The 84,627-nt window shown below is 38.9% G+C and carries 80 protein-coding genes; 32 read left to right on the top strand and 48 right to left on the bottom strand.

The annotated features are described in order from the left end of the window. Positions 1-514: 514 nt before the first annotated feature. The 7 genes from BMW38_RS09410 (at position 515) to BMW38_RS09380 (ending at position 5,461) form a co-directional block, all read left to right on the top strand. The gene (locus BMW38_RS09410; protein WP_244524340.1) at positions 515-1,393 is read left to right on the top strand and encodes an MlaA family lipoprotein; all 879 of its coding nucleotides are present in this window, start codon (positions 515-517) and stop codon (positions 1,391-1,393) included. A gap of 111 nt (positions 1,394-1,504) precedes the next feature. Next, complete coding sequence (gene gigA, locus BMW38_RS09405; protein ID WP_042895048.1) at positions 1,505-2,473, top strand: RsbU family protein phosphatase GigA; 969 nt, start codon at positions 1,505-1,507, stop codon at positions 2,471-2,473. 102 nt (positions 2,474-2,575) lie between these two features. Beyond that, positions 2,576-3,097, top strand: coding sequence for an anti-anti-sigma factor GigB (gene gigB, locus BMW38_RS09400; protein WP_002117273.1), 522 nt, complete (start codon positions 2,576-2,578; stop codon positions 3,095-3,097). Between the two features lie 26 nt (positions 3,098-3,123). Then, entirely contained in the window at positions 3,124-3,948 is an 825-nt protein-coding gene (locus BMW38_RS09395) for a carbon-nitrogen hydrolase family protein (protein ID WP_092707448.1), read from the top strand. 14 nt (positions 3,949-3,962) lie between these two features. After that, positions 3,963-4,337 carry a DUF4951 domain-containing protein gene (locus BMW38_RS09390; RefSeq protein ID WP_017391223.1) on the top strand — a complete coding sequence of 125 codons (375 nt, stop codon included), beginning with the start codon at positions 3,963-3,965 and terminating at the stop codon, positions 4,335-4,337. Positions 4,338-4,503: 166 nt separating this feature from the next. Further along, on the top strand, positions 4,504-4,941 hold the full coding sequence (locus BMW38_RS09385) for a MarR family winged helix-turn-helix transcriptional regulator (protein ID WP_003655075.1): 438 nt from the start codon (positions 4,504-4,506) through the stop codon (positions 4,939-4,941). 88 nt (positions 4,942-5,029) lie between these two features. After that, positions 5,030-5,461, top strand: a complete 432-nt coding sequence (locus BMW38_RS09380) for an organic hydroperoxide resistance protein (protein ID WP_003655074.1) — start codon at positions 5,030-5,032, stop codon at positions 5,459-5,461. 58 nt (positions 5,462-5,519) lie between these two features. Here the strand turns inward: BMW38_RS09380 and gspE are convergent, their stop codons facing one another. After that, positions 5,520-7,010, bottom strand: coding sequence for a type II secretion system ATPase GspE (gspE, locus tag BMW38_RS09375; RefSeq protein ID WP_092707446.1), 1,491 nt, complete (start codon positions 7,008-7,010; stop codon positions 5,520-5,522). 96 nt (positions 7,011-7,106) lie between these two features. Between gspE and BMW38_RS09370 the strand changes: the two genes are divergently transcribed. Together BMW38_RS09370 and BMW38_RS09365 are read left to right on the top strand one after the other, a co-directional pair. After that, on the top strand, positions 7,107-7,928 hold the full coding sequence (locus tag BMW38_RS09370; RefSeq protein ID WP_092707444.1) for a hypothetical protein: 822 nt from the start codon (positions 7,107-7,109) through the stop codon (positions 7,926-7,928). 9 nt (positions 7,929-7,937) lie between these two features. After that, positions 7,938-8,855, top strand: coding sequence for a mechanosensitive ion channel family protein (locus tag BMW38_RS09365; protein ID WP_092707442.1), 918 nt, complete (start codon positions 7,938-7,940; stop codon positions 8,853-8,855). Here BMW38_RS09365 and BMW38_RS09360 read toward each other — a convergent pair. Further along, positions 8,845-11,649 carry a DUF2339 domain-containing protein gene (locus tag BMW38_RS09360; protein ID WP_092707441.1) on the bottom strand — a complete coding sequence of 935 codons (2,805 nt, stop codon included), beginning with the start codon at positions 11,647-11,649 and terminating at the stop codon, positions 8,845-8,847. The two genes, BMW38_RS09365 and BMW38_RS09360, sit on opposite strands and share 11 nt — an antisense overlap. A 154-nt stretch (positions 11,650-11,803) precedes the next feature. Between BMW38_RS09360 and polA the strand changes: the two genes are divergently transcribed. Beyond that, complete coding sequence (gene polA, locus BMW38_RS09355) at positions 11,804-14,575, top strand: DNA polymerase I (protein WP_092707440.1); 2,772 nt, start codon at positions 11,804-11,806, stop codon at positions 14,573-14,575. 53 nt (positions 14,576-14,628) lie between these two features. On the opposite strand, the gene BMW38_RS09350 is transcribed toward polA, so the two are convergent. Genes BMW38_RS09350 through ppx form a run of 5 tightly spaced genes read right to left on the bottom strand, consistent with a single transcriptional unit; the run spans position 14,629 to position 19,728 of the window. After that, positions 14,629-15,198 (bottom strand): YggT family protein, encoded by a 570-nt coding sequence (locus BMW38_RS09350; RefSeq protein ID WP_003655065.1) that lies wholly within the window; start codon positions 15,196-15,198, stop codon positions 14,629-14,631. Between the two features lie 21 nt (positions 15,199-15,219). After that, a complete protein-coding gene (gene proC / locus BMW38_RS09345) occupies positions 15,220-16,056 on the bottom strand; it encodes a pyrroline-5-carboxylate reductase (RefSeq protein WP_092707439.1) in 837 nt (278 codons plus the stop codon). Continuing rightward, positions 16,028-17,431, bottom strand: a complete 1,404-nt coding sequence (gene tilS / locus BMW38_RS09340; protein WP_092707438.1) for a tRNA lysidine(34) synthetase TilS — start codon at positions 17,429-17,431, stop codon at positions 16,028-16,030. The genes proC and tilS overlap by 29 nt, the downstream gene beginning before the upstream one ends. After that, positions 17,368-18,189 (bottom strand): acetyl-CoA carboxylase carboxyltransferase subunit alpha, encoded by an 822-nt coding sequence (locus BMW38_RS09335; RefSeq protein ID WP_003655062.1) that lies wholly within the window; start codon positions 18,187-18,189, stop codon positions 17,368-17,370. The genes tilS and BMW38_RS09335 overlap by 64 nt, the downstream gene beginning before the upstream one ends. Positions 18,190-18,207: 18 nt before the next feature. After that, complete coding sequence (gene ppx, locus BMW38_RS09330) at positions 18,208-19,728, bottom strand: exopolyphosphatase (RefSeq protein ID WP_003655061.1); 1,521 nt, start codon at positions 19,726-19,728, stop codon at positions 18,208-18,210. Between the two features lie 279 nt (positions 19,729-20,007). On the opposite strand from ppx, the gene trxA reads away from it, so the two are divergent. Together trxA and rho are read left to right on the top strand one after the other, a co-directional pair. After that, complete coding sequence (gene trxA / locus BMW38_RS09325) at positions 20,008-20,334, top strand: thioredoxin (RefSeq protein ID WP_092707436.1); 327 nt, start codon at positions 20,008-20,010, stop codon at positions 20,332-20,334. A 322-nt stretch (positions 20,335-20,656) separates the two neighbouring features. Next, entirely contained in the window at positions 20,657-21,925 is a 1,269-nt protein-coding gene (gene rho, locus BMW38_RS09320; protein ID WP_003655059.1) for a transcription termination factor Rho, read from the top strand. A gap of 165 nt (positions 21,926-22,090) precedes the next feature. On the opposite strand, the gene BMW38_RS09315 is transcribed toward rho, so the two are convergent. Beyond that, positions 22,091-22,243, bottom strand: a complete 153-nt coding sequence (locus BMW38_RS09315; RefSeq protein ID WP_080026324.1) for a hypothetical protein — start codon at positions 22,241-22,243, stop codon at positions 22,091-22,093. Positions 22,244-22,337: 94 nt separating this feature from the next. Between BMW38_RS09315 and BMW38_RS09310 the strand changes: the two genes are divergently transcribed. Next, entirely contained in the window at positions 22,338-22,580 is a 243-nt protein-coding gene (locus tag BMW38_RS09310) for a hypothetical protein (protein ID WP_092707434.1), read from the top strand. A gap of 158 nt (positions 22,581-22,738) precedes the next feature. On the opposite strand, the gene BMW38_RS09305 is transcribed toward BMW38_RS09310, so the two are convergent. From BMW38_RS09305 to pheS, 3 genes are read right to left on the bottom strand one after another with little or no spacing between them, the layout of a single operon-like run. Continuing rightward, a complete protein-coding gene (locus BMW38_RS09305; protein WP_000126166.1) occupies positions 22,739-23,035 on the bottom strand; it encodes an integration host factor subunit alpha in 297 nt (98 codons plus the stop codon). After that, positions 23,032-25,413, bottom strand: a complete 2,382-nt coding sequence (gene pheT / locus BMW38_RS09300) for a phenylalanine--tRNA ligase subunit beta (protein WP_092707432.1) — start codon at positions 25,411-25,413, stop codon at positions 23,032-23,034. The genes BMW38_RS09305 and pheT overlap by 4 nt, the downstream gene beginning before the upstream one ends. Before the next feature lie 32 nt (positions 25,414-25,445). After that, a complete protein-coding gene (pheS, locus tag BMW38_RS09295) occupies positions 25,446-26,426 on the bottom strand; it encodes a phenylalanine--tRNA ligase subunit alpha (RefSeq protein ID WP_003655056.1) in 981 nt (326 codons plus the stop codon). A gap of 158 nt (positions 26,427-26,584) precedes the next feature. Here pheS and BMW38_RS09290 point away from each other — a divergent pair, with 158 nt between their 5' ends. Further along, complete coding sequence (locus tag BMW38_RS09290; protein ID WP_092707430.1) at positions 26,585-27,577, top strand: hypothetical protein; 993 nt, start codon at positions 26,585-26,587, stop codon at positions 27,575-27,577. A 6-nt stretch (positions 27,578-27,583) separates the two neighbouring features. Here the strand turns inward: BMW38_RS09290 and BMW38_RS09285 are convergent, their stop codons facing one another. The 4 genes from BMW38_RS09285 to rpmI form a co-directional block, all read right to left on the bottom strand. Further along, complete coding sequence (locus BMW38_RS09285; protein ID WP_092707428.1) at positions 27,584-28,087, bottom strand: GNAT family N-acetyltransferase; 504 nt, start codon at positions 28,085-28,087, stop codon at positions 27,584-27,586. A 57-nt stretch (positions 28,088-28,144) separates the two neighbouring features. Then, complete coding sequence (locus BMW38_RS09280) at positions 28,145-28,702, bottom strand: NADAR family protein (RefSeq protein WP_092707426.1); 558 nt, start codon at positions 28,700-28,702, stop codon at positions 28,145-28,147. A 91-nt stretch (positions 28,703-28,793) separates the two neighbouring features. Beyond that, positions 28,794-29,153 (bottom strand): 50S ribosomal protein L20, encoded by a 360-nt coding sequence (gene rplT, locus BMW38_RS09275; RefSeq protein ID WP_000124858.1) that lies wholly within the window; start codon positions 29,151-29,153, stop codon positions 28,794-28,796. 11 nt (positions 29,154-29,164) lie between these two features. After that, positions 29,165-29,359, bottom strand: a complete 195-nt coding sequence (gene rpmI, locus BMW38_RS09270; protein ID WP_003655048.1) for a 50S ribosomal protein L35 — start codon at positions 29,357-29,359, stop codon at positions 29,165-29,167. 236 nt (positions 29,360-29,595) lie between these two features. Between rpmI and nreB the strand changes: the two genes are divergently transcribed. Next, the gene (nreB, locus tag BMW38_RS09265; RefSeq protein WP_092707424.1) at positions 29,596-30,849 is read left to right on the top strand and encodes a nickel resistance MFS transporter NreB; all 1,254 of its coding nucleotides are present in this window, start codon (positions 29,596-29,598) and stop codon (positions 30,847-30,849) included. A gap of 43 nt (positions 30,850-30,892) precedes the next feature. On the opposite strand, the gene BMW38_RS09260 is transcribed toward nreB, so the two are convergent. The 4 genes from BMW38_RS09260 to thrS form a co-directional block, all read right to left on the bottom strand. After that, the gene (locus tag BMW38_RS09260; RefSeq protein WP_092707422.1) at positions 30,893-31,321 is read right to left on the bottom strand and encodes a YqaA family protein; all 429 of its coding nucleotides are present in this window, start codon (positions 31,319-31,321) and stop codon (positions 30,893-30,895) included. A 57-nt stretch (positions 31,322-31,378) separates the two neighbouring features. Further along, entirely contained in the window at positions 31,379-31,999 is a 621-nt protein-coding gene (locus tag BMW38_RS09255) for a glutathione S-transferase N-terminal domain-containing protein (protein WP_004641244.1), read from the bottom strand. A gap of 228 nt (positions 32,000-32,227) precedes the next feature. Beyond that, the gene (gene infC, locus BMW38_RS09245) at positions 32,228-32,779 is read right to left on the bottom strand and encodes a translation initiation factor IF-3 (protein ID WP_080026316.1); all 552 of its coding nucleotides are present in this window, start codon (positions 32,777-32,779) and stop codon (positions 32,228-32,230) included. A gap of 5 nt (positions 32,780-32,784) precedes the next feature. Further along, the gene (gene thrS, locus BMW38_RS09240; RefSeq protein WP_092707420.1) at positions 32,785-34,707 is read right to left on the bottom strand and encodes a threonine--tRNA ligase; all 1,923 of its coding nucleotides are present in this window, start codon (positions 34,705-34,707) and stop codon (positions 32,785-32,787) included. 393 nt (positions 34,708-35,100) lie between these two features. On the opposite strand from thrS, the gene BMW38_RS09235 reads away from it, so the two are divergent. After that, positions 35,101-36,738, top strand: a complete 1,638-nt coding sequence (locus tag BMW38_RS09235) for an acyl-CoA synthetase (RefSeq protein ID WP_092707418.1) — start codon at positions 35,101-35,103, stop codon at positions 36,736-36,738. Between the two features lie 48 nt (positions 36,739-36,786). Here BMW38_RS09235 and yjgA read toward each other — a convergent pair whose 3' ends face one another. The 9 genes from yjgA to mazG form a co-directional block, all read right to left on the bottom strand. Then, a complete protein-coding gene (yjgA, locus tag BMW38_RS09230; RefSeq protein WP_005036793.1) occupies positions 36,787-37,323 on the bottom strand; it encodes a ribosome biogenesis factor YjgA in 537 nt (178 codons plus the stop codon). Between the two features lie 2 nt (positions 37,324-37,325). Next, complete coding sequence (locus BMW38_RS09225; protein ID WP_013198928.1) at positions 37,326-37,595, bottom strand: HPr family phosphocarrier protein; 270 nt, start codon at positions 37,593-37,595, stop codon at positions 37,326-37,328. Further along, a complete protein-coding gene (rapZ, locus tag BMW38_RS09220; protein WP_003655028.1) occupies positions 37,592-38,443 on the bottom strand; it encodes an RNase adapter RapZ in 852 nt (283 codons plus the stop codon). Before rapZ ends, BMW38_RS09225 begins: the two co-directional genes overlap by 4 nt. 23 nt (positions 38,444-38,466) lie before the next feature. Then, a complete protein-coding gene (gene panC / locus BMW38_RS09215) occupies positions 38,467-39,315 on the bottom strand; it encodes a pantoate--beta-alanine ligase (RefSeq protein ID WP_005036795.1) in 849 nt (282 codons plus the stop codon). A gap of 3 nt (positions 39,316-39,318) precedes the next feature. After that, positions 39,319-40,128, bottom strand: coding sequence for a 3-methyl-2-oxobutanoate hydroxymethyltransferase (panB, locus tag BMW38_RS09210; protein WP_003655024.1), 810 nt, complete (start codon positions 40,126-40,128; stop codon positions 39,319-39,321). Between the two features lie 46 nt (positions 40,129-40,174). Then, a complete protein-coding gene (gene folK, locus BMW38_RS09205) occupies positions 40,175-40,657 on the bottom strand; it encodes a 2-amino-4-hydroxy-6-hydroxymethyldihydropteridine diphosphokinase (protein ID WP_092707416.1) in 483 nt (160 codons plus the stop codon). Beyond that, positions 40,654-42,117: a polynucleotide adenylyltransferase PcnB gene (gene pcnB, locus BMW38_RS09200; protein ID WP_092707414.1), complete on the bottom strand. Its 1,464-nt coding sequence runs from the start codon at positions 42,115-42,117 to the stop codon at positions 40,654-40,656. Before pcnB ends, folK begins: the two co-directional genes overlap by 4 nt. Before the next feature lie 125 nt (positions 42,118-42,242). Beyond that, on the bottom strand, positions 42,243-42,647 hold the full coding sequence (locus tag BMW38_RS09195) for a ComEA family DNA-binding protein (RefSeq protein WP_092707412.1): 405 nt from the start codon (positions 42,645-42,647) through the stop codon (positions 42,243-42,245). Further along, on the bottom strand, positions 42,616-43,422 hold the full coding sequence (gene mazG, locus BMW38_RS09190; protein WP_092707410.1) for a nucleoside triphosphate pyrophosphohydrolase: 807 nt from the start codon (positions 43,420-43,422) through the stop codon (positions 42,616-42,618). The genes BMW38_RS09195 and mazG overlap by 32 nt, the downstream gene beginning before the upstream one ends. A gap of 113 nt (positions 43,423-43,535) precedes the next feature. Between mazG and BMW38_RS09185 the strand changes: the two genes are divergently transcribed. Next, the gene (locus BMW38_RS09185) at positions 43,536-44,309 is read left to right on the top strand and encodes an SDR family oxidoreductase (protein WP_092707408.1); all 774 of its coding nucleotides are present in this window, start codon (positions 43,536-43,538) and stop codon (positions 44,307-44,309) included. 52 nt (positions 44,310-44,361) lie between these two features. On the opposite strand, the gene BMW38_RS09180 is transcribed toward BMW38_RS09185, so the two are convergent. From BMW38_RS09180 to cysM, 4 genes are read right to left on the bottom strand one after another with little or no spacing between them, the layout of a single operon-like run. After that, on the bottom strand, positions 44,362-46,668 hold the full coding sequence (locus BMW38_RS09180; RefSeq protein WP_092707406.1) for a RelA/SpoT family protein: 2,307 nt from the start codon (positions 46,666-46,668) through the stop codon (positions 44,362-44,364). A 30-nt stretch (positions 46,669-46,698) separates the two neighbouring features. Next, positions 46,699-48,090, bottom strand: a complete 1,392-nt coding sequence (gene rlmD, locus BMW38_RS09175) for a 23S rRNA (uracil(1939)-C(5))-methyltransferase RlmD (RefSeq protein WP_092707404.1) — start codon at positions 48,088-48,090, stop codon at positions 46,699-46,701. Between the two features lie 9 nt (positions 48,091-48,099). Further along, positions 48,100-48,918 (bottom strand): 3'-5' exonuclease, encoded by an 819-nt coding sequence (locus tag BMW38_RS09170; protein WP_092707402.1) that lies wholly within the window; start codon positions 48,916-48,918, stop codon positions 48,100-48,102. Positions 48,919-48,930: 12 nt separating this feature from the next. After that, entirely contained in the window at positions 48,931-49,863 is a 933-nt protein-coding gene (gene cysM, locus BMW38_RS09165; protein WP_005036815.1) for a cysteine synthase CysM, read from the bottom strand. Positions 49,864-50,035: 172 nt separating this feature from the next. Here cysM and BMW38_RS09160 point away from each other — a divergent pair, with 172 nt between their 5' ends. The 6 genes from BMW38_RS09160 (at position 50,036) to BMW38_RS09135 (ending at position 56,970) form a co-directional block, all read left to right on the top strand. After that, positions 50,036-52,843, top strand: a complete 2,808-nt coding sequence (locus tag BMW38_RS09160; RefSeq protein WP_045435126.1) for a GacS-like sensor histidine kinase — start codon at positions 50,036-50,038, stop codon at positions 52,841-52,843. A 94-nt stretch (positions 52,844-52,937) separates the two neighbouring features. Continuing rightward, complete coding sequence (locus BMW38_RS09155; protein WP_092707398.1) at positions 52,938-53,726, top strand: crotonase/enoyl-CoA hydratase family protein; 789 nt, start codon at positions 52,938-52,940, stop codon at positions 53,724-53,726. Positions 53,727-53,737: 11 nt separating this feature from the next. After that, positions 53,738-54,607, top strand: coding sequence for an NAD(P)-dependent oxidoreductase (locus BMW38_RS09150; protein WP_092707396.1), 870 nt, complete (start codon positions 53,738-53,740; stop codon positions 54,605-54,607). Between the two features lie 13 nt (positions 54,608-54,620). After that, on the top strand, positions 54,621-55,415 hold the full coding sequence (locus BMW38_RS09145) for a hydroxypyruvate isomerase family protein (RefSeq protein WP_092707394.1): 795 nt from the start codon (positions 54,621-54,623) through the stop codon (positions 55,413-55,415). A gap of 81 nt (positions 55,416-55,496) precedes the next feature. Continuing rightward, the gene (rsfS, locus tag BMW38_RS09140) at positions 55,497-55,898 is read left to right on the top strand and encodes a ribosome silencing factor (RefSeq protein ID WP_003654998.1); all 402 of its coding nucleotides are present in this window, start codon (positions 55,497-55,499) and stop codon (positions 55,896-55,898) included. A 250-nt stretch (positions 55,899-56,148) separates the two neighbouring features. Continuing rightward, positions 56,149-56,970 carry an SDR family NAD(P)-dependent oxidoreductase gene (locus tag BMW38_RS09135; protein WP_092707392.1) on the top strand — a complete coding sequence of 274 codons (822 nt, stop codon included), beginning with the start codon at positions 56,149-56,151 and terminating at the stop codon, positions 56,968-56,970. A gap of 62 nt (positions 56,971-57,032) precedes the next feature. On the opposite strand, the gene BMW38_RS09130 is transcribed toward BMW38_RS09135, so the two are convergent. The 3 genes from BMW38_RS09130 to BMW38_RS09120 are packed head-to-tail and all read right to left on the bottom strand — an operon-like array spanning position 57,033 to position 59,953. After that, entirely contained in the window at positions 57,033-58,487 is a 1,455-nt protein-coding gene (locus tag BMW38_RS09130; RefSeq protein WP_017391250.1) for an NAD(P)(+) transhydrogenase (Re/Si-specific) subunit beta, read from the bottom strand. A 12-nt stretch (positions 58,488-58,499) separates the two neighbouring features. Further along, entirely contained in the window at positions 58,500-58,814 is a 315-nt protein-coding gene (locus BMW38_RS09125; RefSeq protein WP_003654992.1) for a proton-translocating transhydrogenase family protein, read from the bottom strand. 11 nt (positions 58,815-58,825) lie between these two features. Continuing rightward, positions 58,826-59,953, bottom strand: a complete 1,128-nt coding sequence (locus tag BMW38_RS09120) for a Re/Si-specific NAD(P)(+) transhydrogenase subunit alpha (protein WP_004641209.1) — start codon at positions 59,951-59,953, stop codon at positions 58,826-58,828. Between the two features lie 238 nt (positions 59,954-60,191). On the opposite strand from BMW38_RS09120, the gene BMW38_RS09115 reads away from it, so the two are divergent. From BMW38_RS09115 to BMW38_RS09090, 6 genes are all read left to right on the top strand, one after another. After that, entirely contained in the window at positions 60,192-61,118 is a 927-nt protein-coding gene (locus BMW38_RS09115; protein WP_092707390.1) for a DMT family transporter, read from the top strand. A 67-nt stretch (positions 61,119-61,185) separates the two neighbouring features. After that, entirely contained in the window at positions 61,186-61,593 is a 408-nt protein-coding gene (locus BMW38_RS09110; protein WP_092707388.1) for a RidA family protein, read from the top strand. A gap of 18 nt (positions 61,594-61,611) precedes the next feature. Next, positions 61,612-62,802, top strand: a complete 1,191-nt coding sequence (locus BMW38_RS09105; RefSeq protein ID WP_092707386.1) for an MFS transporter — start codon at positions 61,612-61,614, stop codon at positions 62,800-62,802. Between the two features lie 141 nt (positions 62,803-62,943). Further along, positions 62,944-63,948 carry a tRNA dihydrouridine(20/20a) synthase DusA gene (gene dusA / locus BMW38_RS09100; protein ID WP_005044783.1) on the top strand — a complete coding sequence of 335 codons (1,005 nt, stop codon included), beginning with the start codon at positions 62,944-62,946 and terminating at the stop codon, positions 63,946-63,948. A gap of 334 nt (positions 63,949-64,282) precedes the next feature. After that, complete coding sequence (locus BMW38_RS09095) at positions 64,283-64,801, top strand: hypothetical protein (protein ID WP_005036844.1); 519 nt, start codon at positions 64,283-64,285, stop codon at positions 64,799-64,801. A gap of 172 nt (positions 64,802-64,973) precedes the next feature. Then, entirely contained in the window at positions 64,974-65,369 is a 396-nt protein-coding gene (locus BMW38_RS09090) for a hypothetical protein (RefSeq protein ID WP_092707465.1), read from the top strand. A 33-nt stretch (positions 65,370-65,402) separates the two neighbouring features. On the opposite strand, the gene BMW38_RS09085 is transcribed toward BMW38_RS09090, so the two are convergent. Beyond that, on the bottom strand, positions 65,403-66,302 hold the full coding sequence (locus BMW38_RS09085; RefSeq protein ID WP_092707384.1) for a LysR family transcriptional regulator: 900 nt from the start codon (positions 66,300-66,302) through the stop codon (positions 65,403-65,405). A gap of 96 nt (positions 66,303-66,398) precedes the next feature. Here BMW38_RS09085 and BMW38_RS09080 point away from each other — a divergent pair, with 96 nt between their 5' ends. Beyond that, positions 66,399-66,521, top strand: a complete 123-nt coding sequence (locus BMW38_RS09080; protein WP_080547764.1) for a hypothetical protein — start codon at positions 66,399-66,401, stop codon at positions 66,519-66,521. 51 nt (positions 66,522-66,572) lie between these two features. Here BMW38_RS09080 and BMW38_RS09075 read toward each other — a convergent pair whose 3' ends face one another. Then, positions 66,573-67,334 (bottom strand): tRNA threonylcarbamoyladenosine dehydratase, encoded by a 762-nt coding sequence (locus BMW38_RS09075; RefSeq protein WP_045126276.1) that lies wholly within the window; start codon positions 67,332-67,334, stop codon positions 66,573-66,575. 113 nt (positions 67,335-67,447) lie between these two features. Between BMW38_RS09075 and BMW38_RS09070 the strand changes: the two genes are divergently transcribed. Then, entirely contained in the window at positions 67,448-68,203 is a 756-nt protein-coding gene (locus tag BMW38_RS09070; protein ID WP_092707382.1) for a hypothetical protein, read from the top strand. Between the two features lie 44 nt (positions 68,204-68,247). Here the strand turns inward: BMW38_RS09070 and acnA are convergent, their stop codons facing one another. From acnA to BMW38_RS09040, 6 genes are all read right to left on the bottom strand, one after another. Next, positions 68,248-71,001, bottom strand: coding sequence for an aconitate hydratase AcnA (gene acnA, locus BMW38_RS09065; RefSeq protein ID WP_092707380.1), 2,754 nt, complete (start codon positions 70,999-71,001; stop codon positions 68,248-68,250). A gap of 124 nt (positions 71,002-71,125) precedes the next feature. After that, the gene (locus BMW38_RS09060) at positions 71,126-71,938 is read right to left on the bottom strand and encodes a TatD family hydrolase (protein WP_092707378.1); all 813 of its coding nucleotides are present in this window, start codon (positions 71,936-71,938) and stop codon (positions 71,126-71,128) included. Further along, a complete protein-coding gene (locus BMW38_RS09055) occupies positions 71,938-72,879 on the bottom strand; it encodes an RsiV family protein (RefSeq protein WP_092707376.1) in 942 nt (313 codons plus the stop codon). Before BMW38_RS09055 ends, BMW38_RS09060 begins: the two co-directional genes overlap by 1 nt. Positions 72,880-72,970: 91 nt before the next feature. Then, a complete protein-coding gene (locus tag BMW38_RS09050) occupies positions 72,971-73,813 on the bottom strand; it encodes a hypothetical protein (RefSeq protein WP_092707374.1) in 843 nt (280 codons plus the stop codon). Between the two features lie 69 nt (positions 73,814-73,882). Next, positions 73,883-75,475, bottom strand: coding sequence for a peptide chain release factor 3 (locus BMW38_RS09045; protein ID WP_005044796.1), 1,593 nt, complete (start codon positions 75,473-75,475; stop codon positions 73,883-73,885). Positions 75,476-75,707: 232 nt separating this feature from the next. Further along, a complete protein-coding gene (locus BMW38_RS09040) occupies positions 75,708-76,571 on the bottom strand; it encodes a hypothetical protein (RefSeq protein WP_092707372.1) in 864 nt (287 codons plus the stop codon). Positions 76,572-76,894: 323 nt separating this feature from the next. Here BMW38_RS09040 and BMW38_RS09035 point away from each other — a divergent pair, with 323 nt between their 5' ends. Beyond that, positions 76,895-77,467, top strand: coding sequence for a TetR/AcrR family transcriptional regulator (locus BMW38_RS09035; RefSeq protein WP_092707370.1), 573 nt, complete (start codon positions 76,895-76,897; stop codon positions 77,465-77,467). A 274-nt stretch (positions 77,468-77,741) separates the two neighbouring features. Here BMW38_RS09035 and BMW38_RS09030 read toward each other — a convergent pair whose 3' ends face one another. The 5 genes from BMW38_RS09030 to BMW38_RS09005 form a co-directional block, all read right to left on the bottom strand. Then, complete coding sequence (locus BMW38_RS09030; RefSeq protein ID WP_092707368.1) at positions 77,742-78,302, bottom strand: TetR/AcrR family transcriptional regulator; 561 nt, start codon at positions 78,300-78,302, stop codon at positions 77,742-77,744. Between the two features lie 672 nt (positions 78,303-78,974). Further along, positions 78,975-81,029, bottom strand: coding sequence for a bifunctional diguanylate cyclase/phosphodiesterase (locus BMW38_RS09020; RefSeq protein WP_092707366.1), 2,055 nt, complete (start codon positions 81,027-81,029; stop codon positions 78,975-78,977). Between the two features lie 331 nt (positions 81,030-81,360). Next, positions 81,361-82,377, bottom strand: coding sequence for a ketol-acid reductoisomerase (gene ilvC, locus BMW38_RS09015; protein WP_004641176.1), 1,017 nt, complete (start codon positions 82,375-82,377; stop codon positions 81,361-81,363). A gap of 31 nt (positions 82,378-82,408) precedes the next feature. Continuing rightward, positions 82,409-82,900, bottom strand: coding sequence for an acetolactate synthase small subunit (gene ilvN, locus BMW38_RS09010; protein WP_001215920.1), 492 nt, complete (start codon positions 82,898-82,900; stop codon positions 82,409-82,411). Then, positions 82,900-84,624 carry an acetolactate synthase 3 large subunit gene (locus tag BMW38_RS09005; RefSeq protein ID WP_092707364.1) on the bottom strand — a complete coding sequence of 575 codons (1,725 nt, stop codon included), beginning with the start codon at positions 84,622-84,624 and terminating at the stop codon, positions 82,900-82,902. Before BMW38_RS09005 ends, ilvN begins: the two co-directional genes overlap by 1 nt. Positions 84,625-84,627: the final 3 nt, after the last annotated feature.

Genomic DNA, 84,627 nt, shown 5'->3' with positions numbered 1-84,627 from the left:
CTTAAATTTCGCTCAAATAAACTTCGAGTAATTTAAACCAATCAATCAATGATAATATTTCGATTAATCAATCAGTAAAAATCCACACAAGTTGTTCTTCATAATCTCTTAATGATCTTCTTACTGGTTCGTCACCAGCAAGCTAGGTCGGCTATATTACTCTTAATCTCTTAAAAGTCAACAGGTAATTTCGATATTTTTAAAACTTATTCTCAAAACCAACTTCTCATCAAATTCACTGCCTAAAGCAACTCACCCAATTCCAAGTAACTGTTTTTCAACAAGTTTCTATCTGCATCACCGCCGATGGATGTGCATTATAGAGGATTAAATTACATTGGCAACCCCTTTTTTAAATTAATATCACCGTCTGTTTGTTTTTTAATCTTTTTAGCATTTTATCTATATTATTTGATCAATTTTACATTGATAATAGGTTATCAATTTTGTATTAAAGCATATCTCCATCCAACTGCATATTAAGTATTAGCCTGGCTGGCGGTTAAGGAATTATATGAATTATTCTAATTTAATTTTACTAAGCGTGTTATCTGTAGGTGTTTGTACCTCTATATATGCTCAAGAAAACACAATAAGTGAATCTGCTAATCCTAGTTCATTAGAAGAAACGGGGCCGAATCACCCCCGTTCACAAATTATTAAAGATTTAAAAAATATTAAAGTTAAAGATTTAAAAATTAATGCAAATGCAGCACAACCGGATTTAGTTAAAGATCCTTTGCAGTCATTGAACCGTCCAATTTATTCTTTTAATGATATGTTGGACCGCAATTTCTTGCGTCCTGTTGCTGTTCAATATAGAGAAAAGACTCCAGAAGATGTACGTGGCTCTTATCGCCAGTTCCGTAAAAATCTTGGTGAACCATGGAATGCTGTTAACCAGCTTATTCAAGGCCGTCCAGCTCGTGCAGCAAAAACTTTAGGCCGATTTACAATTAATACCTTAACTACTCTTGGTTTGGCAGACCCAGCCGGCCGCTTAGGTTTACCAACTGAGGAAGAGAATTTTGGTGTAACTCTTGGTTATTATGGTGTGCCTTCTGGTCCATTCCTTATGTTACCTTTCTTTGGGCCAAGTACTTTGCGTGATGGTTTTGGTTTGGCAGTAGACGCTCAAGCTCGTCCACAAAAATATGTTATGGATGATCAAGAGGGTCTTTATTGGTCAAGCAATCTATTACAAGCTGTTGATACCCGCGCTCAATATCTGGACTTGGATCAAACTTTACAGGGTGATCAATACGCTATGATTCGAGACTTATATCTCCAACGTAAAGCATTCCAGATTGCAGAGAAAAAGGGCGACTCAGCAGATGTGTCTTTCATTGATGATGACTCAGACGATACACCAGATGAGAATCAAAACCCTTAAAAGATGAAATCGAGGTATTGCTTGGATTGAGAGTTCGGCAATACCTTGATTTTGATGATACATACTCTATGATGAATAAAGTGATCATATAAAAGGACTACCATATCTTCTATGTATTTTATTAAACCGACACGCTCTATTCCTTATTTAGAGCAAGCTTTGGATAAACTACCAGGCTTACAAGTCATTAACATAGATGATTTAGACTTATATGATCCAACCATCATTGCAATTGCCGATGTACAAGATTTCCTGACTTATAAGTGGAATTTACCGACTATTGTAATTGCTTTTGAAAATGAAGGTAGCGCTTTAGCTCATGCATGGGAAGCAGGTGCTCTTGCAGGTTGGGTATGGAATCAATTACCTAACGATTTAAACAAAGCCTTATCAAGAATTGATGCTCAATATAAACGTAATCAAGATAGCCGTGACTTACCTTCGGCTGCTGAATTGCAAAAACGATTATTACCAAACCCAATCGATTTATTAAATTATGAAGTTGAAACTTTCTTTCAGCCTTCGGCTTATCTTTCCGGTGATTGGTATGACTATTGGAAATTAAACGATAAAGAAGTTTTATTTTATCTTGCAGATGTTTCAGGTCATGGTGTAACGAGTAGTTTGTTAACATCATGGATGGCAGCTTTCCATGGTCGATCTAAAACCCCAAGACAATTAATTAAAAAATTAAACGGGATGTTGGTTCAAGAAAATATTGAAAAGCACATTACGATTGTTGTGGGTATTTTAAATCTTGAAACGCACACTCTTCGTTGGTCAAGTGCTGGGCATTACCCCCCTCCTATCATTTTTGAGCCCAATCAAGCACCTAAAATTCTAACAACGAGCAGTTTTCCATTAGGTTTAACTGATGAACTCGAAGTTGAAGAGCATATTTGTACACTAAATCGCCATGCGCGCTTTATTGTTTGCTCTGATGGAGCCCTCGAACCCTTTGATGGTGGTTTGAATGATCAGTTCCAACAATTGGTCCATCATTTGCAAAATCAATCATTTCAAGCACCCGATCATGTGGCCGATGATATTGCCATCTTCAGTCTTTGTCGAATGAATTAATTTACGAATCAATTAATTACATAATATACGACCTAAGGACTCTTGAGTCTGAGATGGCACTATGTGATAATTTTTCTATCCTTCTCTGAAAATGGCATTTATATGTCAACAGGTCATGTTGAATATGCAAGTTTAAATGGAACGCATATTTTCAAACTTATTGGTGAAGTGCGAGCCCATTCTTGTATAAGTCTAGACAAACTTTTAAACAGAATTGAACAGCAAGAGAATGTTGTTGGTGCAATCGTTGATTTAACCCAAACAACATTTATTGATAGTACTGTATTAGGTATCTTAGCTAAGCTAGGTTTAAAGCTGAAACAGACTCATCATATTCAAGCTGTGATGCTATCTACCAATCCAGATATCACAACCTTAGCCAACAGTATGGGGCTAGGGCAGGTTTTTGTCATTTTGAATTATTGTGGTGATCCTAATGTTTGTACGTTAACGTTAACAGATGAACAAATCACTCATAATGCAATGCTAAGAACTGTTCTGGATGCACATAAGACATTGATGAAACTCAATGCAAACAATCAGAATATGTTTGAACCACTTGTGAAGCAGTTACAGAAAGAACAAGATACGCTTGAACAGGTATCGGATAAGCAAAATGCCTGATTTTCACGATTAAGCCGGATTAGAATATGCCCCTTGTTTCTGTTGCTCAAATGAACTCTCAAGATGATATTGAAAATAATTTTCAAGTCATTGAGTCTTTGATTCAACAAAGCAAGGCGCAAAATGCTAGCTTGATTGTTTTCCCTGAAAACTTTGTATGTTTTGCTGCTGGAAAACAACGTGAAACTGCTGAGCAATTTGAATCTATTCAACAAAGGCTTGAGCAACTAGCACATCAATATCAAATCTGGATTGTGGCTGGAACCTTACCATGTCCATTCCGTCCAGATGGATCTACGATTCAAGATGGTCGCGTCCGAACCGTTAGCCTCTGTATCAGCCCTGAGCGTACAGAAGCACGTTATGATAAGATCCATTTATTTGATGTACAAGTTGGTGATGCGGTCGGTGGTTATCAAGAGTCTCGTTTCTTTGAACCAGGAACAGACGTAGTAGTCACATCTACCCCTTTTGGCAATATTGGCTTAATGGTATGTTATGACTTACGTTTTCCAGAGCTTGCTCTAACGCTAAGACAACAAGGCGCTCATCTTCTTACTGCTCCTGCTGCATTTACCTACACAACTGGGCAAATGCATTGGCAACTTCTGCTACAGGCTCGGGCAATGGATAGCCAATGTTATGTTTTAGGTGCAGCACAACAGGGCTGGCATGGTGAAAAACGACAAACCTGGGGACACTCGGGGGCAACAGATAGTCGTGGTCAAATTTTAAGTATGATTGGATATGAAGGGAATGGTTTAATCACTGTACCTTTTGATTTAACAGCACAAGATCTCGTCCGTTCTTCAATGCCTCTAATGACACACCGTAAATTGATTCACTATTAAAAGTTTAATTATTCATGTGGAAATACTTATTTAGCTTTTTTTGCTTGGGGGCAAATATTCATTGTTATGCAGAGTTTGGCACAACGAATCATTTCGTTTCACCAACCGCACAACTCAAATCAGATATTCTTCCCTCTACTCCTAAAGATATTCCTTTGCCTGCATTTGGCCAAAGAATAATTGGATGGGGAACTGGCGCAGAAGGCGCAAGACAACGTTTAGAAAATATTCAACCAGCAGATGTTTCTATGATTAAAAAACAAGGAACAACACTTGAAATGATTACTGCTTGGAAAGATTTTTATGAACAAGAGCAACAACGTAGTGTAAATAATCCTACCGCTAAATATCGTGCGCGTTTAATGAAAAAAATTGCAGATTTATGGTAGACAATTTTATCTAAAAGATTTTTATCTTATGGAATAATTGATTTAATTATTCCATTTTTTTATGCCCCTTAATTTACTTTATTCATAACCTATTCTTATGAACATTTAAGAAACTGAATAGAACGCGATATACTACAAAAGCAATATTAGTTTCTTTGAGGAATATATGGACCAAGACTGTAAAAATTTAAAGCTTGAGAATCAACTATGTTTCCTCGTCTATTCAACAAATTTAGCTCTTAATCAGCTCTACCGAAAACTCCTAACACCTTTGGGTATTACTTATCCTCAATATTTGGTGATGTTAGTTTTATGGGAACAGGATGAAGTGACTGTTTCAGAAATTGGTGCCAAGCTTTTTTTAGAATCATCAACTCTCACCCCTATTTTGAAAAAATTAGAAGCCCTACATTTTCTTCATCGCACTCGCTCAACACAAGATGAACGCCAAGTTATTATTACGTTAAGCGATGAAGGAAAAAAATTAAAAGATCAGGCAATGAATATTCCAGCCGAAGTATTAGATGCAAGTTCATGTGATATGACAACGCTACTGGACCTAAAAGATCAACTTACTAAACTCCGTACAAACCTAGTCAAATAAACAGCAATTTTTTCAAAAAATATACTTGTCAAAATAATTAAGTCGTGTACGATATATTTGTATTCAATTTATTTTAGGAATAAAAACGATGTCATTAGAAAAAGTTGTTTATCGCGCAAAAGCTAAAGCAACCGGTGGTCGTGATGGCCGTGCAACCTCATCAGACGGTGTATTAGATGTACAACTTGGTGTACCTAAAGAAATGGGTGGTGCTGGTGGTGCTGTAACAAATCCTGAGCAATTATTTGCAGCTGGCTATTCAGCATGCTTTTTAGGAGCTCTAAAGTTTGTTGCCAACCGCGATAAATTTAATATTAGCAAAGATGCGTATGTAGAAGGCGAAGTAGGTATTGGTCCAATTCCTACAGGTTTTAGTATTGAAGTGACTTTAAATGTTTACTTGGTTGGCATGGATCGTGAAGAAGCTGAAAAGTTAGTTGCAGCAGCTCATATCGTTTGCCCATATTCAAATGCAACTCGCAATAATATTGATGTGAACTTCAATATTGTAACTGAGTAATTTTTCAAGTTTTAAAAATGCCCGAATCATATCGGGCATTTTTATTGCAAGTTACAAATTATGCTTCACTTGCTTCATTGGTTACTCGAAGCACTTCTTCAAGTGTAGTTTTACCTGTAAGTACTTTGCGTAAACCATCATCACGAATAGAGCCAGAGTACTGACGAGCATGATTTTCTAATTCATATTCAGCCGCATTTCCGTGAATCTGACGGCGCATAGAATCATCAACAGGCACGATTTCATAAATAGCCATACGCCCATTAAAACCTAAATGTGAACAATGATCACACCCTTGAGCCTGTGGTAACTTCAACATAGACTCACTATGAATATGCTGAAATACCTGTCTTTCGAAAGTATCTGCTTCACGCCATGTCATACAATGTTGACATAAAGTACGAACTAAACGTTGAGCAATCACTCCGATTAAAGAGCTCGATAATAAGAATGGTTCAATCCCCATATCTTTAAGTCGGGTGACCGCGCCAATAGCGGTATTGGTGTGCAGTGTAGATAAAACCAAATGACCTGTTAATGATGCCTGTACTGCAATTTCAGCAGTTTCCAGATCACGAATCTCACCCACCATGACCACATCTGGATCTTGACGTAACATTGCCTTTAGAGCACGGGCAAAAGTCATATCCACTTTGGTATTAACTTGTGTCTGCCCAATACCTTCAAGTTGATATTCAATCGGATCTTCGGCTGTCAAAATGTTACGCGTATTGTCGTTTAGATCCGATAAGGCTGCATATAAAGTCGTCGTTTTCCCCGAGCCTGTAGGACCTGTTACCAAAATAATCCCGTGCGGACGATGTACTAACTGAGTTAAACGCTCATAGTCATTTGCCATCAGCCCCAAATGGATCATATTAAGACGACCAGCTTGTTTATCAAGCAAACGCATTACAACCCTTTCACCATGCGATGAAGGTAAAGTCGAAACACGTACATCTACTTCACGTCCAGCAAGACGTAAAGAAATACGCCCATCTTGCGGCACCCGTTTTTCCGCAATATCGAGTTTTGCCATGACTTTAATACGTGAAACCAGCAAAGGCGCCAACTCACGGCGTGGTTGTACAATTTCACGTAATTGGCCATCTACACGTAATCGTACAGATAGTTTCTTTTCAAAAGCTTCAATATGAATATCAGAAGCTCCTACTCGAATTGCTTCTGAAAGTAGCGCATTAATAAGACGAACAATTGGGGCATCATCTTCTTGGTCCATCAGATCTTCTGTTTCTGGAACTTGATCGGCCAAGCTTAATAAATCAGGATGATCTTCTAAACCTGCTGCAACTTCTTGTGACTCCCCTGTATCTCGCGCATAACTTGTACTAAGCAGTGCATTAAATTCTTGTTCAGTACATAATTGGTAATGAGCTGGCTTACCTAGAATTCGTCTTGCTTCCTGCAATGCAATTTTTTCAGTGTTCTGACGTCTAATAATAAATACTTGATCACCGTCATAACGAAATAAAACACCATGACGCTTGGCAAAACTATATGGAACTTGTATTTGTTTCAATATTTGCATCACAATTTATAATGATGAGTAAGATGATTTTGAGTGTACTCTAAGCAGATTACAGCGTGAAGTCTGTTTAACAACTCGGTAGAGGAATTTTACGTCTTGTTTGAAAATAATGAATATCAGCCTCGTCCCCAGAATTCTTTAAAATGGTGGGGCGAACAGCACTTTGAAATTAATCAGGCTAAAGCATGGCAATTCGGTTCAATGCTTTTTCGTCTAACGCGTGGCATAAAGGAATGGCGTATCGAATATTATCGCCCATCTCTTCAGGATGATAATGAGCAAGATTGGCACCCAATCGCAGATCCGAATTTTGCCTTTCCGCATACTGTTCAAGTAGAACGCTACATGTTCCGGAAAACTAGTCCAGAATTTCTACTTATGCCACGTCTGGCAGACCGTTCCGTAGTCATTAAACCCGTTGATCCTATCTACATTCCAGCGGGACAACGCGGGACTCTTTATATTAGTACACCGCTATGGATTGCCGGTTTAGTTGAAAGTCAGCATGAGCCTTTATTTGAAATTCCTCTAATTCAGCCCAAAGATACATGGTTTGGTCCAAATGCCCAGCAAGGCGAAATCTGTTATGCCACTTCCGTAGATGGGCGTACCGATTTGAACCTGTTAACACCCCGTGCGTTTCGTGCTGTTACTCCAATTGATTTTCACAATACCAGTAATCATCAATTGCGTTTTGACCGCATGAATGTACCTGTTACCGCTCTGCCTCTTTTTTACAGTGAAAGTACTGGGCGTTTATGGACTTCTCAAATTAAAGTTTTCTATGAAGGCTCTGATCGTCCCGCACGCATTCGTATTGAAAACCGCACTCCACCACTTGCGGGTGAAGTGACCTATGTTCATCCACCACGTTCACCTGGTGGAGCATTATTCAATATGTTTGATTCATTCTTTTAAGAGGTTTATATGGCTGATACAAGTATTCCTAAGGATATCGCTGATAGCCTCACCAGTATATTTACCAATATCAATACTGAACGTATTAGTGAAATTTTAGTCGGTGTTGTACTGTGCTTTATTGGTTTTGTTCTTGCCCGTATTATTTCAAATACATTTATTAGAACCATTGGCTCACGTTTTAATGCTCATCAACGTTTGGTGTGGCGGCGCGGTATTTTTTATTTTATTTTCTTACTCTTCATTATGACGAGTTTAAAAGAAGCTGGTTTTAAACTCAGTGTATTCCTTGGCGCGGCAGGGATTCTAACCGTAGCACTTGGTTTTGCATCCCAAACGTCTGCCAGTAACTTAATCAGTGGTTTATTTTTAATTGGCGAAGGTTCGTTTGAAGTCGGTGATACGATCCAGATTACTCTCATTCGTGGAAATACGATTGAAGGTGAAGTAATCTCAATCGACCTGCTCTCTGTAAAATTACTTACACTCGACAATGTTTATATTCGTCTGCCAAACGAACAGCTTATTCGCGCGCCTGTACACAACTTATCTAAATACCCAATACGACGTATTCCAATTACACTCGCAATTAACTTCCATGAAGACATCATAAAAGTTCGCGAAGTTCTACTTAATGTAGCAGCTCATTATCCGCTTGTGTTAGATGACCCAAAGCCTGCTGTTACGGTTACGGCCTTTCGTGAATCATCAATTGAACTTTTATTTGCAATGTGGTGTAGACAAGAAAATTCTTTAAAAGTCCGAGATGAGATGCAAGAAAGAATTCGAAATGGATTTTTAGATAATCAGATTGAAATTCCTGTTCCTAAAATGGGTTTGATTGATCGACCACCTACTGTTTTTGCTGAAGATGATATCGATCAATACAGTAATCAAAAAGAATTAAATCGAGAGCCTAAAGCTTAGGCTCTTCATTTTTCTGTACAGCGGATGACGGTGGTAATGGTGCCAAATAAGCAATAATGAGCATTACCCCACCTGCTCCAATAAATGAAATGACTCGAGTTAAAGTCGCACTTTGCGATAGATCAAGCAAAATTAGTTTTAATACGACAATTCCCAAAAGCGCAGCACCCACAAACCACAATTGACGAACCATTTTTCGACTTGAGAATGTGGTTAAAATGAACGCTAATACGACCCAAAGTAATGTCAAACTTAACTGTACTACGCCATTTGTCCAAATTGCAGCGCTCCATAGTGGTGTGGCCCAGTAATAGTGCAAACCTCTGACCACCACACTACTGAATACTAATAATCCCACTAGAATTGTTGTAATTTTAAAAGTCCACTCAAGCGATTTATCTTGATCAAAAGCATGTTGATAGATAATAAAGAGTAGACCTGCGAATACTGTAATTGAAAGGAAGTCAGTTAAGTTAAGCAAAGGAACAAAATAAAGGTACTCAGCAGAATGGATGTCGACACTCACTACAAGCAACCAGAGTAGACTTAAACACCACACTGGAATTTGATGTAACAAAGCAGTTTTATGGGACTTATATGCCCAGAGTGAATAAACTACGGGTACAAAAGCCAAAGCAACTATTGGCATTTGTGGAAAGATCGCCAACCCCACCGTTGCTAATGCTAAGAAACTTAAACCAGCCCAGACCTTTAAATATCCAGACTGACCTGACTGCGGTTGAGCCATAATAAATAAGACACTAAGAGCAATTGCAGCAATAAGGAAAGTGCCCTGTTGCAATATACTCGGCCATTTAAACATAGTGAATACTTGGCTGGAAAAGACCTCACCAAAAATTAATAACAGTAACAGGCTAACTAAAATTAACTGCAAACTTTGCCATTGCACACGCAATTTATAGTGAACAACTAAACTAAATATTGCTATTAGAGCTATAGCAATCATCAAGTATGGACTCAAACCATGATGGTGCCATGCCATTATTTCTACACCTGCTACAGCACCCGCATACATCCCTAAACATAAGAAGATACCGCTAAACATGCTGGCACTAAAATAGTATTGCTCTTTGCTGTTGTACTGCAACAAATAGAAGGCTGAAATAAATTGGGCAATTGCATAAATGCTTGTACTCAATGTTGGGAATTGTTCATTTGCCCAAAATTGATAAAACAGCGCAATTGAACTTAATAAAACTAAAACGACACCAATATATCGGCTCAACCGGTAGCGCTCAGTTACTCCCCATACAATGAGGGCCGTACCTTGAGCAACCCAACCAATTGCAGTCCAATGTGCCCCTTTCGCAAGTGGAAAGATTAAGGCAAAAAATGCAACGGCAAGAATAAAAAAGCTTTTTGCTAGTACTGAAAGTTGAGGATGACTCTTTTTGATCCAGAAAGTTAATACTGCATACGTCCCAGCCAAAACAGCAGCACCAATCGTCAACGCTTGTGTAGACTCATGAACTAAATAAGCGTGTAATGTAAAGCCTAATACTGGAACACTAAAAATAAGACCAACATCTAATAAAGGAGGTACACGAATCCCTTCTTGTTTTTCATGCTCTGAAACACGAGCTATATTCTGGCTATAACGCACACTTAACCAAATAAATAATCCTATATGCAACCATAAAATCCAGTCCAATGTGTCAAATTTTGCTGGCTCTGCATAAAATGCTATCGCACTGCCACCAATAAACATCGTGGCAAAGAAAGCGATTTGATTTAAGATTTTCCAAGGCTGAATAAAATTAACGGCGGCAACCGCAACATTAATAACCAAATAGTAGCTGAATAAGAAAACCACATCAGGGCGATATTGCGGAATAACTAAAGGGGCAGCATAAGCCATGCCGAGTGCTAAAATAGCTAAATAAATCGCCTGTTGCTTTAAACTTAAAAATACAGTGATTGCTAATAAAATAGTAAATAAGATGCTAGCTGTAGTTAGATTGGCAATCACACCAAAATGATGCGAGAACACAAGTGTTAGAAACACAACTGCCAGTCCGACACCTTGCAATGCCACAGCAAAAAGTTGATTTTTCTTTTGTAAGGTATATCCAAATGCCGTTAATACACTTCCAGCAATAGCGATAAATCCAAGTTTCACACCTAAACTCAGCTGCCAGTGTTCACTTGCAAAACGCAGTAATAACACTACCCCAACCATGAGCACAGCAACAGCAACTCTTAAAATTGGATTGCCATGCACCATCCAATCTATTGCTGGTTGCCACCATGCAGTTTGTACAGGAGCTAGATTTTCTTTTTGATCTAAAGTGTTCGTTTCAGGTAGAGCTGGTTTGATCATATTGTTTGGATCAATTGGCTCTAGTACGGGTGTTACAGCATCTGTATTTACAACTTCATTTACATGAACAGTTTGTTTTGCTGTCTCGAGGTACAACAGTCGAGTATGAAATGCACTAATCGTTTGGACCAAACATAACAATAAAACCAGTAATGCACCGCCAGCAATCCACATCCAGTGATTCATATAAGCAACTAATGCAACCAAGGCAGCCGCATAAATCACTGTTGTTTGCATACGAATAGAATAAAGAGGAGTTGCTTGATGAGAAAACTGTTGTTCTAAATGTGTCAGACGCCGATGCAGATTCGACAATAACTGAACCAGTATTACGATAAATGCAATAGATAAAACAACAACGGCACTATGAAATTTAAAACCAATTGACATGGCTAAAAACAAAGTCAAAGCGATCAAAACAATGATCATTCCCTGTTTGTCTTTTTTATACATGGGCTTAGCAATATAACACCTTCATTACATGTCATCTTACTTTAAGCAAATACAAGCGTATATTTATACATACAAAATACTGCAAAAATCATAAATCTGCATTCATATCCGTTTTCACGTAAAATACCCGTAATTCAGATTAAGGAATTGTTCAATGCCACCATTTGTCTTGGTTGATGGGTCCTATTTTTTATTTCGTGCATATCATGCATTACCACCATTGACGACCTCTACAGGGTTACATACCAATGCAATACGTGGAGCAATTTCTGCGATTCAAAAATTGATGCGTCGTATGCAACCGACGCATATGGCCGTAATTTTTGATACCCCCGAACCAACCTTCCGTCATAAGCTTTCACCGATCTATAAAGGTGACCGCCCAAGCATGCCCGAAGAGTTGTCTCAACAAATTCCATATTTACATGCATTGATTAAAGCTCAAGGTATTCCTTTATATAGTCTCCCTGGCGCAGAAGCAGATGACATTATCGGTACACTTGCTAAACGTGCCGTACTCGAAGGACACCATGTTCTTATCTCGACTGGAGATAAAGACATGGCTCAATTAGTTAATGATCATGTAAAGTTAGAAGATAGTTTTAAAGATCGCGTAATGGACACCGACGGTGTTTTTGAAAAATTTGGAGTTTGGCCAAATCAGATTATCGACTACTTGACTCTGATGGGTGATGCATCTGACGGTATTATGGGTGTACCAGGTGTAGGCGCAAAGACAGCAGCCAAATTACTGACTGAATATGGCACTTTAGACAATATCATTGCCAATGCAGACCAGCTTAAAGGCAAGATTAGCCAGAATATCAAAGATAATTTAGACAATATTAAGCTTGATCATCAGTTAGCAAGCATTGTGTGCGATCTTCCTTTAGAACTCGATTGGCATGAATTAAAGCTTATCGACCCAAATGTTGATGCTTTACGCAACCTATATACTGAGCTTGAGTTTAGAAATCAGTTACAGTCACTTGATCATCCAAATAATCCGAACAGCTCAAGTTATAAACAACAAGTTTCACAGGTCGTAGTTCAAGATGAAGTTAAACCGGCTGATTCTATAGAAACTGAAGATCAGGCAAGCTTAACCAGTCAAGATGACCAGCTTGGGACTGCGAATTATCATACGGTTTTAACTCAAGAAGCATGGGATCAACTCTGGCAACGCATGCAAAATGCCGATCATTTTGCCATTGATACAGAAACCACGAGTCTTGACTATCGTATTGCGGAGATGGTCGGTTTTTCAATCGCATTTGATGCGCAAGATGCCTATTATGTTCCTTTAGCGCATAACTATGAAAATGCTCCACAGCAACTGAACCGTGAGCAAATTCTGGCTCAGATTAAGCCTGTATTAGAAAATGAAGCGGTAAAAAAAATTGGGCATCACCTCAAATATGATGCACACATTTTTGCAAATCATGGAATTGAGTTAAAAGGCTGGTATTTCGATACCATGTTGGCATCTTACGTATTGAATGCGGCAGCGACTCGTCATGGAATGGATGATGTTGCTCGTGTCTACTTAAGTCACTTAACAACGACTTTTGAGCAAATTGCTGGCAAAGGTGCAAAGCAGAAAACATTTAATCAAATTGAGATTGAAGTCGCTGCCCACTATGCAGCAGAAGATGCTCATGTCACCTATCGTTTATATGAAGTACTTTCAAATAAACTTAAGCCATTTCCTGAGCTAGAAAATATTTTATATAACATCGAAATGCCGGTTGCCCGAATTTTATCGGGTATGGAAGAGAATGGAATTCGTTTAGATCACGCATTCCTAGATAAATTAAGTGTTGAATTTGCAAAAACTATGGAAGGGCTCGAAAACCAAGCCATGGAAATTGCAGATGAAACTTTTAATATTGCTTCACCTAAACAAGTAGGCGAAATACTATTTGATAAATTAGGAATCAAAGGTGGTAAAAAAACCGCAACTGGGCAATACAGTACAAGCGAAAGTGTTTTAGAAAAAATTGAGCATCCTTTAGCAGAAATTATTTTAGAACATCGCGGATTGGCAAAGCTAAAGAGCACTTATACGGACCGTTTAGTTGAGCAGTCTCATAACGATACGCATCGTGTACATACGAGCTACCATCAAGCTTTAACAGCAACAGGCCGCCTCTCCTCTTCTGATCCTAACTTACAAAATATTCCAATTCGTAGACAAATTGGTCGTCAAATTCGTAAAGCATTCATTGCACCAGAAGGCCGAGTTCTATTGGCTGCCGATTACTCGCAAATTGAACTACGTTTAATGGCACATTTTTCTCAAGATGATGCGTTAGTACATGCGTTCCAGCACGGACAAGATGTTCACCGTCGTACTGCTGCCGAAGTATTGGGTATTGCAATTGAAGATGTGACCAATGACCAACGCCGTCAAGCCAAAGCAGTAAACTTTGGTCTACTTTATGGTATGTCTGAGTTTGGCTTAATTCGTCAATTAGGCTTCACACGTCAAGAATCGCAAAACTATATCAAGCAATATTTCCAACGTTATCCTGGTATCTATGAATATATGCAACGCACGCGTCAAGTTGCATCAGAGCAAGGATTTGTTGAAACCATTTTAGGCCGTCGTCTATATACACCAGATATTGATGCACGAAATGTGATGGTACGTAAGGCTGCCGAACGTGCTGCGATCAATGCACCTTTACAAGGTAGTGCAGCTGATATTATTAAACTTGCGATGATTGAAGTAGATAAAATTCTGCCAAAAGATCAGGCAAAATTACTTCTTCAAGTACACGATGAATTAGTTTTTGAAGTAGATCAAAACATTGCCGATGAGCTTTCTAAGCAAATTGCAAATATCATGGAATCAGTTCTAAAAATTTCCGTGCCTTTACTTGTTGAAGTAGGACAAGGTCTAAACTGGGATGATGCTCATTAATTAACAGAAATAAAAAAGGGCTGTGAAATACAGCCCTTTTTTATTGAATCAGCTTAAAGACCAGTTAAAAGAACTTTAGCAACTTCATTCATTAAAATTTCGGCAATATAGAGTGCCAAAAATGCCAAAATTGGAGATAAGTCAATCATTCCCATATTAGGCAATAAACGACGGAATGGTGCGAGTAATGGTTCAGCTAAATCTTGAATCACCTCAATATAAGGTGAACGCGATTGAGTAAACATGACAACCCAACTCAAAATGATTGTTGCGAAAATTAAATAACGGCAGAAACGAATCAAATCCTGAATCATAGTTACAAATGTCAGAATCAGTAAATGAATCGGACTATTTGGCATAGAGCCAGAAAGATACATCACACCGAAAATTTTCAGTAAATACAATGTAATTAAAAGAACCAACGCAGCCAAATTAAATCGGCCTTTTGCGACCGTCGGAAAAATTCGGCCAAAAATATCAACAATTTTAGTCGCTTTTACGGTCGATAAAACCACAGGATTATAAGGACTTACTGCCGCTAATTGCATTAAAAAACGGAAAAAGACCAATAAAATCGCGACATTAATTAAAATTCCAAAAATTAGCGCAGAATTTGCACCCATAGTTGTCTTATCCTATTTAAGCTATTTCGCACTGTCACTCAATTCTTGAGCCAATTCTTGGCTACGCTTCTGTGCAGCAGCCAATGCAGATTGAATATTTTGGGAGATTTGTGCACGGTCAAAAACTTCAAGTGCAGCTTGTGTTGTACCATTTGGCGATGTCACATTCTTACGAAGTTCAGATGGAGTATTTGAACTGGTAATTGCCATTTGAGCTGCACCTAACGCCGTTTGAAGAGTCAAAGCGGTTGCAACTTTTTCATCTAGCCCTAAATTTTTACCCGCACGGATCATACTTTCCATGAGATAGAAAAAATATGCAGGACCTGAGCCAGAAACTGCTGTTACCGCATCAATTTGAGCTTCGGAGTTTACCCAAATTGTTAAGCCTGTGGCTGCTAAAATCTGACTTGTTAATTCACGATCCGAAGTACCCACTACATCATTTGCATAGATACCATGCGCGCCTGTTTGAACCAGAGCTGGTGTATTTGGCATAACTCGCACAATTCGATCGCTATCAATTAAATTTGATATTGTTTGAATTTCAGCACCAGCAATAATTGAAATGACTAATTTATCTGATAACAGACCTTTCAAGGGACGTAAAACAGTCGCCAGAACTTGGGGTTTTACCGCCAGTACGACAACATCAGCATTTTGAATTGCAACCACGTTATCTTGTGTTACGTGGACTTCTTTCTCTTGTAATAATTGACGGATCTGTTCAACAGGATCTGAAACTGTAATACGTGTCGGTGGTAAACCTCTTGAAACCAGCCCGCCAATTAAAGCTTGGGCCATATTACCGCCACCAATAAAACAGATATTACAATTTACTGCACTTGCCATAACCATATTCGCCATTTACCAGATTACAAGAATGAGAAATTAAATCTGGTTGCCATCCTCCTTGCTCACAATACGGAGACTGAGCCAACCAAAATCCTTTCGGTGTAAAAACCCCAAGCATAACATTATCTATGACTAATATTTGAATTGTATGACGAAGCCAAGGCAAAATATGTGCTTCTTGAATTGCTTTTTTTAATGGCCATTGACCAATACGGCCATATAAATGGACTTTCTCCCCACCTTGACGTCGAATTATTCTCAATTTTTCATTTAATAAAGATGAAGCCAAACCGATTTTTTTTTGTTTAATCTGAAAATTTCCTGAAGCGTAATGCACTATTTCTCCCATTTGGAAATGATGCTCCGATTCAGCTTCAACTGGACTTAATGTTTCAGCAAGAAAAGCCTGCTTACTCAATCTATAAAGATGGTGTTGATAACGGACATAGTAAAACTGATTCCAGTGTAATGCAGCTTGTGCATCAGACTTTGAATCAATCACTTCATTTTTTAAGCGCTCGACCATTTCAAATGCAGGTCGATATTGCCCATCACCTTTCATCCAAACCGAAAGCAACTGGCGCTGACGGGCAGCCGATAAATCTAACAATTTAGTTAAGTCTAAACACTCAGCAGTGCCACAATGCTTTAAATCGACTATCAAAACTTCTTCTAAAATTTCAGAAGCATCTTGCATCAAATAACTGGTTCGACTAAGTGCTTGCTGCATTTTAGGAAAGCGGTTTTGTAAAAAAGGCCAAAGTTCCTCACGTGACCACGCCCTATCATAATGAATATCATAATTTGTAGGGTCATTTACATACTCAATTTCAAGTTGAGTAGTCCAATCGGCAATTTGCTCACGAGTTAAATCTAAAAAAGGACGCCAAATTGTCATGTCTGCACGATAATCAATAGATTGCATGGCAGCCAATCCATCAACACCTGCACCCGATAACAACCTCAAAATTAACGTTTCAGCCTGATCTTGCTGATGATGAGCAAGCACTAAAATTTCGTTGGCTTGTAAATGCTGTCGATAAGCTTGATAACGTGCCTGACGTGCTTGAGCTTCCAAATTACCGTCGGCAACTTGAATTTTTTGAATAATATAAGGAATATCTAAGCGAGTAGCTTGTTTAGCAACGAGTTTCCCCCATTCTGCACTTTGTGATTGCAGTTGATGATCGATATAAATCGCTCGAATCTTTTGAGGGAAAATTTGAGACATCAAATGTAGTAGCAGCATTGAATCCATGCCGCCACTACATCCAATAAGAAAAGAAATATTTTCTGAAAACAGTTGAGCCTGCTTTAAGACATTATGCCTAAATTTGCGCTGCCAAACTTCATTAAACGTTGATAACGTGCTTCGCATCGTTCATTTGCATCCAGTGGTAGCAATTCATCCAAAGCTTGCTTCAAAACTACTTTTAGGTTTTGCATGACTTGCTCAGGGTCTAAATGTGCCCCTTCGCCTTCATCTACTACATATTCAACAATACCTAGAGATTGTAATTTGTCTGCTGTCAAACCTAAAGCTTCACTCGCTTGAGCCGCTTTTTCAGCAGTTTTCCATAAAATAGATGCGCAGCCTTCTGGTGAAATCACAGAATAAATACTGTGGGATAACATAATTACTCTGTCAGCCACACCAATACCTAAAGCACCACCAGAACCACCCTCACCCAGTACTGTTGCAACAACAGGAACTTTCAAACGTGAAAGTTGAGCAAGGCTAGTTGCAATTGCTTCGGCTTGTCCACGCTCTTCAGCACCAACACCTGGGTAAGCACCCATAGTATCAATAAATGTGAAAACCGGAAGATTAAAACGTTCAGCCATATCTAATAGACGCTGAGATTTACGGTAACCTTCAGGATTAGCCATACCGAAGTTATGCTTTAATTTTTCACGGGTACTACGACCACGGTGTTGTCCAATGACCATCACAGGTTGACCGTCAAAACGAGCAAGACCACCTACCATCGCACCATCGTCACCAAACAAACGATCACCATGCAAGGCGTCAAACTCTGTAAAGATTTCACCGACATAATCTAGAAACTGCGGACGTTCAGGATGACGTGCAATTTGAACCGTTGTCCAAGCTTTGGACTGAGTAGATTTTTTCATAGGTCGAATATTATCCCTTTAATCGATAAATTTTTCCGACTGAATATTCAATTCAATGTCCCAATGCTTAAACTGCTCTTGCTCATCATGCAAGTCGGCAACTAACAATGGCCATTGTTTGGCATCACCAGAAACACTAAGCTGCCATTGTTGATCATTTATGATGGTCAGTTCAATGGCAGGAAGCATCTGATCACTTCGACTATGGTTGAGTAAAACTGCTAGGCGAAGCAATAAACTTAAGTAAAGTAATTTATGACCACCAGCCTTCAAAATTTCGTTTTTTACATCATTTCGCAATTTACGACGATGATGAGCAACTAAATGTGAAAGATGATTTTGATCAATTTGCGAGAAACCCGGAATATCAGAATGCTGTAATAAATAAGCACCATGGCGATGATAACCACCATGACTAATTGCTAAACCAATTTCATGTAAATAAGCTGACCGACGCAGTAAGTCACTGTCTTCACTCGTTAAATTAAGAGATTTAGCGACACCATCAAATAATTGTTGTGCTGTCTTGACAACACGTTCTGCTTGTTTAGGGTCGGCATTATAACGGCCCATTAGAGCTTGTACACTGCGGTCGCGGATATCTTCATGTTTAAATCGACCTAATAGGTCATACATTACACCTTCGCGTAATGCACCATCAGAATATGCCAAACGATCAATTTCTAGTACTTCAAAAACTGCGTACAAAATTGCCAATCCGGCTGGCAAAACTGCTCGTCGATCCTCTCTTAATCCTTCAAAATCAATTTCAGAAACATTTTTAAACTTAAGTAATTTATCTTTAAGTTTGTATAACCCTTCTCGAGTGACATTTTCTTGTTCATCACTTAAGCCCATATTAACCATAATTTGGCGACAGGCTTTAATCGTTCCACTCGAACCAACGACAGTATCCCACCCTTCCATTTTATAAGTCGTTGCAATAGCAGAAAGCTCTTTACGGGCAGCAACTACGGCCTTATCAAATGATTTCTGAGTAATTTCCCCATCAGAAAAATAGGCTGTTGTATAGGCCACACAACCCATTTGTAATGACTCGGTGTAAATCGGTTCAAACTCTTCACCGATAATAAATTCGGTAGAACCCCCACCAATATCAACAACTAAGCGACGTCCACCATTGGCCATGGTATGCGATACGCCCAAATAGATCAGACGGGCTTCTTCTCGTCCTGCAATAATTTCAATAGGTTTAGGTAAAATTTCTGCAGCTTTTTGAATAAATTCATGACCATTTTTTGCCTGACGCAAGGCATTAGTAGCCACAATTCGTAAACGATTAGGTTGAACAGAACTCAATCTGCCAACAAAACGCGCTAGACATGCCAAACCACGTTGCTGAGCTGCTTCTGTTAAATTTTTATTTTCATCCAAACCAGCTGCAAGCTGTACTTTTTCTGACATCGAAGCAACTTTTTTAACTTCACCATGATCTACCCGTGCAATTGCAAGGTGAAAACTGTTCGACCCCATATCTATGGCGGCAAGTAATTCTTCATCAATCAGAAAGTCAGACATTATTGAACTAAACCCATAACAATTCACGCCTAGAGTAATTCACAAGAATGCAATTGAAAAGCCATTTTCATCAACAATTAACTGTCATTTATATTTTTCTATTTATGAGTTGATTGTACAAGTCGATGATGAATATCGTGAGCATCCATTAGACAAATTTAGTTAAGCCTTGAATAATAGCATCAAACCCTTACATTGAACTAAGTAGCTATGTAATACTGATAGAGATAATTTTCTCCTGTAGTAATAGCACTTTTTTCTAAAAATTGGAGCCGTACCATGTCTGCGACTATTGTAAATACAACTGATGATAACTTCCAAGCAGATGTTCTAGACGCTGAAACACCTGTACTTGTTGACTTCTGGGCAGGTTGGTGTGCACCTTGTAAAGCAATTGCACCTGTTCTTGAAGACTTATCAAGTGAATATGCTGGTAAAGTAAAAATTGTTAAAGTTGATGTAACTACTTGCGAAGATATTGCGGTGAAATACAATATCCGTAATATTCCTGCTTTATTACTTTTCAAAAATGGTGAAGTCGTAGCTCAACAAATTGGTGCTGTACCTCGCTCTAAACTTGTTAGCTTTATTGATGAAAATGTTTAAGTCAAAATGCTAAGAATGAAAATACGCTATACTTTTTTATAGCGTATTTTTTTCGGCTATAAATTGACAAATTAACTAAGCTGGCTTATATTACATGCTCAAGAGGCACTGAAGGGAATCATCTTCGTCCGGCTTCTTACAAGACACAAACATAAAGATCGCCACTCGGCAACAGAAATTGTTTTTTCACATTTTTCTTCGAAACAATCAATCAGACTTCTGAATTGTTATTGTGTAAATACAATTGCGATAATCTTTTTTGTATGCGAGCGATTTTTCTTCTTTTTAAACCACACTCTACTCTTTCCTAATTCTGACCCTTATGAATTTAACTGAACTCAAGAAAAAACCAATTGGTGAATTAATTAAAATTGCTGAATTTATGGGCCTGGAAGGTATGGCTCGTAACCGAAAGCAAGATATTATCTTTGCCATTTTGAAACGCCATGCAATGAATGGCGAAGAAATTTTTGGTGATGGCGTTCTTGAAATTCTCTCTGATGGTTTTGGTTTTTTGCGCTCTGCCGCAGGTTCGTATTTAGCAGGTCCGGATGATATTTATGTGAGTCCCTCACAAATCCGACGCTTTAACTTGCGTACAGGCGATACCATCACAGGTACTATTCGCCCTCCCAAAGAAGGTGAGCGTTATTTTGCGTTGCTCAAAGTTAACCAGATTAACTATGACACGCCAGAAAATTCTCGAAATAAAATTCTATTTGAAAACTTAACCCCCCTTTTCCCAACCGAACAATTGGTTATGGAACTAGGTAATGGTACGACAGAAGACTTAACTTCTCGTGTGGTTGACTTAGTTGCGCCAATTGGTAAAGGTCAACGTTCTATTATTGTTGCACCGCCAAAAGCGGGTAAAACAATGTTACTTCAAAATATTGCTCAATCTATTGTTAGAAACAATCCTGAAGTATTCCTGATTGTTCTATTAATTGACGAGCGTCCAGAAGAAGTAACTGAAATGGAACGTACTGTTCGCGGTGAAGTCATTGCTTCAACCTTTGATGAAGCTCCTGCTCGCCACGTACAAGTTGCAGAAATGGTGATTGAAAAAGCAAAACGTCTTGTTGAACATAAAAAAGACGTTGTGATTTTGCTTGACTCTATTACCCGTTTAGCGCGTGCATATAACACTGTCATTCCTTCATCAGGTAAAGTATTAACTGGTGGTGTAGATGCTCACGCATTAGAGCGACCTAAACGCTTCTTCGGTGCTGCACGTAATATTGAAGAAGGTGGATCTCTTACGATCATCTCAACTGCTTTGATTGAAACAGGCAGTAAAATGGATGACGTAATTTATGAAGAATTCAAAGGCACAGGTAACCAAGAGATTACTCTTGATCGCCGTATCGCTGAAAAACGCGTCTTCCCTGCTATGAATATTAAGAAATCTGGCACCCGTCGTGAAGAGCGTTTAATGGATGATGATAACTTACGTAAAGTATGGATCCTCCGCAAGCTTCTTCATCCTATGGATGAGTTGGCGGCAATGGAATTCTTACTTGATCGTATGAAAGAAACTAAAACAAATGATGATTTCTTCGATCAAATGAAACGTAAAGCTTCAACTTAATCAATTAATCTTCAATAAAAAGCCACTCTTTTGAGTGGCTTTTTATTTGGTTGACAAGCTTTACACAAAAATACATTTTGCAGTTTTTTTATGTAAAATTATTTATAAGATTTTGATAATAAATATTTTTGAATTAAAAAAATTAAGTTTTTTAGTGGCTTACTCCTACCTTTTCCAATGTACTCGGGCTGATTGATTGTTTTTTTCTGTTAAAAAACAGACTGTTTTTCTCTTTTTCATACGTTTTTTTGACAGACGGCAGTAGTATTTCAGCATTTGCAGTGATAGCATAGCGGCAGACCAGTTAGACTGCTCCATGCGTTGTTACCTAGCTACGTTTTAGGAATAATAAAAGCAAAACAGTCCAACTTAGGTTTTTTTAATCTCAAATCTTTTTTGTGAGAGTGATGCCATGTTATTCAAAAAATTTGCTGTTGCTGCTGCTGTAGCTGCTACTTTAGCTTTCGTTGGTTGTTCTAAGAAAGAAGAAGCTCCTGCTGCTTCTGAAGCTGTAGCTGCTGCTTCTGAAGCTACTACTGCTGCTTCTGAAGCTGCTACTGCTGCTTCTTCAGCTGTTGATGCTGCTTCTGAAGCTTCTGCTGCTGCTGCTTCTGCACCTGCTGCTTCTGAAGCTGCTGCTTCTGCTGCACACTAATCTATATACTAGATTAGAAAAAAAAGAGGACATTTTGTCCTCTTTTTTTACGCCTAAATTTTAAATTTCTAAGAGCACTTCGCTTAATGTACCTAGATAAATTGACATAACATCGTAGTTAAATAAAGCTGTCTAAAACATACGTAAAAAAAAGCAGATCAATCGATCTGCTCATTTCCAACGCGTTGTCTAAATTTCTGACCCGCTCTGAAGGTCACTACACGGCGAGCAGAAATTGGAATTTCTTCGCCTGTCTTCGGATTACGTCCTGGACGTTCGCGTTTATCTCTTAATTCAAAATTACCGAAACCAGAGAGCTTAACCTGCTCCCCTGCAATAAGTGCCTGGCTAATTTCGTCGAAGAACAACTCGACCATTTGTTTTGCTTCACGGCGATTTAAGCTGGTTAACTCACTTAAATGATCAGCCATGTCTGCTTTAGTTAATGCTGTCATGAGGCCCTCAATGTCGCTTGATAAGTGTTTTCTAACACTTGGATAATATTGTCCATACCAGATTTAATTTCAGCATCTTCAAGCGTACGTGAAGGATGTTGCCACAATAGTGCAAACGCTAATGAGCGCTTACCATCTTCGACACCCTGCCCCGTATACACATCGAATAACCATGTAGAGTCTAAAAGCTCTCCACCAGTTTGTTCGATTAACTGCTGAATATCTCTAACATTTATATTATCAGAGATTAAAAGCGCAATATCACGTCTAACCGAAGGAAAACGTGATAATTCTGTAAAATTAGATACATAAGATTGCAAAACAGCTGTTTGATCGAGTTCAGCAACCCAAGTTGTGCTTAAATCAAGCTCATTTTCTAGAGATGGATGCAAACGACCCAAATAACCAATTGACTTACCATCTACTAAAATGTCAGCCGATTGCCCTGGGTGCAACCACGCACGTTCTGAACGAACATATTCAACACTTACACGTCCAGCAGCTAATATCTCTTCTACTTCACCTTTGAAATCAAAGAAATCCATCGGTTGTGGCTTAGCATGCCAAGATTCTGGTTCTTGCGAGCCTACTGCCACTAGAGCCAAGGTAGGAGTCTGTTGCAAGTCTTCAATACCCTTAGCATTTTGATAATCAAAACGCAGTCCGAATTCGAAGAAGCGAACACGACTTTGCTGACGGTTGAGATTATATTGTACGCAAGGAATTAAACTAGAAAGTAAAGTACTACGCATTGCGGCCAAATCACTTGAAATTGGATTTGCTAGCATCAACGGTTTAACTTCTGGATTTAATTGCTTTTCAAGTTTAGCATCTGCAAAGCTAAAGCTAATTGCTTCTTGATAACCTAACGTCACGATCGTTTGACGCAGCTCAGCGAGTTTAAAGCGGTCTTGGTATTTCGCAAATTTAACATCCATGCTTGGTAAGCTAATCTGGATATTGTCATAGCCATCAATACGCGCAACTTCTTCAATTAAGTCTTGATAAATTGCCATATCGTAGCGATGTGATGGTGGCACTACACTCCATTCACCTTCAGCTTTAACTGTTACCTTACACCCTAGTCGGGTTAAAGCATCTGCAATGAACTCACCCGCCACTTGATATCCCAATAATTGATCTACCTGAGCTTGTTTCAGTTCAATGGCTTCACGTTTTGGAAGTAAGTCAGTTTTTTCAGCTACAGTAATTGGGCCAAATTCACCGCCCGCTAACTCTTGAATAAGCTGCGAAGCACGGTTCATCGCTATTAACGGCAATTCAAAATCCACACCACGTTCATAACGCTGTGAAGAGTCTGTATGTAAACCAAAACGACGAGCACGACCAGCAATCGCGAGTGGCGCGAAGAACGCACTTTCTAGGAAGATATCGGTAGTGTCATCAGTTACACTTGATGCTAAACCGCCCATAATTCCAGCAATTGCTAAAGCTTTTTGGTCATCAGCAATCACCATAATATCTTCTTGCAACTCAACTTCTTGATCATTCAGAAGTTGTAACTTTTCTTGTTGTGTTGCTTGACGAACATGTACAGTCCCTTCGATTTTAGACAAATCGAATGCATGCATTGGTTGACCCAATTCCATTAAGACGTAGTTGGTCACATCAACCAAAATACTATGAGTACGAATTCCTGAACGCGATAACGCCTGTTGCATCCATTCGGGAGTAGCAGCTTTTACATTAACGTTTTTAACTACACGCCCTAAATAACGCGGAGCGCCTTCAGTACTGATCACTACTTTTTTCTCATCAGCAATGGTGGCAGCAACCGTATTAATTACAGGCTCAATCATTTCTAGTTTATTAATAACTGAGATTTCACGGGCAATACCACGAATACTAAAACAGTCACCACGGTTTGGCGTAATACTGATATCAATGACATTGTCGTCAAGTTTAAGGTATTCGCGGATATTTACCCCTACTGGAGCATCAGCTGGCAGTTCGAGTAAACCATCGATTTTATCTTCAAGATCTATCTCAGAAGCACCACAAAGCATGCCTTGTGACTCAACTCCACGAAGCTTACCTTTTTTGATTTTAAAATCGCCAGGCAATACAGCCCCAATGGTTGCAACTGGAGCTTTCATTCCAACGCGAACGTTAGGTGCGCCACATACAATTTGCAGAGGCTCACCTGAACCAATATTAATAGTTGTTACACGCAGACGGTCTGCATCGGGATGCTGCTCAACAGTTAACACTTCACCGATTACTACACCAGTAAATGGTTTAGCCACAGGTGCTAATTCATCAACTTCAAGACCAAGCATCGTCAACTGATCAGACAATGTATCACTATCAATTGCTGGGTTAACCCATGTACGTAGCCAATTTTCGCTAATCTTCATCTTTATAAACCTTTTTTAATCCTGAAAAACTGTTAGGCAAATTGGCGTAAGAAACGCACATCATTCTGATAGAACATACGCAAGTCATTAATGCCATAACGCAACATTGCAAAACGCTCTACCCCTAAACCAAAAGCAAAGCCTTTGTATTTATCAGGATCAATGCCAGCAGCACGTAATACATTTGGATGTACCATGCCACAGCCTAAAACTTCTAACCAACGGCCACGTTCATCCATAATATCTACTTCCGCACTTGGTTCAGTAAACGGGAAATATGATGGACGGAAACGTACCTTTAAATCTTTTTCAAAGAATTCATTCAGCAGGTTAATTAATAAACCTTTTAATTCAGCAAAGCTGGTGTTCTCGGCAACGTACAAGCCTTCGATTTGATGGAACATCGGCGAATGCGTTTGGTCTGAGTCACAACGATAAACACGCCCAGGACATACAATACGAATTGGTGGCTCACTTGTTTCCATTGTACGAATCTGTACACCAGACGTATGTGTACGCAGTAAATGAGTGGCATCAAAATAGAAAGTATCGTGCATAGCACGCGCTGGATGGTGACCAGGAATATTTAATGCTTCAAAATTATGATAGTCATCTTCAACTTCTGGACCAGTCGCAACTGTAAAACCAGCTTTAGTGAAGAACTGACAAATTCTTTCTTGTACTTGAGTAACAGGATGGACTGTACCAACACGCTGACCGCGGCCCGGCAAAGTAATATCAATCGTTTCACTTGCTAGCTTTTGCTCAAGTGCTGCCTGCTGTAATGCTGCTTGACGTTCTGTTAAAGCAGTATTAATTGTTTCTCGAACAGCATGAATCGCAGCACCTTGTACTTTGCGTTCTTCAGGGTCCATTTTCCCTAATGCTTTCGATTGTTCTGCAAGCTGGCTTTTTTTCCCTGTAAATTGCACACGTACCTGATCAAGTGCAACAAGGTCTTGAGCTGCTGCAATGGCAGCAAGCGCTTCTGTGGTCAGGGCTTCCAGTGACATATTAACTCTCAAAGCAACAAATTAAAAAAATATAATAAAACACTGCATTCTAACAGTTTTTCATCGAATTGATGAAGTTTATCCATCATGAAAAATGTATTAGGCAACAAAAAGATAAAACGTATAAGATAATAGCATCGTCAATGAGATCAACTATTATGGCGCTCAATCAAATTTGGAAACAACAACTTACGCTTGTAACGTATGGTAATGAATACCTCCGCCAGAATTTAAGCTTTAACCAATGGCGACAACATCATATTTTTGATCACCATAGTTTTCAGTTTCGTGACTTAGCTTCTCAGCATTTACTTGCCCAACACTTTCAAGTTTGGTTGGAAGCTTTAAAAAAACAAGGCACAACTCAGCTTAGCTTACATTTATCAAGCCTTCTAAATGAAGAGCAAAATCCAAACAGCAATGTTGAGCTTTTACCTTATACTCATTTTATTGTGAGCCATGAAAATAATAAGAAATTTGCCTGGATTTTCGGCCATGAACTTGCTGAATGGTATAACAATGACAATGAGTTTGAAGCCCCTCCTTCACAAACCTGCGAACTTCGTTTAGAAACTTTCTGGCGTTTTGAACTAACTGAAAAATTATCAAAAAAAATTGAAGCAGATTTAAAAAATCCGCCATGGCAAGAAATAGCGGACTTTATGGATAGTGAATTATTTCGTAGTAAATATGCAGCAGGTTTTGAAGAACCAGAGTTTCAAAAAGCTTATTTTGATGGTACAAACATTACGAGCCAAGAACCAAAACTTGCTTTAATTCCAGAGAATTATCCTGCAGATTATGCTCACCAGCTTTTATCTCGTACTCAAGCATTAACCAACTATTTAGAACAAAAGAAGCGACTTGCAAATGATCCTTTAGGAGAAGAGCTAGACCAAGAACAACTGATTAATTTAAGAAATTTCACGCAAAAAACTGATGATTTGTTTGCCAAGCTTATTGTTAAGACTGCTAATCACTACCAAACAGCTCAAATAATTCCAGTCGTTAAGGCTTCTCCGTTCGAGCAATCAAATGAAAGTCCACAACATTTGAAATCTCACCACCATAAAGGCACTGGTTCAGGCGTTATTAAGCTGATTGTTTTAACGATTATTATTTGTGCCTTGGCCTATTATTTTGGCCTTTAATCAAGATTACAGTTCCCATTGATAAAATAATTCTGTTATTTCGAGGCCGAACTCAGGTAGTTCGGTTTCGCCAATTACTTTGGCTCCCATTTTTTCATAGAAGAAACGGCTTGGATTTTTATTAAAAACTTCTAAACGAATAAAAGCGTAGCCTTGATTTAATGCACATTGATAGAACTTTTGAAATAACTCGCGACCTATACCTTGCCTTTGAATTTCTTCCAAAAGATAAAAGGCAAGAATTTCAGCAATATTATTCTCAGGGCTCAGATAACCATCGAGAAAGCCTTTTACCATTCCATTTTCAGTATAGATAAATAACTTATGATCAGGGCTTTTGGCTATTTCTTTCCATAATAGCTCCTTATCTAGTACTTTAAGCTCATCCAATATTTCTTGCTTAAGCATACCTTTATAAGTTTCTTTCCAGCACTGTACATGCACTTCTGCAATAGATAATGCATCCTTAAAGGTGGCTATACGAATTTCTCGTTCATTTAATGATTTCAATTCGTTCCCCGCACATCACTACTTTTTAAAGTTAAGTATAAATTTTTTAAAACAAATTTATTGAGCTAAAAGCTGCTCTCGAACACGCATTAAAGCAAAGCCCAACAAATTTAAACCTTGCCATTGAGATGGGTCTTGAATATGTAAATGATCTTGCGCCATACCAATCCCCCAAATTTTATCTACTGGAGATGCTTCAACTAAAATATGGTCTTTCGTTGCCAATAAGAAATTTTTCAATTCAGGATGCTGAGAGAATTTAGCAAAGTTTGCCTGTACCACGATATCAAAACGTTTTTCTTGCCATATCTTTTCATCATAATTGCTCACTTTACGACCTAGTTGTTTTGCTTCATTTGGATGTTTAACTTGCAAGATCTGTGCAAAGATTTCTTCACCATTAAATAATTTTGCTTTTTGCGCCATCATATAGTGCTCAGCAGTAAAGTATTCAACACCCTCATCTTTAAATTGCGCTGGATACCACTGACTAAAACAACTCTTATCAATAAGATCAGCTTGCTTAGGAGTATGCCCCCAAAAATATAAATATTTAAACTGATCACCTTTTTGCACTTTTTGAATTAAGTCATCTAAAAATTTTTCATCTTTCATAATTTATCTCTGGTTATTATCTTTTTTAAAACAGAACCGCTAAAAATAAAAAAGACCGCTAAAAAGCGGCCTTTTTTTTGAATCTCTAAGCTTATGCAGCTAATGCGCCTTTAGCTTTTTCAGCTAAAGCAGCAAATGCTACTGCATCATGCATAGCGATGTCAGCTAATACGCGACGGTCGATGATCACTTGAGCTTTTTTCAAGCCATCGATCATACGGCTGTAAGACAAACCGTTTTGACGAGCACCAGCATTGATACGCGCAATCCATAGAGCACGGAATTGACGTTTCTTTTGACGGCGGTCACGATAAGCGTATTGACCAGCTTTGATTACCGCTTGGAACGCTACGCGGTAAACGCGTGAACGAGCACCATAGTAACCTTTAGCGCGAGCAAGAATTTTTTTGTGACGACGATGAGCCACTACACCACGTTTTACACGAGCCATTTATAATCTCCTTAGATGTATGGGCACATACGACGAACTGAGTTCACGTCAGAAACATGAACCATTACACAGCCGCGTAATTGACGGATACGTTTAGCAGATTTTTTGGTCAAAATGTGGCGCTTAAATGCTTGTTTGCGCTTAAAACCGTGTGCAGTCGCCTTGAAGCGTTTAGCAGCACCGCGGCGAGTTTTCATCTTAGGCATAACAACCTCTTTTGAACACCTGTTCGGAACGTTTGCACCATTGCAAAAACGACCTGCAGGTAAGGGAGCCGATATTCTAAAGCATCCCAACTTAAAACAAAAGTAAAATGCTCATTTTTTGATATTAAATTGTCTATTTTATATAAACGTTATTTTCTATAATCAATTATCAAATTACGAGAAAATCCATAAAATCATCCCCTATAATAAGTACAATCACTTAAATTCAAAAGAATATGAATATACAAAATGATGCTTTCGCTGCATTACGGTATCGAGATTTCTCTATCGTTACGATCAATCAATTTTGCTTAACGCTCGCAATTTTGATTCAAGAAATTATTGTTGCCTACTCATTATATCAAATCACCAAAGATCCACTGACCTTAGGTTTAATCGGACTTGCAGAAGCAATTCCATTTATTGCCCTTTCTCTTTGGGGAGGTTATTTCGCAGATAGGTTTAATAAACAGCTTATTATGAAAATCTGTTTATTTTTCTCGGTTCCTCTGCCCTTGGTTTTATGGTTACTTTTCCACTTACATGGTTTAGGACATATAAGTGTTAATTTCCTTTCTTGGGGTATTTATGCAGTCATTTTTGGCTTAGGAACAATCCGTGGTTTCTACAATCCCTCTGCAACATCATTAAAACCATTTTTAATTCCACGCGAACTCTATGCAAATGGTGCAACATGGACAACGATAGGCTGGCAAAGTGGTGTAATTATCGGCCCAATGCTTGGTGGTTTTATGCTTGCTTATTTAGGACGGGAAACTAGCCTATTTAGTGTCGCTGCTTTACTCGCTATTTGCTTTATTTTAATTAACTTACTGCATAAACGTAGTTTCCCTAAAATTGAAACTGACAATATTTTAGAAAGTCTAGGAGACGGTTTCCGCTTTATCTGGAAAACCAAAATTGTTCTTTGGGCAATTTCTCTTGATTTAGCCTCTGTTTTATTTGGGGGTGTCATCGCGTTATTACCCATTTTTGCAGAAGATATATTAAAAGTTGGTCCTGAAGGGCTTGGATATTTACGAGCAGCTCCATCTATTGGCGCACTCATTACCATGATTGCCTTAACCCGCTTTCCGCCAACTCAACATGCATGGCGTAACATGTTACTTGCTGTAGCAGGTTTTGGAATATTCACAATCCTATTCGCCTTCTCGAATAATATGTGGTTATCTCTCTTTGCTCTTGCTATGACAGGTGCATGTGACAGTATTTCTGTTGTTGTAAGACAAACCATTTTGCAAATTTTCCCACCAGAAAATATGCGGGGACGCGTTGCTGCTGTAAACGGCATGTTTGTCTCTTCGAGTAATGAACTCGGTGCCTTTGAATCTGGTTTAGCGGCTAAATATTTGGGAACTATTACAGCGACTATTTTTGGTGGGTGTATGACGCTTGTTGTTGTGACTTTCTGTTGGCTCAAAACGAATGATCTATTTAAAGTAGACATTACCAAAAGCTCAGAAGACTAAATACATATTTATAATTCAAGCATCTTCGGATGCTTTTTTTATTTTAAATAAAACCCATTACCACCCAGTAAATAAACAAATAACGCCCTGCTTTGGCAATAATGACTATACCAAGGAAGCGCCAAAAATTTTCTTTGAATAACCCAGCAACCAAAGTAATGGGATCGCCAATAATAGGCGTCCAACTCAAAAGTAAGGAGTAAAATCCATATTTATGGTAAAAGCTCTGCGCTTGTTGTAAACGCTTTTCAGAAACTGGAAACCACTTACGATGTTTAAATTGTTCTATCTTTAGGCCTAGCCACCAATTAACGCAAGAACCCAATACATTACCCAAAGTAGCTATGCCAATTAAAAGCAAAGCTGAATATTGCCCCTTTAATAATAAGGTTACCAATACCGCTTCAGACTGTAGAGGTAGTAATGTCGCAGCGCCAAAAGCACTAATAAAAAGCAAAAAGTAACTCAGCATAATCAATCACACCAAACGACTTTTTGCTTTAAGTATTCACTAAATCCAAGCAAGAAATTAGGCCACTTTAATCGATAGTGCTTTCTGAACTGCTGGGCGTGCTGTTAAACGCACAATATATTCTTGTACGTATGGATAGTCTTCAATCTGAATACCTTGCCATTCATAACGTAAAATCCAAGGTAAAATTGCCATGTCAGCAATAGAGTATTCACCAGCGACAAACTTCTGACCAATGAGTTGTTTGTTAAGCACACCATACAAACGTTTAGTCTCATTTACATAGCGCTCTATAGCATAGGGGATTTTTTCAGGGGCGAATTTATTAAAATGATGATTTTGCCCAAGCATAGGACCTAAACCGCCCATTTGCCACATGAGCCATTGCTCAACCTCAACTCGCTCTTGCTCATCAGTTGGGTAAAATAATCCAGTTTTTCTACCTAAATATTGCAAGATAGCGCCTGATTCAAATATAGAAATTGGCTCACCACGGGGTCCATCTTGATCAACAATCGCAGGAATTTTATTATTTGGGGAAATTCTCAGGAAATCTGGTTGAAATTGATCATTTTCTAAAATATTGATTGGATAAAGAGTGTAATCCAGTCCCATTTCTTCTAAGGCAATTGTGATTTTATGTCCATTGGGAGTTCCCCAATAATATAGATCAATCATTCTATTTTCCTATTCATCGTTATCATGACTGCGTCTTGGTTTATATCATGTTTTAAGAAAGACTATGAGATTTCCAACACCAAAAAACACATAAAATTCGAGAATTGAATTTCATAGAAAAATATATTAATTGTCTTAAATGAAACTGAATAGAGAAAAATTAAATCATCTTTTTTATTTATATTTAGTTATAAAAAAGCACTGCTTTTGCAGTGCTTTTTTTGAGTATTACTTTTTCTTTTTCGGTCCAAGTAACATACCCATTTGACGGCCTTCCATTTTTGGTGCTTGTTCCACAACCCCAAACTCAGCTACATCTACTTCAATTTTTTGCAATTGAGCTAAGCCAAGCTGTTGGTGAGCCATTTCACGACCACGGAAACGTAAAGTAATCTTTACTTTGTTTCCTTCTTCAAGGAATTTCAAAATAGCACGAAGCTTAACTTGATAATCACCAACATCAGTTGCAGGGCGCAGTTTGATTTCCTTCACTTGCACTTGATGCTGTTTTTTCTTCGCATCTTTTTGCTTCTGCTTCAGGTCAAACAAGTGCTTGTTGTAATCCATAATTTTACAAACAGGCGGCTCGGCGTTTGCAACGATCTCAACAAGATCAAGTTCAACCTCTTCAGCAGCACGCAGTGCTTCACTTAATGAAACAATTCCTTTTTGCTCACCTTCAGCACCGACGAGGCGTACTTCTTTTGCACGGATCTCATCATTAATGGCTGGACGGTTGCTTTTTGCACCTTGTTGTTGGTTACGGTCAGGCTGTTTAATCTTTCTTACTCCACAATATACCGGCCACGTTCGGCGACGGCAGACTTCACTAAGTCAATGAATGCATCTACTGACATAGTACCTAAATTTTTTCCTGAGCGGGTACGTACATTCACTGTACCTTCTTCAACTTCTCGATCACCAAGAACTAACAAGTAAGGAATACGCTCTAGAGTACGCTCACGAATCTTAAATCCGATTTTTTCATTTCTCAAGTCAGAAATGGCACGAAGACCATTTTCTTTGAGTTTTGCTACGACGTTCTCACAAGCTTCAGCTTGAGAGTCCGTGATATTCATGACACATGCTTGTAACGGTGACAACCAAGGTGGCATGAAACCAGCGTAGTGTTCAATTAGTATACCAATAAAACGCTCAAAACTGCCAAGAATTGCACGATGCAACATAACAGGCTGATCACGATCATTGTCTTCAGTCACATAAGACGCATCTAAACGTTCTGGTAAGTTGAAGTCACACTGAATAGTACCACATTGCCATACACGTCCGAGACAGTCTTTCAATGAGAATTCAATTTTTGGACCGTAGAATGCGCCTTCACCTGGTTGTAATTCCCATTCTAACCCTGCAGCATCTAAAGCATCTGCTAAAGATTTCTCAGCCATATCCCAAAGTGCATCCTCACCCACACGTTTTTCTGGACGTGTAGAAAGTTTCATTTGCACTTCTTCAAAGCCAAAATCTTTATAAACATCAAGCGTCAGTTTAATAAAATCTGCAACTTCTTGACCGATTTGTTCTTTAGTACAGAAGATATGTGCGTCATCTTGTGTAAAGCCACGTACACGCATAATGCCGTGTAAAGAACCAGATGGTTCATTACGGTGACAAGAACCGAACTCTGCTAAACGAATTGGCAAATCACGGTAAGACTTCAAACCTTGGTTGAAAACTTGCACGTGACATGGGCAGTTCATTGGTTTAACCGCATAATTACGACTTTCAGAATGAGTCGTAAACATGTTGTCTGCGTAGTTCGCTGCATGGCCTGATTTTTCCCAAAGCGTAAAGTCTACGATTTGTGGCGTTTTAATCTCAAGGTAACCATTATCTTGCTGAACTTTACGCATGTATTGTTCAAGAACTTGGTAAATCGTCCAACCGTTTGGATGCCAGAACACCATACCCGGTGCTTCTTCTTGCATATGGAACAAGTCTAGAGCTTTACCAATTTTACGGTGGTCGCGCTTTTCAGCTTCTTCAATACGTTTGATGTATGCAGCAAGCTGTTTCTTATCAGCCCATGCAGTACCATAAATACGTTGAAGCTGTTCGTTCTTCGCATCACCACGCCAATAAGCGCCAGAGATTTTTGTCAGCTTAAACGATTTTAAAAATTTAGTGTTCGGTACGTGTGGACCACGACACATATCTAAATAATCTTGATGGTAGTACAAGCCCATTTGTGTTTCTTCAGGCATGTCTGCAATCAAGCGTAATTTGTATTCTTCGCCACGTGCAGTAAATTCAGCAATTACTTCATCACGTGGTGTCATTTTTTTAACAACATCGTAATCTTGATCGATGAGCTTTTTCATGCGCTCTTCGACAGCAGCCATATCGTCTAAAGTAAAAGGACGTGGCATCCAGATGTCGTAGTAAAAACCTTCTTCAATGACTGGACCAATCACCATCTTGGCTTCAGGGAAAAGCTGTTTAACAGCATGTCCGACAAGGTGTGCACAAGAATGGCGAATAATTTCAAGACCTTCTTCATCTTTTGGAGTGATAATTTGTAAGGTCGAATCTTCGGTAATTAAGTCACATGCATCAACTAAGCGATCATTCACACGTCCAGCAACAGTATTTTTTGCTAGACCAGGCCCGATACTTTGGGCAACTTCCATAACAGATACAGCGTGATCAAAATTCTTTTGATCGCCATTTGGCAATGTGATAATTGGCATAAAAAAATCCTTAAGGAGTGATGCCCTATACGAAGGAGCATTTCACCGCGAGATTATGATCGAGGCGAACCTCAAAATATAAAAACGGTGTAAATCAAAATTAAAAAACCTGAAAGATTTTACACTTGTTCAAGCAAAGTGAAAACCTTTGAGCCCATAAAATCATAAATACATTTTGCTTATCAGGTAAACAGCATTAAATGACTTAAAAACATATTGAGATGATTTTTTAAACATGTTCAACACAAGTGGTTTAAGATGAAGAAAATAGCATTTCTGCTCATTTTCTGACTGGAGGGTATTTCCCTTTAAGACTAAAGCATAGATGCTTTGATGAGTATTAAGTCATATTTTCAAAGAATGAATTAAAAATAGAACACGGAGTTGTTTCACATGGCTAGTGCTTATGATGAATTACCACGCACACCCGCAAACTTTGTTGCATTATCACCTCTACGCTACTTAGAGCGTGCAGCTTATATTTATCCAAATCAAGCTTCGATTATTCATGGTAAACGCCAAATTTCATGGAAAGAAACTTACCAACGTTGTTGCCAGTTTGCTTCTCAGCTCAAACAACTCGGAATTGGTAAAAATGATACAGTATCAGTTTTATTGCCGAATGTGCCAGCCATGATAGAAGCACATTTTGCAGTACCGATGACCGGAGCAGTGCTCAATACGCTCAATACACGCTTAGATGCAAAAACAATAGCTTTCATGTTAGAACATGCTGAAAGTAAAGTGCTTTTGGTTGACCCTGAATTTGTTAATTTAGCAAGAGAAGCACTTTCTCTTATTCCTGACCAACACATTATTGTGATTGATGTAGCTGATGATGAATATGAGGGCGAGAATCAGTTTATTGGCTCTTTTGAATATGAAGAATGGATAGCTCAAGGCGACATTAATTTTGTATGGCATTTACCAGATGATGAGTGGGATGCAATTAGCTTAAGCTACACTTCAGGCACAACAGGTAATCCTAAAGGCGTTGTTTATCATCATCGAGGCGCTTATTTAAACGCTGCAAGTAACATATTGGCCTGCGGAATGAAACCTCGCGCTGTGTACTTATGGACATTGCCTCTCTTTCATTGTAACGGTTGGTGTTTTGCATGGAGTATCGCAGCCAGCGGTGGAACCAATATTTGTTTGCGCAAGGTCGACCCAGAATTAGTCATGCAACTCATTGCAAAACATAAAGTTGATTATTTCTGTGGTGCCCCTATTGTTCTTTCAATGATTATTAACTTACCTAAAGAAAAACAAACTGACTTTGATCACCATGTTGAAGTAATGGTTGCCGGCGCCGCTCCTCCAGTTGCTATTATTGAAGGTATGCGCAATATGGGGATTAACGTAAACCATGTGTATGGTTTAACTGAAACTTACGGGCCTTCTGCCTTATGTGCTTCGCAATCGGGATGGAATGAGCTTTCAATTGCCGAACAAGCTCAGCTTCATTCTCGTCAAGGCGTACCCTATCCATTACAAGACAGTATGCGTGTATTAGACCCAGAAACTATGCAACCTGTACCGAACGACGGACAAACCATGGGAGAAATCATGTTCCGTGGCAATATTGTCATGAAAGGATATTTAAAGAATCGCCAAGCAACCCAAGAAGCTTTTGCTGGTGGATGGTTTCATACGGGAGACTTAGCAGTTTGCCATCCCGATGGTTATGCAAAAATTACTGATCGTTCGAAAGACATTATTATTTCTGGTGGAGAAAATATTTCATCTTTAGAAGTAGAGGATGTTTTGTATAAACACCCTGCTGTCTTAACCGCTGCGGTGGTTGCTAAACCCGATGCCCGTTGGCAAGAAGTACCATGTGCATTTATTGAATTAAAGATGGGTGCAACAGCAACACCTGAAGAAATTATTGCACATTGCCAAAAAGAGTTAGCACGCTTTAAAGTTCCTAAAGATGTGATTATTACTGAAATTCCAAAAACATCGACCGGCAAATTACAGAAGTTTATTCTGCGTGAATGGGCAAAAGAACGCGCTGAGAATATATAAATAAAAAAAGCGACGCCTTAAGCGTCGCTTTTTTTTATTTAACTGCATTTAGCCTTGATCAGACAATAATGCAATTTGCTGTACATAGTTAACAAATTTAACTTTTGATGCCTCGATATCTGCTTCACTCGCCTGTTGAGTTTTATCGCGGTTGATTCTCAGCACATGCTGACGCAAGGTGTGACGTTCCGATGCATTATAAATTTTACTAAATTCAGTAATTGCAGGATCACCCTGTTCAATCATGCGGTCAACCCAACGCATTAATTGAGCCTGTCTTTTTGCGCCTTGCTGTGGGGTTAAATAAGACAAAATAACGGTCTCATCTTCATTGCGCAATAACTTACCAATACGTTGAAATTGGCGACGACGTGCTTCAAAAGAACTAATGTTCTGCACTTCCATTAAAGCATCAATTAAACGCTCATCAACTGGAAGTTTCTGAATTTGTTTAATAGAAAGTTGTGCGAGTTGCTCACCTAAAGCAGCCATGCGTTGCACTGCTTTTTTCTGTTCGGTTTTGCTTGCACGTCCTTCTAAAGAACCGAAATCTTCTTCAGTATAACGTTGGGAACCACGTGCCACGATTAATCTGCCTCATAAAATTTTGCTGCGAATAACGCCAGTACTTCATTTAATGCCTGTTCTTCGTCGGTACCATCAATGACCAATCGCAAAGTGGTCCCTTTACCTGCACCTAACATCAGCAAAGACATAATATTTTTTGCATCTACCAAATGATCGCCTTTTCCAATCTGGATCGACGAACGAAACTTTGTAGTGACCTCTATCAGTTTTCCTGATGCACGAGCATGTAAACCGAGTTTATTAATTACATCAACAGTTGTGTCTATCATGACCAGTGCTTCATTTCTCTGTGTAAGACCTGAACAGACCATTCTGCCTCAAGTGCTTGTTTTAGTCTATCTACGATATAAACCGAACGATGTTGACCTCCAGTGCAACCAATAGAAATCGTCATATAGTGACGATGCCCTTCAGCAAATGCTGGAAGCCATTTTTTTAAGAAGTGAAGAATATCATCAAACATTTCGTTTGCTTGTGGGCTTGCTTCTAAAAATTGTCTTACTGGCTCATCCAAACCAGAAAAACGTCTTAATTCTAAATCCCAATGCGGATTTGGTAAATGCCGTACATCAAAAACATAATCGGCATCTAAAGGAATGCCATGTTTATATCCAAAGGACTGCAATATGACAATAAGCTTATCTGACTGCCCCAATTTAGACAGTAAAATATGCTTTAAATCATGAACGCTTTTATCTGTTGTATCAATATGAACCGTAGCGCGGAACTGAATTGGAAGCAGTAACTGCTTTTCTTCATGAATACATTGCAACAGACTTTTAAAACGGTTGGCTAATGGATGTGGGCGACGCGATGCACTAAAACGCGCAATCAGATCCTGATCTTGCGTAGTAAGGTAAATAACATCAACCGTCCCATGTCTTTGTAATTGCTCAAAAACATGATCAAACTCTTGCATATCTGCCCGAGTACTTCTTACATCCACACCTAAAGCCAATTGCTCTAGGTTATTTTCATGATCTAGCTTTGCCACAATTTCAGGCAGCAATGCCAAAGGCAAATTATCAATACAGTAATAGCCCAAATCTTCTAATACTTGAAGGGCTGAAGATTTTCCTGAACCAGACTGTCCTGTCACGATAAGTATACGCTTCATGGCATGGCTGTCCTTTGATCTCTTTATTGGGGTGTAAAGGCAACTTCTAAATTATCAATCAAACGGGTTGCACCCAGTTTTGCCGCGACAAATAACACAATATCACGATCAAATTGAGTAGCAGGTAACAGATTTGTCTGACGAGCTTCGACATAATCCACAACAAAACCATTATCTGTCAACTGAGTTTTGATATCTTCTACAACTTGTTGCAAATCTTTGCCTTGATGTAACTGCTGTTCAGCCTGCTTCAAACTTTGGTAAATAACAGGAGCCACCTGACGGTGCTCATCGCTTAAATAACCATTTCTTGAGCTAAGAGCCAAGCCATCTGCTGCACGAACAATTGGTACACCAATCACCTCTAAAGGGATATTTAAATCTTGTACAAACTGGCGAATAACTGCTAACTGCTGGTAATCTTTTTGTCCAAAGAAAGCGTAGTTAGGTTGCACAATATTAAAGAGCTTAGTTACCACCAAAGCTACACCATCAAAGTGCCCTGGACGTGAACTACCACATAAAGCATCTGTAATCTGGTTTACACTTATGTTCGTTAAACGCGGTTGTGTACCGTACATTTGCTCAACTGATGGCGCAAAAATAATGTCACAGCCCACATCGGCAAGCAGGCGACTATCTTGCTCTAAAGTACGAGGATAGTTGTCAAAATCTTCACCCGGTCCAAATTGAGTCGGATTTACGAAAATGCTCACAACCACAACATCACATAACTTTTTCGCTTCACGAACAAGGGTGAGATGTCCTTCATGTAGATTTCCCATTGTTGGGACAAAACCAATAATTTTACGTGCAGCTCTAGCAGGATTTAAAGAAGCTGCAAGACCTTGTATGGTGGTTTCTGTTTTCATGAATTACAGCTCAACGTGAAAAGTATGTTCTTTAGCAGGGAATGACTGATCAAGTACCGCAGCATGATAAGCTTTAAACGCATCTAAAATAGCAGTTTCACCTGATTGTTCTTTCATAAAGTTACGTACAAAACGAGCAACTCGACCAAAGGTTAAACCTAACATATCTTGTACAACCAATACTTGGCCATCAGTTGCATTACCTGCACCAATACCAATTACAGGTGTATTTGGGAATAATTCAGCAATTTCTTGTCCCAACTGAGCAGGTACACATTCAAGCAATAACACCGACGCACCCGCCTCAACTACTGCTGTACAATCAGCAATGAGTTGATCTGCCGCTTCACGTGTTCTCGCTTGTAATTTATAGCCACCAAATACATGTACAGATTGAGGTGTTAAGCCTAAATGTACACAAACAGGTACGCCATTACGGGTTAAAACCTGCACGATTTCACTTAACCATGCACCACCTTCGATTTTCACCATTTGAGCGCCAGCCTGCATGACTGTTCTTGAGTTCTGCAAAGCATCATTTAAGGTTGCATAACTCATGAATGGTAAGTCGGTCATAATCAATGCATGCTGATTACCGCGACGAACCGCTGCTGTATGATAAGCCATATCTTCAACGGTTACTGGCAAAGTTGAATCTCGCCCTTGAATTGCCATTCCAAGAGAATCACCAATTAAGATTGTATCAACTTCAGCAAGTTCCATTGCTTTTGCCATGCTTGCATCGTAACAAGTCAGGCAAGAGAACTTGCGTCCTTCGGTTTTAAATTTTCTTAAGTCACTTAGACTAATCATGATGATATCCTCTACAGGAGTTCGCAGAACATAATGAATCGAAAGCTTAAGCCCAAGACTCATCAGCAAGTACAGTCAGTGTCGGCTGCTGTATCAGCTCTAAATCTTTGAGTGGCTGACCATTCAGTTGTAAATCTGCATCTAAATCTAATAAGGGAATTACAACAAAATCTCGTTGTAGAATTCCTATGTGCGGCACAGTTAAGCGCTCATTTTGAATTTTTTCATTGCCATATATAAGCAAATCCAGATCTAAGGTTCGCTCACCCCAACGGCGAAGTCGTACACGACCCGCCTCTTGCTCAAAACGTTGTAAATGATCGAGCAAATCTAAAGGCGCAAGATCTGTATTTAATTCTGCAACTGCATTTAAATAATTTGGCTGGTCTTGAGGCCCCATAGGTGGACTTTGATAAAGTCTAGAAACTTTAACCATTCCTAAGGTTTTAAGCTTGGCAATGACTTCAGATAAAATTTGACGGGAATCGCCTAAATTACTTCCTAAACCAATATAAGTGGTTATTGTCATTGCGTTGGCCCAAAAACAACTTGGCTTAAATCGCGTTGTACCCGCTTACGTTTTAAAATTGGATGATCGCCCGTCACGCCTGCGTCCAAAGCAGTCGCTTTTTCAACAAATCGGCTTACTGCCTGATCTTGTCTAGTACGTTCTTTTTTCCCACGGCGAGTGCGTGGTTCCGGAATATCAACCAAAGGTTCAATTTCCGTCTCAACTTTATTATTTTCAATAGGCTCAGCAGCAGCTTTACGACGGTTTCTAGCTTTCTGACGATTATATTGGCTAATAGCAGCTTCTTTTTCGTCATTTGACATTTCTTGGTAGGATTCCCACCAGCTTCCCATTCCTTGTGTTGTGTCATCACCTGACTTTTCACGGAGTAATAAGAAGTCAAAACCAGCGCGGAAGCGAGCATGCCCTGCCAATGCTTCTATTTGCTGTGGTTTTGGATTGAGCAAACGAGTCTGCATTTCCCAAACTTCACGAATAAAAGTTTCTGCAAAACGAGGAATAACTGTACGTGTTGCTTGGCGTTTTAAGACGTCTAAACCAGCCTGTGCACGCGCTTCGGCTGGCACAATACCTTTAGATAAATAAAATTCACAACGCTCTAAAAACGGCTGCCACAATAAAACTGCATAGAAAAATGCAGGGTTAATTGTTTTACCCACTTGTATACGTTGATCTGTATTCTTTGCTGCTCTTTGAATAAATGGGGTGAGATTAGGCTGAACATCGGCAAAAAGTTGCTTCCAAACACCAAACTCAATCAACATTGGCAGAACACGCGCCAAATGTCCCATTGTGAACAACTTCTGAGATTCATCATATAAACGATGCGGAGAGACATCACGCAATAATTGCGTCATTTCAGCATCAAATATATCGAGAATATTTGAATCAATTTTGAAATTTAACTTGGCTGCAAAGCGTAGAGTTCGCAGCATACGCACAGGGTCTTCTTCAAAACGCTGTGTTGGATCACCCAATAAACGCAAAGTTTTGTTTTTAACATCGTCAATTGCTTTGCAAAAATCGAGCACAATAGCCTTACGCGGTTGGTAATATAAGGTATTGATAGAAAAGTCACGTCGAGCAAAGTCTTGTTCGATGGTACCCCAGTTATTGTCACGTAAAATCATGCCTGAGGCACTCGTAACTGCTTTTTTAGGAGGGGCACGGAATGTTGCAACTTCAATAAGCTCACGCCCTGAATAGACATGTGCCAATTCAAATCGACGGCCAATGATTCGGCAACGTCGGCCAAAAACTTCTTTAATTTGAGCAGGTGTCGCATTGGTGACTGCATCGAAATCTTTAGGATTAAACCCTAGCATTAAATCACGGACACCACCCCCAACAATATAAGCTTCATAGCCAGCTTTAGTCAGGCTATCGATCACATCTAAAATCGAAGAAGGAAGTTGGGCTGTGGACAAACCACATTTTGACGCTCGCAAGGTTTGCAAAAGACGCTGTCTCCTACGTCAGGACGTAAATAACAAGTTGTCGCTAATCATAGCTCTAACGCACACAAAGGGCAATTTGATTCTCTGTAGTTTGCGCATGAAATGACAATTGACAAACACATGATTTATAAACTCAACCGTGTTTTATTCTTTTCAAAAATGGCTGGGCCAATGCCCTTTACGTTTTTAAATTCATCAATATTTTTAAAACCACCATTCTTTTGGCGGTATTCTACAATCGCCTGAGCCTTTTTCTCACCAATCCCTTTTAGCTTTTGAAGCTCATCAACATTGGCTTGATTCAAGTGCACCTGCCCAGACGAATCAGTCATTGTTGAACTTTTTGGGACATTAGAATGAGAGGAGTGCTGGATGCTTAACTTCTGATCATACATCTGCTGTTTAGCTTTCCACTCCTTAAAATTTTGATCGAAAGATTGGGCCTGAATCAGTGTTGATGAAATCAGGCTCCAAAATAAAACAATAAAAATATAATACTTACTCTTCCAAAGATTCATGCTGAGCGGCATGTGTTTTTTCCCCTGATTTTAACTGCTGTTTTGCCTGATCCCACAATTCATCCATTTCAGACAAGGTCATGTCTTCTAATGTTCTTTGCTGTTTTTGCGCTTGATCTTCAATAAAAGCAAAACGGCTTCTAAATTTATGTATTGTTGATAAAAGTGATGTTTCACTTGAAATTGCAAGTTTACGTCCAACATTGACTAATGAAAACAGACAATCTCCAAATTCATCTTGAATTTCATCCATATTTTGATTTTTTAGTGCCTGCTTGAACTCATCCAACTCTTCTTCTAGTTTTGTATAAGCATCTTCTACGGTTTCAAAATCGAACCCAACTTTTGCTACATTTTCTTGAATCTCTTGTGCTTGTAATAGTGCTGGTCCATGCTTTAGTTCATCTAATCGTGATTGCGGCTTGCCTTGTTTTTCTTGTTGTTTAATTTGTTTCCAAAGTTCACTTACTTGTTCTGGCGTTAAGTTATTAAATTGATCTGCCTGAAAAACATGTGGATGACGGCGAATTAACTTTTCGCTTATTGCCTCAACAACATCTTGAAAGTTAAAAGCACCTTGTTCACTAAACATTTGTGATTGAAACACGACTTGTAATAACAAATCACCTAACTCATTTCGAATTTCATTAATATCGTCCTGACGAATGGCAGCCTCAACTTCATATGCTTCTTCAATCGCATACTTGGTAAGAGTCATGGGGGTTTGAGCTTGATCCCATGGACATTTTTCTCGTAACTCTTGCATGATTTTAAGCAACTTATCCATGGTAACCCTCAAGTTCAAAAAGTCGGTCAGTAAAACTAAGATCTTAATTTGTTATGATCAAAATCAAAGCGATTAAATCAGTCGCACTATTGTACTGACAACGAGAAAAAAAGATGAGACACAGTATTCTGATTAGTGGCGCCGCTCAAGGTATTGGGGCAGAAATTGCACGTGTATTTTACCAACAGGGATATAAAGTAGGCATTTATGATATTAATGAGTCGCTTGCTCAAAAACTGGCAAGTGACTTAGGGCCAAATGCATATGCTGGCTATCTAGATGTAAGTGATTACAACCAATGGCAACACATATTAAAAGAGTTTACTGAATGGGCTGACGAACTCAACATCTTGGTAAATAACGCCGGTATTTTATATTCTGGTGCATTTGAAACAACTGATATTAAAGCTCATCAAAGAACAATAAATATTAATGTAAACGGTGTGATCAATGGCTGTCACGCTGCGCTCCCCTATTTAAAGCAAGCATCTTTTGCACGTGTCATCAATCTTTCGTCAGCTTCTGCAATTTATGGGCAAGCTGATTTGATTTCTTATTCAGCCAGTAAATTTGCTGTTCGCGGAATTACTGAAGGTTTAGATGTGGAATGGAAGAAATACGGTATTCGTGTTTTAGATGTGATGCCGCTATTTGTACAAACAGCAATGGTCAACAATATGGATGCTGGCACTATTCAAAATATGGGAATCGACTTAACACCGAATGATATTGCTCAGCAGGTGCTTATGCTTGTAGAGAAAAAGGCTCATTTCTGGACGCCTACTCATACACCTGTTGGCATAAAAACCAAACTGCTTTATCAACTCTCGACTTTAAGCCCTCAGTTTTTAAATCGACTCACTAATATTTATTTATCAAGAAAGTAATCCATAATAAAAAAGGCTGTCATTTGACAGCCTTTTTTATTACTCAATTCAGTTAAACACCTTGGATCATGCGTCGCGCACTAATGATTCCAGGTTGCTGTTCTAAGCGAGCCAACAAACGAGAAAGCTGTGCTAAACCCTTAACCTCAATTAACAATTTCATATTGGCAATACCATCTGCTTCAGAAATTGTATTGACCTGCCGAATATTGATTTGGTCAGAGAAAATTACTTGAGTTAAGTCTTTTAGTAGACCACGACGATCATAAGCTTCAACTACAATTTGAACACTTTGACCACGCGTTGGCTGCATTTCCCAATCGGCTTCAACAGCACGCTCTGGTTCCTGCTTAATCATACGCTGATAATCTGAACAAATGACTTTGTGGATACTGACACCACGGTTCAAAGTAATATATCCAGCGATTGACTCACCATGTACGGGCTGACAGCACTGAGCGATGTGCAACTCTACGTTGTCTAAACCATCAATTAAAATTCCGTGGGCCGATAACGTATGGCTGGCACGCGGATTTAATGCTGGTTTAAGCACTAGTTCAGGTTCATCCTGATCTAGATGCATTTGACGGTTCACCTGATTAATCAAGGCATGTAAGCTAATATCGCCGCTTACCAGACTCACCAAAATGTCATCACCTGTTTTTACATTAAAATGTGATGAATAATCATTTAGGTCGATACTTTTTGGGTGAATCGCAAGACGAGCTAACTCTTTATTGAGAAGTTCACGGCCTACTTCAAGATTTTTACTACGATCTTGCTGTCTAAACCAATGACGCAGCTTGTCACGGGCACGAGAGGTCTTAATATAACCTAAAGAATTTACCAACCAATCTCGGTTTGGATCACGATCTTTTTTAGTTAAAATCTCAACCTGTTCGCCAGTTTTTAAAGTATAGGTTAATGGCACATAACGCTGGTTAACTCGCGCTGCGTAACACTTATTCCCTACTTCTGTATGCACATGATAAGCAAAATCTAAAACTGTCGAGCCACGAGGTAATTCCTTAATATCACCATCACGACTGAAAACGTAAATCTTCTCAAAACCTTCAAAATCTTGTAGTTGATCAAAGCCTTCTGTTTCATCTTCGTTTTGATGTACCGTCGTTTCATTGCGTTCTTGGTAGTGCTCTAGAACGGCACGCAATGAATGCAAACGATGGTTAAAGGAATGGTCGGTATTCTTTGAACCTTCTTTATAGTTAAAGTGCGAACATACGCCTAATTCAGCTTCGTCATGCATCTCATGAGTACGAATTTGTACTTCAAGCGATTTATTTTCGGCAATTACAGCGGTATGCAAAGAGCGATAACCATTTGCTTTCGGGTTGGTAATATAGTCATCAAACTGATGCGGAATATGACGCCAGATTTGATGTACGATACCCAAAGAGTGGTAACACTCAGGGACACTATTGACCAACACACGTAGGGCACGAATATCGTAGAGCTGATCAAAACTCAGGTTTTTGCTTTTCATTTTTCGATAAATCGAATAAATGTGCTTTGCTCGACCTGTAATTTCTGCCTCAATTCCGTAAGACGCCAATTCACTTTTTAAACGGTCAATGACGAACTGAATATAATGTTCACGCTCTAAACGTTTTTCATTCAGTAATGACGCAATTTCTTTATAACGGTCTGGAGCTAAATAGCGAAAAGCTAAATCTTCAAGTTCCCATTTAAGCTGAGCAATACCGAGTCGATGTGCCAATGGCGAATAAATAGTAAGAATTTCACGTGCTACGCGTTCTTGACGTTCACGAGATGAATTTGCCAGCTCTCGTAAAGAATAGGTACGCTCAGCAAGTTTAATTAAAACAACACGAACATCTTCGGTGACCGAAATCAGCATTTTATAAATGCCACTTAAATGTTCTCGTTGATTGTTATTGAAGTGGTCTTCTAACCGCTTATTTTTTTCAATGAGTTCCGAGAGTTTACCCATTGCCAAAGCGCCTTTGACAAGGTTATAGACCTGATCTCCAAATTTCTTTTTTACTTCTTCTATATCAGTAATGTCTTCACGCACACTACGATAGAGCATGGCTGCCGATAGAGTATCTTCATCTACATGGAGATGTGCCAAAATGTCGGCCATTCCAACGCCAGTAGCGAAAGTATTGGACCGATGATTAACCGTTGATTCTAACTCTTTTTGCAGGGTTTCATTCGCAACCTTTTCAAGCTGTTCAAGCTTCGCCCCATCTAATATTTCACGCACCCGATCCAACCATGAGGCTAAACCGATTTGCGTTTCGGCGGCATGCTCTACAGTCGTTTCCTCGGACAACTCAGTTAGTTGTTCAGGTAACTGTTCACGTACTGTGACCATACCATTCTCCTCAATATGTAACTCATGTTTTTAATCGTTTATCTCTTGAATTTTTTCAAATAGTGCAATGGATTCAACATGTTCTGTGTGCGTAAACATGTCCATTACCGCTGCTTTTTTTAACTGGTAGCCATATTGGACCAAAACACCTGCATCCCTTGCCAGTGTAGCTGGATTACATGATACATAAACGATTCTTTTTGCTCCAAAATTTGATACATACTGCATAATTTCATATGCACCAGCACGAGGAGGATCAATCAATAATGCATCAAATCCTTGATTTGCCCAAGAATGATGCGAAAAATCTTTTGTTAAATCTTGTGAAAAGAAGGTTGCCTGCACCAAACTATTGCATTTTGCATTAGCTGTTGCCCGTTGAACCATTTCTTCACTCCCTTCCACACCAACAACCTGCCCACTCTCACCAACACATCGTGCTAACGGGAGCGAGAAATTGCCTAATCCACAAAATAGATCAAGTACTTTTTCACCTGGTTGCAATTGAAGCAATTCACATGCCAATTGAACCATTTGTTCATTTACTGTGGCATTGACCTGAGTAAAATCCAATGGCGAAAAAGCAAAATTTACATTAAACCTCTCTAAGGCATAATGTAAACGTGAAGCGCCTTTTTCATCATCAATACGATGAATACTTTCAGGACCCTTAGGTTGCAAATACAACTGCCACCCTTTGTCTAACGCAAATTGCTTTAATTGGTTGACATCAGAATTGTTTAATTTTTCTACATGACGAACCAATAAAGAAATTTCATGATCACCTTTTGCTAATTCTACATGACCAATGTGTGCTTTGCCTTTTAGACTTTGGAGTAAAAGACGCAATTCAGGCAAGCTATTTGATAGTTTTTCATCCAAAACACTACAGCTATGGATAGAAGTTAAGCGATTACTATGATGTTCACGAAACCCCATAATTAAGCGATCTGGCTTCGGCAAATAACGCACACCAATTCGTGCACGACGACGATAATCACTCTGTAAAGATCGAATCGGCTCTAGCCACTGTTCAGGTTGAATACCTGCAAAATGCTGTAAATGTGATTGGAGCACACTTTGCTTTAAACGGATTTGTTCATCAGGATGGATATGCTGCATGCTACAGCCACCGCAAATACCATAATGAGGACAAATTGCATCTATACGATGAGTTGAAGGTTCTCCTAACAACTGCACCATCTCAGCTTCTTCAAGACGCTTCGCTTGATGGGTAATCTTGGCCTTTACAGTTTCTCCAGGCAATGCATAACGAATAAAAACTTTCTTGCCATGCTTATCTGCGGGATGATCAGGATGAGAACCATAATGCGCAATTCCCCGCCCCTCATGAGAAAGTGTTTCAACCTGAAAAATATATTCAGGTTGTTGGGGCTTGCGAGATTTGGCTTGTTGTTTCAAAGGATGAACCTAAAAATCTAAAGGATTAAAATAATGGGAGGTAAATTCAGTATGTTTCGAAGTACGTTTCCATACCTCAAGAAAATCTGCTTGCTGAGGAATATTTTTCAAATAATCAATACTAGAGTTTACCCAATCATTATGCTCATCTACAGTTAATTGCCCTTTTAATAACAACCAACGTACATAGACGAACCATGTATTAAGTACATCTCCTTCACAATAGCTGGTCAGTTTTAACCACTGCTGCGTACGGACATATTCCGGCACATGATAACCCGACTCACCGCGCTTACCCGGCAAACCTAAAATGCAGGCAATATCATCAAGCTTTTGAAAATTACGCCCGTTAAACATTGCCATCACATCCATTAAATCAATGTGGCGATGGTGATAACGGTTTTGGTAATTATTAAAACGCTTTTGGCTATCAATCTCACCTTGATCAAACAAGCCCGGTGCAGAAAGCCCATGATACATCGCGCGGAATAGAATGACGGGTAAATCAAATTGCGAGCCGTTCCAACTCACTAAAGTCGGATGACGTTTATCAAAAATTGACAAGAATTTCTGTAAAATCTCAGCTTCAGAATATTGTTCCCGACTAAAAGAAAACAATCTAAAACCCGACTCATCAATCCAAAGACCAGAAATACAAACAATTTCATGCAAAGGTAAGCGCTGAAAATCCATGCCTGATTCTTGACGGCGCAGTTTAGTCAACGCTTGCTCTACATCAGCCTCTGGCAAATCAAGATGATATAAATGCGCTCCCGCTTTTAAATCAGTTAAAGTTTCAATATCAAAAACTAAGGTTGGGAAACGCATTATTTCTCTCAATTATGAGTTATCGTCCTGTACTGAAAACAATCCTGTAGACAAGTAGCGATCGCCACGGTCACAGATAATGCAAACAATAACAGCATCTGGATTTTCTTCTGCAATTTTGATGGATGCCCATACTGCACCACCTGAAGATGTACCCGCACTGATGCCTTCCATACGTGCTAATTTACGCATGGTTTTTTCAGCATCAATTTGTGGAATATCAATAGTACGATCCACACGGCTACTATCAAAAATAGTAGGTAAATATTCTTTTGGCCAACGGCGAATACCCGCAATACTTGATCCATCTGCTGGTTGTAAACCAACAATCTGAATATCTGGGTTTTGTTCTTTTAAATATTTAGAAACACCCATGATGGTACCAGTTGTACCCATTGAGCTTACAAAATGGGTAATTTTCCCACCTGTTTGTTTCCAAATTTCAGGACCAGTCGTTAAGTAATGAGCTTCAACATTGTCGGGATTACCAAACTGATTTAAAACGTGACCTTTACCTTCTTTTTCCATTTGCAAGGCTAAATCACGTGCACCTTCCATCCCTTGCTGTGGTGTTACTTCAATCAGCTCTGCACCATAAGCCAGCATCGCATCTTTACGCTCCTGACTCATATTGTTCGGCATAATAAGTTTCATTTTATAGCCGCGCATTGCAGCAACCATTGCCAAAGCAATACCCGTGTTCCCACTGGTTGCCTCAATCAAAGTGTCACCTGGCTTAATTTGACCACGTTTTTCTGCCTGCATAATCATGTTATATGCAGGACGGTCTTTTACAGAACCTGCCGGATTATTACCTTCCAACTTTGCTAAAACTGTCGCTTGCGTATGAGAAGCTAATCGCTGCAAACGAACTAGAGGTGTCTTACCTACATAGTGATCTAACAAAAATTCGTCGGCTAAAAAGTCAGGTTGTGTATTACTCATGATCAACACCTATATCGAGGTGGGCCTATTGTATGAAAAAATGCTCGGTACTGCACCCATTTCAATATGCTTTTTCATGAAAGCGATTAAAGCTCGGTCATTTATAAAATGCCGTCTGTTTTAAAATAAAGCGTGATAAGATGCCGTACAGAGAGATAAATCTGATGTAGCCATGTCTAATTTCAATAAAACCATATCGAAACGCTTACGTCTGAATCATGCATATGGGCAATTGATTGCTCTAATTTTTGTGCCGATTATGATTTTAACAGGGGTCGGTGCTTTTCTGGTTTTAACTGAAACGTCACATTCGGTAAAACAACAACAGCTACATCACGCCTCAGCAATTTTAGCTCGCTACAATCAAATTGCGAAAGATCTATATACGCTGGTCGAACTACAGCCAGATGAATACGATCATGCCCAGCACATCATGCAAAGCATGTTTAGCGAAAAAAATCTGAAACGCGCAGTACTCATCGATAACAACGGACAGACTTATTTAAGTATTGGTTATCGTGATAATCGTTATTGGCCTAGCTTTCCAAGTAGTAATAATTTTTTTGGTCCAATCTCTTATAACCACAACAATATTTATGGACTACAGATTAGTAATAAAGCTGGAAAAGCACCAGTCTGGTTAGTGATTGAAATGGATAACCAGCCTCTAGAATTGGCACGTTATCGCATTATGATTGCTCTCGTCATTACGGGATTAATGACCTTACTGTTACTTTTACTTTGCTTGAATTTTTATTCTCGTCGCTGGATTGCGCCGATGTATGAAATTCGCATGCAGTTACAACGTCTAAATGCAGATACTTTAGACCAACACCTAGTCATTAATAGTACTGGCGAGCTACGCTTACTACAGCGAGACATCGCAAACGTTGTTAAGCGATTGCACTTTAGCTTTTTAGAATTAAAAGAACACACTGAACAAACAGAAGAAGACTTACGCAGAACATTAGATACCTTAGAAGTCCAAAACATTACCTATCGTCAAGCACGTGACCAAGCGATTTCATCAAATCAGGCAAAGTCAGTTTTCCTTGCGAATATTAGTCATGAGCTTCGAACGCCTCTCAACAGTATTGATGGTTTTATTCATTTATTGCTTCGTCAACAAAATTTAAATAACGAACAAAATCTTTATTTACAAACCATTCGCAAGTCATCTGCCCATTTATTGGCATTAATTAACGATGTATTAGATTTCTCAAAAATTGATGCGGGTAAGTTAGAGCTTGAAACAGCGCCATTCGACTTAGAAGAAGCCATTTTTGATGTCATGGATATGCTGTCTCCATTGGCTGCTCAAAAACATATCGCTATGGCTTTTTACTATGCGGACAACATTCCACAACAAGTCATTGGTGATGCTTTACGCTTCAAGCAAATTCTGACCAACTTGATTTCTAATGCAATCAAGTTCACTCCAGATGGTGAGATTATTGTTCGTGTTCGTATGGAACATGATGATATTGGGCAATGTCTGCTTCATTTTAGTGTTCAAGACAGTGGTATTGGCTTAAGTGGTACAGACCGTAAAAAGTTATTTGAATCATTCTCGCAAGGCGATGCATCAGTTACACGTCAATTTGGCGGTACAGGTTTAGGTCTTGCTATCTCTAAACAGCTTGTTCATCTGATGCATGGTCAAATTGGCTTTGAGGATAATCAGGAACGTGCGCCAACAGAAAAAGGTTCTACGTTCTGGTTTACCGCACAATTTGTGGTAGATGAAGATTACGAAATCGAACACCCGCATTTTGAGCATTTACAAGTCGTGTCTTATCTTGCTCATCCTGCTACAGCAAGTGTTTTACGTTATTACCTTGAAAACTATCATGTTCCTCATATCGAGACACAATCGATTCTGGACTTGTTTAGCCGTTTAAAACATCTTGATCAGAAAGATAATACATGGCTTATCGTTGACCATAGCGGTGATACAGAAGCGTTATTAAAAGAAATCCGTAGCCGTTATCAAGGCAATTTAGCCGTCTATGGTTATCAAATGACGCTTGAGCCAAACATGCTCAGTGAATATCGCGCTCGTCCTCTATATCAACCATTAAGCCGTAGTGGACTCATTCAATTATTAAGCAACCAACCTATTTTTGAAGAAGAACAGCAAGATTTTAATGGTCAGGGTTTACACATTCTGGCAGTAGATGACCATTTACCAAACTTAATTGTTTTAGAAGCTTTGTTGGGTGAATTAAACGTTAAAACAACTAAAGCATTAAGTGGCCAAGAAGCGCTTAACCTTATTCAAGAACGAATTGATCAGAAACTTAAACCATTTGATTTGGTGTTTATGGATATCCAAATGCCGGTTATGTCGGGCATTGATACCACACGTGCTATCCGTTCTTTAGAGTCAACGCTCGATGGAGAAATGCAGCTTCCAATTATTGCGTTAACGGCCCACGCCCTTGCCGATGAAAAGCAAAAGCTTCTTAAAGTAGGCATGAATGACTATGTCACCAAGCCAATTCAAATGGAGCAAATCATCCAGATCTTAACGCAATGGACTAAAAACAACTTTACAGCAAAAGCCATAGATAAAGATCACCATGTAGTTGCAGAAGCTTTAGACCCACAAATTTTAAACTGGCAACAAAGTTTGCAACTTGCAGCAAATAAAGAAGACTTAGCACAAGATCTACTCAAAATGTTAGTTGATAGTTTTCCAACTGAGCTAGACGAAATGCAGCAGCTCATTGAGCTTGAAGACTTCCCTCAACTTGAGCATGTTTTACATCGCCTGTATGGTGCCACTCGCTATGTAGGTGCCCCGAAACTACAGCAAGTAACAGGTGACTTTGAGCAATTTATTTCAACGCTACGTAAAGAACGCCGTATAGCAGATGAAGGCTTCATTGAAGAAGTTATACAGCGCTTTGATGAATTAGGTCTTGTGGTTAAAGAGGTAGAAAGTGCTGCTCTCCAGATCTTGGTGATACCTGACTAACATACCTACCAAATAGGTATGACTGAGCTGTCATGTTTCCAGATTACAGCCATGTTATGCTCCGTTCATCTATAAAAAAAGAAGCGGGAATCTCATGGCACTCTTACGTATTGAAAAAAATAATGGCATTGCAACGGTATATTTAAACCGTCCAGACAAACGCAATGCGATGAGTTTTGCCTTATTAAAAGAGTTAGTTTCAACTGCAAAAGCAATTAAAAAGGATAGAGATATTCGCTGTGTTATTTTGACAGGCGAAGGAAATGTGTTTAGTGCTGGTATTGATTTATCTGACCTCAACAATCCCAAAAACTCTGCTTTTGCCATTTGGGAACTTGTAAAACCCGGACAAAGCCTTTTTCAAAAAGCATTTCTGACTTGGCAGAATTTACCTGTACCTGTTATTGCGGCATTAGAAGGATATTGTTTCGGCGCTGGCATGCAACTCGCCTTGGCTGCTGACATCCGAATTTCTCATCCAGAAACAAAAATGTCGATTATGGAAAGCCGTTGGGGTTTAGTTCCTGATATGGGACTTACTCGCTCATTAAAAGGTTTAATTAGTGTTGACCTTGCAAAAGAACTCACCTTAACTGCCCGTGTTTTTGATGGAAACTATGCAAAAGAAATTGGTCTTGTAACTCATTTAAGTGATTCTCCTTTACAAAGAGCAAATGAGATTGCCTCTGAAATGTTGCAGCGCTCACCTGATGCCCTCACTGCGGCAAAACGTGTACTTGACGCAATGGAACATCAACCAGAAAAATCATTACGTCTAGAAAAAATCTGGCAACTTAAATTATTACTTGGTAAAAATAGCAAACTTGCTCGTAAAAAAGACAAACATCCAGAAGTTAATTTTTTACCACGCCAATATAAATAAGAGCTTAGATTATGAATTTTGATCGCAACACCCCTATTGCTTTTTTAGGCATAGGGCTTATGGGAAGTCGGATGGCAACCCGCCTTATTCAAGCTGGCTTTCAAGTTGCTGTTTGGAATCGAACCGCCTCTGCATGTGACGAACTTATTGATATCGGTGCACAACCTTTAGAACTTTCAGATATTGGTGAATATCCAGTTATTTTAATCTGTCTGGCAGATGACAAAGCAGTACAAGCTGTATTTGAGCAAATTCAGCCTAACTTAAAAGCTAAACAAGTTATTGTGGATTTCTCGAGTTTATCTGTTGCCGCAACGAAAACGCTTGCTCAAGCAGCTACTACCCATGACGTCACATGGATTGACTCACCTGTATCAGGTGGAACAGTGGGTGCAGAACAAGGCACACTTGTCATTTTTGCAGGCGGTGATGCTAAAACGATTACAGAATTAACTCCTATTTATAATGTTCTATCCCAACGTGTGACTCGCATGGGAGATATAGGAACCGGCCAAGCCACCAAAATTTGTAATCAACTTATTGTTGCAGCTAACAGTGCTCTTATTGCAGAGGCTGTCGCACTTGCAGATCAAGCTGGTGTAGATACAACTTTGCTTGCTCCTGCCTTAGCTGGTGGATTTGCTGACTCTAAACCCTTTCAAATTCTAGCTCCACGCATGGCAACTCATACATTTGAACCAGTTCAGTGGAAAGTTCAAACATTATCTAAGGATCTTAACAACGCAGTAACATTGGCTAACAATGTTAATTTAGACATCCCAGTTGCACAAAAAGCTCTACTACAGCTACAAACTCACCAAAAAAATGGCTTTGCTGAGAAAGATTTAGCTACTATGATTCAATTAATAGAGCAAAAATAAACGGAGTTTGAGTATGGGTCGTCTTGCAGTCAATTTATCCATGATTTTTACCGAAGTTCCTTTAATTGAACGTTTTGCTCTGGCCCATGCACAGGGCTTTGAATATGTAGAAATTCAATTTCCTTATGAATTGGCTATTCCAGATATTCAAACTCAACTCGAACGCTACAATCTTAGCCTCTGCCTAATCAATGTGCCTGCTGGTGATCTTATGCAAGGCGGAAATGGTTTAGCTGGTGTACCCGGTCAAGAAACAGCTTTTCGTGAAGCTTTAGAATTAGCAATTAGCTATGCCACTGCTTTAAAAGTTCCCCGTGTTAATATTTTGGCAGGAAAACAGCCTCTAGATGCTGACTTACTTCCTTGTTTAAAAACATTAGCAGCCAATTTAAAGCTTGCCTGTAACTTACTTAGTGAACACGGTATAGAACCCGTTTTTGAAATGATTAACGGTACCGATATGCCACGCTTTTTGGTGCAGAACATTGCGCAGGGACAAGAAATGCTAGAAGCAGTCAATCATCCTGCTCTAAAAATGCAATATGACTGCTATCACATGGCGATGATGGGCGAAGATGTACTTGAAGGTTTGCAAGAAAATATTAACTTAATTGGACATATTCAATTTGCGGACTGTCCGGGTCGTCATGAACCAGATACAGCCCAAATTCCCTATGAACAAATTTTTTCTTGGTTAAAGCAAAGCTCTTATCAGAACTATATTGCAGCAGAATATAAGCCTGAAAATACTTCAAATCAGTCATTTACTTGGAAGAAAAAGTATTTTTCGGATGATGTAAATATATAAACTGTTACGACTTCTGATTGAAATTTAGCGCGAAAACCACTATATTAGATAGTGAGTAATTGTCAGGAAAATATACCCTATATGAATTTAGAACCATCGCCCAGCGTGTCTAATTCTCACGATTTCGCAATGAACACCTCAAATAAAGACGTACAGACTTGTCTCAAAGTTGTTCATGACGCTTTAGTTGATGTAAAAGCAAAAGATATTCTCCAGTTAGATGTTAGCTCAATTAGCAATGTCTCTGATGCTATTGTAATTGCAAGTGGTACTTCTACTCGCCATGTCAAAGCACTCGCTGACAATGTTGCAGAAGAAGCTCGAAAAGCCGGTTTCCGCCCGATTGGCGTTGAAGGTGAACGAGATGCAGAATGGATCTTGATTGATCTCGGCTTTGTTGTAGTACATGTGATGCTACCAACAGCTCGTAAATTCTACGATTTAGAAAGCTTATGGCGTACCGCTCCAGAGTCGGTTGCTTAAAATTTTGCTTTTAAAAAAAGCGGCTCTTTTGAGCCGCTTTTTTAATTCTTTAGAAAAAGTATGCCCCTTCATAAAGTGGTATTTATATTTTTTAAATAACAAAATCTTTAAATTTCATCGAATGCTTTATTAGCCATTAAAAGCCAATCATCGCGCACTTTTAAATTTGACATGACAAATTGTCAGATTTGCAGCAATATACAAACTCTTGAAGTCCCCACCAATAAATAGCATAACCGGAGTACAGAAAGTGAGAATATTAATTACGGGTGCCAACACAGGGATTGGCTTTGCCACAGCAGAACAACTCGTTAAACAAGGGCAACATGTTATTTTAGCGTGCCGAAATCCAGAAAAAGCTCAAGATGCGCAAAACAAATTACGCGCCCTTAACCAAGGACAAGTCGATTTAGTTTCTCTCGATCTAAACAGTCTTCAATTAACTCGAAAGGCAGCCGACGAGATTGCAGATCGCTATGGTAGCCTTGATGTACTCATTAACAATGCAGGGTTATTTTCCAAAACCAAACAACTGACTGTCGATGGTTTCGAGCAGCAATTTGGCGTTAATTATTTAGGTCATTTTTTACTAACTCAAAAATTACTTCCAGTTTTACAACAATCGTCTGAAGCACGGATTATTCATCTCGCATCCATCGCACACTGGGTGGGCTCCATTAAACCCAACAAGTTTCGAGCAGAAGGTTTTTACAATCCCCTGTTCTATTATGGGCAATCGAAGCTTGCGAATTTACTATTCAGCAATGCTTTAGCAGAACAACTAGCAGGTAGTTCTATTACCAACAATGCATTGCACCCGGGCGGTGTCGCTTCTGATATTTATCGTGACTTACCAAAACCAGTTTATGCAGCGATGAAATTAGGCTTAGTCCCAACCTCAGTTCCAGCAAATCTCATTACAGAAATGGCAACCGGAGATGCATGGCAGAATCATAATGGAGAGTATGTCAGCGCACATATGCCAGACTGGAAATCTTCACACGCAAAAAACCAGCAACTGGCACGCGACCTCTATCAACAGTCAATGGACCTTGTAGAAAAATTTTTTTAAACAAATAGACCAAATAAAAAAGCCACCCGAGGGTGGCTTTTACAATCCTGATTGAGGTCAGATTAGTGACCGCCACCATTGATTGCTTTAGTCATATCTTCAACAACTTTCTTGGCATCACCAAAGATCATCATTGTTTTTTCGTTATAGAACAAATCGTTGTCCAGACCTGCATAACCTGTTGCCATAGAACGCTTAATCACCATGATCGTACGTGCTTTATGTGCTTCAAGGATCGGCATACCATAAATTGGTGAAGTTGGATCATCTTTCGCAGCAGGGTTTACTACGTCGTTTGCACCAATTACAAGCACCACATCAGTTGCAGGGAAGTCTGAGTTAATCTCATCCATTTCCAAGATGTCTTCATATGCTACGTCTGCTTCAGCAAGCAATACGTTCATATGACCAGGCATACGACCAGCAACTGGATGGATCGCAAAACGAACGCGAACACCTTGCTCTTTTAGAATTTCACACAATTCTTTTACAGCATTTTGTGCACGACCTTGCGCCATACCATAACCCGGTACAATCACAACGCTGTCGGCATTTGACATCAAGAAGCCAGCATCATCAGCAGAACCAGAACGGTGGTTACGCTGAACTTGCTCACCTTTAGCAGCTGTAGCAACTGCCGCGCCACCCATTGCACCACCAAACAATACATTGATGATTGAACGGTTCATTGCTTTACACATGATGTACGACAGAATCGCACCAGATGAACCCACGAGAGAACCCGCAACGATCAACATGTTGTTTTCAAGTGTAAAACCAATACCTGCCGCAGCCCAACCCGAGAATGAGTTAAGAAGCGATACCACTACAGGCATATCACCACCACCAACTGGTGCAATCCATACCCAGCCAAATGCAAGTGCAAGTGCTGTCATTGCCCAGAATGCAGTCATGTTGCCAGTGGTAAAGAAGTAGAAACCACAAGCCAACATCGCAATAAAGATAAGCGCTTGAACAGGTTTAACCCATGCACCAGAAATTGTTTTCGCCCATTTTTTTGCAGCCAATTTACCGTACGCAAACACAGATGCAGTAAAGGTAATCGCACCAACAAAACAACCTACGAACAATTCAAATAAGTGAACACTGCTCATGTGCACATGTTGCACACCAGCCGCGGTTAAAGCCGCCTCATTTTGAGCAAACAATTCAGTGAGTTGGTTGTTGTGTAAAATTGCAGCAATTGCAATTAGGACAGCAGCCAAACCAACTAACGAGTGCATCAATGCAACAGTTTCAGGCATTTGAGTCATTGGCACAGTACGAGCACGGGCAATACCAACGATTGCACCCAACACCATTGCACCAACAATCATCCAGATAACTGGGTTATTCGCAACAAAGAAGGTCGTAACTACAGCTATCGCCATCGCGATCATACCGTAACGGTTACCTTGAATTGCTGTTTTAGGGCCAGACAAACCACGAAGCGTCAAGATAAAGAGAATTGCGCCTACGAGGTACAACCAATTTGCATTTGCTTGAATAAATTCCATGTCAAAGCCCTCTTATTTCTTTTGCTTAGGCTTGAACATTTCCAACATGCGTGCAGTTACTGCAAAGCCGCCGAAAATATTAATGCTTGCCAAAAATACCGCAATCGCACCCAGTACGCTCACCACATTCACACTTTGAAATGCAACGTTAGCATCTACACCCAAAATAGGCAGACCCACAGTTTGCAACATTGCACCCACTACAATAATAGATGACAACGCATTGGTTACTGCCATAAGTGGTGTATGTAAAGCTGGTGTAACACCCCAAACTACGTAATAACCTACGAAGATGGCAAGGACGAAAATTGTAATAGTTTCAACCATGAGAAATCTCCTTAACCACGCTTAAGCAGTACTTGACCGCCATGAGTGACCAATAGGGCTTTTTGGATTTCGTCTTCTTGATTAATCGCAAAGTTTTTCTCTTTGTCGAATAAAGTTTCTACGAAATTGAATACGTTACGCGCATATAGTGCAGAAGCTTCTGTCGCTACAGTTGCCGGAATATTTGGAACACCCAAAATTTTCACGCCATTTTCTGTAAACACAGTCTCGCCAACTTTAGAGCCTTCAACGTTACCACCAGTTTCAACAGCCATATCTAAAATGACAGAGCCTGGTTTCATCTTGGCAACAGTTTCAGCCTTAATCAGACGCGGCGCATCACGACCTGGCAACAATGCAGTTGTAATTACGATGTCAGCGTTAGAAACAGCCTTGTCAACAATCGCGGCTTGGTCTTTGATGTATTGCTCACCCGGCATCCATCCATAACCATTTTTAGCGGCGTCAGCTGCACGTTGTTGCTCTTCTTCAGACATTGGTACGTCTAACCACTTACCGCCTAAAGATTCAACTTGATCTTTTGCTGTAGGACGCAAATCAGTTGCTTCAACAATTGCACCTAAACGTTTTGCCGTTGCAATTGCCTGAAGACCTGCAACGCCCACGCCCATAATCACAACACGAGCAGGTTTTACAGTACCAGCAGCAGTCATAAGCATTGGGAACATACGTTGATATTCAGCGGCAGCAAGCAAAACTGATTTATAACCAGAAAGGTTTGCCTGAGAAGACAATACGTCCATGTTCTGCGCACGAGAAAGCGTACGAGGAAGCAATTCCAATGCAAAAGCAGAAACTTGCTGATTCGCAAACTGATCTAGCTCGGTATTACGATAAGGATCAAACATTGCTACAACAGCAGTATTTGCTGGAAGTTTTTGAATTTCCCCGCCTTGTGGCGCACGAACTTTCAAAATAATTTGACTACCCGTATAGGCATCATCCGTAATGGTTGCACCGACCTGTTCATAAGCACTGTCAATGTACGCAGCCTTTACACCAGCACCACGTTCAATCACAACGCTATGACCAGCGCTAATCAACTTCTTTACTGTCTCTGGCGTAGCAGCTACACGATTTTCACCGACGACAGTTTCGGTTGGGATTCCGATTTGCATGAGCGTTCCTCAAGCTAATTTCTCATTGTCAAAAACATTGCAACCTGCAATGTTTCCCCCATGTGTATTCTTTGTACAGAATTTGGATTCTAATTGAACTTTTTTAAAATACCACCCAATATTTATTTAATAAATACCCATATTTTGAACTGATGATTCACGATATTTGATTTGAGGTGTAATATAGGAAGCTTTTTCTTTTTTTGCAGACAACAGTCTCTCTTATACAGTCTTGTATATGAAAATTTCTTTATCTTCGTTTCAAATCGGGTCTTTTTTTGCTCTTTGCTCTGCTTTTCTATTCAGTACAAAAGCAATATTTATTAAACAGACTTATGCCCTTTCTCCATTAGTAGACGCTACAGTCCTGATGGCTTTACGCATGTTAAGCGCTTTACCGTTCTTTCTATTAATTTGCTGGTTTAACAGGCATCATAATCAGGGCATAAAAAAGAAGGATTGGCTAATTTTAATTTTTGCTGGTCTATTAGGCTACTACTTTGCCAGCTGGCTCGATTTTATGGGTCTGATGTTTATTAGTGCTTCACTCGAACGAATTATTCTATTTTTATATCCCACACTCACAGTCATTGTCTCAAGCTTGCTCTACAAACAAAAATTAGATGCAAAAAGTTTATTTGCCATTTTTCTTAGTTATGGTGGAACTGTATTGGTCATGCTTCAAGAGCACAACAATGCACCAATTCAGGGCAACTTCTGGTTAGGCACAAGTCTCGTGTTTGCGAGTGCTGTGGCTTTTGCAGGCTATTTACTACTAACCCCACCATTAATTAAAAAATTTGGTTCTTGGAATTTCACAGGGTTAGCTTTAACTGTGGCTTGTATAGGTACATTAACACACTATGTATTAAGCACTCCTCAGCCTATTCAACTTCTATTACAACTTCCATCTAGTGTAATTTGGTACGGCGTCGGACTTGGCTTTTTGGTCACTGTTTTACCTACCGTTATGCTCATGCAAAGTATTGAGCGACTTGGTGCCTCTCAATCTGCCATGATTGCTTCGATAGGACCGGTTTTAACTATTTTGCTCGCGGTTACTTTTTTAAATGAACATCTCAATATGTGGCAATGGGTGGGCTGTATTTTAAATATTGCAGGTGTCATGATAATTACCCTCAGAAAGAAAAGATTAAAATACTAATTTCTCTTGACCTCAACTTAAGTTGAGGTTGGATACTCATCTAAATTTTACTGAACGGTTGAGTTCCATGAATCAAGAAACTTTTAAAATAATAAATCCATCAACTTTATACGACCCTACTCCAAATGCTTATAGTCATGTTGCTGTGGTAGAAAATTTTAAAAAGATTATTCATATTGCAGGTCAAGGTGGCGAAAACTCAAAAGGTGAATTAAGCCCAAACTTTGAAGAACAAGTTTCCCAAGCTATTGATAATGTTAAACATGCTTTAACTACTGCCAATGCTGAACTTAGCAACATTGCCGTATTAAGAGTTTTAGTTGTTGACCATTCAGTCGAAAAACATGAAATTTTAATTAAAGTTATGCAAAATTTATGGAAAAATCATCCTTTTCCAGCCTGTACACTCATTCCTGTACCACGCCTTGCATTAGAGCACATGCTCATTGAAGTCGAAGCAACCGCATACACCTAATAAAATCGAGAGAACATCATGTCTACCCCTGAAGATATCAGTCAAAATAAACCTTTACTTTGGTTGATGGCAACAGCATGTGGCTTATGTGCAGGTGTGAATTATTATTGCCAGCCTCTTATTCACTCCATTCAACAAGACTTTGCTGTTACTCAAGCACAAGCCGCATTGACCGTTACATTTGCTCAGGTGTCTTATGCCCTCGGTTTACTCTTTATTGTTCCGATGGGTGATATTGTCAATAAGGCCAAGGCTATTCCGTTTTTGATGGTGCTTTGTGCAGTTGGCCTATTTATTTCTGCTTTTGCTGTTAACTTACCCATGCTATGGGTCGGCACAATTTTAGCGGGATTATTTTCGGTTGCAGCTCAAGTGCTTATTCCACTTGCTACAATGACTGTAAAACCTGAAAAAACTGGCGAGATCATTGGTTTTTTAATGAGTGGCTTATTGGTAGGTATTTTACTCTCTACCAGTCTGGCTGGCCTATTTTCTAACCTTTTTCATTGGAAAGTGGTTTATGTGGTAAGCGGCATATTAATGCTTCTGTTGGCATATACCTTAAAAAGTCGCTTGCCTTATGTTTTACGCATGAAAATGAACTATGGACAGATCTTTAGTTCCATGGGGCAGCTTTTAAAGCAAGAGAAAAGACTATTATTAAGAGCGCTTACAGGTGCTTTTGCCTTCGCATCTGTGAGTATTTTATATTCCACCATCGCATTACTCCTCACCTCAGCACATCATTTACCTGATCTGTTTATTGGACTAGTGCCTTTAGTCGGTATCTTTGGTGCCTTATCAACCCGTTATATTGGTAAATATGCCGATCAGGGACGCACTACTCTCCTCACATGGATGGGCTGTGGTTTATTCCTATTAAGCTGGCTCTGCTTTTATTATGGACAAACTTTGCTTGCGAGTTACATTGCTGGTTTTGCTTTAATTCAGTTAGCACTCGCTCTCGTACACACAAGCAACCAGAGTATTATTTTCCGTTTACGACCAGATGCAAAATCTCGTATTAATGCCATCTATATGACCACTTACTTTATTGGTGGCGCAGGAGGTTCAGCATTAGGAATTTTTGCATGGAACCGTGGCGGATGGACCATGACTTGCCTTGCTGGTATTGGGTTAGTTGTACTTTGTATTTTGTTTAGCTTGTTTGATGCTATCTTACAAAAAAAGAAAATGATTTCCCAATAAGGTAACTTGTTATAAATCATCTCCCTATATTCAACACAAGGGTGGTTATAAATTACTCGGCTAAATGCCTCTGTCGATTCAAGCATAAACCTCGTATAATGCTGCCCTTTCATTAATTTAGCGACTTTTGGGCTATTGGTTATGCAATCACTTCAATCGTTACAACCTCGTATTTCTGTCGCACCCATGATGGATTGGACAACGAAGGATTATCGATTCTTTGCTCGCTTGTTTAACCCAAATGTTGTGCTATACACCGAAATGGTGACTACAGGTGCGATTCTTTTTGGCGATGCAAAACGTCATTTAGACTACAGTGCACAAGAGCACCCTATCGTATTACAGTTAGGCGGTTCAAACCCACAAGAGCTTGCGACCTGTACAAAAATGGCTGAAGACTGGGGTTATGATGAAGTTAACCTCAATGTAGGCTGCCCAAGTGACCGTGTACAGAACAATAAAATCGGTGCTTGCTTAATGGCAGAACCAGATTTGGTTGCTGAATGCATTCACACTATGCAAAAAGCAGTAAACATTCCAGTAACGGTGAAACACCGTATCGGGATTGATGACATGCACTCTTATGAAGAGATGCTTCATTTTGTAGATACAGTTGCAGCAACAGGTTGCACTCATTTTGTAGTTCATGCCCGTATTGCTATTTTGAAAGGCCTGTCACCAAAAGAAAACCGTGAAGTTCCACCTTTACGCTATGAAGATGTCTATCGTTTAAAACAAGAGCGCCCCCATCTCACCATTGAAATTAACGGCGGGATTAAAACGTTTGCTGAAACTCAAACACATTTACAGCATGTTGATGGCGTCATGATTGGCCGTGAAGCCTACCATAATCCGTACTTACTCGCGGAAATGGGTCAGCTTTGGAATTTGGAAGCTCCAGATCGATTCGAGATTATGGAACAAATGCTACCTTATATTGAACAGCGTATGGCTGAAGGTGCTCCACTCTCCATCATTACACGTCATATTTTAGGCTTATTCCAAAATTTACCAGGTGCGCGTAAATGGCGTCAGGCGCTAAGTGGCGGAAATGCAAAAACTTTAGGCGATGTTGAACAGGCTATTAGCAACATGCAAGCAGCTTTAATTCGTACTGAGGAATATTTAAAAGAACATCAGGCTTAAGCATGCGATGGCTTCTTAAATTGTAAGAAAATGTGGCATTTTAAATCAGGGACTTAGATTTTGAGTATATTCGCAATGACTGAATTAAAATATTCAAATTTAAGCTCTGATTAATTATTTTTAAATAAAAATATCAACAACTTAAGTTAAATTGTTTTTGTGTTTCATTTTAATAAATATCTTTTTATATCTAAGTAGCAATATCTGGAAAAAAGATACGTTATTACATAACATAAACAAAACTTTTAAGGTACGCCTATTAGTATCTCTGAACGCCACAGGTAGGTGGTGATTTTTTTAATATGGATATAGATAGTACGGTAGAGATTTCACGATGATTATTTATGACGGACAAGTAGCTGATAATTATATGTATCAGGATTCAAATCAAGCAGCCATTGTTGTATCCCACAGCACTCCAAGTCTCCCTTATCCTTTCACCATGAAACCTAGTAATCATCAAACTGAAACTTCCGATACTCCAGCAATAGATGTTGATAGATTCGTAGCTAAATTAGAAAGTATTACCTCAAGACGCAGCAAAGCCCGTTGTGCACGTAGTATCCGCCTTGCTCTCGAATCTGCTGGTGCAGATATTCGGAATCACCCCATTGCAGCTTCAGACTGGGGAGATACTCTTAAAAAGATTGGCTATAAAGAGATAAATCCATCATTTGATGAGCCACAAGAAGGTGACATCTATATCATTCACAGAACCCGTAACCATGTTTATGGACATATTGCTGGATACACAGGAAGTGAATGGGTCTCTGACTTCAAACAAAATAGTTATGATGTCTATAAAGATGATAGCGTCACTTATACTTACTATCGTTTAGGGCAACCTACCTAAGGCATCGGGTTTTTCAATCCTTTTCAAATATGCCAAGCAGTTGATCAGACAGACTTTTTAAATCAGGCTTGGCTTCTTTTTTGCATGATTTTCATATTGTACTTGTCAAAAATGATGATGTAACTTTATGAAAAAAATACTCTTAGGCGGTTACTTACTGACGTCGTTTAGTTTGGCGTATGCCATTCCCGATACAAACGTTATAGAAGTTTTCAAAAAAGTACCAGAAAAAAGGATTTATCAACCACAATATTTATTGAAAGGAACGGCTCCTCAAGCTCGAATCCATGTCATGCGAAAGCAATATTTAAATGGATTACTAGATTGTCCTTCTGTGATTTTTCACGATAAGAAAAAAATTCTATCTCTGCACTCATTTGAAGAAGCAACAATCTTTCTAGAGCCAGATAATTACTATATTCGCTATGCAATTAATAATAGTGGTTGCATCAATTTAGAATTCTATCAACATAAACGCCCTAAAATAGACATTATGTCTCAGGAGCGTCAGTTAGACGGTGATAGCGAATATACGTTTCTTATTAGCGAGCACACCGGGCTACAATAATTATTTCAGCATATGGTTAAAGATATCTCCTACTCACGCTTGTAGCAGTTCGTAGATATGTTCAGCATAAGATTGAATCAGATCACTTTGGTCTGTTCTATAAGCTAAAACCACTTCAGAGAAAAGGTTCTTATTTTCCAGCGGAATCAGTTTTACATTTTTGGGTAGTATTTGTTCAAATTCTTGAGGGACAATACTAATACCCAAATTTGCAGCGACTAATTGTAATTGGGTTATCTTACGAGATTGGACTACCGCTGTTTTAGGCAAGAAACCAGCTCCTACACACAAGTTTGAGACTAGATAGCTCAAACCTCCCCGCTTTGGATGTGGAGTTGAAACAAAATATTCATCTACTAAATCTCTTATCTGGATACTTTGTTTTTGTTTAAATTTAGGGTGATCAATATAGACAGCGACAAATAAGGGCTGTTCATATAATTTCAAAATCGTTATTTCTTCAAGGCTATGCAATACTGGTGGTCTTATCAAACCAATATCAATTTCTCCACTCATTAAAGCTAAGATTTGCTGCTCCGATGACAAGGTATTCACCTCAAAATTTATCTGCTTAGCTAAGCTAACTTCTTTTAATATCTGAATCTTTTTATGATCCATGACAATACTGCTTGAGTGAGCAATTTTAATCTGGCGGTTTTTTCCTTCCGAAACACTTTTAGAAAGATCAATAATTTCATTTAAGTAGAGCATGTTATCTTTTATTTTCTTATAAAAGACTTCTCCTGCTGCTGTAAGCTTTACTTTCTTGTCAGTACGATCAAATAGTTGAAAGTTAATTTCTTCCTCTAATAATTTTATCTGCCTACTCAAAGCTGATTGAGCAATAAAGAGCTTTTCTGAAGCAGCCGTAAAACTGCCTTCTTCAACAATTTTTATAAAATATTGAAATTGTTTTAAAGTGAGCATTCCCATCTCAAAATTAGATCATTAAGCCTATTTTCTATATTAGATTAGATAGATTACCTTCGCTAGAATTTTATCAAGACCATTCACTTGATTGAATTATTCATGAAGTATTTAAAAGGTTTCACCATATTCACTGTCGTTATTTTAATTTTATGGTGCTTTAAATTTTACGATCAGCAGCTTCCAACACAGCCCAAACACGACACGATAGAGTTATATGACTAAAAAAGAAAAAGGCATACTCAAACCTAAGAGCATGCCTTTTTAATATTTAAACTAAGCTTTCTTTAAATCAAGTTTCTTTAAAACTTCAGCTACTGCAATCATGGCAAAACTTGAAGTCACAACCACCGCTGAACCATAGCCACCACAGCGTAAACCAGCCGATGGACACACATCTGCACTTGAGAATGGGTTATCAATCGAATAAATACAGGTAATTCCAAATTTCTCTTTTGGTTTTTTACAAATACCACGAGCGCGAAGTTGGCTACGCAACTTCGCCAACATCGGGTCTTGTTCGGTTTTTGATAAATCCGCCACACGAATTTTAAGCGGATCGAGCTTACCGCCTGCTCCACCAGAAACAATCAAAGGAATTTTGTTAAAACGGCAATGCAGCATTAAAGCCAACTTCGCTTTAACGTCATCAATACAGTCTAAGATAATATTGGGTACAGGATTTAAAAGCTCTGTGACATTCTCAGGTGTTAAGAAGTCATCAATAATATTTACTTTAATACGCGGGTTAATTTGGCGACAGCGCTCCGCCATAATCTCAACTTTTTCACAGCCTAATGTAGAGGTCATCGCTGGTAGCTGACGGTTTACATTTGATGCCGCGACAACATCCATATCCACTAATGTGATTTCACCAATTCCTGTACGAGCCAAAGCCTCTACAGCCCAACTGCCAACACCACCAATACCAATCACCATCACATGACTTTGCTCGTAATGTTGAAACGATGAATCACCATAAACTTTGGCTACACCTGCAAAACGACGTTCATATTCATCTTGTTGGAGATCGGTCATTGTTACTCTTTGGGGGGATATAAAACACGGTGGCTATTTTACCTGAATCAATTAGGCATAGGATATCTTTTACGATATTATAAATAGCAAAAGTCCCTTAAAATTTATTAATAATGAATCAAGAACTTAATCAAAAAATTGTCTTATGTATCCCAGGTGTTTGGGAAAATCATCAAGCTCTATTACATGCCCTCCTCACTAATGAAACAGGATATATTTACGCAGGCTCAATTATTAAGTCTTTAACAAATGAGCATTATGCTGAAATTGAAGAGTATGAAAATGATCCGAATGTAAGTCAGATTTTTAGGTCATTGAGTATGGGCCGTTTTTCTGAAAGTGAATTAGAAAAAATTGATCGACATAATATGGTTATTTATGTTGTTTGTGAGGGTGGATCAATAGAGTTAGCACAACAAGCTCTGTTGTTAGGACAAGCCCTCATCAAAGCAGGTGGCTTAGCAATTAAAGTTGAGACTTCTGGACTTACACATATTAAAAGTGATTGGCTTAGTTATAGTGCTGAAAATACCCTAGATCTGTTTAAAGGCTTTATTCCTATTATTTCCGACGATAATTTACTTTATTCTTGCGGAATGCATCAATTCGGTAAACCAGATGGATGTATAAATCTAAAAGTAGATCAAGCATCCTATATTCTGAATCATTTCTTGTTATATATCCTTATCGAAAATCCAGAGTTGTTAGAGAATCAAACTTTTTCGGCTGATGAAGAATCAGAACCACTAAAGCTTTCCTTAAAAGCATCTAGCGATTTCTTTGATTTAGATTCACTATATTTTAATCCACTCGATGTTTGGATGCTGACTACGTCATTTAGCTGGAAGAAATTATTTAAGTTTAGTTAAGTTTCCAAAAAGAAACCCTGTAATTTACAGGGTTTCTTTTTCAATTAGTCTGCAATCAAATTTCGAAGTACATAATGCAAAATACCACCAGCCTTAAAGTACTCGACCTCATTTAACGTATCAATTCGGCACAACACATTAAAGTGACTCGCTACCCCATCCGGTCTTTTTACATCAACTTCAAGAATTTGATGAGGTTGAATCCCGTCCAGTAAACCACGGATTGATATCACTTCATGACCAGTTAAATTAAGAGATTGACGAGTTTGCCCATCAACAAACTGTAATGGTAATACTCCCATACCAACTAGGTTTGAACGATGGATACGCTCAAAACTCTCTGCAATCACTGCTTTCACACCTAATAAATTTGTTCCTTTTGCAGCCCAGTCCCGTGAAGAACCTGTTCCGTATTCCTTACCTGCAATAATCACAAGAGGTGTGTTTTCTTGTTGGTAAAGCATTGCTGCATCATAAATGGCAAGCTTTTCACCACTTGGAATGTAAATAGTATTACCACCCTCTTCACCACCAAGCATTTCATTTTTAATACGAATGTTGGCGAAAGTTCCTCGCATCATCACTTCATGATTACCACGTCGAGAACCATAAGAGTTAAAGTCTTTTGGATCGACCCCTTGCTCTTGTAAATACCGCCCCGCAGGACTATCTTTTTTGATATTTCCCGCTGGTGAAATATGGTCGGTTGTGACCGAGTCACCTAAAACAGCCAAAATACGCGCCTGTTCAATATTTTTAATTGGTTTCGGTGGCTCTCCAATTCCTTCAAAGAAAGGAGGATGGCGAATATAAGTCGAGTCATCAGCCCATTCATAGGTTTTGCTCTTTGGAATCTGAATCGCTTGCCAACTCGCATCACCATCAAAGACCGCAGCATATTCTTTATGGAACATCTCTGTATTTACTTTCTGCAAGACAACATCAATTTCTGCCTGACTTGGCCAGATATCTTTTAAATAGACGGGCTGTCCATCTTTGCCCTCACCAAGAGGCTCTGTTGTCAGGTCGGTTCGAATATTCCCAACTAAACCATAAGCAACCACTAGAGGCGGTGAAGCTAACCAATTGGTTTTAACTAATGGATGTACTCGTCCTTCAAAGTTACGGTTACCAGAAAGTACAGATGCAACATTCAAATCATGACATTGAATTGCATCTTCGACTGGCTCGGGTAATGGGCCTGAGTTACCAATACAGGTTGTACAGCCATACCCCACCAAGTTATAACCCAATTCATCTAAATACGGCGTAAGCCCAGCAGCCAACAAATAATCAGTCACGACCTTAGAACCAGGTGCAAGAGAGCTTTTCACCCATGGTTTTCGTTGTAAGCCTTTTTCAATAGCTTTTTTAGCAAGCAAGCCCGCCGCCAACATAACACTTGGGTTAGAGGTATTGGTACAAGAGGTAATCGCAGAAATAACAACATCCCCATGAGTCAGAGGGTATTCCTGCCCTTCGATCACACAAGATGGACTTTCATGTTGAATATTTGCTTTTTTTGCCTCTACAGCAGTACCACCACCTTCATTTTCTAGACGTTCTTTTGCTTCTTTTGCTGGTTTTAGCGTTAACTCCATGAGCGCATTAAACGTTTTAGGCACTTCAGATAACAGCACTCGGTCTTGCGGGCGTTTTGGTCCAGCCAAACTTGCTTGCACCGTGGTCATGTCTAAACTTAAAGTATCTGTAAAAACAGGTTCATCACCAGCATTACGCCATAAACCTTGAGCTTTACTATAGGCTTCAACGAGCTCAATACGGTCTTCATGACGCCCTGTCAGTTTCAGATATCCTATAGTCACTTCATCTATTGGAAAGAAACCACAGGTTGCACCATATTCTGGTGCCATATTGGCAATTGTTGCACGGTCAGCAAGAGGCAAATCTGCCAAACCATCTCCATAGAACTCTACAAATTTACCCACCACACCTTTTTGGCGAAGCATTTGAGTAATAGTGAGTACTAAGTCAGTTGCAGTGATACCTTCTGGTAATTTTCCTGTAAGTTTAAAACCGATAACTTCAGGAATAAGCATAGAAATAGGTTGGCCCAACATTGCAGCTTCAGCCTCAATACCGCCTACACCCCAGCCTAAAACACCCAAGCCATTAATCATGGTCGTATGCGAATCTGTTCCCACTAAGGTGTCAGGAAATGCAAACGTTTTACCTTCATCTTCTCCTAACCATACTGCTTGGGCTAAATATTCTAAATTGACCTGATGGCAAATCCCCGTACCTGGCGGCACTACACTAAAATTATTAAATGCAGACTGTCCCCAACGTAGAAATTGATATCGTTCGCCATTACGCTGCATTTCAATATGTACGTTTTCTTCAAAAGCCTGATCATCGGCAAAATAGTCAACCATCACCGAGTGGTCGATCACCAAATCAACAGGAGATAAGGGGTTAATCTTCTCTGGGTCTCCACCAGCTTGAGCCATGGCTGCTCGCATTGCTGCCAAATCGACTACAGCGGGTACCCCTGTAAAATCCTGCATTAAAACTCGAGCAGGTCGATATTGAATTTCCTGTTCAGAACCTTTGGTTTTTAACCATTCTGCTAAGGCATAGATGTGCTCAGTTTTAACGCTAAGTTGGTCTTCGAACCGTAATAAGTTTTCCAATAATACTTTTAAAGATTTCGGTAGTTTGGCAATATCCCCTAGCGTTTTCTCTGCTTGGGCTAAGCTAAAAATCTGATAATTGCTGGAACCTACTGTTAGCGTCTGTAAAGCATTAAAACTATTGATATTGCTATACTTAGCCATTGGGTTATCCTCCCATGTCTGGCAATGTTATTTTTCACGTTTTTACATGTTGTTTTCTTACTTTAAGCTTCTTTTCTAATCGCTGTGTTTTGTTTTAGTTACTATTTCTAATCTTTGATTTTTATTACGATAATTTCAACGCCGAGAGCGAGTTTCCCCAAAGCTGTACGGCCAAATCTGACGCTGATATGTTTAGGTTTTCTGCCAAACTTTGCAAAACATAAGGTAAATTAACTGGGGTATTACGGGTACGCTCTTCAGTTGTGGTTTGGCAACAAAGTGGGGTCATATCGGGACAATCCGTTTCAATCACCAAGTGCTCTGCACCTATAGCCTGCACAACCGTATGAAGTTTTTTTGCATTCGGATTAGTAATTTGCCCAGTCACACCAATTTTGAACCCCAGTTTAATGAGACCTTTTGCTTCCTCTATGCCACCACTAAAAGCATGCGCAATTCCACCCAGTTTAAATTTCTGAGCTTTTAATATTGCGAGTACATCGCCATGTGCTTTTCTAATATGGAGAAGCACTGGCTTTTGATATTGGGTTGCAAGCTCTAACTGATCGGCAAAATATTGTTTTTGCTTCGCATAGATATCTGGCTGCTTATGCTCTTTTAAGAAAGTATCTAAACCAATTTCACCTATTGCCACACATTGTTCTTTCTGCAAAATTTGCTCAAGATGAGAAAGATGTTCTGGCTGGTGTTGCTCAATATAAAAAGGGTGTAAGCCGGGTGCTAAATATGAAGTCGGTACATTTTCCCAGTTATTTAACTGATGATGCGTTTGTAGCAATTCATCAAAACGCGACTGCACAAAACCAATTAAAACCAGTGCATCAACCCCAGCTTTTTTGGCATTAAGCGCTAACTGTTGCCGATCTTCATCAAAATCGGCAACATCAAAATGCGTATGTGTATCAAACAGATGCATTAGCTTCCACTTTTTGCAACAGGTGCTGAAGCTGGTTGCGACTTAGGCTGCGGCAAATATTCTTTTTTCAAGACTTCCTGTAATTGATCATACGGAATGACTAATCGAGGTAATCCCACCACATATGGTCCAATTTCATATTCACCATATTGAAGAATTAAACCTTGTTCACCCAATAAGAAATTATCGGATAATTTAAATGGCCAAGCTTGTTCATAATCACCGACATTATCAGCCAGTTTAGAGTCTGTAACCCAAGTCTTAAAGGCTTCATGCGCCAACTTCTCTAACGCTGCTTTTTGCTGTGGACGCAACAAGTCTTCAAGCTTGATCTGCTTTTGTTCTTTTAAATCAAAATTATAGTAATGCTGTGCAGCAGAACCATGAGCACCACCCAAATAGCTACTACTATTAAGTACAACAGTGACCACTTTACCTTGAGCCTGCAAAATCTTAGGTTTAACTAAAAGATTAATTTGATGACTACTACTTAAAGCTTTTAACTCATTGTCCAGACCAATAAATGAATTCGCATAACGTTGAACCTGTGCATCAAAGCTATTTTTTTGCTCTGCACCCGCAACTGCTGAAGCTTCTGTTTTTTGATCTTGTTGCTTCACTTTAGCATCGGGTTCAGCAATTTCTAAAATTTGATCTAGAGTCTTTAAGATTTGCTGATCTACAATTTTATCAATAAATGGAAAATTACTCTGTAAACGCTCAACTGTAAATTCGGGACAAGTTTTACCATCACAATCAGGTAAAGCAACCTTACTCGGAACTGTTTCGCCCTTCAAAGTCAGCTCTACTGGCTTTTGTTCTTCAACTGCTGGTTTCTGCTGCTCTTGAGAATCCTTAGGATCGGCTTTAGGTTGGCATGCCACCAAAAACATAGCAGAAGCAAGCAAAGTTAATCGCAGTGAAACTTTAGAAGATAACATCATATTTTGCCTTTTATTCTAAGGAGATTACGCAGTGCCTTTTCTAAGAAATTAGCGCATATAAATAGAGGTTGCAAATTCTGCTACCATCTTAAAACATTTGTTCATAAACCTCGGGTTGTAATATTTTTTTTGTTTGTTCTGTAGATAAATAAATATCGAGCTGTGGTGCCTCTTTTGTAATTTGGTTTGCCTGATAATGCAGTCCAATGCCTTCACCATCAAAGAACCAATCAGCTTGTCCCCAATATAAAGTTTTGGGTGCTTCTTTTCTTACCTCAACAGGCTGCTTTTTCAACCAGTCCTGATAGGCAATCTGCACGATTTGATGCATAGCTGTTTGTTGATCTTTTTTTAAAACATCTAACAAACTTAAACTTTTATGAAGCTTTCGATCGGCAACAAAAAAGTAATAACGATCTTTAATCGTGAGCTCTTCTTGCTTGGTATCAAGCCCCAGTTGCAATAAAACATATTGATTACGCTGCGAAGCAATACGTGTATGAAGATGTAATTCGTAAGCCCGATTCTTTGAATATTTATCTTGCCATTCATCAGACTTTTTTACATAGGCATTAATCGCCTGCTGCAAGCTTAAGTCTTTTTTCAAATCAATTTGATCTTGGATCACTTTTGTCTGACTTTTCGCGATCCAGTCATTTATCCACGCGTCTTGGGTCTTTATCGTTTGAATATCAACATCAATACAATTTTTCTTCTCACAAAATGGCAAAGCATAATCGGCTTTTACTTGTTGCAAGTTAAGAAATGGTAATACTTCAGCTTTTTCAATATTTTGAGTTTGGGTACCTGCTAGTTTCGTTTGAGAAGATGATGAAGACTGAGAGCTTTTCCAGACAAAAATAGAAATAGCAGAAATTAATGTTACGACTGCAACCACCAGCGCAATAATTGTCTTTTTACTCAAGTTCATTTCATCATCCTTTTTTATTTTTCAAAACAAAACAGCTTCTATTCGAAGCTGTTTGTCACATTAAAATGATCAGTGTTCACGTGTATTACGGAACTGAATATCAGGCCAACGCTCTTGCATAATCTGCAAGTTCACTCGGCTTGGAGCAAGATACGTTAAGTGTCCACCACCATCTATAGAAAGTTGGTCATGTGCTTTCTTCTTAAATTCATTCAGAATTTTTTCGTCATCACAGTGAATCCAGCGAACTGTATTAACGCTTACAGGCTCATAAACACAGTCAACCTTATATTCTTCTTTCAAACGATAAGCAACCACGTCAAACTGGAGCACACCTACCGCTCCAACAATCAAGTCATTGCTGATTTGCGGCATAAATACCTGAGTCGCCCCTTCTTCAGACAACTCTTTCAAACCTTTTTGCAATTGTTTTGACTTTAATGGATCTCTTAAACGCACACGACGGAACATCTCTGGCGCAAAGTGAGGAATACCTGTGAAGTGCAGATTTTCTCCACTTGTGAAAGTATCACCAATTTGAATCGTGCCATGGTTATGTAAACCAATAATATCGCCCGGCCATGCTTCTTCTAAATGTTCACGCTCACCAGCAAGGAATGTCAAAGCATCACTAATGCGGACATCTTTACCAAGACGCACGTGGTTCATCTTTAAACCTTTTTCATATTTACCCGAGCAAATACGCATGAAGGCAATACGGTCACGGTGTTTCGGGTCCATGTTGGCTTGAATTTTAAATACAAAACCAGAAAAACCTTCTTCTTTCGCATCAACTACACGCTCTTGTGTAGGGTGCGCTTTAGGTTCAGGTGCCCAGCCCATGAAAGCATCTAGTACATGGTCAACACCAAAGTTACCTAATGCCGTACCGAATAGAACCGGAGTTTGTTTACCTTGTAAGAAAAGTTCGCGGTCTAATGGCTCATTCGCCATTTGTACGAGCTCAAGCGATTCTTCAAAAGATGCCCAAGCCAAATCACCTACTTTTTCACGAATATCAGCATGATCATAGCCATCACGTACTTCAATATCTGTAATGGTTGAACCAAAACCTGCTTTATAGACATACAATTTATTTTCAATAATGTTGTATACACCAGCAAAATCACGGCCCATTCCTAATGGCCATGTAATAGGTACACAGCGGATATTGAGGACATTTTCAATTTCATCAAGTAGCTCAAGTGGCTCACGAATCTCACGGTCCATCTTGTTTACGAATGAAATGATAGGCGTGTCACGCATACGACACACTTCCATCAATTTGATAGTACGTTCTTCGACACCTTTTGCACCATCAATCACCATTAACGCAGAGTCAACTGCGGTGAGGGTACGATACGTATCTTCCGAGAAATCTTCATGTCCCGGTGTATCGAGTAAGTTAATGGTATGACCTTTATATGGAAACTGCATAACAGACGTGGTAATAGAAATTCCACGCTCTTTTTCCATTTCCATCCAGTCAGATGTAGCTGCGCGGTCAGATTTACGGCTTTTTACCATCCCTGCAACCTGAATTGCTTTACCCCATAACAGTAATTTCTCTGTCATGGTGGTTTTACCGGCATCGGGGTGGGAAATGATGGCAAATGTGCGGCGTTGAGCAACCTGTGCCGCTAACTCATCTTTAAAACTCATGAAATACACCTACTGCGGAGATTGCAGTGCCAAAGATCTAAAGTCGATCAAAATAAAAATTGGCGTAATTGTAGCAGATTTATAGAAGTGTTTAATGATTGTTGATATGCCATCAGTCACTCATAAGATTTTTGAACATTTTTTGAGAATACAACTTCGCTCATTAGAGATTTTACAATCAAAAAAGCCCATCCGATTGTGGATGGGCTTTCTTAGGACTTAGCAGAATATCTTAAGCTAGTTTCTTTTCTTCAATAAATTGCACATCGGCAATTTGTACATCCCAGAACTCATTCCATAATGCACAATAATCAATACATAGCTTAGTTAAGCCTTCATAATCATCTTTTGTAATTGCTTGTGCTAACGCAAACCAAAGGTCATCCTGATGGTCATCATCAGCTGCCTCAGACGTTTCATCAGTAGATACACCATGCACATGGTAATAGCCACCACCTTCAACATCGATATTCACAAATTTAGTCGCCTCACGTAATGGAGGACTAAAAAGAATAACCTCTTCTTCGGCAACTGCTAACAATGCAACTACATTGATATAACTATCATAAGAAGATTCTAAAAATGAACGAACCTGATCTGCGGCTTGTGAAGCTTTATAATTACGGCGATCATCTTCCGTTAGACCATAATCATTAAGTAAATCTTCATACAATGGATAATGAGCATATTCAGGATTCCCCAAATAATAATCATCTTTACCTAATCCCGGTCTAAAACCGAATTCATCAAGTACATTTAAACTTAATAATACCCGTGGAAACATTTTAGCTCCAGAATGGAGTTTTGGTTCCAGTTGTTTTGTTTGGAACTGCGCTTGTAATAAAGCATCAGTAAAAATCTGTACAATTGCATGACGATATTCTAAATGAATATGAATTAAAGTATCCTTATCTAGATAACCATGATTTAACATTTCAATTGCAGGATGTTTACAAACTGGTAATTCTGCAATTTTATTTCTTAACTGTTTGAGAAATTTTAAATTTTCTTCCCATTGTTTTGCAGGAATACTATTTTTCATCCCCTGCAATGCTTTTTCTCGTGGATTATTAAAATCTTCAAATTTTTTTGACATAATCATTCTCAATAAAAAGTTTTTTCTTATAGTTAAGTTGGGAATTCCCTTTATTTCAATTTGCATTCAGTTGCTAAAATAAAATCCATATACCCATCCTTAACAACCTGATATTATGTCTATTAACTCAACAAATCAATGGATTAATTAATAATATTTAAAAAAGTAAATTATTGCCAACTAAATACATAAAATATTATTTTTTAAGGTTAACCAAACTATTGAATAAATATAGTTTTTTAAATATTATAAAATAAGTTTTATTTAAGCTTTAACACTTACAATAGCAAAGTTAATCAAAAATATTCGCGACGGTGAACCCGATGACAAAAAGAGAAAATATTATAACAACAGCAACATCCCTTTTTAACCAGAAGAGCTATACATCTGTTGGTGTTGATAAGATTATTGCTGAGTCCAATGTGGCAAAAATGACTTTTTATAAGTACTTTTCTTCTAAAGAAAACTTAATTGAAGAGTGTCTTCATGAAAGAAATTTAGAAATACAATCTTCAATATTAGGAAAAATTAATAATATTAACAATCCTTTAATTAGACTTAAAAGCATTTTTAACTGGTATATCGACTGGATTAATACAGAGGATTTCAATGGTTGTTTATTTAAAAAAGCCACCATTGAAGTTCTACAACTGTACCCATCTATTAAAGATCAGGTTAATAAATATCGAGAATGGATTTACAAATTGGTTTTCTCAACATTTCTAGAATTAGAAATTAAAGATGCCCATACACTTACCAGTCTTTTTCTTAATATTATTGATGGCATCATTATTGATGGCACAATAAATAAATCAAAAATTAATTCTGAACAAACATGGTCTTATATAACAAAGCTTATTAATTTTGAAGAAACTCAAGCGTGTTCCGCCGCTTAATATATCAATTTAATAGTTTTAGGTGTTTTGTAGAAGAATTAAAATATCATTAAAAAAACGAGTAGAGCATAAATTACAGCTCTACTGATAAAATCTATCTAACTTTTTGTTACAACCCTATAAAAGCAAAGCCCCTGCTAGTTTAAACACAGGAGCTGCTCTCATTTTCTTTATTTTAATTTTATAATCTATATAAATTTAAGGAGTTAAAATAAGAGTTTTATTAAGAATAACTAAACCTTTACCACTTATAACTATGCACATTTATATATTATTAATCCACCGTGATATTCTTTAAGAAATACTCCAATAATACATCTCTATCATCCACACTGTTTTCACCTAAAAGCTGAACCATAGCCCCATCCACCACAAATAAAAACATGTGTGCATCTTCTTTTGAGGCCTCTGAATTCTTTGTTAAAAGCAGTCTATAAATCTCGCTAATGAGCCAGTTTCTGTACTCAACCACTACTTGATAGGCCTTTGGGTAATGCTTTTCAATTTCAAAAATAGCTTTAAATGGCAGATGATAAAGGCCTTCTAAATCTGCATGTAAGAAGTAAATTTTGCGGAGTTTTTCAATTACGGTTAAGTCTTTCTGAACATAAATGATTGAAAGTACCTCTTCTTTTAAACCATCTTTTTGAAAGGTTAAGCTCATTTCAATGAGCCTTTCTTTTGAGTGAAAGTAATTATAAAAGGTAGCTTTGGGGAGTTTTGCTGCTTCAATAATTCGGTCTACCCCGACTTTGTGAAAACCATAATTATTAAAAAGATATCTTGCAGAATGAAGCACGCTTAAAGCACGAAATGGGAGATCTAAATGTTGCATAGTTTTACCGTTATAAAAATAAGTTCTTGTTGTGTCTCAATGAGATAAAACTGCCTAGGCTCTTGTTTTAAGCAAAAAAAGGCATGCAAAGGCCCTCTAAAGACTGCCTCAGCGCATCTCAAGTTTTATTGTTGATATGATTTTCTTGGTCGTGAGAGCTACTGCTTGAAAACCCAAAGGTCATCAAACCGCGCTATAGACTAGTGTGGAGGTATAAAAATAGAATGCATAGCCAACTCCTTTAGATTGGGAGTTCTGCCAAAGCATTAATTAAGAATTATGGTGGCAGAACGAAAGAGGGTTAGCAGACTGGTGAAAGATTTAACCAGCACACCCGAGGGTGTCCCTCTCCCGTCCTACCGCTACGGGAGGAGACGAGGAGTTTACGCATAAGACTATCCCTCAGACGGAATAACTCTGATGCGATCTTTCATCACGGTCTGCTAAAACCGACTGGCAATGTAGGCCAGCTTGCAAAGGATAATCTGAGAGTTTACAGGTGTCAATGTAGCTTTTATGACAAGTTATTAAATTTCTTATTGTTTTTCATTAGATTAACTTAATTATTATTTTAAATATTATATATAATCAAATAATTTAAATTGAAAAGTTATTGAGAAATCAGTCATCAGTCGTTTAGAAAGTTGGAGTAGCCTAATCTATCCATTAAGACTAAGCCGAATGAGCACCTTGAGACTCAATGAGCTGATCAACCTGAACAGGCATTCCCAATAAATAACCTTGGAATTGCTGACATCCTAAACGGGTTAAAATCTCAACCTGCTGCTGGGTTTCCACGCCTTCTGCCGTTACGGTTAAACCTAACTTTTTCGCTAAATGAATAATACTTTCTAGAATAACTTCTTCTTTTGAACCCGGTTTTAAATCAACAATAAAGCCACGGTCAATTTTCAATTCATCTACAGGTAAGTCTTTTAAATATAAGAAGCTCGAATGCCCTGTTCCAAAATCATCAATGGCAACACGAATTCCCATGTCACGTAACCGCTCACAAGCTCGGATACTCAAGTCTATATGCCGCATTGCAGTTGATTCAGTAATCTCAACAATTAAGTGATGAGGTTGAATTTGATATTTTTTTAATAATGCTTCGAGTGTACTAAATAACTTTTTATTTTCGAATTGTAGTGCCGATAAGTTCACAGCGACTGGATAAAATGGCGTGTTACTGCGCTCCCACTCCTGAATTTGCAGACAAGCTTGCTCAAGCGCCCAATACCCCATTGGAATGATCAAACCCGTTTTTTCCGCACCTTCAATGAACATATGCGGTGTAAGTATTCCTAAGGCTGGATGATTCCAACGGATTAATGCCTCAACCCCACAAACTTCAAGATTGGTATTAAATTTTGGTTGGTAATATAAGATGAACTGTTTTTCTTCTACGGCTTTATAAAGATCATTGATCAGTTTCGACTGACTTCTGGTTTCTTGTTGATGGGTTGAGTAACTAAAGATGGTATACGTATTCCGGCCTTGTTCCTTAGACATGAGCATGGCGGCATCAGCATTCATGAGTAAGTCCTGAACATTCTGTCCATGCTCAGGAAAGAGTGCTACGCCCAAACTTGCAGAAATATTAATTTCCTTACCAGAAATTTGATAGCTTTCCTGAATCAGTTGTAAAACTTTCTCGGCCAAAATAACTGCTTCGTCTGCATTTGTATTTTCTGCAATAAGCAAAAACTCATCACCACCAATCCTAAGCAGCTTACATTTTTCATTGAGTTGCCAATGCAAACGGTTCGCCATTTGAATGAGTAATTGATCACCGATATGATGCCCAAAAGCATCGTTAACCGATTTAAATCGGTCTAAATCAATATATAAAAAAGCAATTTTCTGGTCTTTATAACGATGATCTGAAAGTAATACTTCTGCATAATCAACCAAGTAAAGACGGTTTGGCAGTTTAGTTAAATTATCTTGTATAGAGAGGTTTGCTAATTCTTTATTTGCCTTACGCAACTCTAAATTTTGTTGAGTGAGGCGCTGCTCCAACATCGCAACAATAAAACTTGCGACCAGTACCAAACATGTGACCAAGATAATCGTAAATAATAATAGGTCATGTTCAGCCTGATATTGGCTAATAAATTTATCAGTAATATTCGTCGCAATGAGCGCCGTATAGTGCATTCCCATAATACTTAAGGTCATCATAACCGAAAAGGCAATTTTTAAAGTTAAGCGATGACGTTCGGTATCTTTTAATTTATAGGCTAATAAAAATGCCAGCCCTGAACCGCTCATCGCAATTAATACAGAAAATAATAGCAAGAAAGAGGTGTAATCTTTTTTATAGATATTAATATTCCAGCCCAACATACTAATGTAATATGAAGCTGAAATTCCGATTCCCATAATAATAGAACTTAAAATGAGCCGGAATAAAGGTAGCGTAAAACGTGAAGTCAACCACATGGCAATGCACGATAGCAAAGCACTAATGGCAAATGAAACAGTAATTAAAGGAATATTCGAGTTGACTGTTTCAAACAAATGATAAGCTTGTATACCAATAATATGAACAATGCTAATTGCCGATGCCAGCAATAATCCATTGATAAATAAGATTAAAAACTCAAATTTTTTATAGACTTGCTTGAATATTAATTGTTCCATGGAAATCACGAGATAGCAAATGAGGCCAGCTGCAATAAAAGAGCCGACGATCAATGTGCTATCGTAATCAACATGACCCATAATGGACTTCCATGATTATTCAATACTTTTTTTTATTTTGTTCAACTCATTGCCCAAAATACAATTAAACATGTTAAAGAAATTTTAGTAAATTTGACTTATTCAGTCAGTTATAAACAATAACATTATCTATCTTTTGGTCAAGTATTTTTTACTTTATAAATCAATAGACTAAATAAAAAATAAGCAGCCAATTATATGAAAAATATAGAATTTATTAAATCCAGTCAAGTTGACTCAATGGCTCTTTTTCATATTCAAATAAAAACAGTATAAAAAAAGAACCCTGCTTAATGCAGGGTTCTTTTAAAGCTTTTTTAGAAAAAGAAAATTAGTTCTTTTCTTTGTCTACGATTTTGTTTGCTTGAATCCAAGGCATCATTGAACGTAACTTATTACCAGTTACTTCAATACCATGCGCAGCATTTTGACGACGACGAGCAGTCATAGATGGGTAGTTTAATGCACCCTCTTGAATGAACATCTTCGCGTATTCGCCAGATTGAATACGTTTCAATGCATTACGCATTGCTTCACGAGACTGTTCGTTAATTACTTCAGTACCAGTTACATATTCGCCATACTCAGCATTGTTAGATACTGAATAGTTCATGTCAGCGATACCGCCTTCGAACATCAAGTCAACGATTAATTTAAGTTCGTGTAAACATTCGAAGTAAGCCATTTCTGGTGCATAACCAGCTTCAACTAAAGTTTCGAAGCCCATTTTCACGAGTTCAACCGCACCACCACAAAGAACTGCTTGCTCACCGAACAAATCAGTTTCAGTTTCTTCACGGAATGAAGTTTCGATAATACCAGTACGGCCGCCACCTACACCTGAAGCATAAGAAAGAGCAACGTTACGTGCATTACCAGAAGCATCTTGGTGAATTGCGATTAAGTCAGGAACACCTGAACCACGTTGGTATTCTGAACGAACTGTGTGACCAGGTGCTTTCGGAGCAACCATGATTACGTCTAAGTCTTTACGTGGAACAACTTGGTTATAAAGAATTGAGAAACCATGAGCAAATGCTAAAGTTGCGCCTTCTTTGATGTTTGGCTCAATCACGTCACGGTAAAGTTGTGATTGGAATTCATCTGGAGTCAAAATCATTACGAGGTCAGCTTGCTTAACAGCAGCAGGAACTTCTGCAACTTTAAGACCAGCATTTTCAGCTTTCTTCCAAGAAGCTGAATCTGCGCGTAAACCTACAGTTACGTCTACGCCTGAGTCTTTAAGGTTAAGTGCATGAGCATGACCTTGAGAGCCGTAACCAACAATCGCTACTTTCTTGCCTTGGATGATTGATAAGTCACAGTCTTTATCGTAAAAAATTTGCATTTGTGTTCTCCGCTAAAATACTTTTAAAAAATTAAATGGCTAATACTTTTTCGCCACGGGCGATACCAGATACACCTGAACGAACGACTTCTAGAATAGTGTTTTCTGCAAGCGCATCGATAAAACCATCTAATTTTTCAGTTGTCCCTGCTATTTGAATGGTATAGGTAGTTGGTGTCACGTCTACAATTTGCGCACGGAAAATATCCGCTGTTCGCTTAATTTCAGCACGTGAAGCACCTAAAGCTTTTACTTTAATCAACATCAGTTCACGCTCAATGTGTGAACCTTCTGATAAATCTACTACTTTTACAACTTCAACAAGTTTGTTGAGCTGCTTTGTAATCTGTTCAATCTTATGGTCATCGCCATAAGTAGTTAACGTCAGACGTGATAAAGTTGGGTCTTCGGTTGGAGCTACATTCAACGTTTCAATGTTGTAGTTACGTTGACTGAATAAACCCACCAAACGAGAAAGCGCACCAGCTTCGTTTTCAACGAGTACAGAAATAATATGTCTCATTATGTACGCTCCCCTTTACCTAACCACATATCCTTCATTGACTGACCTGCAATCAGCATTGGATAAACATGTTCTGTACGATCAACCATGACATTAATGAATACACATTTATCATTAATTGCCATTGCTTCAGCAAGCTTCGACTCTAGTTCATCAGCATGATCAATTTGGATACCCACATGACCATATGCTTCCATTAACTTGCCAAAATCAGGTAATGATTCAACATATGAGCTTGAGTGACGGCCTTCATAGTTCATATCTTGCCACTGTTTAACCATACCTAAAGCACGGTTATTCAAGCACAAGATCTTCACATTCATACCGTATTGCTTACAAGTTGAAAGCTCCTGAATACACATCTGAATTGAAGCTTCACCGGTAATACAAACTACCTGTTGATCTGGGAAAGCTAACTTGGCTGCCATTGCATAAGGTAAACCTACGCCCATGGTGCCCAATCCGCCTGAGTTAATCCATTGACGTGGACGTTTGTACTTGTAATACAACGCACCAAACATTTGGTGTTGACCCACATCCGAAGTAATGATGGCATCACCATTGGTCGCTTTATATAAAGCTTCAACAACTTGCTGTGGCTTCATCGTGCCATCAGCCAGTGTTTCATACTTCAAGCCATGAACTTTACGCCATTCATTAATTTGATCCCACCATGCAGCAATTGCTTCAGGGTTAGGCTTAGACACATTCAATTGTTTCAATTGCGTCAACATTTCCTGAAGTACAGGCTCAACCGCCCCTACAATCGGAATATGCGCCATGATCGTTTTTGAAATGCTCGCCGGATCAATATCAATATGAATAACTTTGGCATTCACACAGAATTTTGCAGGGTTATTGGTTACTCGGTCATCAAAACGTGCACCAATTGCAAGAATGACATCAGCATTATGCATCGCCATGTTTGCTTCATAAGTACCGTGCATACCCAACATGCCCACAAACTGTGGATCATCGCCAGGGAAGCCACCAAGACCCATAAGTGTATTTGTCACTGGGTAGCCCAACAAATGAGCCAACTCAGTCAATAATGCAGATGCATTACCTTGAACAACACCGCCACCAGTATAAATTACAGGGCGTTTAGCACTTAAAAGCTCATCAATCGCTTTGCGAATTTGACCAGAATGACCACGTGAAGGTGGCTGATAAGAACGCATCTTCACTTTTTCAGGATATTCGTACGCAAATTTTTCTGCAGGATTTGTCGCATCTTTTGGAATATCGATTACAACTGGGCCAGGACGACCACTTGATGCAATATAAAATGCTTTTTTGATAATTGCAGGAATTTCACTTGCGTGACGAACTTGGAAGCTGTGTTTCACGATAGGACGTGAAATACCCACCATATCCGTTTCCTGGAAAGCGTCTTCACCAATAAGATGTGATGCAACCTGGCCAGACAAAATCACCATTGGGATTGAGTCCATATAAGCTGTTGCAATTGGAGTCACAGTATTAGTTGCGCCAGGTCCAGAAGTGACCAGTACTACGCCAGTCTTACCTGTAGCACGCGAGTAAGCATCTGCCATATGACCAGCAGCTTGTTCATGACGTACGAGGTAATGATTAATTTTGTCTTGTTGAAATAGCGCATCATAAATATGTAATACAGCGCCGCCTGGATAACCAAAAACATGTTCAACGCCTTCGTCCGCAAGAGCACGAACGAGCATTTCACCACCAGATAAAAGTTCCAACGT

This window comes from Acinetobacter sp. yr461 (genome assembly GCF_900110445.1).
GTDB lineage: Bacteria > Pseudomonadota > Gammaproteobacteria > Pseudomonadales > Moraxellaceae > Acinetobacter > Acinetobacter calcoaceticus.
Note: the sequence above shows the minus strand (reverse complement) of the source record. Positions and strands in the feature narration are given on the sequence as shown.

What these genes read in the sequence shown, in the direction of transcription:
- BMW38_RS09410 (WP_244524340.1), top strand. Translation starts at nt 515, where the DNA reads ATGAATTATTCTAATTTAATTTTACTAAGCGTGTTATCTGTAGGTGTT.
- gigA (WP_042895048.1), top strand. Translation starts at nt 1,505, where the DNA reads ATGTATTTTATTAAACCGACACGCTCTATTCCTTATTTAGAGCAAGCT.
- gigB (WP_002117273.1), top strand. Translation starts at nt 2,576, where the DNA reads ATGTCAACAGGTCATGTTGAATATGCAAGTTTAAATGGAACGCATATT.
- BMW38_RS09395 (WP_092707448.1), top strand. Translation starts at nt 3,124, where the DNA reads ATGCCCCTTGTTTCTGTTGCTCAAATGAACTCTCAAGATGATATTGAA.
- BMW38_RS09390 (WP_017391223.1), top strand. Translation starts at nt 3,963, where the DNA reads ATGTGGAAATACTTATTTAGCTTTTTTTGCTTGGGGGCAAATATTCAT.
- BMW38_RS09385 (WP_003655075.1), top strand. Translation starts at nt 4,504, where the DNA reads ATGGACCAAGACTGTAAAAATTTAAAGCTTGAGAATCAACTATGTTTC.
- BMW38_RS09380 (WP_003655074.1), top strand. Translation starts at nt 5,030, where the DNA reads ATGTCATTAGAAAAAGTTGTTTATCGCGCAAAAGCTAAAGCAACCGGT.
- gspE (WP_092707446.1), bottom strand. Translation starts at nt 7,010, where the DNA reads ATGCAAATATTGAAACAAATACAAGTTCCATATAGTTTTGCCAAGCGT.
- BMW38_RS09365 (WP_092707442.1), top strand. Translation starts at nt 7,938, where the DNA reads ATGGCTGATACAAGTATTCCTAAGGATATCGCTGATAGCCTCACCAGT.
- BMW38_RS09360 (WP_092707441.1), bottom strand. Translation starts at nt 11,649, where the DNA reads ATGTATAAAAAAGACAAACAGGGAATGATCATTGTTTTGATCGCTTTG.
- polA (WP_092707440.1), top strand. Translation starts at nt 11,804, where the DNA reads ATGCCACCATTTGTCTTGGTTGATGGGTCCTATTTTTTATTTCGTGCA.
- BMW38_RS09350 (WP_003655065.1), bottom strand. Translation starts at nt 15,198, where the DNA reads ATGGGTGCAAATTCTGCGCTAATTTTTGGAATTTTAATTAATGTCGCG.
- proC (WP_092707439.1), bottom strand. Translation starts at nt 16,056, where the DNA reads ATGGTTATGGCAAGTGCAGTAAATTGTAATATCTGTTTTATTGGTGGC.
- tilS (WP_092707438.1), bottom strand. Translation starts at nt 17,431, where the DNA reads ATGCGAAGCACGTTATCAACGTTTAATGAAGTTTGGCAGCGCAAATTT.
- BMW38_RS09335 (WP_003655062.1), bottom strand. Translation starts at nt 18,189, where the DNA reads ATGAAAAAATCTACTCAGTCCAAAGCTTGGACAACGGTTCAAATTGCA.
- ppx (WP_003655061.1), bottom strand. Translation starts at nt 19,728, where the DNA reads ATGTCTGACTTTCTGATTGATGAAGAATTACTTGCCGCCATAGATATG.
- trxA (WP_092707436.1), top strand. Translation starts at nt 20,008, where the DNA reads ATGTCTGCGACTATTGTAAATACAACTGATGATAACTTCCAAGCAGAT.
- rho (WP_003655059.1), top strand. Translation starts at nt 20,657, where the DNA reads ATGAATTTAACTGAACTCAAGAAAAAACCAATTGGTGAATTAATTAAA.
- BMW38_RS09315 (WP_080026324.1), bottom strand. Translation starts at nt 22,243, where the DNA reads ATGGAGCAGTCTAACTGGTCTGCCGCTATGCTATCACTGCAAATGCTG.
- BMW38_RS09310 (WP_092707434.1), top strand. Translation starts at nt 22,338, where the DNA reads ATGTTATTCAAAAAATTTGCTGTTGCTGCTGCTGTAGCTGCTACTTTA.
- BMW38_RS09305 (WP_000126166.1), bottom strand. Translation starts at nt 23,035, where the DNA reads ATGACAGCATTAACTAAAGCAGACATGGCTGATCATTTAAGTGAGTTA.
- pheT (WP_092707432.1), bottom strand. Translation starts at nt 25,413, where the DNA reads ATGAAGATTAGCGAAAATTGGCTACGTACATGGGTTAACCCAGCAATT.
- pheS (WP_003655056.1), bottom strand. Translation starts at nt 26,426, where the DNA reads ATGTCACTGGAAGCCCTGACCACAGAAGCGCTTGCTGCCATTGCAGCA.
- BMW38_RS09290 (WP_092707430.1), top strand. Translation starts at nt 26,585, where the DNA reads ATGGCGCTCAATCAAATTTGGAAACAACAACTTACGCTTGTAACGTAT.
- BMW38_RS09280 (WP_092707426.1), bottom strand. Translation starts at nt 28,702, where the DNA reads ATGAAAGATGAAAAATTTTTAGATGACTTAATTCAAAAAGTGCAAAAA.
- rplT (WP_000124858.1), bottom strand. Translation starts at nt 29,153, where the DNA reads ATGGCTCGTGTAAAACGTGGTGTAGTGGCTCATCGTCGTCACAAAAAA.
- rpmI (WP_003655048.1), bottom strand. Translation starts at nt 29,359, where the DNA reads ATGCCTAAGATGAAAACTCGCCGCGGTGCTGCTAAACGCTTCAAGGCG.
- nreB (WP_092707424.1), top strand. Translation starts at nt 29,596, where the DNA reads ATGAATATACAAAATGATGCTTTCGCTGCATTACGGTATCGAGATTTC.
- BMW38_RS09260 (WP_092707422.1), bottom strand. Translation starts at nt 31,321, where the DNA reads ATGCTGAGTTACTTTTTGCTTTTTATTAGTGCTTTTGGCGCTGCGACA.
- BMW38_RS09255 (WP_004641244.1), bottom strand. Translation starts at nt 31,999, where the DNA reads ATGATTGATCTATATTATTGGGGAACTCCCAATGGACATAAAATCACA.
- thrS (WP_092707420.1), bottom strand. Translation starts at nt 34,707, where the DNA reads ATGCCAATTATCACATTGCCAAATGGCGATCAAAAGAATTTTGATCAC.
- BMW38_RS09235 (WP_092707418.1), top strand. Translation starts at nt 35,101, where the DNA reads ATGGCTAGTGCTTATGATGAATTACCACGCACACCCGCAAACTTTGTT.
- BMW38_RS09225 (WP_013198928.1), bottom strand. Translation starts at nt 37,595, where the DNA reads ATGATAGACACAACTGTTGATGTAATTAATAAACTCGGTTTACATGCT.
- rapZ (WP_003655028.1), bottom strand. Translation starts at nt 38,443, where the DNA reads ATGAAGCGTATACTTATCGTGACAGGACAGTCTGGTTCAGGAAAATCT.
- panC (WP_005036795.1), bottom strand. Translation starts at nt 39,315, where the DNA reads ATGAAAACAGAAACCACCATACAAGGTCTTGCAGCTTCTTTAAATCCT.
- panB (WP_003655024.1), bottom strand. Translation starts at nt 40,128, where the DNA reads ATGATTAGTCTAAGTGACTTAAGAAAATTTAAAACCGAAGGACGCAAG.
- folK (WP_092707416.1), bottom strand. Translation starts at nt 40,657, where the DNA reads ATGACAATAACCACTTATATTGGTTTAGGAAGTAATTTAGGCGATTCC.
- BMW38_RS09195 (WP_092707412.1), bottom strand. Translation starts at nt 42,647, where the DNA reads ATGCCGCTCAGCATGAATCTTTGGAAGAGTAAGTATTATATTTTTATT.
- mazG (WP_092707410.1), bottom strand. Translation starts at nt 43,422, where the DNA reads ATGGATAAGTTGCTTAAAATCATGCAAGAGTTACGAGAAAAATGTCCA.
- BMW38_RS09185 (WP_092707408.1), top strand. Translation starts at nt 43,536, where the DNA reads ATGAGACACAGTATTCTGATTAGTGGCGCCGCTCAAGGTATTGGGGCA.
- BMW38_RS09180 (WP_092707406.1), bottom strand. Translation starts at nt 46,668, where the DNA reads ATGGTCACAGTACGTGAACAGTTACCTGAACAACTAACTGAGTTGTCC.
- BMW38_RS09170 (WP_092707402.1), bottom strand. Translation starts at nt 48,918, where the DNA reads ATGCGTTTCCCAACCTTAGTTTTTGATATTGAAACTTTAACTGATTTA.
- cysM (WP_005036815.1), bottom strand. Translation starts at nt 49,863, where the DNA reads ATGAGTAATACACAACCTGACTTTTTAGCCGACGAATTTTTGTTAGAT.
- BMW38_RS09160 (WP_045435126.1), top strand. Translation starts at nt 50,036, where the DNA reads ATGTCTAATTTCAATAAAACCATATCGAAACGCTTACGTCTGAATCAT.
- BMW38_RS09155 (WP_092707398.1), top strand. Translation starts at nt 52,938, where the DNA reads ATGGCACTCTTACGTATTGAAAAAAATAATGGCATTGCAACGGTATAT.
- BMW38_RS09150 (WP_092707396.1), top strand. Translation starts at nt 53,738, where the DNA reads ATGAATTTTGATCGCAACACCCCTATTGCTTTTTTAGGCATAGGGCTT.
- BMW38_RS09145 (WP_092707394.1), top strand. Translation starts at nt 54,621, where the DNA reads ATGGGTCGTCTTGCAGTCAATTTATCCATGATTTTTACCGAAGTTCCT.
- rsfS (WP_003654998.1), top strand. Translation starts at nt 55,497, where the DNA reads ATGAATTTAGAACCATCGCCCAGCGTGTCTAATTCTCACGATTTCGCA.
- BMW38_RS09130 (WP_017391250.1), bottom strand. Translation starts at nt 58,487, where the DNA reads ATGGAATTTATTCAAGCAAATGCAAATTGGTTGTACCTCGTAGGCGCA.
- BMW38_RS09125 (WP_003654992.1), bottom strand. Translation starts at nt 58,814, where the DNA reads ATGGTTGAAACTATTACAATTTTCGTCCTTGCCATCTTCGTAGGTTAT.
- BMW38_RS09120 (WP_004641209.1), bottom strand. Translation starts at nt 59,953, where the DNA reads ATGCAAATCGGAATCCCAACCGAAACTGTCGTCGGTGAAAATCGTGTA.
- BMW38_RS09115 (WP_092707390.1), top strand. Translation starts at nt 60,192, where the DNA reads ATGAAAATTTCTTTATCTTCGTTTCAAATCGGGTCTTTTTTTGCTCTT.
- BMW38_RS09110 (WP_092707388.1), top strand. Translation starts at nt 61,186, where the DNA reads ATGAATCAAGAAACTTTTAAAATAATAAATCCATCAACTTTATACGAC.
- BMW38_RS09105 (WP_092707386.1), top strand. Translation starts at nt 61,612, where the DNA reads ATGTCTACCCCTGAAGATATCAGTCAAAATAAACCTTTACTTTGGTTG.
- dusA (WP_005044783.1), top strand. Translation starts at nt 62,944, where the DNA reads ATGCAATCACTTCAATCGTTACAACCTCGTATTTCTGTCGCACCCATG.
- BMW38_RS09095 (WP_005036844.1), top strand. Translation starts at nt 64,283, where the DNA reads ATGATTATTTATGACGGACAAGTAGCTGATAATTATATGTATCAGGAT.
- BMW38_RS09085 (WP_092707384.1), bottom strand. Translation starts at nt 66,302, where the DNA reads ATGGGAATGCTCACTTTAAAACAATTTCAATATTTTATAAAAATTGTT.
- BMW38_RS09080 (WP_080547764.1), top strand. Translation starts at nt 66,399, where the DNA reads ATGAAGTATTTAAAAGGTTTCACCATATTCACTGTCGTTATTTTAATT.
- BMW38_RS09075 (WP_045126276.1), bottom strand. Translation starts at nt 67,334, where the DNA reads ATGACCGATCTCCAACAAGATGAATATGAACGTCGTTTTGCAGGTGTA.
- BMW38_RS09070 (WP_092707382.1), top strand. Translation starts at nt 67,448, where the DNA reads ATGAATCAAGAACTTAATCAAAAAATTGTCTTATGTATCCCAGGTGTT.
- acnA (WP_092707380.1), bottom strand. Translation starts at nt 71,001, where the DNA reads ATGGCTAAGTATAGCAATATCAATAGTTTTAATGCTTTACAGACGCTA.
- BMW38_RS09060 (WP_092707378.1), bottom strand. Translation starts at nt 71,938, where the DNA reads ATGCATCTGTTTGATACACATACGCATTTTGATGTTGCCGATTTTGAT.
- BMW38_RS09055 (WP_092707376.1), bottom strand. Translation starts at nt 72,879, where the DNA reads ATGTTATCTTCTAAAGTTTCACTGCGATTAACTTTGCTTGCTTCTGCT.
- BMW38_RS09050 (WP_092707374.1), bottom strand. Translation starts at nt 73,813, where the DNA reads ATGAACTTGAGTAAAAAGACAATTATTGCGCTGGTGGTTGCAGTCGTA.
- BMW38_RS09045 (WP_005044796.1), bottom strand. Translation starts at nt 75,475, where the DNA reads ATGAGTTTTAAAGATGAGTTAGCGGCACAGGTTGCTCAACGCCGCACA.
- BMW38_RS09040 (WP_092707372.1), bottom strand. Translation starts at nt 76,571, where the DNA reads ATGTCAAAAAAATTTGAAGATTTTAATAATCCACGAGAAAAAGCATTG.
- BMW38_RS09035 (WP_092707370.1), top strand. Translation starts at nt 76,895, where the DNA reads ATGACAAAAAGAGAAAATATTATAACAACAGCAACATCCCTTTTTAAC.
- BMW38_RS09030 (WP_092707368.1), bottom strand. Translation starts at nt 78,302, where the DNA reads ATGCAACATTTAGATCTCCCATTTCGTGCTTTAAGCGTGCTTCATTCT.
- BMW38_RS09020 (WP_092707366.1), bottom strand. Translation starts at nt 81,029, where the DNA reads ATGGGTCATGTTGATTACGATAGCACATTGATCGTCGGCTCTTTTATT.
- ilvC (WP_004641176.1), bottom strand. Translation starts at nt 82,377, where the DNA reads ATGCAAATTTTTTACGATAAAGACTGTGACTTATCAATCATCCAAGGC.
- ilvN (WP_001215920.1), bottom strand. Translation starts at nt 82,900, where the DNA reads ATGAGACATATTATTTCTGTACTCGTTGAAAACGAAGCTGGTGCGCTT.